The sequence below is a fragment of the Flavobacterium sp. RSP46 genome, from assembly GCF_003984825.1.
GTDB lineage: Bacteria > Bacteroidota > Bacteroidia > Flavobacteriales > Flavobacteriaceae > Flavobacterium.
The window spans coordinates 1-115,343 of the sequence record NZ_RYDM01000008.1; the positions used below are offsets into that span (position 1 = coordinate 1).

Consider the following 115,343-nt stretch of genomic DNA (forward strand, 5'->3'; position numbering starts at 1 on the left):
AGGGTGGTCAGTTTACTCCGGAACTGGTGGTCAATTTGCACTGGAATTGGGTGGTCAATTTGACCGGTTTTTCCAGTTTATAAGATTGTGCAACAACGCAAACACCAAAAAGTAGAATTGACAAAAGAGGAAAGTTATAAATTTTTAGAAACATTAGTAAATAACAATAAAATACAATAAATATGACAGGATTTAAAGGAGTAAGAAACGTAAACGGGAGACCGAAAGGAACATTAAATAAAGCCACCGCAGAGTTAAGAGAAAAATTTACTTTATTGGTTGAAAATAATTTTGATAAACTTCAAAGTGATATTGATTTGCTCGAGCCTAAAGACAGGATTAAAACCATTTTAGAACTGGCAAAATTTGTAATTCCAGTTTTAAGAAGTACAGAATTAATCGGAGAAACTGACAACAACAACTTTCAACCTATTATTTTAAATTTAGGTGCAGGAATTAATCCAAATATGTAATGATTGAGATAAACAGCATTGAAGATTTTAAAGAATACTTGCTTAACCACGAATTAAGTAAGTTTCAAATTTCAGAAATATTAAAAAAAACTTTAAAAGTTTGGATTAGTGATGAATATAACAAAACGGACTTGGTTAATATGATTGAAGACTTTTATTATAAGTATCCAAACATACAGGAAAGACCTTTGTTTCTCGATGTTCCAGTAAAAGAATAAGTTTGTCAGACTTGTTATTTGTGTTGAAAAGAACCTTTCAGAAATGAAGGGTTTGCCTGTTTAGTGTAAAACGTGTAAAATGTGTAACCAAAACAAAACATTTATTTTTGTGTTGTAAAAAGTGCTTTTTAAGGGAACTTTTAACCCACAATACAAAAATCGTACAAATTAAGAAATAAAAAAACCGCAACGATCTATTTACTAGATTATTACGGTTTTTTAAAGCAGAGAGGAAGGGATTCGAACCCTCGATATGTTGCCATATACACGCTTTCCAAGCGTGCGCCTTCAGCCACTCGGCCACCTCTCTATTTTATTACGGCTGCAAAGAACACGAAAAAAAACGAGTTAGAAAAGTAAAATCTAAATATTATGTCATTTCTCCTCGTAAAGAAGTTTCAAAAATAGTTTTGAAGTCTTTTGGGGCTATTTTTTTGCTCAATAAATACATCAATTTTGTGATTCCCGCCTCGGTGGTGATGTCTTTTCCGGAAATCACACCAATTTCTTTCAGTCCGGTACTGGTTTCGTATTGCCCCATACTGACACTCCCGCCAGAACATTGGGTAACGTTAACAATATGTAACCCGCCGGCAATCGCTTTTTTCAAGAGGTTTAAAAACCAATCCTCTGTAGGTGCATTCCCAGCTCCGTAGGTTTCTAAAACAACACCTTTAAGATTCGGAATATTTAAAATAGCGGATAAAACTGCTTCACTGATTCCAGGAAACATCTTTATAATGGCAACATTATTGTCTAAATTTTTATGCACTTTGAATTCCTCCGTTCCTTTTTTAGGCAAAAACAATTCAGGATTCAACTTTAAATGCACCCCAGACTCCACCAATTCAGGATAATTTGGAGACGTAAATGCTTTAAAATGTTCCGCATTAATCTTTGTAGTTCTATTGCCTCGGTATAATTTGTATTCAAAATAAAGACACACTTCACTGATAACCGGATGATTATTATTTTGCAGAGAAGCTATTTGAATGGCTGTAATCAGGTTTTCTTTAGCATCGGTACGCAAATCCCCTATGGGTAATTGTGAACCGGTAAAAATAACTGGTTTTGACAAATTCTCAAGCATAAAACTCAGCGCTGAAGCAGAATACGACATAGTATCGGATCCATGAAGCACAACAAATCCATCAAATGAAGTATAATTATCTGCAATAATTATAGCCATTTTTGCCCATTTTTCAGGATTCATGTTCGAGGAATCTATAGGATTTTCAAAAGAAACGGTTTCGATCTCACAATCCAATTGTTTCAATTCTGGAATTCGCTGTAACAATTTACTAAAATTGAATGCCTTGAGGGCTCCTGTTTCAAAATCTTTTCGCATACCAATAGTTCCTCCGGTATATATTAAAAGTATTTTGGCTTTATACAACATCGTGGTATTTTAATTTGTTCACAACTGGATTTGCATACATGGCCAAAAAACTTTCAAGAGCCACTGGATTGTCATGATCAATTCGCATTTCCAGTCTGCGCTCGAACAATGATTTTTCATTTTCAGTATACAAATGGGAATATCTATCGGTCTTATTTACAATATCAAAAGCAATAAAATTCGTTGGCCATAATTTGTAATTACTCAATATGGCATTATCAATTACTTGTGCCAAAGCTACTATTTGCTTATTTGAGTTCTCGTTTTCTGTAATAATGGCATCAATTTCAATATCTAAAACTTTCCCAACATGAATGTGTATTCTCTTCTTTTGCCCTAGAGCACCACTCAGAATCGTCATGAAATCTTCATTCTTTTCCTTGACATACACTTCATTATTGGCTTCAGCCATCAATTGTGGCATTTTCAGAGCATCAGTAGGATCATACTCGTACGAAATAGATACGGGTACAATTTTAATTTTCTTGAAATAATCCATTAAATTCTTTTCATCAGAACCCATACCCACCATTTTCAAAACACCCGGATTGGTCTCATCCTTGCCGTCTTTCGTTCTTCCTTCTCGCTGTGCTATCCATACAGAACGGTTTTCATGAAGCAATAAATTCCCTATATATTCCGACAATAGTTTTGAACTCTGCAGCATTTCTCTTGGAGTCAATCCCCGTTGTACTAAAAAATTACGGTTCAGTTTTGCCAAGGTATTCAGAAACGATTTTTTTACTAAATTATCCCCAATCGCTGAGGCTGTCATCACTAACCCATGTTCAAATAAAGCTGTGTTTAATAACGTAGTATCCAAAAGGATGTCCCGATGATTTGAGACAAACAAATAAGAAGTGTTTTTCTTTAACTTTTCAAAACCGGAAGTGGTCATTCCTTCTGAACTTTTTTCTAGTATTCTTTGAACCGATTGGTATATAAAATTACATTGAAAATCCCGAATGGAGTGCGTTTTCCTGAGTTGTTCTTTCCAAACTTCGTCAGCAGCACCCGGAAAAGTAAAGTTCATCAATGCTTTCATCATTGGGTGATTAATCACATCTTGAAGTGCTTCGTTTATTTCGGAATCATAAAATGGCCGAATAGCGTCAAATTTCTGCATTGTTGATTTTTCTATATTTGTGTGGGCAAATGAACAAAAAAAAAGTCAAAATAAAGTGAATTCTACTTTAAATCCCAAAAATAGCTTTAGAATTCTCGGTGGTTCGCATTGCTATTTCATGTGTTGAAAGGCCATAAATCTGGGCTAACTTATCGACTACGCTGACTATATAACTACTTTCATTCCTTTTTCCACGAAAAGGAATTGGGGCTAAATATGGGGAATCTGTTTCTAAAACAAGATGCTTTATATCGATCTGTTTCAAAAATTGATCGATTTTTCCGTTTTTGAAAGTAACAACCCCGCCTATTCCAAGCTTCATATTATACGAAATTGCCCTTAAAGCTTGTTCATACGTTCCAGAAAAACAATGAAAAATACCAAATAAATCATCCGATTTTTCTTGTTCCAGAATTTCGAAAATTTCATCAAATGCATCCCGACAATGAATCACAATAGGTAACTTATATTCTTTAGCCAATTGAATCTGCTTTTTGAAAGCAATTTGTTGCTGAGGCAAATGGGTTTTATCCCAATACAAATCGATCCCAATTTCACCAACAGCGTAGAATTTTCTTTTCGCCAGTTCGTTTTCCACATGCTGTAATTCTTTCAGATAATTCTCTTTCACATACGTGGGATGCAAGCCCATCATCAAGAATACGTTTTCAGGATACTTTTTTTCTAAAGTATACATGGATTCCGTGCACGTCGAATCGATTGCCGGAATAAAAAAACGCGAAACCCCCGCTTCAATGGCGCGTTGGATCATTTCATCTCGGTCTTGATTGAATTCCTCAGAATATAAATGAGTATGGGTATCGGTAATTATTACTTTTGTTTCCAAGTGTCGTCTTTTAAGAATACAAAATTACAAGAATTAAACTAGTCAAAAAAATGGTTTAACAAAGATTGCGACAGAAAAAAGATTCCAAAACTGCATACAACAACTTGTATCTTTGTAAAAGGGACACTATAATTCCGAAAACAAATTCTGCCTAGATGAAAAACCTCCACAAAATCCTTAAAAAAGAAAACTACAAAAAAGTAAAATTTAAGATTACTAAAACCCAACACCTTTTGATTAAAGCCAAAATCAACGGTATCAAAGGAAATTTCATTTTAGATACAGGTGCTTCAAGTAGTTGTATCGGATTTGAATGTGTTGATTTGTTTCTATTGGAAGCTAAAAAATCAAAAACTAAAGCTTCAGGAGCTGGAGCTTCCGGAATGTTGACACAAATAGCTACAAAAAATCAATTGCAACTAGGCACTTGGAAAGACAGTGCTTTTGACGTCGTAATTTTCGATTTATCTCATATAAACGAAGCTTTAACACAACACAAATCAAAACCCGTTCATGGAATCATAGGAGCCGATGTTTTAATGAAAGGAAAAGGAATCGTGGACTATTTTAATTATTGCTTATATTTACAATAGAAAAACGACCTTAAAACCTTAAAGAAACATGAAAAATATTTTCAAAAAATTATTGGTATTTATGGGACTACTTTTATTTTCTTGTTCTCCCGCCGACTTAACTAACGAAGATGAAACAATAACTAATTCAGATTCCAACAATCTCAGTATTTTAAAAACCAGCTATTCAAAAATTTGGGACTTCGATAATTTAACGGAATGGGAAGATGCTACTCAAGTTGGCAATCCAAATTACTGGATTGAAAATGGGAATTTACGTATTTTCACAAATCCAAATACGTGGGAAAGATCAAAAGTAAAAACGATTTCAAGTTTTGCCGCTGGAACCTATAGCTGGAATGTTTATATCCCCGAAATGGGCGTTGGTGACATGGCTAGCATTGGAGCTTTTTTATATAATAATGACACACACGAACTCGATTTTGAGATCGGCTATGGATCACAAGCCATTCGAAATCAATTAGCAGCAGAACCAGACGATCTTATCGTATACATGATCTCACAGGGCTATCCGTTCCAATCTGTTCAAAGGAAAATCAAAAGAAGACAATGGTATAATCTTACACTACAATTATCCCTTACTTCTAATGGGCGATACAATGTAAGTTGGAAAATCAATGATGCAATTATGGCAAGTGTCCGACTTAATTATGGTAAAAACACCAAATTTAACATCTATTGCAGTGTCGAAAATTTACAATTTATAGGCGACCACATTCCGAAAAGCCAAAATTACGCACTTTTTGATGTTGTGGAATTCAAAGGAATTTTAATAAAAAAATAAAAAATCCGTTTAGTTTTAGAACTAAACGGATTTTTTATTTTATGAATTAATTCAATTACAATTCTAATGCTTTTTTAGGATTGTTCTCTAACAATAATTCCATTGGGTTTTCTAAGGCTTCTTTTACGGCCACCAAGAAACCAACAGACTCACGACCATCAATAATTCTATGGTCATAAGACAACGCCACATACATCATTGGGTGAATTTCTACTTTTCCGTTTACGGCAATTGGGCGCTCGATAATGTTGTGCATTCCAAGAATTCCTGACTGTGGCGGATTGATAATTGGCGTACTCAACATACTTCCAAAAACACCACCGTTAGTAATCGTAAACGTTCCACCAGTCATATCATCCACTGTGATTTGTCCGTCACGCGCTTTAAGGGCTAATCTTTTAATGTCGGCTTCAACTCCACGGAAAGTCAAGTTCTCCGCATTACGAACGACAGGAACCATTAATCCTTTTGGTCCTGAAACTGCGATAGAAATGTCGCAAAAATCGAAAGCGATCTTATGATCCCCATCCATCATTGAGTTTACATCTGGAAATAATTTTAATGCTCTGGTCACTGCTTTAGTAAAAAAAGACATGTACCCTAAACCAATTCCGCCATGTTTTGCTTTGAATGCGTCTTTGTATTCATTCCGAATCAAGTTGATTGGCGTCATGTTTACTTCATTAAAAGTAGTTAACATGGCTGTTTCGTTTTTAGCAGCCACTAATCGTTCTGCCACTTTACGACGTAACATTGATAATTTTGAACGTTCGGATCCACGAGACCCACCGGTAGGCGTCCCCATTGAAGGCGCCGCATGTACGGCATCGTCTTTAGTGATTCTTCCGTCTTTTCCAGTTCCTGTTACTGAAGTTGTTGCTATATTTTTTTCGTCTAATATTTTTCGTGCTGCCGGAGATGGAGTTCCTGAAGCGTAAGTTGCTGCTGCTGGAGCGGCTTTTGGTGCTTCTGTTTTAGTTTCCACTTTTGGCGCTTCAACTGTTTTTGTAGCTTCAGCAACTGGCGCATCGCCTGCTGGTTTTACGCCGTCCGTATCAATGTGACAAACTACTGCTCCTACTGCAACTGCATCTCCTTCTTCCGCTTTCAAAGTAATGATTCCGCTGGCTTCTGCTGGCAATTCTAATGTTGCTTTATCAGAATCAACCTCAGCAATGGCTTGGTCTTTCTCTACATAATCTCCGTCTTTTACCAACCAAGTTGCGATTTCAACTTCCTTTATAGATTCCCCTGGTGATGGGACTTTCATTTCTAAAATCATGTTCTATTATTTTAAATTATGAATTTTAAGTTTTAAATTGTTCTTGAACAACTTATGTGTGTTAGATGTATTGTTTTTTAGCCCTGATGGCAGCGACATCCTTTTTCTAGCTTCTTTAGCTAGGAAAAGATATAGCGTACAGCAGGAAATAGCTCCTTATTATCGGTATAAATTTTTATCAAAAACCATTCGCAATGCATCAGCCTGACGGCGTTTTGCTCTTGTATAACTTCCTGAGGCCGGTGCCGCATACGCTTTTAGTGAAGCCAATCTCCATTTTACTAAATCAAAATTCATTAGCATAAAGCTGTAAGCCCCCATGTTTTTTGGTTCTTCTTGTGCCCAAACATAATCATCTGCATTAGGGTATTTAGCGATAATGGCTTTTAATTGTTCTACCGGTAATGGGAACAATTGCTCGATTCTAACTACAGCCACATCATTTCTGTCCAGAATTTCTCTTTCGGCAGTAATGTCATAATAGAATTTTCCGGTACAGAAAACCAGCGTTTTCACATGCGCTTTATTCACTGTTTCATCATCAAATGTTTCTTGAAAACTCCCTGTTGCAAATTCTTCAACGGTAGATACTACCCTTGTATCCCGCAACAAACTTTTAGGCGTAAACACAACAAGTGGTTTACGAAACGTTGTTTTCATTTGTCTTCTCAAAAGGTGAAAGAAGTTGGCTGGTGTAGTACAATCTGCCACATACATATTGTGTCTGGCACAAAGTTGTAAATATCGCTCCATTCTGGCTGATGAATGCTCCGCTCCTTGTCCTTCGTATCCGTGCGGCAATAATAAAACAATTCCGTTTTGATTGTTCCATTTATCTTCGCCACAAGAAATATACTGATCAATTATAATTTGGGCACCGTTACTAAAATCACCAAACTGTGCTTCCCAGATGGTTAATGTATTTGGGTTGGCTAAAGCGTACCCATAATCAAACCCTAAAACAGCATATTCAGACAACAGCGAATTGAAGATATTGAATTTCCCTGTTGCTCCTTCTAAAGTACTCAACAAAATCACTTCTTCTTCTGAATCCTCTACTTTTACAACGGCATGACGGTGAGAGAACGTGCCTCGCTCTACATCTTGCCCCGAAATACGAACATCATATCCTTCTTTTAAAAGTGACCCATAGGCTAAGTGCTCTGCCATGGCCCAATCCAACTTGTTGGTTTCAAAAAACATTGTTTTTCTATCGTTGACCAGTTTTTGTATTTTGCTGATAAATTTTTTGTCTGCAGGTAAGTTACAAATTACGTTTGCAACCTCAGTAAGTCCGGCTACTGGAAAAGTAGTGTCTACTTTTTTGAGCATTTCAACATCCGAAACCTGTTCAAAACCTTTCCATTCGTTTTTCATGAATGGCGTTATAATAGTCAAATCTTTTTTACGGGAGGCTTCTAAATTCACCTCTAGATTTGATTTGTATTCTTTTTCTAATCCTTTTACAAAAGTACTGTCAACAACTCCTTCGGCAAGCAATTTCTCCATGTAGATGTCTCTTGGATTTTTATGCTTTGCAATGATTTTGTACAATACGGGTTGGGTAAAACGAGGCTCATCGCCTTCATTATGTCCATATTTTCTATATCCCAATAAATCAATAAACACATCCCTACCAAATTCCATTCTGAAGTCCAATGCAAAGGACATCGCGTGAACTACTGCTTCAGCATCATCTGCATTGACATGCAAAACGGGCGAAAGGGTAACTTTAGCAACATCAGTACAATAGGTAGAGGAACGAGCATCCAGATAATTGGTGGTAAAACCTACTTGATTATTGATAACAATATGTATAGTTCCTCCAGTTTTATAACCATCCAATTGTGCCATTTGCACAATTTCATACAAAATTCCCTGACCCGCAATTGCAGCATCTCCGTGAACGGCGATTGGCAATACTTTTGAGAAATCGTTAGGAAAATATTTATCTTGTTTGGCTCTTGTGATTCCTTCGATTACTGCACCTACTGTTTCAAGGTGCGACGGATTAGGAGCTAAATTTATATTAATTTTTTTACCGGTACTGGTCACTTTATCCGCTGTAAGTCCTAAATGGTATTTTACATCTCCGTCAAAATATTCTTGATCGTAATCTTTACCGTCAAACTCTCCAAAGATGTCTTGGGTCGATTTGCCAAAAATATTTGCCAACACATTCAAACGACCACGATGTGCCATTCCCATAACAAATTGCTCAACTCCTTTTTCAGCTGCTTTCTCGATTAAAGCATCTAATGCAGGAATAATTGATTCCCCACCTTCTAGAGAAAAGCGTTTTTGACCTACATATTTAGTGTGCAAAAAATTCTCAAAAGAAACGGCTTGGTTTAATTTATTAAGAATGGATTTTTTTTCGTCCAATGAAAATTTAGGCTGATTGTCATTGTAGCCTAATTTTTTCTGAATCCACTCCACTACTTCCGGTTTACGGATATACATATATTCCACCCCGATGTGCTGGCAGTATATTGTATCAAGATGCGTTATGATTTCCTGAAGCGTACAAGGCTGTATTTCCATAACCTTGGCTGCATCAAAAACAGTATTTAAGTCTGCTGATGAAAGTCCAAAATTTGTGATTTCTAGAGTTGGTGATGATACTCGTCTTTCTCGAACCGGATTTGTCTTAGTAAACAAATGACCGCGAGAGCGGTATCCATCTATTAATTTTAATACATTGAACTCCTTTTGAAGCTTGTCAGAAACCAAGCTAATATCTGTATTATTAGCCGCAAAATTTGCAATTTGCTCGACTTTATGATCCTCGCCGTAAGAACTCATCCCAAAGTCAAAACCTTGAAAGAAACTTCTCCAACTAGGCTCAACGCTGTCTGGATTTTCTATATATTGATCGTATAATTGAGCGAAAAATTCTGTATGTGCTGCGTTTAAAAATGAAAACCTATCCATAATATTTAGTGAATATACCTTTTTGATTAAAATAGTTTGGCAAAAGTACAATAATACAATAAATTTATAATTTATTTTAAGATACTTTTACATCTTAAATTGTTAAAAATCTAGAAACTTATGGCAAAAAAGCGCTTTTTCGAGGTTACCAAATCGTTTTTAGTACTTATTGCCTTGTTTTTTGCAAGTGCTCTGTTTGCACAACAAAATACAATGTATACCACTATGCCAAACCAGTTTTGGAGAAATGTACAATTTGGAGGTGGACTGGGTTTAGGCTTTGGTTCCGGCTACACGGACATTTCGTTAGCGCCAAGTGCCATTTATAATTTTAATGAATATGTGGCTTTGGGACTGGGAGTGCAGTATAAATATTTGAAGCAACGCGATTTTTTTGCTTCTCATTTGTATGGCGGTAGTGTTATAGGATTATTTAATCCAATCCCCGAAATCCAACTTTCGACGGAACTGGAACAATTAAGAGTCAATGTAAATCTGGATGGATCCAATAGCAATTCTCAAAACTACTGGAATACAGGTTTATTCATCGGCCTTGGTTACAGATCTGGAAACGCCACTATTGGTGGGCGATATAATGTTTTGACTGACAAAAACAACATTTACGGCAGTGCCTTTATGCCTTTTATTAGAGTGTATTTTTAATTATCTGCGATGAAAAAAACTTTTCAATTATGCTGTATTTTATTTATAAGTTACAGTTTTGCTCAAAACAATATTTTACAATCTGGGCCCATGGTGGGGTATTGCGAAATGACCGAAGCGATGATTTGGTTGCAAACCAACAAAAAAGCTTCGGTGAAAATAGCTTATTTTGCCCTTGACAATCCTACTAATATATTCTACTCCGACGTGTATTCATCTTCAAAAGAAGTTGGCTTCACGCATCATATTATTTTAGATCAATTAGAACCCGGAAAAAAATATACGTATGCTGTTTTCATAAATGACAAAAAAATCATCTTGCCCTACGAGACTTCTTTTTCATCAAAGAAACTTTGGGAATGGCGCGAAGATGCTCCTGATTTCACAGTAGCCATTGGAAGTTGTTCCTATTTTAATGAAACTCCGCTGGACAGACCAGGAAAAGCCTACGGAAGTGAGTATGGCATTTTTGAAAGTATTGCCAAAAAAAATCCAGAAATCATGATATGGAGTGGTGACAATATTTATCTCAGAGAAGCGGACTGGGATAGTAAAACCGGGATTTATCATCGGTATACGCATTCAAGGTCGGTAAAAGAAATTCAGCCTTTGCTGGCAAAAACTCAAAATTTTGCCATTTGGGATGACCATGATTTTGGTCCGGATGATAGCGATGGCAGTTTTTATAACAAATTTCTAACTCAAAAAGCGTTTAAAGATTTCTGGGCAAATAAAAGCTACGGTATGAATGCTGAACAAAACGAGGGTATTTATTCTACCTTTAGCTGGAGTGATGCACAGTTTTTTTTATTGGACGATCGGTTTTTCAAGACCCCAAATAACAGAATTACGGGCGAAAGAACGGTTTTAGGAAATACCCAATTAGAATGGCTGATTAACGCACTAAGTTCCTCTAAAGCCAGTTTTAAAATAATTGTAATGGGCGTACAAGTATTAAATTCCGTAGCGGAAAAGGAAAACTACAGCAACTACCCCAAAGAGAAAGAAAAATTGCTAAAAGAAATTCTTGATAATAAAATTAAGGGCGTTTTATTCCTAAGCGGTGATAGGCATTTTACTGAATTTTCCGAAGTTCCCCGCGAGAATGCCTACTCTTTATTTGACTGGACCGTTTCACCGCTAACTTCCGGTGTTGCCGCTGAAGGGGCATTAAAGGAAAACAATATTTACAGATCCAAAGGCAGTTTGATTACGCAACATAATTTTGGTATGATTTCATTCTTGGGTTCAAAGGAAAACCGCCAAATGAAACTAACTGTTTTTGATACTGCGGGAACTGAATTATGGAATAAAACAATCTTAAAAAAAGACTTACAATAACTAATACTTATTCCGGAACCACACTTTTTGCCATTCTCTTTTTAGGATCAAAAAAGCGACTTGTTCTGCCAGAACTACTAAATCAGATCCGTCTAGTTTTTTTATTTCTTCTTCGGAAACATCAATTATGTATAATAAATTGAGGTATTCAGCAAATTTGTATTGAATAAGTCGATATATTTTTTCGTGAAGCTGCAACTTCAATTCACTGGGAGAAATACCCAACGGAAAATCAATTGCTTCGTTAGCGAGATTGAAATCCTTATTCATTTGTTCGATTAATTTCAAATATAAGTTTTCACCCGCGGCTTCAGCAAGTAGTAAATCGGTATTTTTTGGAACTATAAACATATCTTTAAATATCAATGGCAATATGAATGTCAATTTTCAATATTGTTATTATTATACACTATACTTCTTGTTAAATTTTAAATATAAACTTTCAAAGTCAATGTTGAAATTGATTATTGAAATTGAATTACACTTTTCTGCCCATTAAATTCTCCCCAAAAGATTTCAACATTGCTTTTTTATCGGCGCTAATATTCATTTTATCCAAGGTCTGAAACGCCTTAAAAGTAAAATCTTGTATTGCTTCCTGTGTTGCCGTAGCCGCACCAGAACTATTAAAAAGTGCTTTCACCGTCTCTATTTTATCCGTACTATTTTCCGGCTGAACAGAAAACAAATACCGCAATTCTTTAGCTTCCTCTTCTTTTGAAAAAGCTACTGCTTTTAGATACAAATACGTTTTTTTATTTTCTATAATATCACCGCCTACTTGTTTTCCAAAGGTTTCTGGATCCCCAAAAGCGTCCAAGAAATCATCCTGTAATTGAAAAGCCAAGCCTAAATTGAGGCCGAAATCATAAATCAGATTTGCGTTTTCCTCGGTAGTTTCTGCAATAATCGCTCCCATTTTCATGGCTGCTGCTACCAAAACAGCCGTTTTGTATTGAATCATCATCAGGTATTCTGGAATGGTAACATCATTGCGTTCTTCAAAATCGACATCCCATTGCTGCCCTTCGCAAACTTCAAGCGCTGTTTTGCTGAACAACTTGGCCAAATCCCGAAAAATAACGGGCTCATATTGTTCAAAATATTGATAGGCTAAAATCAGCATCGCATCCCCAGATAAAATTCCGGTGTTTATATTCCATTTCTCATGAACCGTTGCTTTTCCTCTTCGTAGTGGCGCATCATCCATAATATCATCGTGAACCAACGAAAAGTTATGAAAAACTTCAACGGCTAATGCGGCAGGCAATGCTTTTTGATACGGTGCATCAAAAATTTCGGCACTCATTAAGGTCAGTACCGGACGAATTCTTTTTCCGCCAAGGTCTAAAATATACCGGATGGGCTCGTACAAATTTCTTGGTTCTTTGGTTTCATATTGTGCCTGCAAATACTCCGAAAGAAACCCCTGATATTGATAAATGGAATGCATAAAATAAATTTTTGGCTAATTTACTCTATTCAAATTGTATTACAAACATCGTTTTACCTTCAAATGTTAAATAAACCAAAATACATCGGAAACTATTTTGGTGTTTAAAGTTTCCGTCTTATATTCGCACTCGAAATTAATCGTTCAAATCAACAAATTTGAATTTAATTAAAAAATACTGAAACCATTTCAGCCTTAAAAATGAAAGAAAAAATTATAACTAAAGCAAGCGAGATGTTTTTAAAACTAGGTTTTAAGAGCATCACCATGGATGATATTGCAGGAGAAATGTGTATTTCTAAAAAAACGATTTATAAATATTTCTGCAATAAAGAATTACTTATTGAGGAAAGCACCACTGCAATTCACAAACAAATCCATCAAATTATTGACCGTATTATTGCCCAGAATTATAATGCTATCGCAGAAAATTTTGAAATACGAAAAATGTTTAAAGAAATGTTTCAATCCTCAGACGACTCCCCCATTTACCAATTAAAAAAACATTATCCTGAAATTTATGAGAAAGTGATGACAAGAGAAATCAATGAATGCAACACCACTTTTGAACAAAACATAAAAAAAGGAATCGAACAAGGTTTTTACCGCGACAATATAAATATTAAAAGTTACACGCGATTTTATTATTATTTAATTTTCAGTATAAAGGGCTGTACCAGTTCCGAAAAAGAAGCTCAAAAGATAGAACTTGAGATTTTAGAATACCATACCAGAGCTATGGCAACTCCCAGCGGGATAATTGAACTTGAAAAACATTTACTTAACTATATTACAAAATGAAAACTATAATTTTACTAGCCATCCTGACCTTTGGGATTTCGGCTCAATCACAAAACTCAGGCAACCCAGGTACAAGTCCCACACAAACACTTACGCTAAAAGAAGCCATCAACTATGCTTTAGAAAACAAAGCAGATGCCAAAAAAGCAAAATTACAAGTAGAGAACAGTGAGTACCAAATTCAGGAAATACGCTCCAGAGCTTTGCCTCAAATTTCAGCTAATGGCAATTTGACGTACAATCCTGTAATACAAACAACTGTTATTGACGGAGCAGGATTTGGCGCTCCGGGAACTACCATCCAAGCCGCTTTTGGCCAACCATGGATTTCTACTGCCGGAGTTTCTCTGACACAGGCTATCTTCGACCAAACTGTTTTTACCGGCCTAAAAGCAGCAAAATCTACCAGAGAATTTTACCAGATCAACAATCAACTAACAGAAGAGCAAGTAATTGAGCGTGTGGCCAATAATTATTACCAAGTCTATGTGCAGCGACAAAAACTAACGGTGATTGACAGCACTTTAAGAAATACCACCAAAGTAAGAAACATCATCAAAGGACAATATGACAATGGTCTAGCCAAGAAAATTGATTTGGATCGAATTATAGTAAAAATTTCAAACATCAATACACAACGTCAACAGGTACTGAATGCCGTACAAATACAAGAAAATACCTTGAAATTTTATATGGGAATGCCCATAGAAACCCAAATCGAGATTCCACAAACTGCCTTTGAAGTAGGGTCACAAGCATTGTCTGAAATTCCAAATACGGCAAACAGAACGGAATACTTGCTTTTGAAAAAACAAGAACAATTATTATTTTATCAAAAAAAGGCTATTGAAGCTGCTTATTACCCAACATTATCACTGAATGCCGGGTACAATTATATTGGTCAGGGTCCTGTAATGCCTTTGGGCGGAAAACCTTCTAAAGGAGTGTACTGGTCTGATTTCTCTTCGATTGGCTTGAATTTGAAAGTACCGATATTTACTGGATTTGGCACTCGTGCAAAAGTGAGACAAGCCGATGTTGACCTACGAACTATCCACGAAGAGTTGGTTGATACCAAGTTGTCACTTGACCTGGCTTTTGCCAATGCAAAAACGCAAATTGACAACAGCTTAACCACAATCAACAATCAGAAAGAAAATGCCCAATTAGCCAAAGAGGTTTTAAATAACACCCGAAACAACTATATACAAGGATTAACCACACTGACTGATTTACTGGATGCTGAAAACTCATTGACCGAAGCTCAAAACAACTACACATCAGCTATATTAGAGTACAAACTGGCAGAAATACAATTAGTCAAATCCAAAGGGGAATTAAAAACACTAACCAATAAATAATCAAAATGAAAAAAATAATAATAACAGTAGTAGTAATTGCAGCATCCTTAGGACTAATTGCCTACGTGTTAACCAATAATAAAAAAGAAAACGAAGCCAAAACAACTATTGTTGCGGAGAAAAACGCCTCCGTTTCTGTTAGAGTTGAAACCGTAAAAACCGAAGCTGTTTCATTAGATTTCTCATCCAATGGAAATTTTGAACCCATACAAGAATTAAAATTTTCTGCTGAAAAATCAGGCAAAATAACAAAGATACTTGTAAAAGAAGGCGATTATGTTTCAGTAGGACAAACACTCGCCATTGTACGAAGCGATGTTATAAACGTAAATGCGCAAAACGCTAATGCGGTGTATCAAAATGCGGTGGCTGATTACACCCGATTTGAAAATGCATACAAAACAGGCGGCGTAACTAAACAACAAGTAGATCAGGTAAAACTAGCAATGGTAAATGCTAAATTCCAGTTAACACAAGCAAATATCAATGTTGGAGATACAAGAATCAAAGCGCCAATTAGTGGGTTTATCAATAAGAAATACATCGAGGTTGGATCAATCATTTCTGCTACACCTGCTACGGAATTGTTTGATATTGTAAATGTTTCCAAACTAAAACTAAAAGTTAACGTTAACGAAAGCCAAGTGGCCAGTTTAAAAGTAGGTACCGTCACAAAAGTTGTAGCAAGCGTTTATCCAGACCAAATTTTCTCAGGGAAAATCACTTTTATCGCCTCAAAAGCGGACGAAATTTTAAATTTCCCCATCGAGATTGAAATTACAAACAACGCTTCCAACGGTTTAAAAGCGGGTATGTACGGAACCGCTGAATTTGCATCGAAACAACAAAAACAATCGTTGATGATTGTTCCTAGAGATGCTTTTGTAGGAGGTGTAAGCAGCAATCAGGTTTTTGTAATTGAAAGCGGAACTGCCAAATTGAAAACAGTTACAGCTGGAAGAATTCTTGGGGACAAAGTAGAAATTCTAAACGGACTCTCAAATGGTGAAACTGTAATTGTGACAGGTCAAATCAACCTTCAGGACGGATCTAAAGTGGATGTCATTAAATAGTCGAAAGTTGTAAACCCAAAGGTCAAAAGCAGAAAACGGCATGACCTTATACGTTAAGACCTAAAAATATAAATATATGAAATTAGCAGAAATATCCATAAAACGTCCTTCGTTAGTAATTGTATTGTTTACGATTCTAACACTTGGCGGACTGTTCAGTTACAGCCAATTGGGCTACGAATTGATTCCAAAATTCGAAACCAATGTAATTACTGTCGCCACTATTTATCCGGGTGCATCACCAAGTGAGGTAGAAAATACGGTTACCAAAAAAATTGAAGATGCCATTGCATCCTTAGAAAATATTAAAAAAATAGACTCGAAGTCCTACGAAAGTTTATCAACAGTGTCCATTACATTAACGTCTTCGGCTGATGTTAATATTTCCATGAACGATGCGCAGCGTAAAATAAATGCTATTCTTAGTGATTTGCCTGATGATGTTGAAACGCCTTCATTGACTAAATTTTCTTTAAGCGATTTACCAATTATGACTATTGGTGCCAACGGAAAAATGGATGAAGTTGCTTTTTACGACTTAATTGATAAAAAATTAGCACCCGTTATTTCTCGAGTAGAAGGTGTAGCACAGGTAAATATTATTGGCGGACAAGAAAGAGAAATTCAAGTAAATCTTGATGCGGTAAAAATGCAAGCCTACGGACTTTCGATTCCGCAAGTGCAACAAACTATTTTATCTTCTAATTTGGATTTTCCAACAGGAAACATTCAAACTCGTGAGCAGAAAATACTAATTCGTTTAGCGGGAAAATATAAAACTGTTGATGAATTAAGAAACTTAATTGTATCTTCTAAAAACGGAATACAAGTTCGTTTAGATGCTATTGCTGATGTTCAGGATACTCAAAAAATTCCTGAAAAAATAGCGCGTGTCAATCAAAAAAGTGCTATTATTTTACAAATCATCAAACAATCGGATGCCAATGCGGTTGCCGTAAGTGAAGAGTTAGTTAAAACAATTGCTAAACTGGAAACGGATTATAAAGCTAACGGATTAAAACTTGAAATAGCAAAAGACAGTACTATTTTCACATTAGAAGCTGCCGATGCTGTTGTGCATGATTTACTAATTGCGGTACTTTTAGTGGCTCTTGTAATGTTGTTTTTCTTGCACAGCATTAGAAACTCATTGATTGTAATGGTTTCTATTCCTGCTTCATTAATTGCTACGTTCATTGGAATTTATTTGATGGGGTATACCTTAAACTTAATGAGTTTATTAGGACTTTCTCTTGTGGTGGGTATTCTTGTGGATGACGCCATTGTAGTTCTCGAGAATATTTACAGGCACATGGAAATGGGTAAAAATAAAGTTCGAGCTGCTTATGATGGAACTGCAGAAATTGGTGGAACTGTTGTATCGATTACTTTAGTAATTGTAGTAGTGTTTCTACCAATTGCAATGAGTACCGGATTGGTTTCTAACATTATTACACAATTCTGTGTAACGGTTATTATCTCAACATTGCTGTCATTAGTCGCTTCATTTACAATCATTCCATGGTTATCTTCAAGATACGGGAAATTAGAACACATTCAAGGTAAAAATCTTTTTGGAAGAATCATCCTGGGATTTGAAAGCTATTTGACACGATTTACAAATTGGGTCTCCAGATTATTGGAATGGTGTTTGGATCATTATTTTAAAACACTGGCTATCGTTTTAGTCATCTTTTTTGGATCCATGATTAGTTTATTTGGCGGTGGATTTATTGGTGGGGAATTCTTTGCCGCGTCTGATAGTGGTGAGTTTTTAGTTCAGATAGAAATGCCAAAAGATGCTTCATTAGAGCAAACCAATTTCATGACGCAAAAAGCAGAAGCATTCTTGCAGAAAGAAGAGTATGTTTTTAGTCAAATTACAACGATTGGTCAAACCAGTGAAGGTCTTGGTGCTTCGCAAGCCACTGCTTACAAATCGGAGATAAACGTAAAAATGGTTGGATTAGACAAACGTAATGAACCTGCAAATGTGTATGCTGCAAAAACCAAACGCAAATTAGAAAAAATACTAGTTGGTGCCAAAGTAAAAACAGTTCCAGTTGGTATTTTAGGAACTGCAGAAGATGCTACTTTAGGATTAATTGTAACGGGGCCAAATGTAGAAAGCGCCATGCAATTTGCAAAAGCAGCAGAAAAAGAATTACGTACCATTCCTGGAGCAACAGAAATCGAATTGTCTGTAGAAGATGGAAATCCAGAAGTAAACGTAAAAGTCGATAGAGATAAAATGGCCGCTTTAGGATTGAGTTTGCAAACAGTAGGTATGACCATGCAAACTGCTTTTAGCGGAAATACTGATGGTAGATTTAGAGCTGGTGAATACGAATACGATATCAACATTAAATACAATGCATTCGACAGAAAAAGTATCGCAGATGTCAGAAACTTAATTTTCATAAACGATAGTGGTCAACAAATAAAACTGAATCAATTTGCAACCGTAACCGAAGGTTCCGGTCCAAGTGAATTAGAACGAAGAGACAAATCAGCATCGGTAACTGTAAAAGGCCAAAATGTGGGTGTGGCTTCAGGAACTATTGTAACACAATGGCAAGAAAAAATTGAAAAATTAAAAAAACCAACCGGTGTAAATTATATTTGGGGTGGTGATCAGGAAAACCAGTCCGAAGGTTTTGGTACATTAGGAATTGCGTTATTAGCTGCGATTGTCTTGGTTTACCTGGTAATGGTTTCGTTATACGACAGTTTTGTACATCCATTTGTGGTATTGTTTGCCATCCCGCTTTCCTTTATTGGTGCAATGTTGGCTTTGGCTTTAACCAATAATACACTGAATATATTTACCATTTTAGGTATCATCATGCTTATTGGTCTGGTGTGTAAAAATGCGATTATGCTTGTAGATTATACCAATCAAAGGCGTAAAGCTGGCGAAACGGTCAGAACAGCATTAATCCAAGCAAATCATGCGCGTCTTCGTCCAATTTTGATGACCACTATCGCGATGGTATTTGGTATGTTCCCCATTGCGCTAGCCTCTGGAGCTGGAGCGGAATGGAAAAACGGTTTGGCTTGGGTAATTATTGGGGGATTAATTTCCTCATTATTCTTGACTTTAGTAGTAGTTCCGGTAATTTACCAAATTATGGAAAAAGCCATCAGTAGACTTTCGAAAGGAGAAAAAGTTGATTATGAAGCTGAGATGGTTGCCGATTATGAGCATAAAGAACTAAGTGAAGATGGATTTAATCCAAAACATACCGTTTAAAATCTGAATTTATTATAAAAGATAAAACCTGTTCATTAGTTTGAACAGGTTTTTTTATGGCTAAAAACCCATTAAGAATTCAATTTTAACAATGGCAACAACTGGCTTTTACACCTTCTTAATCACATAGGTCACAATTCCCCAGATGATTAATTGATTTTCTTCCGTGACTTTTATCGGAGCATAATTGGGATTTTCAGGCATCAGATACAAACAGTCTTTCTCCAGTTGTATGCGTTTCACCGTAAATTCTCCATCGATAAAGCAAATTGCAATTTTATTGTTCTGTGGCTCCAAGCTTCTATCCACAACAAGAACATCTTTATCATTGATTCCAGCATCAATCATAGAATTTCCTTTGACTCTGATGTAAAAAGTAGCTAATGGGTTTTCACTCAATTGCTTGTTCAAATCAATGCTCATTTCCATAAAATCTGCGGCCGGTGATGGAAATCCCGCCGAAACCCCTTCGTTTATGAAAGGAATTCGCAATTCACTTTCAAAATCAGGTAGAAAGAACATTAGTTTTTGTCCGTTATTTATTGGCATTTGATTTCGAGTATGTCTTTAAAATTAGTGGTGTATCCGGGTGACAAATGGTTCTGATTCATGTTCCAGGTCAGACTTAAATTTTGGGTAGCCAACTTTACTTTCTTGTCACCAATTTTGTTATTGAGACCATCCATCACTTTCATCAGCAGCAAATGTTTTGGGTTTTCTTCGTCAAACAGCTGCAATTGTTTCTTGTTTTGATCAATCAATTCCGTGACGATCACGCCCGCTTTCTTGAATTTCAAATGTTCATTTCCTTGGTGCAGTTTCTTCAACATTGCGATAGCAACATTAGAAATTGTCAATGTAGAATTTGACGCATACGGCAATGTAATCGCCATATTAAAATAATATTTTGAGGTTTGTACCGTATGTTTATCCACCACTAACATTACAATAATGGTATGACAGCAGGAATTTTGTTTGCGTAATTTCTCTGCACAAACCGCGGCAAAAGTTGCTACACGTTCGCGCAGCAAATCAAAATCAGCAATTTGTTTTGGGAAACTTCTGGTCGTAGCAATACTTTTCTTTTGGTCAACAATGGGCTCTAAATCCAATACTGATTTTCCTTCGAGTTCATATTTTAAACGCATCCCAATCACACCCATTTCTTTTTTGATCCAAGCTTCGTGTTGTGGTGCCGTAAAATCCAGAGCGGTCACAATATTTTTAGCTTTCATCTTTTTATTCATCCGGTAACCAATGCCCCAGACATCTTCAATCTTTGTCCATTTCAAGGCTTTGATTCGTTTTTCTTCCGTATCAATAACGTAAACGCCTTGCGTTCTGTCTTGGAATTTCTTGGCAATTTTATTGGCTACTTTAGACAATGCTTTGGTTTCGGCAAAGCCAATGCAAACCGGAATCCCTACCCATTTTCGTATCCGGGTTTTCATTTGGATTCCATACTCATGATAATCGGAAATCGTCAAACCATCAAAATTCAGGAAGGCTTCATCAATGCTGTAAATTTCTAGATTTGGTGTAAACTGCCCTAAAATAGCCATCACCCGATTGCTCAAGTCTCCATACAGTGCATAATTGGATGAAAATAATGTTATATTTTTCTCTTTTACCAATTCCTTAATCTGAAATGCCGGCGCACCCATAAGAATCCCGGCCACTTTTGCTTCATTGCTTCTGGAAATCACGCAACCGTCGTTATTTGATAATATTGCAACCGGCTTTCCGTTGAATTTCGGCTGAAAAACACGTTCGCAGGAAACGTAAAAATTGTTACAATCAACTAAAGCATACATGTTGCAAAATTACTCAATATCAGTTGAAGCGAGTTCGTAACAAAAGTTAATTTTAAGCACTGTTGATAAGTAGTTTTTGTAGTGAAAAGGATTTAAAAGTAGCTAATGCTCCTTTACTGGCATTCTTCTTTTATGAAAAACATCAACAGATACAGTAATTTTATGAAAAAAAATCATAATAATTGCTTTTCAATAAAATTGTTTTTTGTTTTTCATACAAATTAGAATGCTGATTTTAAGTGGATTAAGTTTACAAAATCAGGCCGTACTTTAAAGACACAATCCCTTGATTAAAAATTTTGGCATGCTCCTTGAATATCCCTTATCAAATAACACAAAAAGCGAAAGCCGAAAAGCTCAAGAGTAGGCAAAATTCAAAAGAACTGTATCATGAAAAAAATTACCTTTTTAGTAGCTAGTATCTTCATATTGGGAGGTAGTATAGCGAATGCCACAGAAAAAATCGATTTTTCTGTAGAAAGAAGATCTCCAGTAGATTTTAGAGATGCCGACCCAATTGTGTTCACAGAAAGAGGAATTGAGTTTTTTATTTTCCCTGACGGACAATTAGATTTTAATACACGTCCTACAATTGGACGGGATATCTATTATAAGTCAAGCCGAAAAAATGGGGTAAACAAAACCTATGGTGCGCCAGGCAATGTGCGAAACGGGAATTATGGGGTAAAAGTAGCACACGATAATATGGGGAGAGTAAGACAAGTAGGAAATGTGTTTATCAACTATGATTCAAATGACCGCATCAAACGAGTGGGTTCCGTGTATATGACCTACAACCGATTTGCATTGGAACGCGTAGGAGGTTTAGAAATAATTTACAACCGTCATGGCCAGATTGTTGAAACTGTTGGCGCTGTAAAAGGTGGTAGAAGTTACCAATACGGTCAAAACAGAAATGATCGTGATTACGACAATGATTTTGGTGGCAACCAAAACTCAGAGGACGACGACTCTTACTATTACAGAACAAATGGCCCCAAAACAAAAATTGAAAAAACGAAAGGAACCGGTCGCCTAGCCATCGTAATCAATAGAAGATAGTTTGTTAGTTATAAATGGTTTGTTTGAAAAATCCCGTTGGTATTCGTATCAACGGGATTTTTGTTTGAACAATTGAAAACACTACAAATTCCCCATAATTTGGTCCATAACCCAACTCGTATGCGTTGCTGTCAAACCTGTAGAAGGGTGTGTACTGTGCCCAAGAAGGTCCTCTCGCATTTGCTGTACATGATACAACTGAATATTTTCAGGATGGTCAATAAATACTTCTGTTTGTCCTTGTGCGTTCGAAAGCACTACAGGATCGTTTTCAAATACAGAAAACGTTATTTTTCCTTTGCTTCCATAAATGACCACTTTATCTTCCCGTTCATAGCACCCAAAATTCCAGCTTCCGGTACCTGTAATTCCAGATTCATGCAACCAACAGGCAGTCGCGGCATCTTTAGCAGCGTACAATCCCTGTTGATTAATACTAAGCCCCGAAACTTCTTTTATATTTCCCAGTAAATGCGTGAATAAATCCAGGCCGTGACTTGCTAAATCATCAAAATAACCGCCTGCAGCAATCAACGCATCAGTTCGCCAATTGTATTCGCCTGATAAATCCGTAGAACTTGCAGGTTTACTCAAATGCCATCTTATGTGTCTGATGTCACCAATGCTATTGGTATCAAGCCACGCTTTTATTTGTTCAAAACGAGGTAATGTTCGGCGATAATAGGCTACAAACAACGGAATTTTTTTTGCTGCGAAAGCAGTACAAATCGAGAGACTGTCTTGATAATTTGGAGACAAAGGTTTTTCGATACAACATATTTTACCGGCTGCAGCCACCATGAGTCCATACAATTTATGCACATCCGGAGGCGTGGCAATATAAATCGCATCAATCTCAGGATCATTAATCAAATCATCAGCATTTGTGTAATATTTGCTGATTCCGTGTCTTTTAGCATAATCCGCAGCCTTAACCGCATCTCTTCGCATTACTGCTACCACTTGAAAACCATCCGTTTTCTGGTACGCAGGACCACTTTTCAGTTCGGTAACATCGCCACAGCCTAATATTCCCCAGCGGATTACTTTTGTAGGTTCACTCATAATGATAATTTTTCATTGCCTCAGACGATTGTGCGCTACTGCGACTGTTTTGCGTAATAGTTAACCAGAAAGAAACTATGCTTCTTGTAGATACAACGCTGGATGGAACTTAATTGCTTATCGTTTGAAATTCTCGTTTTACTCACAACCATCAATTCCACAACTGTCTCCATCGGTGGTATTCAATACCGTGACTTTCGAATCAAATTTGCCTTCCTCCCATACTTTTTCAAGTGTTTTCACAAAGGTTTCCACATGTTGCGCACCCGAAACTGCATATTTATTATCGAAAACAAAAAAAGGAACTCCTTGAACCCCGACAGATTGCGCCTCATTTATATCCTGCTGCACTTCATTTGCGTAAGCATCAGAATTTAGCACTTCATCAATAGCTTCGCCATTCAGTCCTGCTTCCAGTCCTAACGCTTTCAAAGTATCCAAATCATTAATATTCTTACCATCCGTTAAATAGGCTTTGAACAGTAATTCTTCTAAGTCATTTGCCAAATCATATTTTTTAGCCAAATGCAACAAGCGATGTGCATGCAGCGAATTGGCCATAACCGCTTTTTCAAAATTGAAATCCAATCCTGCATTTTTAGCATTTTCAGTCATATTATTCAGCATCTCTTGTGCCCAATCTTTATCTTTTCTATATTTTTCGGCCAAATGCTCAACCATATCATCCTCTGGAGAAGCAACAAAGCCGGCGTCTAACTGAAAACTTTTCCATTCAATTTCAACTGCATCTTTATGCTCAAAATTCTGTAAAGCACCTTCTATTCTTCTTTTTCCAATATAACAAAACGGACACATGATATCCGACCAGATTTGTATTTTTAATGTATTTCCCATTTTCCTTTAATTAAATTCAAAAATTAATTTTATAATACAAAATTAATCAATTCAGTTTTGAGCTTTTGGGGTTTTAGTGTTTAATTATAGATACTGGAATAGTAAATATTTATTTGAATCAGAAAGTCAGAAAAGTAATCCTTTATAATAGAACCAAAAAAACCATCAAAATTGCTCGTGATGGTTTTTTGTCAACTATAATCATTATACTAAAACTTCAACGTTAATCCCGCTAAGAAATTAATTCCTGCTTGTGGATAATAATACGGATAGATGTCATACATGTATCCGTTAGAAACATATTTTTTATCTAAAAAGTTATTCACTAAACCGGTCAAAATAATTAATTTATAAACCGATTTGTGTTTATAATTAACTACAATTTATAACTCACTGAAAATAAAAACACTCGTGGTAAAACAAAAGTAGTTCGCTCGCTGATTAAAAAGTCTGAGAATGAATAATCATTTTTCACTCTGATATCAAATAGGTTATTGACAGTCAATTGAAAGCCAAAAGGACTATTTTTCTTTTGATATCGCAATGATGTATTAGCAATATCATAAAAATTACTTTGATTGTTGTTATTCGTATTCGTGAGATTTTCGTATTCAAATTTACAGGTCCAAAATTTAAAAAAGGTTATGTCAGCATTAGCAGTTAAGGCATCCGTCTGAAAATTCGATTGAGTCAAACCGGAGAACTGACTAAAACCTTTAGTGTAACCAATACTCAAATTAGGCCATTTCCTATGGGCTGTCCGAAAGGAAACACCCATTCTTTGATTGTTTCTGTCATTTACCGTTAATACATTATTCAATGTTTGTAAATAATTAAACCAACGCAAACTCGTATTGAAACGCAAACTGAAACGGTATATTTGCTTAGATATAGAACCATGTACATTGTAATTCGTTTCAGGATTATCGCTTAGAATGGGTGTGCTAAATTGATTGATTCCATCTAATAGGATTTCGTTCCGAATCGTTTTTACTTTTTTATTAAAACTAGCTGTGGCATCCATCCTAATGCCTCTAAAACTATTAATTTTTGAATACCGCAAATTTGCCGAATGATAGCGCTCGTTTTGCAACAACGCATTTCCTCTGTACACCAAATTATAATTTTGCAAGCTAAACTGATCCGCCATTTGGCTCACCTGCGGAAAACTATTCTCAAGTTTATACGTAAAAGTTACCGTTTCTGATTTATTAAATTCAAATTCGCTGTCCCACTGCGGTTGCAAGAGTGTTTTAGACAATGTCCGCACTCCTAATTGCTGTTCTGTCTGTAGATGGTACCAGTGCATGTATAAACCAGGTTTATTAGTCCATTTACCAATACGGAATTTGTATTCGACTCCAATATATGCATCATTCAATTGGTACTTAACGTCATTCCCGAAACCAGCCAACGCAAAATCATTAACTGTTCCATTGGTCAATAGTTGTTTCTCTGAAGTTTCAAAACGAGATGTTCCATAATTATTTCCCACATTAGTATACAAATGATTGAAATTATCAATGACCCAATAATGTTTAACCAACGCATCCACACTATTATTTTTGGCTTTCTTGATTTGTTCAATGGTATAGGAATCATCGTCTTGCAGTGGAATCAGTCCTGTCAAAAAAGGCTGATCCGTAAACCATCGTGTTTGTGGTGTGTTGTAGTCATACGACTGATTGACTACAAATGTGGTGGTATGATGTGCATTATAACTTTTATGCCACTCAATAAATTGTTTTACGGCAGTATTATCGGCTTTGTTGAGTGTTTCAAAAACACTCGCATTCACATTAGTTATCGAATTGATAGTTTTTGAAATAGTATTATTACTCGACTGGTATTGTCCGTTATAGTACCATTTTTCTGTAGCACTTGGCGAATAATCAAGTTTTATGTTGCCAATACCCAGAACCGAGCGACTACTGCCATTTTGTAGTCTGTCTTCAAAAGCAATGACACTGTTTTGCAAATACTCATTTTTACTTTCGGTTTGTGATGCCGTCAACACTTTAGAAAAAATAGAAAAACTGGTATTTATTGAAACACTATTGGTTTAGACGATTTCAGAATTTTTACAATATGAAAAGGATAGGCAACATCTTGTGTTACTCCTAATTGTACATTTTGTATAGTTACTGCAATGTTACTAGTGTTTTCTAAGATGTTTGTTATATCAACACTAGTACTTCTATTTTTCATATCAATAGCTACAATAATTTGGTAATTATTAAAATCTACATTAGTTTCTGTGAAAGTGGCAGTTATATTATTGTCAATCGAATTAAAATTAGTTAATAATGTTTGCCAATCATTGTTATTGGTTATTACTATATTTTGTCGAGTATAAATAGTATTATTATTCAAATGCCCTTTTCCAACTAAAACAGCCGTAATAGTTTGTAGTTCAAAATCATTTTCATCATCGCTTTTATTACAACTTATTGTAAATAACAAGACTATTAAGATTAATGTTTTCATAATTAAAAAATTTATTGTTAATACTAAATCTTTGACACGGTGTTAATTATTCATGTTAGATTAAAGTTTTTTTTTACTCTACAATAATTTGATGTCCTTCTATTTGTCCATCGATATTTATATTCAGAATATAAATACCTTTTGGTAATCCACTCACGTTGATTTTTGCAATAGTATTGACAATTTCAACCTTTCCTTTTTTATGTCCCATCAAATCATACAGTTCTGCTATAATTTTCGATTTCGTTGTTGGCTGCCTATTTTGATCGCTTAACTCGATGTTTACAAAATCACTTGATGGGTTAGGATATATAGTATACCATGCAGTCGCTTCTGGATTAGCCATTCGTGGTATTTGACCTCCACCACCTGAGCCATGGCTTACTTGTATAGATTTTGCCCCACCACAACCACAGGCATTTTTACCCATAAATTGTACTAAACCCGCATTCTGGGCGTAACCTGTAAAAACCTGAATTGAATTTGAATCACTATAATTCGTCAATTTTTGCCAGTTTTGTCCAAAATAATCAAACGTATTTACAGTATCATACGGATAAGGCAACCACCATTCATACGAAGTTGCCCCTAGAGAAATACCCCCATTATAATTTACTAACGCTCCAGTAATAACAGTTGATGGCCCTTTTAAAAACGCTGGAAGACTGGGCACACCCACCCAAATCGTTTTTGTAATATTTTTATACCCGCAAGTTGCGTTGCCAAAATATAGATTTAGAGTAATTTGACCACTTGCAGTTGATGATGTTGGGTTTAATATAACTGAGTTTGTGCCATTTCCTGTAATGGTAGCTAAACTATTGTCTTGTGTGACAGACCAGTTGTAAGATGTTGCGCCAACTGGAACTGTATATGTTTCGCTATTACAAATAGTATTATTTCCTGATATTTGAACATTGAAACCCATACATTGTGCCATAAGAACGGCTGCATAGGCATCTATCAATCCATATCCCATTTGATCATTCCAAGTGCCATTCGCTCTTTCTGTTATGGTTGTATAAGAATAACCACCTATTTTTTGAGATGTTTGTTCAATAATATCACGAACTTGTTGACCTGTTAAAGATGGATTTGCAGAAAGAATTAAAGCACAAACACCTGCAACATGAGGACTTGCCATCGACGTACCATCTAAAGACTGAGTACCATTGTTTGGAGTTGTTGATAAAATATTACTTCCTGGTGCAACAATATCTAATTTTGCTCCATACCCAGAAAAACTTGAACGAGCACCAATGGAAGTTATTGAGCCAACACTTATTATATTGTCATTAAAATTACTAGGATAATCCATAATTGGACCGGAACTTCCATAATTACCAGCAGCAAAAACTATTAAAGTACCTTTGTTGTTTCTACCTAAAGTCATTGCACTTGTAATTGCATTCTCAAGAATTGTACTGTGCAGTTGGTTATATAATTGTCCGCCCTGGTCGCCCCAAGAATTATTAATTACATCTGCTCCATTTTGATAAGCCCAACTAATTCCGCTGGCAAGTTCTGCTGATATATTAGGTGTTAATGATAATGAATGGCTTACACTCATTATTTTTGATAATGGAGCAACACCAACAACTTGTAAATTATTGTCTTTAATTGCTCCAATAGTTCCTGCTACATGCGTACCGTGACGATTGCCATTGATGAAAATACTGGGCGAAGTAGATGTTTGAGCATTATAACTTAAATTGGAGATATTTCCTGCCAAATCATTATGGTTTTTATCAATTCCTTGGTCAACAACTGCTACTTTCACGCCATTTCCTTGTGATATATTCCATGCTTGACACGCATTAATATCTATATTAGGATTAGCAGAATTATTTAATCCCCATAAACTTCCAAAATCGGTATCATTTGTACAATTATTTCTAAAATTAAACATAAAGGCTGGGTCAACGTCAGCAAATAAACCTGTTTCATATAAATAATTCGCAAGGTCTAATGAATTTCCAATAGTGCTTTTTTTCAATGATAGAATATACCATAGTGGCATATTGGGAACTTGTTTAACAATTTGTACATTTTTTTGTGTTGCAATTTGTTGTAATGTTGTAAAATCATTACTATCGTTAAGCTTGATATAAAAATAATTAGAAGTACCAATAGATGAAGCGTTGTTTCTCTTATAATACAATGAAACATTATTTATGTTTGGATTTTCTTTTAAAGAATTAATTTTTTGTAAAAACTCCAAATCAGTCGGGATATTTTGAAATTCTAATTTAGCTGTCTTTTGTGTTTTAATATTTGAGTTGTCAATTTCAAGATTGAAATCTTTGAAATTTAAAGTTGTGATACTTGATTTTTGTATATTTTCTTCGGTACTAATGTTTAGAAAAGTTTTGTCTAATGTCAAATAGACTTTTTGACCTTTATAATAGTAGTAATAGTTACTTTGTGCATATATTCCTAACATGCTGAATAAGAAAAAGAATATTGATAGGTGTAATTTATTTTTCAAGATATAAAATTTTTATAATTGTAAAATTAGTTGATTATTTTGTAAGACACTGAAAAACATGATTATAGTATGAATATATTTTTTGTTAATTTTCAAGATACTTTTTTCTAAAATCGAATTTTACACAATGTGATTTTTTTAAATTTATACTTTTTTTCTGGTTAACCAAGGCAAATATCAAAAAAAAAAAAAAACGTGATTAAAAAATTTACTTATTTTTTTAACTTAAATTTAACAAGTTTAGGTTGATGTATAGTTTTATAAATAATTCACACTACGAAGTTTTAAAGATGTTTAAATAAACATCTTTGTTAGATAGTAATTAATTGAGTAACTATCTTATATTTAGGTATTTAAATCCAATAGATTTAATTCTATTATTACGTGAATTCAAATCCTATCAGAACAAATTCTATTTTTCTGACGAATCTAAAATAGATTATTTTTCTTATAAATAACTAAAAATTTAAAATACCCTTTAAATTAATTTGTATTAAAATTCTTAGTAAATAATCACTGATAATAAAAAATCCCGACAGTCAGACCGTCAGGATTTCTAAAATTTTAGTTGATATTTTTCTAAAACTTCAACGTCAATCCCACCAAGAAATTAATTCCTGCTTGTGGATAATAATACGGATAGATGTCATACATGTATCCGTTAGAAACGTATTTTTTATCTAAAAAATTGTTTACAAGACCTGTTACAATTATTTCTTTAAAAATTGATTTGGGTTTAAAGGTGTACGCCACATTCAAATCATTCACAAAATAATCCGCCAACTTTGCAGCCGGCAATTCTATATTATTCATGTATTGTTCCCCAACGAATTTTTGCAACCACGAAATATGAAGATTCTCCACTGGTGTGTAGACCAGAATATTTCCCGCAATAATCGATGGCGAATATGCGATATCTGTAGTGCCGTAATCCTTTCCTTCAACAGCTAAATCAATATTTTTATTGGCACTCAAGGTAAAATTAGGACGGATAATCAATTGGTCTGTCAACGCTATTGTAGCATCCACTTCCAGTCCTAAGCGGTAACTTTTTTCGCTGTTCGAACGTATCGGAGCACCTACATCGTCTAAACTCCCTGTCAAAATCAATTGGTCTTTATAGGCCATATAATACACATTCGAGTTAAATTGTACTTTTTCCGCAACATATCTCCACCCCAATTCAAAGTCATTTAGCTTTTCTGGTTTTACGTTTCCGCCTTCATAATCACTCCTATTCGGTTCGCGATTGGCTCTGGCATAAGACAAATACACGGAATTTCCGGAATTGATCGTATAAGTTAATCCCGTTTTAGGGTTAAAGAAATTAAAAGTATCGTCCACAAGTGTTGGTTGAACACCATTGGCTTTATAATTAACTGATCTATATTGCAAATCTCCAAATAAACTAAGGAGTCCCGTGATTTGGTAATTGGCTTTCACAAAAATATTCCCGTCCGTTTTATTGGCATAATCATCGTAATAGCGATCTCCTAACTCACTCTGTGAGGCATTTCGTGCCCAGATCACTTTTCCAAAATGGTCGCCTTCATACTTATTCCATCCACCACCAAAAATTACATCCAGTTTTTCCTCTTTATAATTAGCAGAAAAAGTAGTACCGTAAAAATCATTATCCAACCATTTTTGACGCACTAAATCCGTTCTATTTATTGTTGTTCCTCCAATAGTAATTGGCGTCAAGTTATAGCTGGAAAATTTAGCGTCTTCCTTATAATTTTCATAGAATCCTTTTCCTTTGGTGTAATGCAAAGCAAAATTAGTACTCCAGTTTTCAGATATTTTTTCGTTCCAATGCAATTGAGAGTGATCTTGCTGGTAATTATCCGTTTCATTATCATAAAAACGAGCATTTCCTTGCTCGTCCGTAAAAGCACCTGATGAATTAAACGCTCGGTCATTCTGCAGCGTTTCTGCATCTATTCCGTTCCAAGACTGGTACGTTTTTTCAGTACCTCCAAAAACCAATGCTTTTATCAAAGTCGTTTTACCGACATACGTTCCCTGCAGAAAATAGGATTTCAAATCAGAAGCGCCACGATCTACAAACCCGTCAGACTTGATGGCTGATAACCTTCCTGCGATTTCAAAATGGTCGTTCATCAAACCCGTACTGAATTTTACGGTGTGTTTTCTGGTATTGAAACTACCCACAGAGTTCGATATTTCACCAGAGCTTTCTTTGGCAAAATTGTCCGTCAACATGTTTAAGCTCGCCCCAAAAGCACCCGCTCCATTCGTAGACGTTCCTACGCCACGTTGCAATTGCAAACTTTCTAATGATGAAGCAAAATCTGGCATATTTACCCAAAAGGTTCCCTGACTTTCAGAATCATTGTAAGGAATTCCGTTGATAGTGACATTCACTCTTGTTGCATCGCTACCACGTACGCGAATTCCGGTATACCCTACTCCATTTCCAGCATCAGAAGTCGTCACAACTGACGGCAAATAATTCATTAAAATAGGAATATCCTGTCCTAAGTTTCGGAATTTGATTTCCTTTTTGTCCAAATTACTGAAACTTACCGGCGTTTTAGTAGTGACCCGCACCGCCGAAACCAAGACTTCATCAAGTTGGTTTACTTTCGTAGTGTCTTTAACTTGAGAAAAAGAGATAAATGATGTAAAGAGAAAGACAGAAGACATAAAATATGTCAGATTCTTGGACTTTGAAACTTTAAGACTTTGAGACTTTGAGACTAAAATAGTATTCATCCGTAAATAAGATTACGAATAAAAGGGGGAATTATTCCTTTTGTTAAATTAATAAATGATTGTTTCCTATGACAAATAGATAGTGTGCACGCTATTTTCTTTGTCATTTTTTCCCTTAGCGACATTACTCGCCCAGGTTCGTTGGGTATGATCTCAGCTCGTTATTTAGAGCACCCCTTTGAGACAGCGCAAAAGTAGTTTTTTTTGTTCGAATTTTAGAAAATAAAAAATAAAATCTTATTCTAAATTTGGTTTTCTCCTGTTTTTCTTGACTTCAGAAATAGTCTTTTTATCCTTTATTCTTTTTCTAATGACTGATTTAGGGATTCTGGTGGGTTTTCTTTCTTTTGGAACAAGCAATGCATTTTTTATTAATTCCAAAAATCGTTTGATTACGAGTTCTTTGTTTCTAAATTGACTTCGGTCTTCCTCACAATTTAAAATTAAAACAGCATCAGTGGTAAGTCTGGACGATAATTTAGTTGCAATCAAAAGTTTTTCTTCGTCCGTTAAAGCCAGAGAATGGTGCAGATCAAAAGTCAACACCACTTTAGAGGATACTTTATTTACGTTCTGACCGCCGGCTCCACTGCTCCGGACTGCTTTAAAACTTAATTCGGATACGATTTTTTCTATTTCCATTGATGCGTAAATTTTAGAACTGATGTGCCGGTTTCAACAAATCATTCACCGTTTTGACCGGATTAAAAGTAATCAAAGGCACCTCAACAAACACAGTCAGCCATTTAGCCATTGCGCCGTTCCATAAACCAGGCAATTCATACCCTTTGATGTTTTTGCCCGCTACATTTTTTTCCACAATAAAACCACTACTATAATCCACAAAGTGAGTGAGATCAAATTTCTCTTTTTTATAATTTTTTAGGCTACAGACTAAATCAACCGGATTAAAATGGGTAGCAGCATCCAGAATCGTCTTTTGATTGTCGTTTGCCAAATCGACTTGGAAACCTTCTACGATTTGCAATGAAATTCCTCCTTGATGATCCCGGACCCAAAACGGCCCTCCTCCGGGTTCACCCTCGTTTTTTACCATTCCGCATACGCGAATCGGCCTGTTTAAAATCGCTTTTATTTCCTTGATTTTATTGTCCAGAGTATATGTATGAAAACCGTCCTTCATTGTAGTATTCAATTTTTCCTTCAAAAAAAGAATAATTTCATCTACAAACGCGGACTCAATTGCCACAGTATCCAAGGCGTTTAAATACCTGAAAACTTGCTGCTGTATTGCCAGCAAAATACCCGCCAACCCTTTTTTGTACAAAGAAATTTTCTCTAAATTGTTTTGAATTACATTGTCAATGTTTTTGATAAATACTATATCAGCCTCTAAATCATTCAAATTGGCAATCAAAGCACCGTGTCCTCCGGGCCTGAAAACTAATTGTCCCTTTTCATCTCGGAACGGCTTGTTTTTCATAGTAACCGCAAGTGTATCAGTCCGCTTGCTTTGATAGGAAAAACTAACCTGTATTGTTACACCCGATTGCTTTTCAATTTTAGATTTAATTGCATCAATGCGGCTTTCAAACTTTTTTTGATGGGATTCTGACACTGTAAAATGCAAATAAGAACAGTTATTAGTGCTCGTATAATGCGTACATTCCTGTAAATGCTCTTCCACAGGAGTTGCAATATGGGTTTTGTATTTATGAAAAGGAAGAGTCCCTTTTGGTTGATTTGCAAAGTCAAAATAATCAGATGATAAAATGAATTTTATAAAATAATAATTTTTCAAACTTGGATCTAAAGTATCAAAAGCGGCATACTCGGCTCTGAGTCGTTTATCGATTGCTTCAAAAAAGGGAAGTTTTTCCATTCCCACGATAAAAACAGCAAGTTTATTTGCTTTTTTTCGGTTGATATAGGAATTAATTGATTCATTTTCAACATCAAATTCATTTATAAATTCCGCCAAAAACTTAAACATTCTGCTGGCTGCTCCGGAAGCAGGCACAAATTTCTGTAATTTCAGATTTGATTTATGGGCATCAAAAAAAAGGGATTTTTCTTGAAAATCTTTTTCAGATAGCTTTAAAATACCATTAGACACTGTTGCCGGACGAACCAAATCTGCTTTGGGGATACCGTTTTTAAAAAAATTCAATTGCTTTTGAATGTTTTTCATTGAAATTCCATACTCCTGAATATACAGAAAATCATCCGAGGAAAACCCGAGTTCCCTTGCTAAAGTTAAGTCATTAACACTTGCAATTGCCTTTTTGAGACGCAAATCCTGGTCTCCGGAAAGGGTTATAAATGGTTTATTATTATCGATTAAAGATTGTTTAAACACGGCAAAAACAGATTCTCTTCCTTCTGCTTTGTCTCGCAAATCATCTTTTTCCCAGGGTACATCAATATCTGTCAGAAAAAACAAATCGTATTCATGTGCGCGAGCTGCTTCATGCAACAAAGGATCACAGTAGTTGTAATACACCTCCGAAAAAACTTTGGTCACCATTAAATTCGTATCACAAAAAAGATATTTATTGGCAATCAGCGTTCGTTCATTTTCTAATTTAGCTTGACCGTAAGCAATGGGCAGCATATCATCAACGGTACATATTTGCTGACTTGAATCCCACTTTTCTTGCAGGTAATCACGTGCAAACTCCGGAACCCATTCCGTTTTATAATAGTCCGCAAGCTGTCTGGCCAAGGTAGTTTTGCCAGTGCTTTCAGGACCAAATAAAGCTATTTTAATTATTTTTGTAACTCCGTTTGAGAGCTGTCTGAGATTTTCTTCCATTCTAAATAGCCAAAAATGGCAACTATTGTAAATACTATGTATTGAAAACTGGTAAAGGTATAGCCTTTGGCAAAATACAACGGAATGGAAATTACATCTCCAATAATCCAAAACACCCAATTCTCGACTTTCCTTTTGGCCATGAGCCACATTCCCACAAAGAAAATCCCTGTAATAAATGTATCTACATAGGCATACCAAGTGGTAAATTTACCAAAATAGTGGTATACTGAAACCACAAAAGCGACCGTAAATATAAAAAGAATTATCGCAATTCGTTTTTCAGAACTTGAAATTTTTGAAATTGGGAATTCTTCCGTATCGCCTTTTTTTCGGGTCCAATGGTACCAGCCATAAATACTCATTACAAAATAATAGCCATTAATCATCATGTCACCCCACAAGGTCCATTTCCAGAGCAAATACACAAATATGGACGTACTCACTAATCCGGTTGGAAAAACCAGAATATTGTCTTTTTTGGCGTACCAAACACTCCATAGTCCAAAAATGACAGCTATAATTTCCAAGATAATATCTAATGTTGAATACTCGCTGTACTGCGAAAAAAAATAGTCTATCATTAATTAAGGTTAAAAAAATTAATATCCTTTTCAAAAGCGGTTCCTATAATTACTAGATCGGCTCCGGCAGCATACGCGTTTTGAATTCCCTGCAAATCTACAATACCACCACCAACAAGTAACGGAATTTCAATATTTTGCGTAACTAATGCAATCATTTCTAACGGAACAGCTTGTTTAGCGCCACTTCCCGCTTCGAGATAAATCAGTTTATTACCTAACATTTCTCCCGCTAGTGCCGTAGCCAATGCTAAATTCAGATTATTTCTATCTAAAGGCTTTGTTTTACTAATGCGTTCTACTGCGGTTTCAGTGCCACTTTCAATCAAAATATAACCGGTAGAAATGATCTCGAGTTGGGTTTGTTTTAAAATGGGTGCTACTTTTACTTGGTGTTCGATTAAAAAATCAGGATTGCGACCAGAAATTAAAGACAAAAACAAAATCGCATCGGCTTTATCTGAAATTTGAGATGGGTTTCCAGGAAATAAAACGATAGGCAATGTGCTGCTTTTTTTTATTTCTATAATTAATTCGTCTAAAATGTTGTTTTCAACCTGGCTTCCGCCAATGAAAATATGTGTTGCGGGTGATTGATTGATTTTTGAAATTAAACTAGGTAAATTTTCCAAAACTATTTTATCAGGATCCAGAAGAATCGCCAGGAGCTTTTGACATTCGACTTTAGATTGTATGATTTCGTTATAAATGTTTGTCATTTTTGGTACGCAGATAACGCGGATTTTGTGGATTTAAACGGATTTCTGATACTTTATATTGTTGCTTATTAATTGTCTTTTCATTGCTTAACCAGTACGGGCAAAGCAATGACAAACTGCGCGATGAAATACTGTGTACTATTTTTCGAAAGCATAAACTAACGTAAAATCCTCTATTTCTTCAAAATGAATATTGAAATTCTTCAATACATTATTAAAATGAAGTTTAGCTTTATTTTGTTTAGCATTTAATTCAAATGAATGAACGTTTATATGGTCTTTGAAACTGATTCCTCTTTCGTTTCTAATTTTGAAAATAGCCTCTTTGGCACCCCAAATAACCGTTAATTTTCGGATATATTCTTCACTATCCATATCCAAGAATTGAAACTCGCTGTCACAAAATTTATCAGCGATTCGAGTGATTTTGTCTCTTTGCAATTCAATGTCGATTCCTACAGTTTCGTCACTGATTATGATGGCCGAAAACTCATGAGAATGTGTGATGGAAATGTGCTTTCCATCGTGTAAATGGGGTTTTCCGAAGGTGTCATAATACAAATCAAAATCAGTATATCCGGCTTGTTGCAATGCCTTACGAACGCTCAGGAAGGCGCGTTGGTGCATTTCGGATTTCATTCCGTCCAGTCGATTTTGATTGTTTACATTAAGAACAATCTGCTGGTTTAATTCGGAGAAAGGTTCCATTATTTTCCAAATTAAAATTTGGGTGGCGGCATTAGGATGTATGATTTTATAAAGTGGCATCGTGTTGTGATCTTGATTTTTAGCCCCGGTAGCAGCGACATCCTTTTTTCACGCTTTTTTGCGTGTAAAAAGATATAGCGAATAACGGGAAATAGCTCCAGAAACTGAAACAAGTTCAGCTTAAAGAAATTATTTAGTTAATGTTCAAAAGATTAGCGAATTAAACAATTCATAAATCTTCTGGAAAACCGTAAAATTCTAAAGTTATTGCGTAAATTTGCAAAAAATTTTCACCCGAGCCTGAAAGGCGAACGGACGAAGTAATTACAAATATACTATAAATGAGTACTACAACTATGCCTTTTGTGGCTTTCAAAGTAAAAGACATTTCCCTGGCGGCTTGGGGAAGAAAAGAAATTGAATTAGCAGAAGCTGAAATGCCAGGTTTAATGGCGCTTCGTGCGGAATACAAAAACGAACAACCACTTGCTGGTGCTCGTATTGCGGGATGTTTGCACATGACAATCCAGACTGCAGTTTTGATTGAAACGTTGATCGCTCTTGGTGCTGAAGTTACTTGGAGTTCTTGTAACATTTTCTCTACACAAGATCAGGCTGCTGCAGCGATTGCTGCTGCTGGAATTCAGGTATATGCTTGGAAAGGGTTGAACGAACCTGATTTTGACTGGTGTATTGAGCAAACATTATTTTTTGGCGAAGACAGAAAACCATTGAACATGATTCTTGATGACGGTGGGGATTTGACCAATATGGTTATAGACCGTTACCCGGAATTAGTTGCAGGAATCAAAGGATTATCCGAAGAAACTACCACTGGAGTACACAGATTATACGAAAGAGTAAAAGCGGGAACATTGCCAATGCCGGCAATCAACGTGAATGACTCGGTTACTAAATCGAAATTTGACAACAAATACGGTTGTAAAGAATCAGCAGTTGATGCAGTTCGTCGTGCAACTGACTTGATGCTTGCTGCAAAAAGAGTAATCGTTTGTGGATACGGTGACGTAGGTAAAGGGACAGCAGCTTCTTTTAGAGGTGCTGGTTCTATTGTTACGGTTACTGAAATTGACCCAATTTGTGCGCTTCAAGCAGCGATGGACGGTTTTGAAGTAAAAAAATTAGATACGGTTATTGCAACTGCTGATATTATCATTACCACTACTGGAAATAAAGATATTGTTTTGGGTTCTCATTTTGAGAAAATGAAAGACAAAACTATCGTTTGTAACATTGGACATTTTGACAACGAAATTGATATGGCTTGGTTGAACACTAACCACGGTGCATCAAAAATCGAAATCAAACCTCAAGTTGATAAATACACTATTGCTGGAAATGATATTATTGTATTGGCTGAAGGCCGTTTGGTAAACCTTGGTTGTGCTACAGGTCACCCAAGTTTTGTAATGAGTAACTCCTTTACTAACCAAACACTGGCTCAAATCGAATTATGGAAAAACAGTGCGGCATACAACAATGATGTGTACATGTTACCAAAACATCTTGATGAGAAAGTAGCCATGTTACACTTAGCTAAATTGGGTGTTGAATTAGAGACGTTACGTACTGATCAAGCGGATTACATTGGCGTTCCAGTTGAAGGCCCGTTCAAACCAGAATATTACCGATACTAGTCGAGTCATTGCGAGGAAACGAAGCAATTCTCACTATTATAATACAAACCCTTGCAGTTCCGAAGTTTCGGGAGCAAGGGTTTTTTGTTTTTGGGCGTGACCCTTCGCAAAAACTACGGGTCGGATACTTATACGTGCCCTGCTAATGAAACCCCAACGACCAATGGAAATTGCTACGCCAAAAAGAACGGCACGTCAATAAGCCAGATGAAGCATTATAAATCTAGTGCTTGTCTGAGTTGTGAACTTTTTAAAAAATGCACCAAAAATACCAAAGGCAGACTCATTGAACGCTCCCAATACGCCGATTTTATTTATCAAAATAAAGTCAGAATCCAAAATAATTATGAAATATACCGCAGACGACAAGCTATCGTCGAACATCCAGCAGCCTGTCCCGCTCTTTGCAGGAGAGTAATAAAGCGGCAATGGGATTTTTATTATATCATGACAAAGAAAACCATAAAACGCGCCGCAGCTGATGTTGGATTGATTTTTACAGCCTACAACCTGCGCCGAATCTTCAACCTGATTGATCACAATCTACTAAAACAGTATCTAAGAATACTGGCGTTGTATTTTGTGATGTTAAGAGCAATTTTTAACCCTTTATACGGACTGTTTTATTTTAATAATCATCAGCGACTTTTGCCAGAATGAATTTTAATTGTAGTTTATATAACATATATTTACTTAATGATTAACAAAATACAGTTCGTTTAGAGGTTTTTAGACGAACTGACGTTAGCGGGAATCGCACCCACTATAACCGTAAAATCAAACAAAAGAAAACATGAAAAAAACATTGCTTTTAATCGCTCTTTTAACGGTTTTTAATAATACTTATTCACAAGAAGACAAAGTCGATCTTGCAATAAAAGAACTTATTCAAAAAAATAAAATTGTCGGTTTACAATTATCGGTTATTAAAGAAAATGTTATTGTAAAAACAAGTCATTATGGATTCGCCAATATTCAAGATTCAATTGCTGTAAATAGTCAAACCGTTTTTAGCATTAATTCTATTACCAAAGCATTCACAGGAGTTGCAATCATGCAATTAGTAGAAAACGGAAAATTAAATCTAGAAGAACCTATTTCAAATTATTTAGATAAATTACCCCAAACTTGGCAAAAAATTACCGTAGAACAGCTTGCAACCCATAAATCGGGACTTCCTGATGTTTGGGATTCACAAGGCAATATGCTTTCCGAGGATGGTAATATTTTGTTCGAAAACGTCAAAAAGCTACCCCTTGCTTTTGAACCTGGAAAACATGTGAGAGAAGGCTTGGCAAATTACATGCTTCTAGGAATGCTTATAGAAAAAATTAGTGGACAGTCGTTTGAAAAATTTATTATGGAAAACCAATTCAAAAAAGCAGGAATGAAAAACGCCATGAAGGCAGGAATTGGGGATTTTTATAACATTATTAATAACTCATCAAGACCATATACTTATTTTAGAAATAATGTTCTAACTAATGTTTATCAACCAATGCCTTCAAATTTATTGCCTGCAGGTGGGATATATGCAACAGCAACCGAAATGGCACAATGGGTAATTGCATTACAAACTAATCAATTAATTAATGCTGAAAATCTTAAAATTCTTTTAAAACCTATTGAATTAGAAAACGGAAAACCATATGAAGAGAATGGTTTGCTCGACAGAACTTCAATTGGTTTTTCATTAAGTTCAAGAGCTGAAAATCCAATAATTGCTTCAATGGGTGGTGCAAGAAATGCATTATTTATTTATCCTAATAAAAATGTTTCAATAGTAATTTTGACAAATTTAATGGGTTCTCATCCTCAAGCTTTTATAGAAGAAATTGCTAAATTATACATTAACTAAAAATAACAACTGCCGCTAACAGCTAGGGCTTACAAGTGCTACTCAAAAAATCGTAATGCCGGATTTTGACAAACCGTTAAGGCAAAATATGCAACGCAAAACGCCTGATAAATTCTGATGCATTTTTGACCCAAAAAAACCAACCTGTTTTAGTTTCAAATTGAGAGCTAATCCGATAGAATAATAAAGAAACCTCTCGATTTACAAATAAATCAATTCGGTAGTCCTTATAATAATATAAGTTTATGGTATCTTTGAATAACATAAATTCTAAGAGACATACAGCTGCTAATTAATTTGTATATCACAACAAAAGATAAAACCCTTTAATTATAAAACCATGAATACTTATTCTATTATCGCTCAGCTTGTAATCGCAGTGTCCGTAGGTTACGTATGGATTTTTAGGTTTGATAACATTGTTAACGAATTTAAACAATACGGCATATCGGATTTGACAAGAAATGTTGTTGGAGCCACAAAAATAGCCTTATCAACCTTGTTAATAACAGGAATTTGGTATCCTGAATTAGTATTTATACCGGCACTTATAATGGCCTTTCTAATGATAAGCGCACAATTTTTTCATTTTAAAGCAAAAAACCCATGGTCTAAACACCTTCCTTCTTTATTCCTTTTAGCATTATCTCTTTTTGTTGCATTATGCGCTTCCAAATAATCAAAACATGAATTTATTGCATTTACTTATTTTATTTTCGGCAACCTCCTTTCTTATCTATGGAATGGCGTATTTTGCCTCGTCGAATATGAAAAATGAATTTAAACGCTTTGGACTTGAAAAATTTGGACCATTAATTGCTGTTTTAGAATTGGCAGGGGCTATCGGTTTATTTATTGGGCTTCAAAATCATACTGTTTTAGTTCTTGCTTCCGGAGGCCTAGCTTTGCTTATGCTTCTTGGTACAGGGGTAAGAATAAAGATGAAAGATTCTTTATTGGTTTCTTTACCCGCGTTTTTTTACTTTGTGTTGAATCTCTATATTTTATGCAGAACCTTAGAATAAATCAACACTAAGTTGTTTTTAATATTTACCACCAAACAGTTCACTATTTGTTCTAATTTTAAATTAAAACAAAATACCCATTCCAATAATAATTGAAATGGGTACTAAGTAATAACCATGGTATAATGTCGTATTTTAAAATCAAGATAAAATTACATAACAATCTGATTTAAAGCTGCTTTACTTAAAGTTAATTCTTTTGACTTTACGACTTTTAAACTTTCGACTTATTTATAATAATTGAGAAAATCAATAATGCTTCAGCATAACGCTTTTATCACATTTTGAAATTATTCAATAATAATTTTTTTACTGGTTTTATTATTCTCATCATCAATTAGCTGCATGATATACGTTCCAGACGAAAGAGAAGAAACATCTATTGTATTACTAGAAGACTTTAGTACTGTACTTAAAATCTGTCTTCCTAACAAATCAAATACTGCAACATCTAAGTGCTGTGTTTTTTCAAATTGAACCGTAATGCTGTTTTTTGCAGGATTTGGATAGACCTGAATTAGGGAAGTATCAAAATTTTTAGCGCTAAGGCTTAAGCTTTCTATTCCACAATACGCTATTGCCCATGATGTCAGTATACCATCATCCCCTAATCCTGTATCCGTTATATTAAGTCTCCATTCGCCTTTAGCACTTTCTCCATTAAAAGCAGAAAGCGGTTGCGCCGGCTTTAAAACACCAGAGATTGCTGGACTTGTTAAAGAACAGTTTATTACAGCCAACCCTTGATCATCAAAAGTAGCATTCAAATCTGGATTAGAATCACACTTACTAGCTATGAGTGAAACATTGGTCCCTGATGGACTTGTCAGTACCGCAACTATATCTCCTATATAACTATGGGTAATTTTCATCGAAACATTAATATCAGAAATTGGGATATCAGTTGCTATATTTATTGTGCTTGTTGTCGTTAAGGTTGATACTATTACAGAAGGATTAGTGTTAGTCCTACTAAAACACTTGTTTGAACCAGTTGTAAAGCTACTTGGCCTACTAAAAACACCGTTTGCACATTCGTTTTTAGGCCTAACTCTCCAATAATATAACGTATTTTCGCTTAACCCTTTATTTTGATTATATCCATTTTTTGAGACAGTTGCGGTTTCTACTATAGATTGAAAATTTGAATCAGAAGCAACTTCCACATCAAAAAATTCAGCACTGTTATTCCCATCTTTAGACCAGATATAGGATGGATAAGTTGATTGTTTCACACTTGTATTAGCTGGACTACTCAGCACAGGCTCCGAAAAAACACCTCCCTTTAGCGTTAATACAACAACTTGAGTTTTGGTTTCTGACGAAGAAGTACCCGCGAAAGTGATAGAATAATCCTTAGGGTTTGAATTAGAAAATCCGCTAACGGTCATTAGTATTGTTTCTTTTGAGGTACTTGCTGTTGTTGGTGTAAAGCTAGCTGTGGAACCAGATGGTAAACCTGTCGCAGCAAATCTCACTACCCCCGTAAAACCCGCAGAAGGAATATAATCAAAACTAAAAGTTGATTTATTATCATTAGCACATTGGATTTTTGAGACTTCAAGCGCTGTCAAAAAGAATGTTGGAGTTGTAACTTGCTTAATTATTATAGTTGCGTCATTTACATCTAAGAAAACATTGTCAGCCGCTTTTATCATTAAACGCCCTGATTCCGTTAAAGAAGAGGGTACAATGATGCTTTTAGAACCACTATTTAAAGCCTTATCCGCTAATATAATAGTATCGGTAAAATCTCCTAAAGCCGAAAATAAAATATTTACAAACAAACAGTTTACCGGAAGTAAATTGGTATTCGCAACATCCCAAGTTATCAGTTGAGTTTCACCTTGTATCCAAGTCGTATTCGTGTTTTGACTTGATACTTTAAATGGTCCTGACGTTTGAATTGTATTTAATGTCATTAAATCAGCTGCCGTTTGTCCGCCATAAACAACATTATCCCTAACCGTAAAAGCAAACTCAAAACTCCGTTGAACTTGGGGAATTACCTCCCAAGTAGGCATCAGATTATTACTTAAAATATCTGTTAATTGGGGGAAATACCTATTAGGTTTTGTGGTTCCTCTTCGGGTTCTAAACATAGGACCTTGAATAGCCGTTGGGACAGGCTGAACAGGACTTTGCATCTCTTCATTGTCATTTTGTTCCCACGTATAAGTAAGAAGATCTCCTGAGTCAGGATCAGAACCTGTTCCTGACAACTGAAATGCGGTACCTACAGGAATACTATAATTTGCTCCCGCATTGGCTTTTGGCGGTAAGTTGCTAACCTTGATTTCATCAAAACAAGCGGAACTCACACCCCCTTGAATGTTAGCACTTATGTCTCGTATGTTTACATAATTAAAATAATCATCCGAATTTTCCTGTACATTTTGCCCCGTACAAATTCCGGCATACCCCATTATTGACGATCCGCTTCCGGGTTCCACTTCGGTATTATTTCCACTTTTCAAACAGGTAGTTGTTCCATTATGGGTATGATACCCTCCCATTTGATGCCCAATCTCATGAGCGACATAATCAACATCAAAAGAGTCTCCAGTAGGATTTGATCTACCAGTCATACCGCTTCCTTTATTTCCGGAATTACAAACACAACCAATACAACCTGCATTACCGCCGCCAGCTGTATTAAAATTATGCCCTATGTCGTAGTTTGCGTCTCCAATATTAGCATCTATGGTCAATTGAGTTTGCTTATTATATTCTGTACCCCAAGGGTCAGTAGTTCCATCATAATACATTACATCAAAATTCTTAGGTACAAACTGATATGTGATACCTAATTCTTTCTCATAAATACCATTTACTCGTGTCATTGTGACAACCATTTGCGCCATGATATTTGATTTTTTTTCAAAATCGGTAGTAGCATTACCAATAAACAAGGCACCATACTCTCCTGTACACGACATTGCTAATTCATACAACCGAATTTTACTATCATCAGTAGCACCTATCGTTTTATTTATTTGCGTATTTCCAGTTTTTTTAGAAAGTGAATTATCAGTCTCGCAAGTAAAAACATCAGATGAATTATTGACTAGATCATCTCTGTTGTAAGCAATATATACTGACTTATCACTTGTATAGGGATCTATAAAATAAGTTGATTTTCCAGCTTCAAAAACCTGAGCATGAAATCCGGCTTGCGACAGACTAAACCGAATATATTTACCAGGATGTACTAATGAACTACCAACATAACTTTTAATATTTGGTAATTTTGCAGCCAAATCCGGATGCAAAATTTGGGCGTCTAAAACTTGATAATTTTCAACAGAACCGTCTTCATTAGGCACATTGATTATATTTTGAGAAGTCCCAAAAAACACACCTCTTTTAGGAGCATTCTGTAGTTTATTTTTAACAGTGGCTATACCAACCGTGTAAAGTTTAAATTTTGTGGGCATTTTTTCTTTATCAAAACTAATATTATTAATTTTGAGCCGACTGTTTTCGGATAAAGCGGTCCAATCACTTTTATTCTGCCCCCATGATATGCTTAAGGAAAAACAAAACAGTAGGGGTAAAAGAAAATTATTTTTAGTATTCATTATCTTTAAATTTAGGTAAAAAATAAATCCCCCATTGCATTTCTACGATGGGGGATTTTGAATCAATTATTTATTGCATCAGAAACTTAAATGTATCTGATTTATTACCATTTATAACAAGAAAATACATTCCGCTGGATAATTTACTAACAGGTATTTTAGCTTCATTACCACTTTCTAATTGCAAAGCGCTTATTAAACCTCCATTTAGGGTATAAATGTCAACCCGATCAATTGGTGTTCTTGCACTGGAAATTGTAATTACTTTATCAGCCGATAATACAGTTGGGTATATTTTAAATTCTTCCCCATTAATTTTTTGCGTAGATAAAGTTGCTTGTGTTACCAAAGCAAAAGTTCCAGATCCGGTATGATTTCCTTTATAAGTACGATATTGCTCCGCAGAATATGCAGCACCTAACCCTCCGTTTATTTGAAAATTCTTAGGGTAATTTTTAGCATCATTGATAGAGTTGCTATTTACTTTTATAACTCTTAACCCGCTAGGGTCTGAAAACTCACTTGTTTCAGCATCTGTAAAGAATAGTGTTAAGTCATAGGAAGCTGTTGGTGCATTCAATCCATCTGCTTCTACTTTGATAACTTTCCCTGAATGAGATCCTGCTATATTAGTAAAGTTAGATTTACTACCTGATTCACTAATAGTTAGCGTAACACAACCCAGATCCTTAGTCGCATTTTCTATCATCCCAATGACATCTCCATCCTGATCGCTCAAAAAGTATACTTGGTTACCAATTTTTACGGTTTCACTATCAAATTGCATCAAATCAGATTCTACTGAAGCTGGTGTTCCGCTTACTACTACGTTGTCTAAAGTAAAACTAAAAGCAGTACCTAGTAAAGCATCATTATACCATCTCCAAGCTAAATGAAATTGTGTATTATTTAATGCCGGTGTCGCTTTATTATACTTACCTGAAGACATAACAGCTCCTGATGCTGTACCTGCAAAAAAGGCTAAAGAATTATAATTAGCGCCATCTAAAGAGTATACAAATTCACCATAATCAAACAACGCAGTATTATCTACTTGGTCCGTTTCTCCTCCTGCTTCCCAGTCAAAAGCTACAGTAACATCGCTCATCCCTTTTGTATCAATCAATTTGCTTATGAGAAGTAGATTTCCGTTTTGGGTTGAATCATAAGTGGCGCCTTGAGATGCAGTGCCATTTGAAACGTATGCTTTTCCTAAAGTATTTGGCCCATTAAAAAGCCAAACATTGGGATCCAATCCTATTACACTTTTAGTTTCCCAACCAGATGGAATATTTGAAGTAGTAAAAGTTTCTTTAAAAATCTCTACCGTACCTATACCAATAGCTGGTACATAATCATTATCAACAATTGTGATGTTTTGAATTCTAGATTGCGCTACAGGAGTATTTACATTAAACTTGATTATAATATTTTCTACACCTTCAACTATACCATCATTAAAAATGTTGAGTAAAATTGTTTTAGTCCCATCTTTATCAAAAGACAAACTAGTTGCTGATGTAGTAAAGTCTTTATTAATAGTTGCTGTAGAACCTGAGAAGTCTAAATTAATGGTTTGAGGAGAAGTGATGTTTACCCCAGTAACCTTAACCTCTATTGTATTAAAAACAGCACACCCTTGTGTTGCTGTCTGCTCGTTGACTACAGAAACATTAGCCGATTCAAAGAAAAGTTGGTTTGGATCAGGCGCAATAAATTCATTCCCTACATTAACCGCATACCAGGCATTCGTTACTTGTTTCACTTCATTAGAAAACGTTCCATATTCTTGTCCTGCAACAAGTATACTTGCATCTCTCATCTCTTGAAAAGTAGCGTTTGGAGTAAGTAGCACTTCGGCCTTAAAAGTAATCTGTTCAGCAATAAGAAAACCTAAACCTTTGACACTGTAGACCTTCAAAGCATCATTTATTTGATCATCTGCAGCCGCTTTAGCTTTCCCACGAGTAAAACTCTTTCCAGAACCTTCTACTAATAAATAATACCATTTATTTAGAACTCCACTATTACTATGGACTCCGCATTGGTCATTCGCTAAGCTAGGTTGTACACATTGTGGGTCAGACCAAAATTTACCTCCATAACTGTCGGGATCTGTATTTGCTTTTGGATCATCCATCCAACGCAAAGCAGTAGATCCAGCTGCGCCCGGAGCTAACCCACCATCACGTTCATCAATTTGTTCTCCAATTCCCCACGGGTCATAAGGCAACGAACTATCAATTGTAGTCAATACATAGTTTTCTACAGATGCTGCCCAGATATCCGAAAACCCTTCATTCATAGCACCGGATTCTCTGGCGTAAACTAAATCAGATGTATTAGAGCAGACACCATGTCCTATTTCATGCCCACAAACATCCATGGATGTTAAAGGTCCAAAAGAACCATTAGGCTTTGTACCGCCTTGATAACTTCCATCTCCGTAGGTCATTGCAGTACCATTCCAGAAAGCATTGTCATACGCATCACCATAATGTACATAATTAATAACTTTGGTACCACGATTATCATAACTACTTCGATTATGAATAGCTCCCCAATATTTAATTACTATTTCAGCTCCCCAATGCGCATCTAAAGCAATATCATCATTTTTTGTTTCATTGTCAACAGGGTATTTTAGAGTAGTGAAACGACTTCTCCAGTGTTCATCTGCGGTCCAGTTGTTGTCTCCAATTTCAACTTTTAATTGTCCTGATGGAGCATCACCATCATAAATAGAATACGATGGAATATTAGGCACACCAATAGGCGCTCCACCTACTCCATTATAAGAACGCGTTTCGTTTTCTATAACAACCGGCAATCCATTCACAAGGACCGGAATAGTCCCGAATAATGAATAGCGATTATTGACTGCATCTAATGTAGTCTGAAATTTTCTGTTTCCAGCATATCTTGTAGCTCCGTTCCCTTCAACTGAGGCTAAAATTGCTGCTGAATTAGTGGTGTTTATTTTATTCTTTTCGATGTTTTTATTAATTTCATCTGCATGTTTAATAATTGCATCCGTTAATAAAATCTGGCCATTGGCAGCATCAACAAAAACATTGTTTCTTGATAATGGTTTTGATGCGTATATATTGAATTTGTATGCAAGCGTTAAGTCAACCTCTTTTGTCTTATAATTATCAACATATACTAATTCGCCTTTAGGCAAATATTCATTATATGATTTTTGTAATTGTTGTATCTCTTTCTGATTCACCGTAACTTTTAAACTTTTTGAAATATCTTCCCAAACATAATTCTCAGCACCAACATGTTGCTTTGCCTTTTCTAATGCTTGGTCTTGGGACAATGACTTTGTCTTAGAAACATTAGCACCCATAACATAATGCTCTAGTGTAATTGCAGTTACTTTATCTTTTTTAAGAACAATATTATATCGCGCATGCTCCACTTTCACCCCATTATAGAAGGCAGAAAAAGTAACGATATTAAAATTCCCCTTGGTGGTATTGGTGTGAATTTCTTTAAATTCAAATGAATTTTTATCTAATTGCAGTACTTCCACTAAAAAAGCAGGAACACCAGCTAAATTTAAAGTATAGTCCGGTTTAATTTTTAGTAAAGAAGGACTCTGGCGACTTTTATTAAATTTAAATTCCTGGATATTTGTATTTGATTGCAAATATTTTTCATTATTTTGAGTTTTACTTTTTTGAGCGAAAATTAAAAAGGTAAAAAACAAAAAACTAGATGTGAGTAATAGTTTATTCATAGTTGTGCTGTAAAATTTGGTGTACTAATTGAGTTTGTCCTTATTGTTTAATGCTGTGTAATTTGATACTTTATTTCATTAGCGCTAATATTTATTAATTAATAGTATTTGTAGTCTTTAAAATCATTAATTCAAACGAACAATCAATAAACCACTTAGACAAGATCATTTTTAATGTCTAATCTGATTAAACAGAATCATATTAACTATATCACGGTATGCTGTTTTGACTCGTAAAACCAACATTCTCGTAACTATTATTCCAAAAAAAATATTTGATTAAAATTGATTAAAATAAATTTTAATCAAAATTTTGACTTTAAAAAACATAATTATTATATTTTAATCCAAAAAAGAATTAATTAATTAATTTTTTATCAAAAAAAAAGGTTAAAAAAAATAAACTTAATTTCTAATCAATATTAAAACAATAAATTATTTAAAAATTAATTTCAATTTATTAATTAAAAAAAAATCCTATAGATTTAAACTATTAGAGAGTAATGAATCTAATCTTTATGTTGCCATATAAAATCAGATACCGTTTAAAACTAGAAATAACCTTCTGAATTAGTGAAATTATATCAAAAAAAGAGATGCGTTTATAAAGAATATAATGGAGAGGGAAAATTTGAAAGAAAAAAAACACTACAGTGTCTTTGAGTGTCCAAAAAAATTACAGACAAGCAGTAATCACCTATACAAGTGAAAATTTATATTTTAATTAGAAGATGATTTTCTAAAAACAGTTCTGATTTGTAAAACCTATAAAAGAATCACAACAGTTTCTAATTACAAAATATCCCTTCCAAAACAGTATACGGCATTTTATTTGAACCGAAATTTAATTCATTAAACTCCCCTAGACCAGCAATAAAAAACTACGAATATAATCAATACTTATACCCTGATAAAATCAAATATAATTTACAAATCAGGCAAACCATCAATTTTGACTTTGCCTTCTTTTCCTTTGAAGATTCCGGAGGCGCTTGGCTAAGGTCAAAAAAAAAACCCATTTCTTTCGAAACGGGTTTTTTAATAATTGAGAAAATCAATTATGCTTCAACTTCAAATGGAAGTATAGATACATAAGATTTGTTATCTCTTTTCTTTTGGAAAAAAACAACTCCATCTACTCTTGCGTGTAGGGTGTGATCTTTACTGATGTAAACATTTGCACCTGGATTATGTTTTGAACCTCTTTGTCTTACGATGATGTTCCCAGCAATAGCAGCTTGACCACCAAAAATCTTAACACCTAAACGTTTTGATTCTGATTCTCTACCATTCTTAGAACTACCGACACCTTTCTTGTGAGCCATGACGTATTAGTTTTATTTTGTTATTATTCTTGAGTATCTTCTTTTTTAGCTTTAGCTACCTTTTTCTTAGGAGCTTCAACTTCTTCTGTAGTTGCTTCAACTGCTGCTTTTTTAGGAGCCGCTTTTTTAGCACCTGCTGCAGTAATACCTTCGATTACAATTTGAGTAAGATACTGACGGTGTCCGTTTCTCTTTTTGTATCCTTTTCTTCTTTTCTTTTTGAAAATGATAACTTTATCTCCTTTTAAGTGTTGTAACACTTTGGCTTCTACTGAAGCACCTTCTATAGCTGGGGCGCCTATTGTGATTGTACCGTTATCATCTAACAAATAAACTTTGTCGAAAGAAACTTGAGTTCCTTCTTCATTTGCTAAACGGTGAACGTAAACCTTTAGGTCTTTGCTAACTTTAAACTGTTGCCCTGCTATCTCTACGATTGCATACATAACAAATTGTTTTATAAATTTTTAAGGTTGCAAATATACAATTAAATAATTACCTCGCAATTTGTTGAAGAAAAAAAAATACCCAATACATCATAATTACTTATTAAATAGACTTTTGAAATAATTTTACAAAATAAAACGCTTAACTAGTGTTAAATTTCTCACAGCGAAACACTTTTTATGTAACAAAAATTAAAAACCACTACTAATTATGCATATTAACAAAATTATTAACCTTATGAAAAATTCATTAATGGCTTTAGGTGCTTTGTTTATGCTAGGAGGAGTAGCTTCTGCTCAGAAAGTAGCTTTTGAAGAATACAAATTAGACAATGGACTGCATGTGATTTTGCACAACGATCCTTCTGCCCCTACTGTTATTACCTCAGTAATGTACCATGTAGGCGCTAAAGATGAAAATCCGGAAAGAACTGGTTTTGCTCACTTTTTTGAACATTTATTGTTTGAAGGAACCGAAAACATCAAACGCGGTGAGTGGTTTAAGATTGTAACTGGAAACGGTGGTGTAAATAATGCCAACACAACGGATGACCGAACCTATTATTACGAGGTTTTCCCATCTAACAACTTAGAATTAGGTTTATGGATGGAAGCAGAAAGAATGCTGCACCCAGTGATCAATCAAATTGGTGTTGATACTCAAAACGAAGTGGTGAAAGAAGAAAAGAGATTGCGCGTTGACAATCAGCCTTACGGAAATTTTTTGGCGGAAGTAAAAAAGAATATTTTCACAAAACACCCATACCGTTGGGCAACTATAGGTTCTATGAGCCATTTAGACGCTGCAACATTAGAAGAATTCCAAGCTTTCAACAAGAAATTTTACATTCCGAACAATGCTGTTTTAATTGTCGCTGGTGATTTCAAAAAAGAGCAAGCAAAAGAATGGATTCAAAAATATTTTGGACCGATCAAAAAAGGAGCTCCCATACAAAGAGAAACATTTGTTGAAGAACCGATTACTCAAACTATAAAAGCAGAATTTCAAGATGCTAATATCCAAATCCCTGCAATTGTAGCAGCCTACAGAACGCCATCTATGAAAACCAGAGACGCAAGAGTACTGGATATGATTTCATCCATCTTAAGCGATGGAAAAAGTTCTAGACTATACAAAAAAATAGTTGATGACAAAAAGATGGCCTTGCAAATTGGCGCTTTTAGTAACAGCCAAGAAGACTACGGCAGCTATATCATTTACGGTTTGCCTCAAGCGCCTAACACAACCGAAAATATTCTTGCCGAAATTGACTCTGAAATTGTAAAATTACAAACGGAATTGATTTCTGAAAGAGATTTACAAAAACTACAAAACAAATTCGAAAACCAATATGTAAACAGCAACTCTACCATTGACGGTATTGCAGACAATCTGGCTTCCTATCATTTGTTATACGGTGATGTAAACTTAATCAATACCGAAATTGAAATCTATCATTCTATCACTCGGGAAGAAATCAGAGATATTGCTAAGAAATATTTAAATCCAAACCAAAGATTAGTTTTGGATTATGTTCCATCTAAAGACAAAGCTCAAAACTAAGATACATCATTATGAAAAAATCAATATTAATTTTATCAAGCTTGTTCTTAACCGTAATTATGCAAGGACAAATCATCCCTCAGCCAAAACCTGGTGTAGCACCATCAATAAAAATCGGAAAACCGTTAACTTTTGAATTAAAAAATGGATTAAAAGTTATGGTTGTCGAAAACCATAAACTTCCTAGAGTAGCATTCAGTCTTACCTTAGACAATGATCCGTATGCTGAAGGCGACAAAAAAGGGGTTGCCGACATGACCAGTACATTAATCGGAAGCGGCACCACTAAAATTTCGAAAACAGCTTTCAATGAAGAAGTAGATTTCTTAGGCGCTAACATCAATTTTAGTTCTAATGGCGCTTCAGCAAGTTCCTTATCTAAATATTCGGGGAGAGTTTTAGAGCTAATGGCTGATGGTGCATTAAACCCAAACTTCACCCAAGAGGAATTTGACAAAGAAAAAGCAAAACTTATTGAAGGTTTGAAAGCCAATGAAAAAAGCGTTTCAGCAGTAGCAGCAAGAGTTGTAGATGTTTTGACTTATGGGAAAAACCATCCTGCAGGCGAATATGTTAGCGAAGCTACCTTGAAAAACGTAACTCTTGCAGATGTAAAAGCAAACTACACAACATATTTTGTGCCAAGCAACGCTTACCTAATTATTGTGGGTGATGTAAAATTCAGCGAGACAAAAAAAATGGTAGAGAAATTCTTTGGCTCATGGAAAAAAGCAGCTGCTCCATCGATCTCTTATAGCGATCCAATAGATGTTTCCGCTACACAAATCAACTTTATTGACATGCCAAATGCAGTTCAATCAGAAGTTGCGGTTGTAAATATGTCAAATCTTAAAATGACTGATCCAGATTATTTTGCTGTCTTAGTTGCGAACCAAATTTTAGGTGGTGACTTTAATAGTTACATCAACATGAACTTAAGAGAAGCGCACGGATGGACTTATGGTGCAAGAACAAGCATTTACGGAGACAAACGCATTTCTACTTTCAATGCTTCTACGCAAGTTCGTAATGCCGTAACAGATAGCACGGTTGTTGAAATTTTTAAAGAATTCAAAAAAATCAGAACTGAGAAAGTGACGGATGAAATGTTAGCCAGCGTAAAAGCAGGATACATTGGACGTTTTGTAATGCAAATTGAAAAGCCACAAACCGTGGCAGGATATGCTTTGAGAATTCAAACACAAAGCTTACCAGCTGACTTCTACGAAAACTACATCAAAAATATCAGCGCTGTAACAGCAGATGACATTTTAAGAGTATCAAATAAATATTTTTTAACGGACAACAGCCGAATTGTAATTGTTGGAAAAGCAGCTGATGTAGCTACTAATCTGGAAAAATTGAAAATACCAGTTTCCTACTTTGATAAATACGGAAATGCAACAGCTAAACCAGAATTAAAAAAACCAGTTCCAGCAGGAGTCACTGCCAAAAGTGTCATTGAGAATTACATCAAAGCTATCGGTGGAGAAAAAGCAGCATTGGCTGTAAAAACAATTGTAATGAACGGGACAACAACTATTCCGCAAGCGCCTTCTCCATTAAGCTTCACCTCAAAAATTGATGCCAAAGGAAAATTGATGGTTGAATTAACGATGGGCACAATGAGCCTAATGAAACAAGTGGTAAATGAAAAAGGAGCTTACGTAATGCAACAAGGGCAACGCCAAAATATTGAAGGCAGTACACTTGCTGATATGAAAGCAGCTGCCACACCATTTGAAGAATTGTCTCTTGCTAAAAACCAAGGTTTAACGCTGGAAACTATTGAATCCATTAATGGGAAAGATGCGTACGCCGTCAAAAACGGGAAAACTACACTATTCTATGATGTAACTACTGGTTTAAAATTAGCCGAATCTAAAATTGTTGAACAAGGTGGGCAAAGCATCACTCAAACTACAAATTATGGAGATTACAAAGAAGTGAAAGGAGTTAAAGTTCCTTTTAACATCATCCAGAATGTAGGTTTTGAATTAGACATAAAAATGTCTGATGTAAAAATCAATGAAGGTGTTTCAGATGCTGATTTTTTATAATCAAATCTTGAATAAATAAATAAAGGCTGTCTATTTTTAGACAGCCTTTATTATTTTTAATAAGATCCTAAACACAAACTGATCAAGAACAGCTACTACTTCTTAGCCGACAAATACACGCCGATTAAAATAATAAAAGCACCAAAAAACTGAACTGGCGTTAGCATTTCATTATCCAATAATCCCCAGCAAAAAGCAACTACGGGAATCAAATACGTTACCGAAGTAGCAAAAACCGGTGATGACATCTGGATTAATTTAAAGAACAGAATATTCGCAATTCCAGTTCCTACCACACCTAAAACCATTATAAACAAAATTGATTCCTGCACTTTCACATCATGTACCACTTCAAAAAAACCGGAGAAAAACAAGATTATGAATGCCGGAAAAAACAATACCATAAAATTCCCGGTAGTAATACTCAGCGGACTCAAATCATGCAAATATTTTTTGATTAAATTGACATTGACTGCGTAACATATCGAAGCTATTAAAACCAAAATAGCATAATAATAATTTTGTTCCGGATGATGCATGGCACCGTTCAAAATCAACAAAGCGCTTCCTAATAAACCAATTAGAATTCCAAAAATTTGATTTCTTTTGAACTGCAGTCCAAAAACCAAAGCGCCAAGAATCAGCGTATTCAAAGGGGTCAGGGAATTCAAAATAGAACTCACGGAACTATCAATTTCAGTCTGTGCAATTGCAAACAAGTAAGCGGGTATAAATGTCCCGAATAAAGATGTTAAAGCAATGTATTTCCATTTAAATACTGGGATTTTAGACAAACTTTTGAACCCTATTAATATTAAAAAAACAGCTGCAAAAATAATTCGCAACGATCCCAATTGTAACGCTGTCAAACCTATTAATCCTTTTTTTATCAGTATAAAGGAACTTCCCCAAACCAAGGCAAGAACCAACAAATACACCCATTTTAACTGCTTCGATTCCATAAAAATAATTTTGCCCAAAATTGTAATTATTTTATGAATTAGTCCTTCTTTTTTTAATTAATTTTGTAATTCATAAAAAAGTAGTTAATCTTCAAAATATACATTATAATGAATTTCAAAAAATCAATCGCAACACTGGTACTTACATGTCTTTTATTTGTAGGTTGCAAAGAAAAAGAAACAGACATAGCTTCAAAAGAAACGGCTGAAACAACTGCTCCAAAAGTTAAAAAGGAAATTGCAGCTGCTAATCTTCAAACAGCGAGTTTCTCTGTAGAAGGAATGACGTGCGCTGTAGGCTGCGCCAAAACGATTCAAGAAGATCTAACCGCACAGGATGGTGTTCAAAAAGCAACAGTAGATTTTGATACTAAAATGGCCACTGTAACTTTTGACAAAACAGTTCAAACACCAGAAAAATTGACAACAGTGGTTGAAGCCGCTGCTGATGGCAAAACATACAAGGTTTCTAAAATGAAGTCCTAAATAGAACTTTACCTTTATCGCAACAAAACATTCTCTTTACGGGGATGTTTTTTTTTGAACCACACAAGGATGTTGAAGGTCATTAAAAAAAGCGTACAGTTAGTGTTAACAGGCTAATTTAAACTTAAAAGCCTTATTTATTCTAAAAAGAGTATTGCTTATTTTGTACTATTCCGGTAAATGGCTATTGTTGTTATTTCCACTTCAAGGTTTCCATTAGCCGCTGCATATCATTTTTGATATAACTTGCCGCTGGCATAATCGAGTCATAATTGGGTTTCGCATAAAAATAAACGGATCCCGTCAAAAAATGACTAGTGCTGTCCGTCGCATAAAACTGGGAATTCGTTGCTGCATTTCCTTCTACCTGATAAAACATACCGTACACTTTTTTATCGGGATTAAAATACGGTTGTTCCAGGATATCATCTGCTTTTATCACGTGTTCATAAGTCAATTTTTGTGCATCCCGCAACAGTTCATTAATGTTTTTAGTGACTGGTTTATAGGTGAGATAAATAGTCGCTTTCATTTTTGGATAGGTAATCGTGAAACCACAATTGGGCTCTTTCTGGATAACGGCCTCTGAATTCATATCGAAAACAAAAGGACATTCGTTTTCAAAATTCATATAACTGGCTTGCGGATAATCCAACCGCAAATAAGCGGATGGTTTTGGGATCACGGCGTCTTTGCAACTAAAACTCAACAATGATGTTAGTGCTATTACCAGAAAAGGGATTGTTTTTTTAAACATTTCTATTTTTTTTAATCTTACAAATTTTAAGAAAACGTATTCCAATGGCTCTCTTTCCTTCGCAGAGGACCATGGAAGGATTATTCAATCGTTACTTTTATCTGTTTAACTCGTTTTTTATCCACTGCTTCTATAGTAAACAGACAGTTTTCGAATACAATTTTTTGATCTTTTTTAGGGAAATTGCCTAAAATTTCCAGAATAAATCCGGCTAATGTTTCGGCTTCTCCTTTTTTAATTTCGAATAATTCTTCATTAACATCAATAATCCGATAAAAATCTCTCAGGTTTATTTTTCCTTCAAAAAGGTAATTTTTTTCATCAATTTGAGAAAAACTAATCTGCTCATCATCAAATTCATCACTGATATCCCCAACAATTTCTTCAATAACATCCTCAAGAGAAACTAACCCTGAGGTTCCTCCATATTCATCTACCACGATCGCTAAATGACTTTTCTTGTTCTGAAAATCTTTCAGCAAATTATCCAGCTTTTTGTTTTCAGGGACAAAAAAAGGTTCTCGCAGCAATGCTTTCCAGTCAAATTCATTTGTATTAATATGCGGAAGCAAGTCTTTGACAAACAAAACGCCTTCTATCTGGTCTATATTGTCTCGATATACCGGAATTCTGGAATATCCTTTTTCTATAATTTTGGGACAAATAGCAGCAAAAGATTCTTCTATTTCTAAAGCAAAAATATCGATTCGCGGACTCATTACTTGTCTGGTATCCGTATTTCCAAAACTCACAATTCCTTCTAATATTTTTTGCTCTTCGGAAGAGGTTTCATCCGAAGCCGTAAGCTCTAAAGCCTGTGATAATTGATCAACAGAAAAATTTGTTTTTTGTTTTCCTAATTTGTTATGCAAATAAATCGTTGCTGCACGCATTGGTAAACTAATAGGCGTCAAAAGCTTATCTAAAAAGAAAATAGGGTAAGCAATAAGTTTGGCAAACTTGGTATTATTTCGACTGGCATATACTTTAGGCAAGACTTCCCCAAAGAGCAAAATCAAAAAAGTGACTACCAATACTTCCAAGATGAATTTCAATACCGGTTGGGTTATCGCTGCAAACATGCTTTTTCCAGCGTATGAAAACAATATTACTATCGCTATGTTGACAAAATTATTAGCAACCAGAAGTGTGGCCAGCAGTTTTTTGGGTTTTTCTAAAAGCGCGGCAATGATTTTTCCTTTAGAATCATTCTCTTGAATGATTTCATCAATCTCTTTTTGTGACAACGAAAACAAGGCTACTTCGGCACCTGAAATTAATGCGGAACAAAACAGCAATATGATTATTACTGTAAAACCAAATGCTAAATTAGTATCTATTGCGTAAGCAAAAAGCAAACTGGGCTCTGAGTCCAAATTGGTAAGGATTAGTTAAACACTCAAAATGGCAAGTCGTTTATAGGCATGACATTCTTATCGGTGTCAAAATTAGTGTTTTTCGGGACATCAGGTACAGGAATTTGTTTATTACTTTCAGTGTCTTTCTTAGTTGACAGAAAAGTAAATTCGGTTACCTGAATTTCAGTGGTGTGTTTTGTACTTCCATCCTCTGACTGCCATTGACGGGATTTAATGCGTCCTTCCACGTAAATTTTATCGCCTTTAGAAAGGTATTTTTCACAAAGTTCCGCCGCTTTGTTGCGAACAACTAAATTGTGCCACTCCGTAGAAGTGATTTTTTCATTGGTGGTTTTGTTGATATACACTTCGTTTGTGGCCAACTGAAATCTTCCAATACAATTGCCTCCATCAAAATAATGCATTTTGATGTCGTCGCCAAGAAAACCAATTAGCATAACCTTGTTTAATGTTCCGTTCATTTTAGAATATGGTATTTTATCAAAGATACATTTTTTTAGAAACTCTATAAATCCTTTTCAATAAAATTATGAATCACAATTGGGAACGGAAAAGTTCTCAAAGTTTCAACGTCAATTCCGTTTTCAATTGTTCCTTCAATTTTCACTTTCCAAAACTTAATATGTAAATGCTGGTGTGACAATTTATGAAGGATACTTTTTTCGTTGTATTCTAACATACTTACGACAGTATTTTCTTTAAAATAATCCGCTTGAATAGCTTCGCTAACACAATCAAAATCTTCCTCTTTTTCGGTTTCTATCAAAGGGAATTCATAGAGATTGTGCCAAATTCCTTTGTCTGTTCGTTTTTGAATTATGGTGTTGTCATTTTCATCTGCAACAACCAGATAATTAAAGTAACGGCTTCTCACTTTTAGTTTTTTAGTCTTAACAGGCAACTGATTAACTTTGTTTTTTTGCAAAGCAGCGCAACTTTCGTTAAAAACACAAATACCGCAATTTGGACTTTTAGGAACACATTGCAAAGCCCCAAATTCCATAATGGCTTGATTGAAGGTTGCCGGGTTATCTTTTGGCATCAGTTCGAATGCCAAAGCAGCGAATTCTTTTTTGGCAGAAGCCTGAGCAATATCTGTATCTATATCGAAATAACGCGATAAAACTCGGAATACATTTCCATCAACAACCGGAACGGCTTCGTTATAAGAAAAAGAAGCGATGGCCGCAGCGGTATATTCCCCAATGCCTTTTAATTTTAGTAAATCCGCATAGTTATCCGGAAAACTTCCCCCTAAATCTGAGGCCACATATTGCGCCGTTTTATGCAAATTTCGCGCTCTGGAATAATATCCTAATCCCTGCCAAAGTTTCAAAACATGTTCTTCATTGGCTTTTGCTAAATCAAAAACAGTAGGAAAAGCGGCAGTAAAAGACATAAAATAAGGCATTCCTTGGGCAACGCGTGTCTGCTGCAACATGATTTCGGAGAGCCAAATAGGATACGGATCCGTAGTGTTTCGCCATGGCAAATCCCGTTTATTTTGTAAATACCATTTTATCAGCAGGTTAGAAAAATTCATTTTTAAATATTAGACTGCAAAAGTAAAAGTTTATGTGATTAAAATTTAATGAATTAGCTTGAATAATTGTTTTTTAAATTCCTATATTTGCAAACTCAAAAAAATAGTACAACATTATAAATAGGAAAGAAAATGACGAAAGCAGATATCGTAGCAAAAATTTCAGAAAAATTAGGTCTTGAAAAGGGAGATGTACAGGCAACTGTAGAGACTTTTATGAATGAAGTAAAAAATTCATTAGAAACTGGAGACAATGTTTATTTAAGAGGTTTTGGAAGCTTTATAGTGAAAACCAGAGCAGAGAAAACTGGAAGAAACATTTCTAAAAATACTACAATAAAAATTCCTGCACACAACATTCCTGCATTCAAACCTGCAAAAGTTTTTGTTGAAGGGGTGAAAATAAATAACGAAGCAAAATAATAATATTAATTAATCATAAAATCATAAGATATGCCAAGTGGTAAAAAAAGAAAGAGACATAAGGTAGCAACTCACAAACGTAAAAAAAGAGCGAGAGCTAATCGTCACAAAAAGAAAAAGTAGTTTTAAACTACTTTTTTCTTTTTAAATGTTCATTGAAATTGAAAGTTAGTAATCAGTATTCAGTTTTTAGTAGTCAGTCAACTGCGAACTTAACACTGCAAACTGCCAGCTAATTTTCCCCGGGTTCAATACCTGTTAAAAATATTGTTTAATCCATTTGTTCGCCACAGCGAATAGATAAAAATGTACAGCGTGAATAAAGAATTAATCATCCGATCTAGTTCTGAAGCCGTAGATTTTGCCTTATTAAAAGATGGAAAACTAATTGAATTACACAAAGAAGAAGAAAAAAGCAACTTCCAAGTTGGCGATATTTTTATTGCCAAAATCAGGAAACCCGTTGCCGGACTAAATGCTGCTTTTGTAAATGTTGGCTTTGAAAAAGATGCCTTTTTACATTATCATGATTTAGGACCCAATTTAGCTTCCCAACTGAAATTCATAAAACTTGTAAGCGCAGGTAAATTAAAAGATTTCTCCCTAAAAAACTTTCAGTTTGAAAAAGAAATAGACAAAGATGGTACCATTACTGATGTTTTGAGTGCCAATCAATCTGTTTTAGTACAAGTTGTCAAAGAACCTATATCTACAAAAGGACCAAGGATTAGCGCTGAGCTTTCTCTTGCCGGAAGATTTATAGTTTTGGTTCCGTTTTCTGATCGTGTTTCTATTTCTCAAAAAATAGAAGACAAAAAAGAAAAAGAACGCTTGAAACGATTAGTACAATCCATCAAACCAAAAGGATTTGGTGTTATTGTTCGCACAGTAGCCGAAGGCAAAAATACAGCCGAATTAGAAAAAGATTTGCAGAACCTGCTCAGCAGATGGACTGCAATGTGTAAAAAATTACCAACTGCTCATCATCCTTCAAAAGTATTAGGAGAACTCAATAGAGCCTCTTCGATATTAAGAGATGTATTTAATGATACCTTTAGTGGTATTCAAATTGATGATGAAGAGTTGTACAACCAAACGAAGGATTATTTGCAAGAAATTGCCCCTTCGAAACAATCAATAGTGAAGTTTTATCAATCAAATGACACACCTATTTTTGAGAAATACAACATAGAGAGACAAATCAAAACTTCTTTTGGAAAAACAGTATCCATGAGTAAAGGGGCGTATCTTATTATCGAACATACTGAAGCCTTGCACGTTATAGACGTAAACAGCGGAAACCGTTCTAATAAAGCTACCAACCAGGAAGATACAGCCATGGAAGTCAACATGATAGCAGCAGCCGAAATTGCAAGACAACTGCGTCTTCGTGATATGGGCGGAATCATTGTGGTTGATTTTATCGACATGTCGAATCCTGAAAATCGCAAAGTGTTGTTCGACTTCCTCAGGGAAGAAATGAGCGATGATAAAGCAAAACATAAGATCTTACCCCCTAGTAAATTTGGACTAGTTCAAATTACAAGACAAAGAGTAAGACCAGAAGTAAATATTAAGACCAGAGAAGAAGATCCAAACAATGAAAGTGCCGAAATTGAAGCACCAATTCAAATCATTGATAAAATCGCTTTTGATCTGGAAAGAGTATTAAAAAACCACAAAGATGTTGTGCTTAATGTACATCCGTTTGTGGCCGCATACCTTACCAAAGGTTTTCCATCATTACGTTCAAAATGGTTTCTTGAACATAAAAAGTGGGTGAAAATCATACCTCGTGATGCTTACACGTATTTAGAATATCATTTCTACGACAAAAAAGAAAATGCTGTCATAGAATAAATTATAAACCGCCTTTCGTAAGATTGGCGGTTTTTTTGTGCGTCATTGCGAGATTTTTCGAAGCAATCTGTAATTTATAATTTATTTGATTTTAGGAGCTAATCCAGCTATCCGCTCTATCTTTTGCAAAGCTTTCACCCTTCAAAAGGCTGGAAGCTTTGCAAAAGGATGCCACTACAAACGAAGTTCACTGAACTCCTATAAAAAACAAACATTAAGTGAAGTAATCTGGGCTAGGGATTTGTGTAAATAGAATTATTTTCTTCTCTCCACAAAAAACCGCTTCATCAACTCCGAAGCTTCATTAGCCAAGATACCTTTTACAACAGTTGTTTTAGGATGCAATTGTGTTCCCATTTTAACAAAACCCCTATTTTCATCAGTGGCTCCATAGACAATTCTCGAAATCTGACTCCAGTACAAAGCGCCGGCGCACATCTGGCAAGGTTCCAGTGTGACGTACAGCGTACAACCCATTAAATATTTTCCGCCAAGATAATTAGCTGCGGCAGTTATGGATTGCATTTCCGCATGAGCCGTAACATCATGAAGTAATTCGGTTAAATTATGACTTCTGGCAATAACTTTATTATCAATGACAATAATGGCACCAACCGGAATTTCGCCTTTTTCAAAAGCCATTTCGGCTTCCTGCAAAGCCTTTTTCATAAAATATTCGTCGGTGAAAGGATTTATCATAGTATAAGTCCGCGAATTCGCATATTTAAGTTCTTTGCAAATCTTCGCTTTATTTTGTGATTCTTTATAAAACAAGTTTTTTATCAAATGTAAAAATACAATTTCAAATCGTACCTTTGCTTTATGTCAGATAATTTACTTTCAACCATAAACAATCCAACCGATTTACGCCTGCTTGATGAAACCCAACTTCCTCAGGTCGCTCAAGAATTACGCAATTTCATAATTGATATTGTAGCCGCAAAAGAAGGCCATCTTGGGGCCAGTTTGGGCGTTGTTGAACTCACCATCGCTTTGCATTATGTGTTTGACACACCAAATGATTTGTTGGTCTGGGATGTAGGCCATCAGGCCTATGGACATAAAATACTCACCGGCCGAAGAGAAAATTTTCATACCAACAGGCAACTCGGCGGTATTTCCGGTTTCCCAAAAAGAAGTGAAAGTATTTACGATGCTTTTGGCGTAGGACATTCTTCGACTTCCATTTCGGCAGCATTAGGAATGGCGATTGCTTCTAATTTGAAAGGCGAATACGATAAACAACATATTGCAGTGATTGGAGATGCCTCCATCGCATCAGGAATGGCTTTTGAAGGATTAAATCACGCCGGAGTTACTGATGCTAATTTACTGGTGATCCTTAATGATAACGCCATCGGCATTGACCCGAGCGTTGGTGCGTTAAAAAAGTATCTTACTGCCGTAAAAGAAGGGAAAAATCCGAGGCAGAACAACATGATTAAATCATTGAATTTTGATTATTCGGGTCCTATTGACGGGCATAATCTTTTTGCGGTTATCAAGGAACTCAAACGCTTGCAAAAAGTAAAAGGACCAAAATTTCTCCATATCATCACCACCAAAGGTAAAGGACTGCAACAAGCCGAAGAAAATCAGGTTAAATACCATGCGCCGGGGAAATTTGACGCTACAACTGGGGAAATTCACATCAAATCAGAAGAGAATTTACCGCCGAAATACCAGGATGTTTTTGGCTTGACCGTATTGGATTTGGCCCGAAAAAATGAAAAAATAATAGGGATTACACCTGCAATGCCTTCGGGAAGTTCCCTCAAATTCATGATGGAAGCTTTCCCAAAACGCGCCTTTGATGTAGGAATCGCCGAGCAACATGCCGTTACCTTAGCGGCCGGAATGGTGGCACAAGGAATGATCGTATTTTGCAATATTTATTCTACTTTTTTGCAAAGAGCATACGACCAAGTCATTCATGACGTAGCACTGCAAAACTTACCGGTAATTTTCTGTTTGGACAGAGCGGGATTAGTGGGAGAAGACGGCGCAACGCATCACGGTGTTTTTGATCTTGCTTATTTGCGCTGTATTCCTAATATGATTATCTATTCCCCCATGAACGAAATAGCGCTTCAAAACATTCTCTATACTGCACAACTGGGATTGAATCAACCCATCGCTATCCGTTATCCAAGAGGTCGTGGTGTGATTCAGAATTGGCACGATCAACATCTGGGAAAGTATAAAAAAATAGCAATTGGAGAAAGCATTTGTATTAAAAAAGGAACACATATCGCAGTATTATCAAATGGAACTATTGGTCACAATGTCACTTTGGCTATAGCCAAGACAGACCACCAGGAAACCATTGCCCATTATGATTTTTCATTTGTCAAACCATTAGACGAAAAAGCACTACATACCATTTTTACTGAATTTTCAACTATAATCACGCTAGAAGACGGCGTTGTAAATGGCGGTTTTGGGAGTGCTATACTTGAATTTGCTTCCCAAAATAATTACACTTCAAAAATAAAAATATTAGGCATTCCTGACGAATTTATTGAACAGGGAACAGTAGCTGAATTACAACAATATTGCAAAATTGACGTTAAAAGTCTTGAAATCCTTTTTTCAAGCTATTAAAATAATTATTTTGCACGTTTAAATTTAATCTCACCCGTAATGAAATTACTCCCTACTGCATTTTTACTTTTTTTATTTTCAGTTTCTATAAATAGTTTTTCCCAAGAAGCAACAGTCAGTACTATGAAAACTGCACTTGAACCTGTAACAACACTCACAAAAGTAAAGAAACCGCTGACCGTAGTAGTCAATATACGAACTAAGAAACCACATGTCCCTTTATCGTATTGGACAAAAAAAAATAGTTTAGGATTTGACATATCCGAAGTCGCTTTTATCAACTGGAGTCCCGGAGGAACAAGCTCCGTTTCCGGGTTGTTCAACGGAAAATTTCTGAGAACGTACAACCGAAGCAATTACAATTGGACCAATGAACTTTTAATCCGATATGGTTTAAACAAACAAGACCGCATCGAAGTAAGAAAAACGGATGATGCCTTTTTATTAAACTCAACATTTGGTTACCGAAAAGACACCCTTTCGAATTGGTACCATTCCGCAAAATTAAATTTCAATACGCAGTTCACTAATGGTTATTCCTATCCAAATACTGAAACTGCAATATCAAAGCCCTTTGCACCCGCTTATGCCTTCATGGGAATAGGAGCTGAGAATATAAATAAAGAGAAAAAAAGAACATTTTATATTTCCCCATTTACATTTAAAACAACCTTGGTTTTAGATCAAAGATTAGCGAATCAAGGTGCTTTTGGTGTCTCTAAAGCCATTTACGATCTGAACGGAAATTTGATCGAAAAAGGCGAAAAATCCAGAACAGAGCTCGGGTTTTTATTTACGGGTCATCTGAAAAAAGAAATTTTTAAAAATATTCATTTAGAAAATCGCCTCAGTTTATATTCTGATTATGTGAATCATTTTGGCAACATAGATATCGATTACGACCTCCAATTTGAATTAGTGGTAAACCAATACGTAAAAGCGAATATTGGCGCACATATTATTTATGATGATGATATTAAATCAAAAAGAGAAATAGCGGGAATTCAAGTCACTGAAGGCCCAAAAGTACAAGTACGGCAAGCTATAGGTGTTGGAATACAATATTTGTTTTAAAAAAATCCTGAAAAATTTTTTCAGGGCTTTAAAATTTATGCTATTAATTTTTAATTATTTTTTCAACATAATGTAAATTTTCTCCTTTTATATCCAATATATAAATCCCGGTTGCCAATGCACTTAAATCAATTGATTTTGCTCTACTGAATTCTTGGTTTTTAACATCATAAAGCACTCGTCCGTTAAGATCTATTACTTGGATATTTACCCTACCAGAGTATTGATCAATTTTAATTGTTATTGGCCCTTTGGATGGGTTTGGAAATACGCGCATCACATCACTCTCAAAGTTGTCTACCGCTAAGGCGCAATTTGGTCCTGATGCAGGTCTTGTAAAATCTTCAGCTTGATCATTCCCGACATTATTGTCTCCAGCAGATGCGTTTACTCCTAGTCCTCTGGCAGCAAAAACTTCCCAAATCAAACAGAAATCCTTACCGCCTGTTATTGCCTGATCTGCAGCTATAATAGCATTTCTTGCATCTACAAAAGTAGGACTGCAAGCTTGTAATTTGATTCCATCTAATACAATTCGCATGATTCTATTATTCCCGCCTGATCCTGTATATTTATTATTATCAAAACTATATTTATTGATATAAGCCCACGTTAAGTCCCACAGCATAGTAGCCCAAACGGAACCTACCCCGTGTACGGAGGTTTTTGATACATTATCTGTGTCAATAAACTGATAATTATTGGTAGAGGCGTATGTCATTGGATTAATCGCCCTGTCCGTAGAATACTGAAAATCTCGTATTCCCCTGCCATCTGTGGCTTGTGAAGAAACAAAAGTCCCTATTCCTCTTTTGGCACCACCAGAATCTCCAGGTTTAATTTGCATCATTAATGCAAACCAATCAGACCAGCCTTCTCCCATTTGATCCGCATTATTCAAACAACTGGAGTTATTGCTCCCACCGGCCAGACGAGTAGAAATCCCATGACCATATTCGTGTGCAATAATCCCATTATCGAAATCACCATCTGAATTTATGAAAGGAGAAGCCTCTAATTGAATTTTTATATTTACGGCTTGAGTCTGCATTTGGGTTATAATATTCTCCCCAACGGACTGAGTAACACTTATGGCAGGTATGGTAATCGATTCATCAGCTCCCGACATAATTAAATCTCCATCAGCATTATTAACAACAATTACAGCAATAGCCCCAGCATTTTGCGCCGCTTTTACTTTTACTACAAACGTACAGCTCCCTCTTCTTAAAATGACAATTTTCCCACTCATTGCCGCAGCATTAGAAGGTGCTACACACCCTTGGGAGGTGCCGCCCGTACTATCTAAGTAGAGCACTACATCAGATTGCAGGAAATTGGGAGCCACAGGCAAATCAACACGTCCTGGGTTAAAGGAGTTTTGCCTTGCTACATAACTTCCAGCAATACTTGCAGGCGAATTAATTATTATTGGCTTAATTTCTGGACCTCGATCCCACAGAAACATCTGCATCCTTCCGCTACTCCCATCCACCGGAGTTGAAAAATTAGCATTATTTAAACTCATTGGTACCACTAATGATCCATCTTGTGCATCAGCATTAACATGATCCGTATCTTTCCCGCCACGATTGTAGTTATTCACTTGGAAATTTCCATTTGCTTCATCAAAACCATATTGATACCAAACATCATGCATGACATTATTCATATAAAAAAGGTTCGTAATTGCCGCATCTATATAGGTTGATGCCTGTACATTTGTACCACCATAAGGAAAATCAAAAAGTAGTGATGCTCCACCTGAAGGGCTAAAACCCGAAGTTGAATTAGTGCTGACAAAATCCTCTTTAGCCCATACATTATTTCCTCTGGTTATCGTAAATTCATGTCCCGCCACACCATCAACATCATGCCAGCCAAAAGGAGATGCATGGCTGTTCGCTGGGTTCGGAACAAGTTGAAAAGCAGAATGGTTGGGACTTTCAAAATTGAATGGTATCACTCGGTAGGACCCACTAGTTGTTTGCGTTGGAGAGGCCGAAAAAATTTGTTTGTAACTGGAGTCAAATAAATTTGCCCAAGACTCATGAGAATGACTGATTGCTTTACTATGATCAAAACTGCAAGAAATAACAAAATCATTTTTTTCTAACAGTCCCCCATCAGTGGCATCAATTCTCACGCTCCATATATGGTCCTGAGTTGGTGTATAAATGGTAAAATCCCACGCCAAAATTAATTTACCATTACTGGCTTGATGAAAAACTAAATTAGCAGTGACTGGCTCCTGAATGCCTAACCCATTGCTTATTTTAAATTTATGAGCTTCTTTATTTTCTATAACAGTGAAAATTTCATCGGCTTTCATGCCCAAGAGCGAATACGCTTTAGTCAAAGCATCTACTGCTGATAATGAGGGTTTGGTTGTATTTACTTTTTTAGAAACACCATCCACTATTCGTTTTTGAACATCAATAACTTCACTATTCTGTATTGAAAAATTAGAAACTGCTCTAAAGATTTCAATACCTTTATAACGTTGCACTACATAACAATTTTGTATTCCGGAGCTGGTCGCTCCACCATCGCTTTGTATTACCCAATCCTTAAAATCGCTTTTCGAAACATTAATTTTAGCATTAGGAGTATTTAAATAATGTTGAATAATTAAAGCGTTCGATTGTCCTAAAGCAAAAAAATGCGTTAAAAAAACTAAAAAAAGTATAATTTTTTTCATAAAAATCTAATAATTCATCAATCATAAAAGCTGAAAACAAATCTAATTTTTTTAATCTACAATAACAAATTAATGATTAGTACACAATTGTTAATTTTTAACAGCAGTAATTGTTTTATAAAACAACAACGCATTTCCATCTGTCAGTAATGAGATAAAATGACAAATATGTAATAATCTTCCGTATAAATTTTCTTTTTCCAAATGATGCTTTTCAGGCAACATTTTCAGAATTAAAGAGTCGTAATTAGATGCATTCCCATCGAATTTATTATTGAAAGCCGTTATGAATTTATCTAACAAGGTTTGAATAATCTGGTAGCCTACAATTTCTTTCTCAATGACTTCCCGACTTTGGTAAATATTATCCACACTTATTTTGATAATATCGTCCATCTGCGCTTTGTATTTGCTCTTATCCATTATGGCATACGGGAATTTTCCGTTCAGGATCAGCACTTCATTTTCGACAAATACTTTTACGGCATCATTGATTAAACTTCCAATTGCCAAAGCGCGCAAATAACTTATTCTATCTTCTTTGGTTTCTAAGGTCTTGTATTTTGAAGTATCAATGCTGTCTTTCACCAATTTTATCAAATATTCTAAAGCAAAATCTTCGGAAACTAATCCTAAATTGATTCCGTCTTCAAAATCAATAATGGTATAACAAATATCATCAGCCGCTTCGACTAAATACGCTAAAGGATGTCTTTCAAAACCAATATCGATCCCTGTTTTATTTGGAATCAATCCCATATCAGAAGCCACATCTTGAAAAAAAGTTTTATCCGTTTGAAAGAAACCGTATTTTTTGTCGGCAATAGCTGCGGTTGGTTTCTTCGGCAAGCTTTCTTTTGGATACTTCATAAAAGCACCCAAAGTTGCAAACGAAATTCTAAGTCCTCCTTCAATTCCCGGACGACTGGCCGTCAACACCGAAAATCCATTCGCATTTCCTTCGAAATCAATTAAATCCTGCCATTCTTTTGCCGTAAGCTGGTCCTTGTATTGTTGTCCTTTCCCAATGGAAAAATATTCACCAATTGCTTTCTCACCGGAATGCCCAAAAGGTGGATTCCCAATATCATGAGCCAATGATGCAGCGGCAACTATAGCCCCAAAATCATTCATGTGATAGCCATGCACTTCTTGTAGATGCGGATATTTCTCGATGATTTTTTTACCCACCAATCGCCCTAAAGAACGCCCCACGACAGAAACTTCTAAACTGTGCGTCAATCTGGTGTGTACAAAATCAGTTTTTGATAACGGAATAACCTGCGTTTTATCTTGTAAACTTCTAAAGGCAGCCGAGAAGATAATACGGTCATAATCCACCTCAAAACCCAAACGGGTGTCGTCTTGTTCTATCCGCAATCGTTTGCCTTTGTCTCCTTGTCGTTTTAGTGATAAAAGTTGTTCCCAGTGCATCATTATATTTTTGGTTTTTACAAGGAGCGAATATAAAGAAAAGGTTGTGTTTATAAACAAAAAAACAGTCTAAAATGACTGCTAATTTTATCTTATCTACTTTCTTATTCTTTCGTAAATAATTTTTTCTTGGTTATAAACTCGTGTTTTTTCACCACATACGTTGCGGATAAAGTATCATGCAAACCTCTTTCTGTTTTACCCAGAAATGAAAAAGGGTCCATAGGATTTAGACGGGATACTGCTCGTATCATAAAGTTTTTGGTATTGGGTTTAGATCCATCAACTCGTACTACAATCGTTTTGGTAAAATACTTAGCAAAGGTCCTGGAGAAGTACATCTCCGTAAATACATAGTAAAAAAACAAAATAATAAGTCCAAAGAATAAATTTTCAATCAAACTTAATGATGAAACCCAATTCGATGCCCCATGACTGTTTGTTGTATCTCCAATTATATTAATGGTAGCGACAATACTTATTGCTATAATATAAATAATCAATATATCGATAAGTAGATTCAGGAGACGCTGGCTTTTGGAAGCTAATAAATCATCTGTAATAGTAAATTTTTTATTTTCCATTTTTTATCGTTTTGATTATTATAAAAAAGTCTTCAAGGCTAATAACTATCTCAAATATAGTGAATTGTTTACAAATATTACTGTTAAATCTTGGTGTTTTAGCCCCGATTAAAGTGAAAATCCTTTTTATTCGCCTTTTTTTGGTGAATAAAAAGATTGCAACGGAAAGCGGGACACGAGCGAAGCGAACTGACGAAGTAGATAGCTCCAAAAAAAAAAGCAGTTATCATAACAATAACTGCTTTTTTGTTTTAAAACCATTTCGTTGATGTCAACAAAATGGTTTTAAAATGAGTTTGCTTCGTTTCTCGCAATGGCCTACGACCCACACATTTCACACTCATCCGGACCTGCATTTTTAGACAATTCGAGCATGGCTCTGTATTCATCGGCAGTCATTTCTACTGCTTCAGCGACTGCAGGAATAACGATTGATTGCTCCTTGATTTCGATTGGCTCCGCTTTTTTATCATTGTTTAATGTAAATTTAATCGCATCTACCGCAGCTTTTGTTCTCAAATAATACATTCCCGTTTTCAATCCAGATTGCCAAGCATAGAAATGCATCGATGTCAATTTAGAATAATTGGCATTTTGCATAAACAAGTTCAACGATTGTGATTGATCCACAAAATAACCACGTTGACGAGACATATCAATAATGTCTTTCATCGACATTTCCCAAACTGTTTTGTACAATTCTTTCAGGTCTTGCGGAATATTAAGGTCTTGAACCGAACCGTTATTTCGCATTAATTCTTGTTTCAACGTTTCGTTCCACAAACCACGCTCCACTAAATCGTGCAACAAGTGTTTGTTTACCACAATAAATTCTCCCGAAAGGACTCTTCTGGTGTAAATATTAGAAGTATAGGGTTCGAATGCTTCGTTGTTACCCAAAATTTGTGACGTCGATGCTGTTGGCATTGGTGCCACTAACAACGAGTTTCTCACTCCGTGTTCCATCACTTCTTTTCGCAAGGAAGCCCAGTCCCAACGACCAGATAATTCCTCATCTTTCATTCCCCACAAATTGTATTGGAATTCTCCTTGAGATATTGGCGAGCCTTTAAATGTCGAATAAGGACCTTCTTCTTTGGCCATTTCCATCGATGCGGTTACCGCAGCAAAGTATAATGTTTCAAAAATTTCCTGATTCAGTTTTTTAGCTTCGTCGCTCGTAAACGGCATACGCAACATAATGAAAGCATCGGCTAATCCTTGCACTCCAAGACCAATTGGTCGGTGGCGTTTATTAGAATTTTCCCCTTCTATTACCGGATAATAATTTCTGTCGATTACTTTATTCAAGTTTCTGGTTACGCGTTTTGTAACGGTATACATCAATTCATGGTCAAACTTTCCATTAGAAACAAACATTGGCAAGGAAAGAGAAGCTAGATTACAAACTGCAATTTCATCTTTGGATGTAAATTCCATAATCTCGGTACACAAATTCGAAGAACGAATCGTCCCCAAATTTTTCTGGTTTGATTTTCTATTGACGGCATCTTTATACAACATGTAAGGCGTTCCAGTTTCGATTTGCGATTCTAGAATTTTCTCCCAAAGCTCATGCGCTTTAATGGTTTTTCTACCTTTTCCACGTTTCTCGTAATCAATGTACATGGTTTCAAATTCTTCGCCATACACATCATACAATCCCGGACATTCATTAGGACACATCAACGTCCAATAACTGTCTTCTTGAACCCGTTTCATAAATAAATCAGACGTCCACATCGCAAAAAACAAATCTCTTGCACGCATTTCTTCTTTTCCGGTATTCTTTTTCAAATCTAAGAATTCAAAGATATCCGCATGCCAAGTCTCGATGTATATCGCAAAACTTCCCTTGCGTTTTCCACCACCTTGATCTACATAACGTGCCGTATCATTGAAAACACGCAACATCGGAACAATTCCGTTTGACGTTCCGTTTGTTCCACGTATGTAAGAACCTGTAGCTCTTACATTATGAATAGAAAGCCCAACTCCACCTGCTGATTGCGAAATTTTAGCCGTTTGTTTCAACGTGTCATAAATCCCATCAATACTATCATCTTGCATCGCCAAAAGGAAACAAGAAGACATTTGCGGTTTTGGAGTTCCTGCATTGAATAATGTAGGCGTTGCATGCGTAAAGAATTTTTTCGACATTAAGTCGTACGTTTCAATCACTGAATCTAAATCATCTAAGTGAATCCCGACCGAAACACGCATCAACATGTGTTGCGGACGCTCCACGATTTTACCGTTTATTTTTAGTAAATAAGAACGTTCTAAAGTTTTAAACCCAAAATAATCATAATTAAAATCTCTATTGTATATCACATGGGAATCTAAAAATTCCGCATTTTTCATAATCACCTGATGTACTTCTTCAGATAATAAAGGTGCATCTTGTCCATTTCTCGGGTTTACATAATGAAACATATCGTTCATTGTTTCCGAAAATGATTTTTTAGTATTGGAATGCAAATTCGAAATTGCAATTCTCGCTGCCAACTGTGCATAATCAGGATGCGCAATAGTCATTGAAGCCGCAGTTTCGGCTGCTAAATTATCTAATTCTGACGTAGAAACTCCATCATAAAGCCCTTCAATTACTCGCATTGCGACTTTCACGGCATCTACTAAATCATTTAAACCATAGCATAGTTTTTTAATTCTATCTGTGATTTTGTCGAACATTACCGGCTCTTTGTGGCCATCTCTTTTTACTACGTACATACTTTTGTTTGTTTTTTAAAACAGAAAATCCCTTCGCTGTTTTTCGTTATTTGTTAGTCATTGCGAGGAACGAAACAATCTCAATTATTGTTTCATTTGCTCAATTTTTTTTGGAGCCATATCCAGCTATCCATTTCAATCTTTCTAGTCCTGAAAAAAGTTCAGGACTAGAAAGGATTTCCATTACTATCTGGGCTAATGAGTATTAGAAACAAAAAGAAATCAGTAAATCATTTAAGATTTAAAAAATCAAAATATTTCTTTAACATTAAAATATTTAGAAAAATTAAGACAAAACTTAATCGATCTTAATTCCTTCATGGTTTGATAAAAATCTAAAAATCGGCGTCAAAAGATATTTTTTGAGCATCACCATCAGTGTTCATTACACCTGCTTTTTGATATTCAGCCACTTTCTTTTCAAAGAAGTTTGTTTTCCCTTGAAGCGAAATCATATCCATAAAATCAAATGGGTTTGTAGTATTATATTCTCTGTCGCAACCTAATTCCACTAACAATCTGTCAGCAACAAATTCTAAATATTGTGTCATCAATACGGCATTCATTCCTATCAAACTTACCGGAAGTGACTCGGTGATAAATTCTCTTTCAATGTTTAAAGCATCTACAATAATGCTTCTGATTCTTTCTTTTGGCACTTTATTCACCAAGTGATGGTTGTGTAAATGCACGGCAAAATCACAGTGTACTCCTTCATCACGAGAAATCAATTCGTTAGAAAACGTCAATCCTGGCATTAAACCCCGTTTTTTCAACCAATAAATCGAGCAAAATGCTCCCGAAAAGAAAATTCCTTCCACTGCTGCAAAAGCAATCAAACGTTCTGCAAATGAATCCGATTCAATCCATTGCAAAGCCCAGTCCGCTTTTTTCTTAATCGCCGGAAAAACCTCTAAAGCATTGAATAATTCATCTTTCTCCACTTCATCTTTTACATAGGTATCAATCAATAACGAATAGGTTTCGCTGTGAATGTTTTCCATCATAATTTGAAAACCGTAAAAGAATTTCGCTTCCGCATATTGCACTTCGTTTACAAAATTTTCTGCCAGATTTTCATTTACAATGCCATCTGAAGCAGCAAAAAATGCCAAAATGTGCTTCACAAAATAACGCTCATCATCCGAGAGTTTGTTGTTCCAGTCATTTAAATCCTGTGACAAATCGATTTCTTCAGCCGTCCAGAAACTGGCTTCCATACTTTTATAAAATTCCCAAATGTCATGGTGTTTGATAGGAAAAATTACGAAACGATTTTTATTTTCTTGTAAAATTGGTTCAACTTGAGTCATTATAATTGTTTGTTTTTTTGAGGTTTTAACAAATTTTTAAGCTTTTTGAGAGATACAAAGATTGTAAAATATTGCGGTTAATAAAAGCCAAACTTATTCACAATCCCCTATAGTTTTTAACAAATAGAAAAATTAAGATATTTTTCATACAAATTTTAAAACACTTAAATTCAGTATTTTAAATAATAATTAAAGGAATGAAGCACCGTAAAATATAGTTTTTTTAAATAATTAAACAAGAAAAACAGAATTCTTATTTACTTATTTTTTCATGTCTTGCGCCACCTTTTCAAGTTCAGCATACCAGTCTTCGCCAAATTTACGAATCAGGGCTTCTTTGACAAATTTGTATACCGGAACTTCAAGTTCCTGACCTAAAGAGCAGGCGGGATCACAAATATCCCATTTGTCATAATTAACAGCGGCAAACTCCGTAAAATCTTTCACCCGAACTGGATACAAATGACAAGAAACTGGTTTTTTCCAACTAATTGCTCCTTGATTATAGGCTTGTTCAATACCACACAGAGCGGTCTTACCGTCAAATATTGCGTAGGCACAATCTTTGTCGTCAATCAGTGGCGTTTCAAGATCACCATCGGTACCTTTTACCCAAGTTCCTTGCGCTTCAATTGCAGCAATTCCTTGTTTGCGTAAAAAAGGCTTGATCTTTGGATAAATAGATTCGAGGATTTGAGTCTCCTCAAAACTCAATGGTGCACCAGCGTCACCATCTACGCAACAAGCGCCTTTACAAGCAGTCAAATTACAAACAAAATCTTTTTCGAGTAAGTCTTCTGAGACTATGGTTTTTCCTAGTTGAAACATTCTGCAAAGATATTCAAGAAATTTGAAAAAGCACCTCAGCAACTCATAAATTCGTAAACAAAACCGAATAAAATTAAAACGAATTTACCTAATTTTATACTCCTGATTTTTTAACTTCGTTTACTTTTGTTTTCAAACTTATACAAACAATTGCATTTTTTATTTCTTTACAGTTCATCCTCTTTCACCAACCAAAAACACAGAACCATTTGAAATGGTTTTAAAAAATATTGAGTATTAATTGCCTTAGTTGTGCCCTAAAAACGATAAAAATCAAACTGTTACTTTTTTAGGACTATGAAATACAGGTCAACTATTCCCTCCTAGAAAAAAAAATCTTCTCAAAAAAAAAGGCATTAAAATTAAAAAATCTACTCCTCCAATAATCAGGGAAATTATCTACTTTTACCATAAATAAAAAAAGTCTGTTATGGAATTCGATATTCGCGAAATAATCACCGTAGGAATGGTACTTTTTGCCGTAATTGACATCGTGGGATCCATCCCGATTATCATTGATTTAAGAGCAAAACACGGACATATTGAATCCGAAAAAGCATCCATTGTAGCCGCCGTCATCATGATTGTTTTTCTTTTTGCCGGAGAAGAACTCTTAAAACTAATTGGAATCGATGTCAATTCTTTTGCTGTAGCCGGATCCTTTGTGTTGTTTTTCTTGGCATTAGAGATGATTTTAGGAATTCGGATTTACCGGGACGAAGAAGCCAGCTCTGCCTCAATTGTTCCCCTTGCCTTCCCTTTGATTGCTGGAGCCGGAACAATGACCACTTTACTCTCTTTACGCTCCCAATTTTATACCATAAATATTGTAATTGCCATTTTATTAAATATCATTTTGGTCTATATCGTTTTAAAATCATCCTCAAAAATAGAAAAATTATTAGGCGAAAACGGACTTGGTGTAATCAGAAAGACTTTTGGCGTAGTACTTCTGGCGATTGCTGTTAAATTATTCGCTGCGAATGTTAAAGGTTTGTTTGTCTAAAATATAATTTCCTAAATTTACCCTTAAATTATTGTAAAATAAAAAATCTGATTTTTTTGGAGCATTTTATTCTAAATAAATAACCCCTCCAAACATCTGCATTTTTTACCAAAAACAAAAACATCTTATGAAAATTTTCACTAACATCTTGGTATTTTTAGCAATAGCGCTAATCCTATTTAATGTTACTTTACTGGATTTCAAAAATCCATTTCAAGGAGATAGCGTAGTTGCATTTATTGGAATGGCAGCCTCTTTTTGTGCTGTATTGATTCTTCTAATATTCAGAATGTCAAAGAAAATAGAAGAAAAAACAAACGAAAAATAGCCTTGGTCTTTGATGTACTTATCCTTGGCGGTGGCGTATCTAGCATGTCATGCGCTCTAGTTTTGGGTTCTGCAAACAACAAACCCTTTGTGTCTAATAAAAAAATCGGGGTGTTTACCCATCAAAAAACCTCTGCCCTTAAGGAAGCGCTATTCAATAATGTCTACGGAATCCCTGCAGGCACATTAGGCGCTGATTTATTGAAAGAAAGTACAGGACATCTTTTAGAAAAATATCCGCACATTACACAAATTCCCAACGAAAAAGTACTAAAAATTGAGGGCACCGCTCCTGAGTTTGCTGTAACTACAAATAAAAAAACCTACAAGACCAGCATAATTGTTGTAGGTGTCGGATCTGCAAATACTTTTGCTATTGAAGGTTTAATGCCATTTGTAGAACCACATCAAAAATCCCTTCCCGAAAAACAACGAATCCAACTCAAAAACAGCGATCACAAAGTCAAGGAAGGCATTTACGTGATAGGCACTTTAGCCGGATGGAGAAGCCAACTGGCCATTGCTGCAGGCAGTGGAGCTGCAGTAGCAACAGATATTCTAACTTTATGGAATGACGGAATTCAGACTCATGCTCATGATAGCATTAGATAAATAGAATTTCATTCTGGAAAATCTCTCAAAAAATAGTGTTAGGTTTACACCTTCAATTCACTGTTTTATGGGATCATTTTTTTTGGGACTGGCAAGACTCCTGATTTTTATCGGATTTGTTTCTTTTTTTTCGATTGTGTTTTATCTTTCGTCTTTTTTTAGAAGCAACGAAATTAACGCCAAAAAAGCTCTTGTACTGCGGGATTTTATAATTCGCACCTCAAACACTCTTTTAGGCATACGCACTATCATCTATGGCGACAAGCCGAAAGTTCAAGGACTAATCGTAGCCAATCACCGTTCTTATTTTGACCCAATTGTTATCGTAAATCAAATACATGCTTTTCCTGTAGGGAAAAAAGAAGTTGCCTCTTGGCCTATGATTGGCTACATCTGCAAAATATCCGGCGTTTTATTTGTAGATAGAAAGTGTCCAAAAAGCCGACAAGAAACCGCCGAAAATATCCGAGAAGTTCTTGCCAAAGGATATTCGATCATTAATTTTCCAGAGGGAACAACAGCGGATTTGCCAACAACTCTTGATTTCAATTACGGCTCTTTTGTAATGGCTACTAAGATTAAAGCCGCCGTAATTCCTATTGCAATAGATTATAAAGAAAAAACAGACGCTTTTATTGGTGACGACACTTTCATTCCTCATTTTTTAAAATGCTTTGGAAAACGGACCACTGAAATTAAAATAACTTATTTTCCGCCTATTTATTCTGAAGATGCAGCCTGTTTATTAAGTACGTCAAAGAAAATGATAGATAACGAACTCATTCGATATAGAAAAGATTGGGACAATCAAAATTAATTTTCCTTTTAAGGGCAAACAAAATCAAGAGTGAAATTTTCTAATTAAGCATCAAGTCCTAAGCTAATAAGCATCTCAAAAATAGAATCTTCATTTAGTGCCACTTTCTTTAAAACAGCTTTAATTCCTTCCACATTTTTTTGTTCCAGAGCATTATCAAAGTCATTTATAAGGCCTCCAACATACAAACGCTCATTAACTGTCATTCCAGAAAACTTACTTTCCATACTGTGAAATATAGTGATTATTATTTTTTCAAAATTGCCTTAATCATGGCATCCTCTTTCAATACAATCTCATAATAAGACCGTTCCCCATACAATTGCCGAGCAAATTCAGCAGCCAGGTATCGTTTTACCAATGATTTGCTTTTTCCAAATTTCAAATCCAATCCGTTGCCAAAAATAAATTTCTGAAATGAATTGAAATATTCCTCTGTTTGATTCATTTTAGATTGGAACTGAGCAAAAGTAAGTCCTTTAAAGGCGCTCCGGTTTTTATCCAATTGTTCGAAAACAAAATTCCCTACAATTCCCGATTGCAATAAATAAGCGGTACTTTCATTTCCATGTTCCACCTCAAGCGGGACAAAAACATCAGGAACAATACCGCCACCGCCATATACAATTTTACCTTTCTTAGTTTTGAATTGCAAGGTGTCTGAAACTTTAATACTGTCTTTTTGATACAGTTCCCCATTTTCAAAACGCATTTCTGATTCTTTAAAATACGCTTCATTCCCTTTTGAATAAGGTTTTTGAATAGACCGGCCTGTGGGCGTATAATATCTGGCAGTGGTCAAGCGAACTGCTGAACCGTCAGCAAAATCTATTTCTCGTTGCACCAATCCCTTTCCAAAAGAACGGCGGCCTACAATAGTTCCCCGGTCATTATCCTGAACGGCTCCTGCAAGAATTTCACTTGCTGAAGCGCTGTTTTCATTAATTAGAATAAAAACATTTCCTTTTTCAAAACTACCTTTTTGGGTTGCAAATGTCTTGTCTATAGTACCTTTTTTGTTTTTGGTAAAAACAATCAGTTGTTTGTTTGGCAACAATTCATCCGCGATAGCAATTGCTTCTTCCATATAACCGCCACCGTTATCTCGGACATCAATAATAAGTGACTTCGCACCTCGTTGCTTAAGTGCAGACAAATTTTGCATAAACTCCTTGTAAGTAGTTTCGGCAAAACGATTTATTTTTATGTATCCTGTCGCATTACTCAAGAGCAAAGCGGCATCAACACTTTTCAAGGGAATAACATCGCGTTTTAGTTTTAGCTTGAGTTTTTTACGTTCTGATTTTCTATATATTGTAAGCTCTATATTAGAACCTACGGCCCCTTTTAATTTAGAAAACAAACTGTCTGTGGGCAACTTACGTCCGAACAATTTGGTTTTATCAGCATATAGAATCCGATCACCTGATTTTATTCCTGCTTTTGCCGAAGGGCCGTTTTCTACAGGTTTTATGACCGCTACAGAATCTTTATACATATAAAAATTCACTCCTATTCCCACAAAATTACCCTTCATGCTTTCCATTACCTGTTGCTGCTCGCTAGCGGGAATATATACGGAATGCGGATCAAGTTGCGCAAGAATATTATCAACGGTAAGATTTACAATAGAATCCGTATCAACCGCATCAACGTATTCAGTATCAATAAAATCAATGAGTGTATTCAGCTTAGTTTTAGAATTATTTTTAGCTGTGAAATCAGCTCTACCGGGAAAATGCAACATCCCGCCCAACACAACGCCAAAAGCAAGTGTTGAGAAAAGGAGTAGTGGTAAATATTTTGTATTAAATTTCATATAAAGTTATCATTAAAAAAATAATATAACCTGACGTGCATCATCGTTTTAATTTTTTTTGCACGTTCTTTTATTCCTCCAAAACTGGAATATGCTCAACCTCTACTCCGGCTTTTATCAAAAACTGAATGCCGGAATCATCCCGATAGCCATTGTGATAGACCACTCTTTTTATTCCCGACTGGTGAATCAATTTACTGCACTCTTTACAAGGTGAAAGTGTGATATACAGGGTGGCTCCTTCGCAGGATTGTGTTGATCGCGCTACCTTGAGGATCGCATTTGCCTCAGCATGTAAAACATCCCAGCGGGTTAATCCTTGCTCATCTTCACAACAGTTTTCAAAACCGGAGGGCGTTCCGTTATACCCATCTGAGATTATCATTCTGTCACGTACAATAATTGCACCAACTTGTTTTCGTTTACAATAGGACAGCAAGCTCCATTCTTTGGCAATTCTAAGGTATGCTTTGTCGTATTTATTTAATTTTTTTTCGTTCATTTTATCTTATCCAGATTTCACTTTCCACAATCATTGGTATCACTACTCCTATTATAAATGCTGACATTACTAATGTCCAGTCGCGTTTTGAAAATCTAAAAACAGTCTGAACAATGTAGGCTAAAATCAAAACCAAAAAAACCACTACAATCTGGGCGGCTTCTATACCTAGTGCAAATTCTGACAGTGGCAAGACTTTAGACATAGCATTTCCTCCAAGAATCGATTTGAAATAATTTGAAAAACCCAACCCATGAATTATCCCAAAGAAAAGCGTGATAAAAAACAGCAGATTGAGGCTTTCTTTCTTGCTCGATTTTCCTGCCGTAAAAAGATTAAACAATGCGGTTATCACAATTGTAATTGGGATTAACAACTCAACAATATTTACTTTTATGGCAATTATACCAAAAACAGAAAGCAGTAAAGCCATGGTATGACCAATGGTAAAAAGGGAAACCAAAAGTACAATTCGCTTCCAGTCCTTGAAAGAAAAAGGAACCGCTAGGGCGATTAAAAATAAAACATGATCATAAGCGTGAATATCCAAAACGTGTTTTAATCCTATTTGAAAGTAAATCCAAAATTCTGACATCAGTAAAGTATTAAGTTGATAAAGGGTTGTAAACTTACGATTAATTTTGAAAATGATTCATTTGAACATTCAAATAAATACAAATCAAAAGCAGGTATGTCGAAAGAAAAAATATAAAAAAAATAAAAATTAATACTTTAAAATAGATATATCTTTGTACGATACAAAAACCACAATTATGTCATTTTCAGATTTATTTGATAGCGAATTCAAACAAAGAAATAGAGGTCATTTTTCATCTATTGTCCGTGTAGCACTAACTGACGAGAAGATTTCTCCAGAAGAAAAAGCATTTGTAGATAAATTAGCCGTTCGATTAGAAATTTCTCCTGCAGAATATGAAGAAATTTTACAGGATCCGCTAAAATACCCTATCAATCCTCCTTATTTATATGAACAAAGGATAGAGCGACTGTATGATTTAGCCAGAATCGTTCATGTTGACCACCATTTAGGAGACAAACAAGAGCTGATGTTACGGAAAATTGGCATTGGAATAGGATTTGACCCTGAAAATATAAATCAAATTGTAGAAAATGCTCTTCTGCTTGTAGAAAAAGAAGTAGATTTGGATACGTTCATTACTGAAATACAAAATATCAATACGTAGATTATACCTATAAAAAAGCTTCCGCCAAGACGGAAGCTTTTTGTTTTTAGTACTTGCTTAGTTTTGCTTTAAGCATAAATTCTTCCGATTTTTCAACCATATTGTAGCTTCCACAGAAAAAAGGAACGCGCTGATGCAGTTCCGTTGGTTCAATTTCCATCACCCGATCAAATCCATCCGATGCTTTTCCTCCCGCCTGTTCTGCGATAAAAGCTAATGGGTTGCATTCATACAACAATCGTAATTTCCCTTTGGATGCTTTTGAACTTGTTGGATATAAATAAATCCCTCCTTTAATCATATTGCGATGAAAGTCAGAAACTAAACTTCCGATGTATCGAGAAGTATAAGGCCTGTCTCCTTCTTCCAGCTGACAATATTTGATATAATCCTTTACTCCTTGCGGAAAATGGACATAATTACCTTCATTGATGGAATAAATATGGCCATCGGTTGGGAATTTCATTTTAGGATGAGACAAGTAAAAAGTACCAATAGCAGGATTCAGCGTAAATCCGTTCACACCGTGCCCAGTTGTATAAACTAACATAGTCGAAGTCCCGTAAATCACATAGCCTGCAGCAACCTGATTGATCCCCGGCTGTAAAAAATCTTCCAACGTAACTGGAGTTCCTATTGGGGTAATTCTCCTGTAAACCGAAAATATTGTCCCTACAGAAACATTAACATCAATATTAGACGAGCCGTCAAGGGGATCCATCAACACTACATATTTATTATTGTGGCTGTGGTCACTTCCTTCCACAGTAATGAAATCATCATTTTCTTCAGAAGCGATTCCGCATACGATCTCGCGATTAATTAATGTTTGAATAAAAACTTCATTGGCATATACATCTAGTTTTTGCTGATCTTCCCCCTGTATGTTTTGCTCTCCGGCAGCACCCACAATATCAACCAGTCCAGCTTTGTTTACTTTATAATTGACTACCTTGGCAGCCAATCGGATGGAGTTGATAATTCGAGATAATTCGCCGGACGAATATTGAAAAGCATTCTGGTTTTCAATGATAAATTCTCCAAGTGTTTTGTTGCGTTCTTCCATTAAGAAATCGTTGTAGTTGTTTTGAAGTCACAAATATCGTTTTTTTTGTGAAATTGATTTGAAAAATAGTTGCTTAGTTTAACCGTATTGTATATTTGCTGATTAAAACATAAAATTAATACGTAAAAATCTAATTTTATTGCGATATTGAAGCATTAAAATAAAAAATTATGAAATGAGCCGTATTGGAGATTGATCCAATAGCCAATCGAAAAAGCAAATTTCTTATTCAACTAAAAAACACAAATACATCCCGCACATGACGATCAGAAAAGGAAATCCTGAAGATATGGAAGCTGTTTTAGGGCTCATCCAAGAATTAGCAACATTCGAGAAAGAACCCGATGCCGTCCTTGTAACTGTTGCCGATTTAATTCGAGATGGTTTTGGCCCGGTGCCACTATTTCATGTTTTTGTTGCCGAGGTTCAAGCGGACCCGAGCAATAGCGAACAGGCAAAACAAATTGTAGGTATCGCCTTGTACTACTACCGATTTTCTACTTGGAAAGGAAAAACAATTCACCTGGAAGATTTAGTGGTAAAAGAGACAATGCGTGGCACCGGATTAGGATATGCTTTATATTCTGAAATTATAAAACAGGGTAAAAAAGATCAGGTTCGAAGAGTAGAATGGAATGTATTGGACTGGAATACTCCGGCAATAGAATTTTATGAAAAATCAGGCGCCAAAGTACTCCGTGATTGGTATGTTGTTCACATGGACGAATTGGGAATCACCAATTTTGTAGAGAATAAATTGAAATAAAATAAAGAACAATTTTTGTTTAAAATATGAGAGTATTCAAATTTGGAGGAGCTTCTGTAAAAGATGCTGAAGGAATTAAAAACGTGTATGACGTTTTACAAAAAGTGGGTTATGAAGACGTATTGTTGGTCGTTTCTGCAATGGGAAAAACCACAAACGCGCTCGAGGTTGTCATAAAAAATTATTTCGATAAATCCGCTGAATTAAATTCATCTGTTCAAGAAGTAAAAAAGTACCACAATCAAATTTTGATAGATTTATTTGAGGACGAAAAAAACGAAGTCTTCAAAGCTGTTAACACTCAATTTTCAGATTTAGAGTATTTCCTGACCCACAATAAATCACCCAATTATAATTTTGTCTACGATCAAATTGTCAGTTATGGCGAATTAATTTCGACCACAATCCTTAGTCATTTCATGAATTTCATGGGCATAAAAACACAATGGCTGGATGTTCGGAATTTCATAAAAACCAATGCTACATACAGAGATGCAGAAGTAGATTGGGAATTGACACAGAAAAACATTGCCAAAAACGTAAAACGTAAAACACTAAACATTACACAAGGATTCTTAGGTTCTGACGAAAATAACTTTACCACCACTTTAGGCCGAGAAGGATCTGATTATACTGCTGCAATTTTTGCGTATTGCTTAAATGCCGAAAGCGTGACCATCTGGAAAGATGTTCCCGGAGTAATGAATGCCGATCCAAGATATTTTGAAAATGCGAGTTTATTGAATCAGATTTCGTACCGTGAAGCCATAGAACTGGCTTTTTATGGGGCAACGGTTATTCACCCAAAAACACTACAACCTTTGCAAAAAAAGGAAATTCCGTTGTATGTAAAATCCTTTATAAATCCGTTACTAAAAGGAACGAGCGTTTCTAAAGGAGTCGACTTAGAACCTTATTTACCGTGTTTCATCGTCAAAAGAAACCAACTTTTGATTTCGCTTTCCTCTATCGATTTCTCTTTTATCATGGAAGAAAACATCAGCGAAATTTTTGCATTATTCCATCAATTCAAAATAAAAGTGAACTTGATTCAGAATTCAGCAATTAGTTTCTCCGTATGTGTAGAAGATAAATTTGACAATTTCAAAGCCCTGAATGCTATCTTGTCTAAAAAGTTTAAAGTAGAGTTTAATGAAAATGTCACCTTATACACCATCCGACATTTTAACGAAACAGCAGCCGAAACCGTTGAAAAAAACAAAGTTGTGTTATTGAAACAGGTCAGTCGGGAAACCATACAAGTGATCACAAAGGAAGTGTAACCCTAAAAAACATGCGCAACCCAAAATATAAATGGAGATCAGAAATTGATTCTGATCTCCATTCTTTTAATACTTTAAAACCCAAACGCTAAAATCGAAACCTTTTGTAATTATCAAATTATAAATACTACTTTTGACACTTTCGAGTTATAGTATTTATGTTGAAAAAATTACTTTTTTGGACTGTAATAAGCTGTATTTCTGGGCTCCACGCACAGGAAATAAATTCGTTGTACAAAACCAAAAAAATCCCTTTTTCCCGTGACACCATTCATCTTGAAAAAGAAAGCATTAATTCCAGTTTTTTCAAATTGCTTGACGCCAATGGCAAACCCATCGAAATCACTTTTTATACGGTAAATTTCAGTGAAGGGACTTTGTTTTTAAAAGAAAACAGTGCCCAATACAACGATTCAATAACGGTACACTATTTGAAATTTCCGGAGATCCTTACTAAAGAATACCGCATTTATGATTCTGCCAAAGTAGTAAGCAACGAAGCCGGATCAGGTGATTTATATACCCTAAAAAATAAAAAACCAAATAAAAATGTACCTTTTGACGGCTTGAACACATCCGGAAGTATTACCCGTGGCATTACCATAGGAAACAATCAAAATGCCGTTTTGAATTCCAATTTAGACTTACAAATCACAGGAAAAATCTCTGAAAAAGTAAGCTTAAGAGCCTCCATTCAAGACAGTAACATTCCGCTGCAGGATGGCGGTTATTCCCAAAAATTAGACCAGTTCGATAATGTATTCATGGAATTATTCAGTGCCGATTGGAACATTCGAGCGGGTGATATTTTTCTAGAGAACAAGAAATCCCAATTCCTGAATTTCAATAAAAAAGTGCAGGGACTCGCCACCACCTTCACCTTTGGAACCGAAGAAAACAAAACAAATGTATTTGCCTCAGCAGCGCTGGTCCGAGGACAATATGCAAAAAGCGATATTGTGGGCCAAGAAGGCAATCAGGGTCCCTATAAATTAAAAGGGCAAAATGGAGAGCTGTATGTACTCGTTATTTCAGGATCAGAGCGGGTGTATGTAAATGGTGTTTTATTAAAACGAGGCGAAAACAATGATTACACGATTGATTATAATGCGGGTGAAATCGTGTTTACCCCGCTTTTCACGATTACTTCCGAAATGCGAATTGCCATAGAATACCAATATTCAGATCGAAATTACACTCGATTTATAACCTATGCAGGCGCCACGCACGAAAATAAAAACTGGAGTTTTGGAGGCTATTTATATTCGGAAAACGACCTGAAAAACCAACCTTTACAACAAAATTTATCCCAAGAACAAGCCCAGATATTAGTTAATGCGGGAGATAATCCGGATTTAATGGTTGCCCCGTCAGCATTTGCAGATTCCTATTCTGAAAACAAGGTGCTGTACCGAAAAACAATCCTCAATGCTGTGGAAATTTTTGAGTACTCAAATGAAGCACAGCAGGAATTATTCAATGTTCGATTTACTTTAGTAGGACTGAATAATGGAAATTATATTTTGACAAGTTCAGCCACGATCACCAGGGTTTATGAGTATATAGCTCCCATTAACGGCGTTTCGCAAGGAAGTTATGAACCCGTCATACAATTGATTGCTCCTACAAAAATCCAAGTGACCACCTTTTTAGGGAAATACAATCCCACTGATAAAACGGTACTCGATTTTGAAATTGGTCTCAGCAATAACGACAGCAATTTATTTTCGCCCGTTGACGATGCAAACAATCAGGGCCTGGCTGCAAAAATCAATGCCAAGCAACGGCTTTTTTCAAAAAAATGGCACGTAGATGCTTTTGCGAATTATCAATTTATTCAGCGAAATTTCAGGGCTGTAGAACGGCTGTACAACATCGAATTTGACCGGGATTGGAACTTAGGAACTGCGGCTATAGGAAATCAAAGTTTGTTAATTTCCGGACTGCAATTGGATTTAAACCCTAAACCCAACTCAACAAACAAAGGACTATTGATGTATCAGTTTGAAAAACTGGATTTTTCGGGAAATTTTTCGGGAAATCGACATGTTTTAAATGGCTTGTTTCAAATAAAAAACTGGACTTTTCAAAATCAAGGCAGTTCCCTAAAAAGTGACGGAACGATTTCATCCTCTGAATTTTTAAGAAACCAATCCCAAATCCGTTTTCATATTGACAAAAACTGGATTGGCTCTCGCTTGCGCTTAGAGGACAATCAGGAGAAAAATAAAATTTCAAATGAATTTTCGGCTTTGAGTCAAAAATTTACAGAGTACGGATTTTTTACCGGTCGCGGAGACAGCACCAAAGTTTTTGTAGAATTGGGATACCTAAGAAGATCCAATGACAGTTTACAAAATGGTCTGATCCAAAGGGTAAATTCATCTCAAACTTGGTTGTTGAAATCAAAATTAATTCAAACTAATAAAAGCGATTTGTCCCTTTTTGCCAATTATAGGATCTTGGAATTTGTGGACGCTACACGAAAAAAAGAACCAACATTGAACTCCAGAATCGTGTACACGGATCGTTTTTTCAATCAATTGATACAAAGCACAACGGTTTATGAAACGAATTCCGGGACCATTCCCCAACAGGAATTCACGTATCTGGAAGTTCCTGCGGGCCAGGGAATTTACACCTGGAACGACTATAACGTCAATGGAATTCAGGAATTACAGGAGTTTGAAGTCGCCACGTTTATTGACCAGGCAAAATTCATCCGCATCTTTCTTCCCAACAGGGTTTACATAAAAACACATCAAAACAAATTCTCGCAATCCGTGACCCTGAATCCCAATCAATGGCAGAACGAAAAAGGTTTTAAGAAAATACTTTCGTATTTCTACAATCAAACCGCTTTCATCATCGACCGAAAAACTAGAAGTGAGGGTGATAATTTCGAATTAAATCCGTTCAGCAGTTCTACTGAAAATGTGTTGGGATTAAACTCGAGTTTAAGGAACAGTTTGTTTTACAATAGAGGAAAACAAAACCACTCCGCCACGTATTCATATCTGCAAAATAAAACTAAAAACTTGTTGTCTATAGGCTCTCAAGAGGCTACCAACAATTCGCATCAATTGCAGTACAATCATTTGTACCAGAAAAGCTGGCTGCTAGGTTTTTTTGCCAAAACGATACAAACAACCATTGAATCAGAAAATTTCCCGGAGAAAAACTATGCTATAAACGGTTATCAATTAGCTCCTAAAATCAGTTATCTATTTTCTAAAAGCACGAGCTGGGACCTCTTTTATGAATTACAGAATAAAAAAAACCAAATTGGGGTTTCAGAAACGCTGCTGCAAAACCGTTTTGGAACTGCCTTTTCGTATGCAGGTACAAAAAAATTTACGATGAACGGCGAAGTCTCTTTTTACCAAAATAAATTCGAAGGAAATGAATTCTCTTCGGTTGGATTTCAAATGCTGGAAGGGCTACAAACCGGACAAAACATCACTTGGAGGCTTCTTTTACAAAAAAATATCACCCAGTTTTTAGATGTTAATTTTAATTATCAGGGTCGGAAAAGTGAAACAACCCAGGCCATACATACTGGAAATATTCAATTGAGAGCCTATTTTTAATACCACAATTTAATAGTTTGGTAATGCCCTCGCAATATTAAATACACGTTCATTGTCTATCTTTCAAATTTAAACCACTAAACTACAGAGCCACATGGATTTGAATGCCAACCAACAAACTATTTTGATTGCGCCATTAAACTGGGGCTTAGGCCATGCTACACGTTGTATTCCAATTATTAAGGCCTTATTAGAGAACAACTACATTCCTATAATTGCTTCTGATGGAATTGCATTGGCTTTGCTAAAAAAGGAATTCCCTACTGTACAAACGCTGGAACTGCCATCCTACCAGATAGAATATGCAAAAAATGGAGCTCACTTTAAATGGAAATTATTAAAAAATAGCCCAAAAATGCTTGAAGCAATTTGGGAAGAAAAAAAAATAATTAAAAAATGGATCTCAAAATATAGGATTGACGGGATTATATCCGACAACCGACTGGGTGTGTTCAGCAAAAAAATTCCTTCGGTATTTATTACCCATCAATTGAATGTAATGACTGGCAATACCACTTGGATTACCAGTAAGATCCACCAACATATTATAAAAAAATACACAGAATGCTGGGTTCCAGATCTTGCCGGATCAATTAATCTAACCGGAAAAATGGGACATGTTGACGATCCAAATCTCAAAATTAGATACATTGGTCCTTTGAGTCGATTGCAAAAAAAATTAGTCCCAAAAAAATATGATTTAATGATTATTCTTTCCGGACCAGAACCTCAGCGCGGCTTGCTGGAGGATTCCCTGAAAAAAGAAATCGCACGATACCGCGGGAATGTCATATTTATTGAAGGAAAGATTGAAACCGAACAAATAGTAACTCAAATCAATCCTGTTACCTATTATAATTACATGAATTCTTCCCAGTTAGAGCAGGCTTTTAACGAAAGTGAAATGGTGTTGTGCCGTTCCGGATACACCACAATTATGGATCTAGCCCAACTCCGTAAAAAGGCTTTTTTTATTCCAACTCCAGGCCAATACGAACAGGAATATTTAGCCAGAAAGCTAAAAAAAGAAGGGTTAGTTCCCTATGCAAATCAGGATGATTTCAAAATTGAAAATCTTAGTGAAGTAGCGTCCTACCGTGGTTTACAAACCTTGCATTGCAATATTGACTGGAAATCGCTTTTTGATATTTTCCAAAACACAAAAATAAGTACCCTTAACCCCTAAAAACCCATTCTCTCAAATGGTTTTTTTAAGATTAGTATTGAATGTTTACCAAAAAAAGAAGCACTCCTGAATTACAGATTTGTACCTTTTGAATTAGCATGGCTATTGAATTCTTTGAATAATTCGAGTAAGTGCATCGTTGCTTTTATCAAATCATTAGTTTCTAAAAGTAACGCGAAATACAACTTGCTGTTTTTAGGACTGGTTTCTACCGTTCTAATTCTTTCAATTTGTTTTTTAATTAATTTAGATACTTGATCGTAAATCTCCATTTTGGTTTCTAAAAGAACATCAATTTTGTCAAACGAACCTTCTTGAAAAATAACAATAATATCTTCAAATAATTTTTCAAGCTTATTGTCTAAGCTTTTCAAATCCCTAATTTGATTGAATTTTAATTGTTTGTGATTGTTATTGATATGTGCATAGCTGTTTTGTGAGATGAATCCAAGGGACTGAATCATGTCTTGAAGATAACCCAAAATCATGACATAAAACATACTGCCCTCTGCCGAGGTTTCATCCAGATTCTTTATAAAATAGTATACATTACTCTTTAATTCATCGACTTCTTTTTCGAGTTTTTTGATGTCTTTTTTATTCTCCTTTAACTTCCCTAAATCCTGAAGGCTAAGATTTTCGATAACCTCTCTATAAATCGTGTCTGAACCGCTTATCACTCTGGAAATCTGAATGGTACACTCCCTAATAACTTCATTTATGGTAACAATATCTTCTCTTTTCAAGAGCAATAATTCTTGCTGGGCTTTAATGGTTTTAGTATGCTTTCTTGAACTTCGATACAAAAGAATTCCTAATCCAACCAGCAATCCGATGAAAGCATATACTTGACCTACTTTGAGGAAATACGCAAAGATAAAGGCCGAAACAAATGCAACAATTGCTGTTACAAACCATCCCCCAATCACATTAAAAACCCCTGCAATACGATACACTGCGCTTTCGCGGTCCCAAGCGCGATCTGCAAATGAAGTTCCCATGGCCACCATAAAAGTAACATAGGTTGTAGAAAGTGGCAACTTTAAAGAAGTCCCTATCGATATCAAAATACTGGCTACCATCAAATTTACAGCCGCACGAACCATATCAAAAGCAGGTTCGTCTTTTCGTTTTTTTCCTTTGACTTCCGGTTTCTCAAATTGCTTATCAATTTTGATTTGGATTGATTTTGGTAAAAAATAATTAATTCCCAGTCCGATATAAACGCCAAATCGTACAATATATCTGGATAACATATTGGGTGAAAAACGCTCTACGCCATCACCCTGTCTGGATAAATTAAGGCCGGTCTCGATGACAGTTTTGGCTTTTTTTGAAGTCCAAAGTGTTATAACCATAACCACTCCTGCAAAAACTAAAAAATAAAATGGCGCCACAATATTATCATTAGCCAACGCTCCCATCATAAATTGATCTCCAGAAATTCCTGAACCATTGAAAATTTCATAGGAGTTATAGGCCGCAATAGGAACGCCGATAAAGTTAACCAAATCATTCCCGGCAAAAGCTAAAGCCAAAGCAAAAGTCCCTACTATGATGATTACTCGGAGAATATTTATTTTGAAGAAAGTCATCAACACTTGAGAAAGCAGTGTGAAAAAAACAAAATTTACTCCTATTATCAGTAATTGATTGCTTTTTATCCAGACATGAGTAGCTTGATCGATAAAAGAAACTCCTTTCAATCCTTTAATCAGGATAAAAAAAGTAATCGCAGTAATGGCTAATCCTCCAAAAACTGCACCTATATATTTGACTCTTTTTTCATATTGAAAAGTAAAAATTAGTCGAGAAACATATTGCACAAAACTTCCAAGAGTGAAAGAAAGAATGACAGACAGTAGGATACTAAAAACAATTTGTGATGCTTTTTCAGTGTTGATATAATCACTTAAAGTATCAAAACTATCATCCAAAACATAAATTTTATAGACTGCCAAACAGAGCGCTGCCCCTAAAAGTTCAAAAATAATGGATACTGTAGTCGAAGTTGGTAATCCTATTGAGTTAAAAACATCTAATAATATAATATCTGAGATCATTACGGCCAGGAAAATAATCATAACATCATTAAAACTAAACATGGCGGGAACAAAAATACCACTTCGGGCAATTTCCATCATACCACTGGAAAATAGCGCTCCTACTAAAATACCTAGACTGGCCACAATCATAATAGTACGAAACGACACTGCTTTAGAACCAATTGCCGAATTTAAGAAATTTACTGCGTCATTACTAACCCCGACAACTAGATCAATTATTGCCAAAATGCCTAAAACCACAAGCATTACTATATATATTTGTTCCATATCTGTATTAAAGTGAAAGGTGAAATTTTGTTTGCTCTGATGGAATTAGTTGGCCTTCAAAACAACTGTCTCATTGTACGACAACCTCATGATGATTTATGCCTGAGTGTTGCTTTATAGTTCAAAAAAGAATCGTGATGGTACGGTTACACTTGGATGTCATCATAAATATACCACAACAAACTTGTGGTGTCTTTTGCAAATATGACCCTCGAAAGTAAGACTGCCGTTACTAAATTATTATTTTGACATCAACTTAATAACATCAATAACACAAGTGAATGATCCTAAAATAATTGTGCTTATTAGGTAAAGGATATTATTAATTCTATTTGACCTGAAGGAATTTAGATGGCCGTACTTATTCCCCTGACTTGGATTTTTCCAGGGTAAATGAAAACTCAGATCCAACATGATACGTGCTGTCTACATAAATTTTCTCGTCATGTGCTTCGATAATATGTTTTACTATGGACAATCCCAGCCCAGAGCCTCCCTCTGTTCTTGCTCCGCTTTTATCTACTCTATAAAAACGTTCAAAAAGTCTTGGGATATTTTTTTTCTCAATTCCTTCCCCGTTATCGGTGACACGAACGATGACTTTTTCTGCTGTCAAATCCTCAATACTTACTTCGGTAGAGCCCTTTAATTTTCCGTATTTGATTGAGTTTACAATAAGGTTCATCACCACTTGTTGTATTTTTTCCTGATCTCCAATGACCATAACGGGTTTGTTGTATTTCATGTCAAACATCAACAAAATATCTTTTTTAGATGCTTTCATTTCGAGCAAATCAAATACATTCTGAACGAGTTTAACGATGTCAAACTCGACAATTTCCAGATGCAAATCCCCTATTTCGAGTTTGGTAATCATGTCCAGATCCTGCACAATGTAAATCAGTCTTTCGACTCCTTTTTCGGCGCGTTCCAGGTATTTTTTTCGGATTGTTTTGTCATTCATGGCTCCGTCAAGTAAGGTTGACAGATAGCCCTGAACCATAAAAAGAGGTGTTTTTAGTTCGTGAGAGACATTGCCTAGAAATTCTCTCCGGTATTCCTCCCGAACTTTTAAGGTTTCAATTTCCAGCTTTTTGTCAGTAGCAAACTTCTTGACTTCCCTTGTAAGAGTCGCCATGTCAGTGGTTATGGGCTGGTTTCTGAAGGTACTTGATTCTAATAAAGAAACGTCATCATATATTTTTTTTACCTTTTTATAAATAAAACGCTCCACCCGATATTGAATCACTATAAATGAAAAAGTAGCAATCGAAATGGCAAAAATCAGGCTAAACTGGTAGGAAAAAGTAAAAAAAAGGTAAATCAGCAAACTTACCAATGCAGTAGAAAAAAGGGTAATATACAGGGCCGACTTTACGGCAAAACGATATGTTTTTTTAAAATTTATTGTCATTTATACTTCAAACTTATATCCCACTCCTTTTATTGTTTTGAACAACTCTTCGCCAATTTTTTCACGTAATTTTCTGATGTGAACATCTATGGTTCTACCACCAACAACTACTTCATTGCCCCACACTTTATCCAGAATTTCATCTCTTTTGAAAACTTTTCCCGGTTTTGAAGCCAATAAATAAAACAATTCAAATTCTTTTCTGGGTAAGGCAATTTCGATATTATCTTTTACAATTTTGTATTCCTCCCGATTGATTTCGATTCCACCAACATTAAGAGTTTCGCTATTTTGTTCTTTTTCTTTTAATCGGCGCAGTAAGGCTTTTACTTTACTGACTAATAATTTAGGCTTTATTGGTTTAGTGATGTAATCATCAGCTCCGGCATCAAAGCCCGCAACTTGAGAGTAATCTTCGCTTCTGGCGGTTAAAAAAGTTATGATTACATTACTGAGTTCCGGTATTTTTCTGATGTTCTCGCAAGCTTCCATGCCATCCATTTCCGGCATCATTACATCCATTATAATTAGGTCCGGCAATTCTTTTTTAGCGATTGCTATAGCCTCTTTCCCGTTTGTGGCAGTACTGATTTGATATCCCTCTTGAGCGAGATTATACCCTACAATTTCTAAGATATCCGGTTCGTCGTCTACTAGTAGAATTTTAGTATTTTTTTTCTTCATAAAGCACCAAAAATTATTTTGAATTGTAAATGTAATCATAAATGAGCTATTGAAAAGCTGTTAACGGTAATTTAATATTGAGGCCACTTTATGATGTAAAATAAAACATAATCATAACAAACCAGTAACTTACATTTTACATTTCGGCTGTTACTTTGCAAAAAATTTAAACCAGATGAAATTCAAATTATTATTTTTAACGTTATTTATAACCGCTGTTTCTTTTTCACAGAACAAAGGAACTATAGCAGGTATCTTGACAGATAAGGATTCTAACAACCAATCATTACCATTTGCTAACGTTCTCATTAAAGGAACTAATATAGGAACAAATACTGATATTGATGGTAAATATGCCATAACAATACTTCCTGGAAAATATACTTTACAGTTTAGTTTTGTAGGATATGAATCTGTAGAAGTTCCTGTAACAGTAGTTGCTAATCAAACTGTAACATTAAACAAAACTTTAGGTTCCGGAAGCTACAAACTAGAAGATGTAGTGGTGCGATCTACTGTAAATAGAGAAAAGGAAACCGCTCTTTTATTAGACCAAAAAAACGCAGTTGTCTTCAAACAAAGTATTGGAGCACAGGAAATGGCTCGTAAAGGAGTAAGTGATGTTGAAGAAGGTTTGACAAAAATTACCGGAATCTCTAAAGTAGAATCTAGGGGTTTATTCGTAAGGGGGCTAGAGGACAGGTACAATAATCTTTTGATAAATGACCTGCAAGCACCTTCAAATAGTCCGTTCACCAAAATAATTCCACTAGATCTTTTCCCAACAGATATCGTAGGAGTTTTAAATGTTTACAAAACTTTTAATCCTAATATTTCTGGAGATTTTGCCGGAGCTACTGTAAACATTGAAACTGTACAATCAAAAAGCATTACTAAAATCAACATTGGTACTGGTTTTACTACTGCAAATAACGGTTCTGATTTTTTAATTCATAGCGATGCAAACAATAGTAGAGGCGCTTTGGGACTGAATGGTCAAGACCGTCAGTTAAGTAATGAATTTGGAAATGTTCCAACCGGAAAAAAACTATCTCCTACTGGATATAATGATGCTTACAAGAACAATACTTGGAATGTTGATAAAACTTCAAGCCCATTAAATACAAGTATTGGTTTTATACATGCCGAAAAATTTACTTTAAACAATGATGCAAAGTTAAATTACACACTTTCGTTGAATGCAGATAATAAATACATAATCCGTAAGGGTGTAGACCGTACTTTTATTTTAGGAGCTGGAGATTATGACAACAACTTGAACAAAGAAAGCTATAGTTACCAAACGACAGCTTCCGCTTTAATTGGAATAAATTATAAAGCTAAACGTTTTGACATTGGGTTCAACTCGTTTTACTTACGCTCCACTGATAGCAAGATTCAGGATCAATTAGGGTATACGAACAATCAATCTACTAATCCTAACATTTTAATCAGAACAAACCAATTTGATCAATCTGATTATTTGAACACCCAACTTTTAGGAAATGTAAAACTAACTGAGGACGAAAAACATTCGCTTAGAGTCGGTGGCTCTTTTGTAAAAACTGCTTATGAGCAACCGGATCGTAAATTTATTATTGGTGAAAAAATTTCTGAAACTGAAATTAATACTTCTTATGGAGGAAATCATCTGAACAGACAGTATTTAGACATCAAAGGAAATTACTACTTCTCAGGTTTATTAGAGTATAATTTTAAGTTTAATGAGAAAGAAAACGGAAAATCCAATCGCATAACTGTAGGATATAATGTTTTCGAGAATGACTTAAGATCTACTTACCGTATTTTCTCGGGATTACGTTCTGTCAACAAAAACTACACAGCTCCCTTGAATACCATTGATCAATTTATTGTTGATGATGTCAATAATGGAATCATAGCTGTTCGTGAAGAATCAAATGCTGATTATAAAGTGAAATTAAATCAATTAGTTAACGCAGGCTATGTTAGCTTACTTTACAACATTGGTGACAAATTTGAAATCAATGGAGGACTTAGAGTCGAAAATTCAGACCGATTAATTCATTACAGAAATATTGGTCAAATTATCAATGGACCATACCAAAAGATTAAAGACCAAAAATTAGATGTATTACCCTCGATTAATGCAAAATATGCTTTGACAGAAAGCAGCAATTTACGTTTTAATGGTTCTAAAACAATTACCAGACCTGTTACAATGGAATTATTACCTATTCAATATGTAAGCCCAGATGGAAAATCAATATTGGGTAATCCAAACTTAAAAAATAGTGATAATTTTAACTTCGATATGAAGTATGAATTGTTTCCAAAAAACAACGAAATCATTGCGGCTGGATTATTTGCAAAACAAATCCAAAATCCTATTGAAAGAGTTTTTATTGCAGGTGCAGGTGGAAGTGGTCAATTGATGACGTATCAAAATTCTAAAGAAGCTTTTTTATATGGCGCAGAAATTGAATTGCTATTGCAATTAGAACGCTTATCTCCAGTATTATCAGATTTCTCTTTCGGAATGAACACTTCATTGATGAAAACCGATGTGAAAGTAAATTTTGGAGGCAGTTCATTAGAGAATAACTCAACTAGAAAATTACAAGGGGCTTCAGAATGGATCATCAACTCAGATTTGAAATATGATTTTGAATTTAATGAAATTATGAAAAACTCCATTTCATTAGTATATGGCGTATATGGTCCAAGAATATTTGCTGTAGGATCAGCGGGTATGGACAATATCTATGAAAAACCATTTCACAAGTTAGACTTTGTGTGGTCTAGTAAAATCAGCAAAAATATTGATCTTAAATTTGTCGTTGATAATCTTTTAAATCCATTATATAAAATGGAATTGGGCAAGGACAATAAATTTATCATAAATGAAAGTTCCTTATTATTGGAGAGTTTCAAAAGAGGGCGAGGATTCTCACTTAATTTATCTTATACTTTTTAAAAAACGAGGCTGTCAAAAAATGACAGCCTTTTTTATTAATCACAACAACCTAACAATCTTTACATAAAATTTACTTTAAGTTCAAATTTTAGCAATGGTTTTATAATATTGACTTAACGTCCATTACGAGCTATAAATGTAAATTTGTTAAAAATAATCACAACAAACAAACAGTAACAAAATGAAAAAATTAGTCTTAAGCTTATCAATGGTAGCTTTATCTTTAGGAAGTTGTTCTTCTGATAACGAGGAAATCACAACACAACCAATACCTACAGGAACTATTTCAGGTGATATAACAACTGCAAAAACGTATCCATTAGGAAATTACACCATACAAGGAACAGTAAAAATTAAAAGCGGAGGGTCTTTAACCATAGATGCTGGCTCAACTATTACAGCAACTCTTGCTGATGGAACAGCTGATGCTTTATTAGTGGAAAACGGAGGGAAACTTTTCTTAAATGGTACTGCTGCATTGCCAATTGTACTTACAGAAGCTTCTAAAACTGCAGGTTCATGGGGTGGAATTATTATGTTTGGAGATGCTCCTATAGTAGGTGCTAATGGCGTTACTACAGCAACATCTGAAGACGGAAACAACTTGCCATACGGTGGTACAAACGCTACGCACAATGGTGGTTCATTAAAATACGTACGTGTAGAATATGCTGGAAAAAAACTTACTGACAACACTAGTGAATTAAATGGATTTTCATTTTACTCAGTAGGAACAGGAACTATTTTAGAAAACTTAGTTGCTTACAAAGGTGCTGACGATGGATTTGAATTTTACGGAGGTACAGTAAGTGCCAAAAATCTTATCTCTTATGGTAATTTTGATGACTCTTTTGACTGGCAAGATGGCTGGAGAGGTCAAGAAAATACAAATTGGTACGCTTACCAAGTTGGAACAGGAAATTATGGTATGGAGATTGAAGCTAAATCAGTAAATAATTCATTTGGACCAAAAGTTACTAATATTACTTTAACAAGAGCTGCTGGAACTGTTACTGAAGGAGGATCTTCAGCTGCTGAATATGATGCTATTCAATTCAAAAAAGAAGGAAATGGAGAATACTCTAATATTTTAATTTCTGGTTACACAACGTCAGGTTCAACTGCTGTTAGAATTCAAGATGCAACTACAAACACCAATCAGGTTTCAGGTGGAAAGATAAAATTATCAAATGTAAAAATTAATGATGGTACTTCTCAGTTTGCTGGAGTAGGAACGGGATTCACCGTTACATTTCCAACCGGAAATTACTCTTTAAGCACAACGGCAACTGGTGCTGTACTTACTTCTGGATCATGGTCAATTATTGACGGATTGGATTTATTAAAAAAATAAAATTCCGTTATCCAGTATAGGTCCGATTATGGACTTTTATTTAAAACCTATTCAATCATTTGGATAGGTTTTTTTGGTATGCTTTTTGAAATATATTTTGTATATTTACTATTCAAATTAATCTAATGGCAAAAAACTACTTTTATACTATTACTTTATTGGTTTTTTTATTTTCCCTTGGCATTAGTGCTCAGGAAACTAAGCAACAACCAAAGACACAAGAAAACGTCTCAATTGAAGGATTAAGCTTGTACCCGAACCCTGTGAGTAATGGTAGAGTGTACATTTCTACAAAAAACGATTTTGATAAAGAAATTATCATCTTTGATGTTTTAGGAAAAAAAGTACTTCAAACCATATTGAGCTCAAAAGAACTAAATGTCTCTAATCTAACCTCTGGTGTTTACATCATCAAGATCAATGAAAAAGAAGCATCAGCGACCAGAAAATTAATCATCCGATAATTTCAAAAATACATCAGAAAAGCTCCAATCCTGTTGGGGCTTTTTTGTATAATGCTTAAACCAAATCAACTCCCAGATTCAAGTTTATACCATTCCGTTATTGGTTTGCCTTTAAATTTTTGATTACTTTTGCAAAAAAAAATATTGATCACATCTTCCGATATATTTACCATTTCCAGTCAAAAACAGTTTGAGAAAATTGCTTTGAAAGTGTTTCGTTTCCAATACGAAAACAACTTGGTCTATCAGGAATTTTGCGATTTTTTAAAAACAGATCCTCACAAAGTAAAATCGCTACAACAAATTCCATTTTTACCGATTCAGTTTTTTAAGAGTCATGAAGTGGTTTCGAATACCAATCCCATTCAGGAAACTTTTACCAGCAGCGGAACCACAAGCCCCGTAGCCCATAAAGGGGGGAATTTGGATAAAAAAGTAATTCCCATAACCAGCAAACATTTAGTTACGGACGTCACTCTGTATGAAGAAAGTTACCGCAAAGGGTTTTCCGAATTTTATGGCAATATTGAAGATTATGTTGTTTTGGCCTTGCTTCCTTCCTATCTGGAACGGGAAGGATCTTCCTTAATTTACATGGTCAAGGATTTAATTGAACTTTCCAATCATCCTGAGAGTGGTTTTTACCTGCACAATCACGACGAACTGATTGCCAAGCTTATCGCTTTAGATCTAGCGGGTCAAAATGTAATCCTGATTGGGGTTACTTTTGCTTTATTGGACTTAATTGAAACCTTCAACGAAAAAAGTTCTTTTTTAGATAAAAAAAAGAAGGTTCGTGATGACCTTGGGCAAACAACTGAACTTTCAGAAAAAAAACATTCGTTTCAACTGCAGCACACCATTATCATGGAAACAGGCGGCATGAAAGGAAAACGTAAAGAAATGATTCGAGAAGAATTACACGAACAATTGTGTAAAGGATTTGGCGTTTCAGCCATACATTCTGAATATGGAATGACCGAGTTGCTTTCGCAAGCGTATTCCTTAGGAAACGGCGTATTTGAATGCCCATCTTGGGTGCAAATCCTTGTTCGCGATACCGAAGATGCTTTGACCTACATTCCAGACGGAAAAACGGGCGGTATCAACGTGATTGATTTAGCTAACATCAATTCCTGTTCCTTTATTGCTACGCAGGATTTGGGCAAAAAAAATCCCAACAACTCTTTTGAAGTATTGGGACGTTTTGATAATTCTGATATTCGAGGTTGTAATTTGATGGTCTTGTAAAAAGGTTAATCGTTAATTTATTTCATCGGTTAACCAAATTAACGAGCAAAATTATTCATAAATATCTTTTCTGTGACCTAAGTCGATAACATCAATTAGCAAAATATCATCGAAAATTTCATAAATAATTCTGTAATCTCCAACACGAATTCTATATCCTTTTCTTCCTTTCAATTTTCTATACCCTTGCGGCCGTGGATTTTCAGCTAAATCATAGATTTGCTTTTTGATTGCTGAATAGTGAGGCTCATTAATTTTGATTAAAGCTTTCAAAACTTTATTTCTAAATTCGATAGCATAAGCCATTACTTCGCTAATTTGCGCTTTTCTTCAATAATTTTAAAAGCTTCGTCTATAGAAATTCGATAACCGTCATCCTCTTTTTTGGCTTCATCATAAAGACGTACATCTTCTAAATCTTCCAATTTTTCAATCAATTTATTATATTTCTTGATAGGCAATACAACTGCGGTTCTATTTCCTTTTTCGTCAGTTAAAAATTGAGTTTCCATAGCTTTTCGTTATTTCAAGTAAAGTTATACAATTATTTAACCCGAAGCACAAAATAATTTTTCTTACCGCTTTGCAATAATACAAATTGATTGTTGATTAAATCTTTGTTCGAAAGCGAGAATTCTTCGGTTACTTTTTCTTTATTTACTGAAATAGAATTAGCTGTCAAAGCGCGTCTTGCTTCGCCATTCGATTTTAGAAATCCTGTTTTTTCGTTTAGAACATCAACAATATTGATTCCTGATTCAATCTCATTTCTATTGATTTCCGCTTGAGGAACACCATCAAAAACATCTAAGAAAGTAGCTTCGTTCAATTGCTTCAAATCATCTGAAGTGGAATTTCCGAACAAAATATTCGATGCTTTTATGGCGTTTTCTAAGTCTTCTGCTGAATGTACCAATACCGTAGTTTCTTCGGCCAAACGTTTTTGTAACAAACGTAAATGCGGTGCTTCTTTATGTTTTTCAGTTAAAACCTCAATTTCATCTTTGGATAAAAAAGTAAAAATCTTAATGTATTTCTCCGCATCAACATCCGAAGTGTTCAACCAATATTGGTAAAATTTATAAGGAGAAGTTCTAACGGCATCCAACCAAATATTTCCTCCTTCAGATTTTCCAAACTTGGTTCCATCCGCTTTTGTAATCAACGGACAAGTCAATGCATACGCTTTTCCACTCGCTATTCTACGCACTAATTCAGTTCCCGTGGTGATATTTCCCCATTGGTCACTTCCACCCATTTGCAACGTACAATTCTTTTCTCTGTACAAATGCAAAAAGTCATACCCTTGAACCAATTGGTACGTAAACTCAGTAAATGACATTCCTTCGGCAGCTTCAGAAGACAAACGTTTCTTCACAGAATCTTTGGACATCATATAATTTACCGTAATGTGCTTTCCAATATCCCGAATGAAATCGAGAAAAGAAAAATTCTTCATCCAATCGTAATTATTCACTAATTCCGCCGCATTTGGCGCATCGGAAGTAAAATCCAGAAAACGAGCCAATTGTCCTTTTATCGCTTCTTGATTGTGACGCAAGGTCGCTTCGTCCAATAAATTTCTTTCATTTGATTTTCCGGACGGATCACCAATCATTCCTGTTGCACCACCCACTAACGCTAATGGTTTATGTCCCGATAGTTGAAAATGTTTCAACAACATCACACCCACCAAATGTCCTATATGCAATGAATCGGCAGTTGGGTCAATTCCCACATACGCCACACGCATTTGTTCCATCAAATGTTCTTCTGTGCCGGGCATAACATCGTGGAGCATTCCTCTCCAAGTTACTTCTTCAATAAAATTCTTCATCTTTTTAATCAATTTCCACAAAGATAAAATTTATTGTGGATTCGGTTATTTGTTTAATAGGTTATTCAAAAAAAATTATTCGTATTTTCGTAGCATGATTTTAGTCACAGGAGGAACGGGTTTAGTAGGCACGCACTTATTGCTTCATTTAATTGAAAATGGAGAAAAAGTACGTGCTATTTATCGAAGCATTGCTTCAATGGAGAAAACGAAATCCCTATTTGTCATCTACAAAAAGGAATCGTTATTCGAGCAAATCGAATGGATTCCCGCAGATATTACCGAAATCCCTTCGTTAGAAATCGCCTTCCAGAATATTAATTCCGTCTACCATTGTGCCGCTTTGATTTCTTTTGATCCAAAAGATGAAGATGCTTTGCGAAAAACAAACATTGAAGGCACCGCAAATATTGTGAATTTTTGTATCGCTTATAAAATAAAAAAACTGTGTTTTGTAAGTTCCATTGCCACTTTGGGTGATTTGCTGCCTCATGAAAAATTCATCACCGAAGAAACCGAATGGAATCCGGAAAAGTACCATACTGATTATGCTATTTCTAAATATGGTGCCGAAATGGAAATCTGGCGCGGACAACAAGAAGGTTTAGATGTGATAATTGTAAATCCAGGCATCATTCTCGGGCCTGTCCCGAAGTTTCGGGATTGGGAGCAAGGAAGCGGACAACTTTTTACGAAAGTAAAAAAGGGACTGCAATTTTACACGCTAGGTTCAACCGGATTTGTTGCAGTTACTGATGTGGTCCGAATTGCGCATCAATTGATGCAAAGCGAAATCAAGAATGAACACTTTACCTTGATTGCAGAAAACAGTGTTTACCGGGACATCCTGAATACTATGGCGGATGCATTGGGCGTGAAACGACCTGAAACTCATGCAAAACCCTTTTTCATGGAAATTCTCTGGAGATTGGATTGGTGCGTTTCTACTATTTTTCAACAAAAGAGAAAATTATCGCACGCTACCGCAAAAGCTTCCTACTCGAAAAACAGGTATTCCAATGAAAAGATTAAAAACAGATTAAAAACAGATTTTACAAATATCACCGACTACATAAAAGACATTTCAGCGCTTTAAAAGGGCGCTTCATTCTGTTTTAATCGCGAAGTATCCTTAACAATTACAGGCGTTTTTTTCTTTTTCAAAAGAAGGGATTTCTTTTTCTTTTTATCTATGGTAAGTAAAGAATCAACTTGTTTTTTGTTATCCTCCAATCGTTGGGTCATTTGCTCAAACATCACTTTGTAACCCTCATAATCGGACGCATAATAAATATTACTTTTGGCAAACTGCAGGCTGTCAATTTTATATTTTTTATAAATATATTGTGTAGGATTTATTTTGAACGTGTCCAGGGAGGCTGGATTTTGGTATTTTATCGCTTCTAAAACAGACAAATCATACATCACATTTATCATAACGTCTTTATCAATAAGCCGTTCCGGTTTTTTGACTACTTCCTCTTTACAACCTAATAAGAGAGTCCCGATCGCTAAAAATGCTATAATTTTTTTCATTTATCAAAAATTTATCTTTCAAACAACAACCGTTTGCCCACACGAATGTCTTTTACCTTAAATGCGTTATATACTAATTGTCCATTTACAAAAGTATGGGTAATTCTGGACTTAAAAGTAAAACCTTCAAATGGTGACCACCCACATTTAGCCATAATATTTTCTTTCTTAACACTCCACGGCAAACCTGAATTTACGATCACTAAATCCGCATAATAGCCTTCTTTAATGAAACCACGTTTTTCTATTTTGAAAATCTTTGCCGGATTATGACACATTTTTTCCACTATTTTTTCCACGCTAATTTTACCTTGATGAAAGGCTTCAAACATAGCCACAACAGCGTGTTGAACCAGAGGCCCACCGGAAGGCGCATTCAAATACGATTGTTTTTTTTCTTTTAATGTGTGTGGCGCATGATCTGTGGCAATCACATCGATTCTATCATCCAGCAAGGCTTCCCAAAGCACTTTCCGGTCATTCGCAGTTTTTACCGCGGGATTCCACTTGATCAGATTGCCTTTGGTTGCATAATCATCATTGGTAAACCACAAATGATGGATACAAACCTCAGCTGTGATTTTCTTGTCTTCCAATGGAATTTTATTGGTAAACAAATCCATTTCTTTAGCAGTTGAAAGGTGAAAAACATGCAAACGCGCTCCTGTTTTCTTCGCCAGCGCAACCGCTTTGGAAGACGAAATATAACACGCTTCCTCACTGCGGATCAGGTGATGTGCGGTAATGGGAACATCTTCTCCATACTCTGCTTTGTATTTTGCTAAATTATTTTGGATAGTCGTTTCATCCTCGCAATGTACCGCGATAAGCAGTGGTGTACTGGAAAATATTTTTTCTAAAGTGGCTTCATTATCCACCAGCATATTTCCGGTTGAGGATCCTAAAAATATTTTGATTCCGGCAACATTCTTTGGATTTGTTTTTAGAACCTCTTCTAAATTATCATTGGTTGCACCCATCATAAACGAATAATTCGCATACGATTTTTGGGCAGCCAACTCGTATTTTTGTTCTAATATTTCTTGGGTAACCGCATTTGGAACCGTGTTCGGCTGTTCAATAAAGGACGTAATTCCCCCTGCAATTGCGGCCTTAGATTCGGATTCGATGTCGCCTTTGTGCGTGAGTCCTGGCTCTCTAAAATGCACCTGATCATCAATGGCTCCGGGAATTAAATAATTTCCCTCGGCATCAATGATTTTACATTCAGAGGATTTAGCGCTGATGCTTTCTGCAATTTCAACAATAAGGTCATTCTCAATTAACAAATCACCTTCAAAAATGACTCCTTCATTTACTATTTTGGCATTCTTTATTAAAACCCTGTTCATCGTATTTTTTTCTTATAATGTATTGAAAAGTCTTTTTAATCTAAGCGAAATAACTCCAAAAACGGCTTCAATAATTATTGAATTACTCATTTTGGATTGCCCCTTGGTTCTATCAGTGAAAATAATTGGAACCTCTACGATTTGAAAATTCTTACAATATGTTCTATATTTCATTTCAATTTGAAAGGCATACCCAACGAATTTAATGGAATTTAAATGGATTTCTTCTAAAACTTTTCTTTTGTAACAGACAAACCCAGCGGTAGCATCATGAATTTTCATTCCGGTAATCATGCGCACATAAACAGAGGCAAAATATGACATTAGCACCCGGCTTAAAGGCCAGTTCACCACATTGACACCGGTTACATATCTAGATCCAATTGCTAAATCAGCATCCCCAAAATGACAGGCACTGTACAATTTTTCTAAATCATTGGGATTATGAGAAAAATCGGCATCCATTTCAAAAACATATTCATATCGGCGCTCCAATGCCCATCTGAATCCATGTACATAAGCCGTTCCCAAACCTGATTTCTTATTTCTTTTTTCTAAAAACAATCTGCCTGCAAATTCTCTCTGAAGCAAAACAACCTTATCAGCAGTGTGATCTGGTGAATTATCATCAATAATAAGCACATGAAAGGGTTTGTGTTGCGAAAGCACCGATCGGATAATGCTTTCTATATTTTCAATTTCGTTATAGGTAGGAATTATAACAATACAATCATTCATATTTAGGCTAATTTCACCGCAAAAGTAAACTTTTTATGCCACTTGATCCTTAATAAAATTATAATAAAAAGAATGGCATAAAAATTAGTAATTTTGCACTGTTATGATAGAAACCATACTTCATCCAAGAATAACAGAGAACAAAGACTGGGCGACCGTACTTTTTGTGCTGTCATTTGCTATTATTGCTATTACTAGATCCATTTTCGAAAATCGTTTTGGTGATTTTGCGAACCTTATTTTCTCCAATAAATACACCAAAGTATACCGTGACAGCAGTCATCTCAAAAGCGGATTCACTGTTGCTTTATTTTTGGTTCAAATCATCTCCCTTGCGTTCTTCATCCAAATTGCATTGAGCTATTTTGGCCCTGTTTCAAAAACGGACTGGTTGCTTTATATTCAAATATTTACGTTCTTGATCTTCTTCGTTTTAGCAAAGTATTTAATCGAAAAAATAATTGCAACCTCATTCAATATTGAAGAATTTATGGAGCAGTTCAACCTTCAAAAGGTAACTTACAGGACCTATATTGGATTAATCATACTGCCATTCAATATTATTTTGTTTTATAACGACACAATCTCAATAAATATTCCATTATTAATTATAGGCATTATATTGACAATCAATGTTATAACTTATTTTATTTCAATAAAAAATTATCAAAATTTAATAATCGGTAAGTTGTTTTATTTTATTTTATATCTTTGCGCTCTCGAAATAGCTCCCTATTATTTCATGTATTATTGGTTCACAAAAGGGAGTGCTTAGAAAACGTTAAAATATGAAAGTGAAAACAATTTTGGTATCACAACCAGAGCCTAAAGTGGAAAATTCCCCATACTTTGAACTTCAACAAAAGCATAAAGTAAAAATTGATTTCAGGCCTTTTATTCATGTAGAAGGAGTTAATGCAAAAGAGATCCGCCTTCAAAAAATTGATCTTAATCATTACACCGCAATTATTTTAACCAGTAGAAATGCAGTAGACCACTTTTTCAGAGTGGCCGAAGAAATGCGATTTAAAGTACCCGAGGGATTAAAATATTTCTGCCAATCAGAAGCAGTCGCTTTTTACCTGCAAAAATATGTGGTATATCGAAAACGGAAAATTTACGTTGGACCAAAAGACTTTGCCGATTTATCCCCACTGATTAAAAAATACAAAGACGAAAAATTCTTATTACCTGCTTCAGATCAACTCAATGCGGATGCTCCAATAACGCTGGACGCCTTAAAAGTAGACTGGACTCCCGCTATTTTTTACAAAACAGTGATGAGCGATTTGTCTGATTTAGCCGATGTATATTATGATGTTTTGGCCTTCTTTAGTCCAACCGGAATAAAATCATTGTTCATGAATTTTCCGGAATTTGAACAAAACAATACTCGAATTGCTGTTTTTGGCAGTACCACCCAAAAAGAAGCTTTGGATCATGGCTTAAGAATCGATATTCTTGCACCAACCCCGGAAACTCCCTCGATGACAATGGCTTTAGAGAAATATGTTATGGAAGCCAACAAAGGAAAATAAAAAATTACTTTTCGAAATAAAATCAAAAAAAGCCATTCGCAATCCGAATGGCTTTTTTGATAATACAAAATCTAAAATTCCGTTGTGGTTCTTTATCGTGTATTACTGATACATATAAATTAGTACTACTGTCAGCTCGAGCACAATCGAAAATCATTTTAGCATCCAGACTGCGCTCAATATCACATAAAACTCAACAAATACTAAATTTAATCGTTTTTTTTTTAAATTTGATTTTCAATTCAAACTAAATTTAATAGTTTAGTTTAAAACAACAACCTATGAAAATCAATTCACTAGTAGTAGAAATTGACGGTATCGATAAAGAAATCTTGCGCGACTTGATGGAAGATGCCCGAAAGCCAATTCTTCAAATCGCCAATAAAATTGGAATTTCCGGAGCTGCGATTCATCAACGTTTGCGAAAACTGGAACAATCCGGCGTTATTTCGGGATCAAAATTTACGGTAAACAATAAAATTTTGGGCTATAACACGATGGCTTTTGTTGGAATTTATCTGGACAAGGCGGCTAGAAATCCAGAGGCGGTACGTGATCTAAAAAAAATTCCTGAAGTACTAGAATGCCATTATACGACAGGAAACTGGTCTATTCTTATTAAAATAATTTGTCGAGATAACGAACATTTAATGCAATTACTCAATACCAAAATCCAAGCGATAGAAGGCGTTTCCAGAACAGAAACTTTTATTTCTCTGGACCAACAAATTGAAAGACAAATTCAATTGTAGCACCACTTTTATCCCTTTGTGACTCCATGAACTTTGTTATTTATGCGTAGGATAAATCATACACTCCGAATAACTTGATGAGATTTCTTCTCCGTCGAGATGAAATAGAGGCAAAAAAATCCGTCTTGTTCTTACACAAGACGGATTTGTATTTTTTTAGCAAACATCTAATTCCTTCTTCCGCCCATATAAATCGAAACATAATACAAGAGTGTCGCGATGGATCCTAAAGCAGCCACAACATACGTTCTAGCAGCCCATTTAAGCGAATCTTTGGCTCCCGCTTGTTCTTGCTGTGTCAGCATTCTTTTGTTTTCTAACCAAGCCAACGCCCGATTACTCGCATCATATTCGACCGGCAAAGTAACTATAGAGAATAAAGTAGTTGCTGCAAAAATGATAATTCCCACCAGTAGTAATTGCGGAAAAGTCTTCATCATCAAGATTCCTCCTAGCAAGATCCACTGCATATACGTAGAGGCTACATTTACCACCGGCACTAATTTAGATCGCATTGTCAGCCACTGATACCCTACAGCGTGTTGCACCGCATGTCCACATTCGTGAGCCGCAACAGCTGCCGCTGCCGCATTTCTTTGGTTGTAAACGGCCTCGCTTAAATTCACAGTTTTGTCAGATGGATTATAATGATCCGTCAAACGTCCCGGTGTAGAGATTACTCGTACATCACGAATCCCGTTATCGGCAAGCATTTTCTCGGCGATTTCAGCACCGGACATTCCGTTTTGCAATTGCAATTTAGAATAATGTTCAAATTTGCTTTTTAGTCTTGAACTAACTAACCAGCTGAAAAGCATGATTGCTCCGGCAAGAATCAAATAACCCATTCCCATATTTTTGTTTTTTAATTTATTATTTAAAGTTACAAAAGAATTATCAAAATCTGAACCATTTTTTTATTGCGTCAATTTGGCATTCCTAAAAATGGAACGCAGATTACGCGGATGAAAAGGATATGCGCAGATTTATACGGATTAGTATGTTTGTTAAAAATTTACCCCACTAAATTAATAATTTTTCCCGGAACAATTATTACCTTGTTTGGCGTTCTTCCTTCTAATTGTTTGATGGTTCTTTCATCTTTCATTACAATTTTCTCGATTTGCTCCTTGGTTAAATCCAAAGGCAAAACCATCGTGAAACGCATTTTTCCATTGAAAGAAACCGGATATTCCTTTTCACTTTCTACTAAATATTTAGCTTCAAAAACAGGAAAAGCAACTGTTGCAATCGAACCTTTATTTCCTAGCAACGACCATAATTCTTCGGCGATGTGTGGTGCATACGGCGAAATCACAATCGCTAAAGGCTCCAAGATTGCACGAGAATGACAATTCTGCGTTGACAATTCATTCACACAAATCATAAATTGTGAAACCGAAGTATTAAATGAAAAACCTTCGATATCTTCTGCTACTTTCTTGATAGTTTTGTGCAATGATTTTAGATTCTCCCCCAACCCCTCCGAAGAAGGGGAGTCAGAAACGTAGAAAGAGTCGTCTGGTCCAGTATGATACAAACGCCATAATTTTTTCAAGAAACCAAAAACTCCTGATATTCCTGCTGTATTCCAAGGTTTTGCTTGTTCCAATGGTCCTAAGAACATTTCATACAAACGCAATGTATCAGCTCCATATTCGTTACAAATATCGTCTGGCGTTACTACATTGTATTTGGATTTCGACATTTTTTCGATTTCGCGACCTACAATGTATTTTCCGTTTTCATCTAAAATAAATTCCGCATCTGCATAATCTTCTCTCCAAGCTTTGAATCTTTCAATATCTAATTCATCAGAAGAATTAACCATTGAAACGTCAACATGAATTGGCTGCACGTTTTGTCCACCGATTTTATTTTTAGAAACATACGTATTTGTTCCGTCTAGTCTATAAACAAATGCACTCATTCCCAAAATCATTCCCTGATTGATCAGTTTTTTGAATGGCTCTTCGGTTGGAGCAAAACCTTTATCTTTCAAGAATTTGTTCCAAAAACGGGAATACAATAAATGTCCGGTGGCATGTTCGCTTCCGCCAATATATAAATCTACGCTTTCCCAATATGCCAATGCGTCTTTACTTGCAAATTCGCTTTCGTTCTTCGCATCCATATAACGCATCCAATACCATGAACTTCCCGCCCAACCTGGCATCGTGTTCAATTCTAATGGGAATATAGTTTCCTCCCCCAACCCCTCCGAAGGAGGGGAGAGAAGCTCATTCGAAACCACTTTATTATTTACACTGTCCCAAGCCCAAACCAAAGCGTTACCTAAAGGCGGTTGCCCGTCTTCGGTTGGTAAGTATTTCTCTACTTCCGGCAAGATGATTGGTAAATGTTTTGCGGCAATCATTTGCGGCAAGCCATTCACATAATATACCGGAAACGGCTCTCCCCAATAGCGCTGGCGCGAGAAAACAGCATCACGCAAACGGTAATTGATTTTTCCTTTTCCTTGGTTTAGTTTTTCTAATTCTTCAATTACTTTTTTAGTCGCTTCTTTGTACGTTAATCCGTTTAGGAAATCAGAATTGGCGATAATCACATTGTCTTTCGAAACGTATGCAGCTTCAGAAATATCTACATTGGCAAAAATATTTTTGATTTCTTGCATGCCTTGTTGCCCTTTGAAGAAATTCGTAAAAGCATAATCTCTTTCATCGCCACAAGGAACCGCCATAACCGCGCCTGTCCCGTAACCTGCCAAAACATAATCCCCAATCCAAACCGGAATTGGTTCTTTCGTAAAAGGATGCTCTACGTAAGCACCAGTAAATACTCCAGAAATGGTTTTAACATCGGCCATACGTTCTCTTTCAGAACGTTTTGACGTTTTTTCGATATATGCATTGACTGCCGCTTTTTGTTCCTCAGTTGTTATTTCTTGAACCAAAGGATGCTCTGGAGCCAAAGTCATGAATGTAACTCCAAAGATGGTGTCGGGCCGAGTGGTGAAAATCCCCACCCCAACCCTCCCCGAAGGGGAGGGAGCCGAAGCTGAATTCGTAATATCTTCTCGTTTTCTATTATTTAATTCAGTTTGAATTTTAGACAAAACTGCTTCAATATCTTTTTTTACCTCATCATTTGAAAATCGAATAACTTTGAATCTGTGTTTTTGTTCTAATTCAAAAGTCCTTTCTTCATCAAGTTCTATTTGTTCAGGAGTATTATGATATTCTCCATCAACTTCAACAACCAATCTACTTTCCAAACAAACAAAATCAGCAATATAATTACCAATTAAATGTTGTCTTCTAAACTTACTGTCTAATTTTTTATTCCGAACAGCATCCCACAATAACGCTTCAGCAAATGTTGGTTCTTTTCGCATTTCCTTGGCATTAACCAATAAATGTTTAGCATTCTGAGAATCCCCTGTCATGTACCCAGGCTCGGCTCCCCCTATTTTGGAGGCGGCTGGGGGGAGGAGATTAAAGGTTACCATCGCCCCAACACTTTTCCCAATCCAGTTTCTCTGACTTTCCTTAATGCTTTCGCTCCAGTCAATATCGTTTAAGCCTTGCAGTAAACGTTCTGCATAAGCCGAAATTCGCATGCTCCATTGTGTCATTTTCTTGCGCACCACTGTAAAACCGCCACGCTCTGAAACACCATTTACGATTTCGTCATTTGCTAAAACCGTTCCCAATCCCGGACACCAGTTTACTTCAGTCTCGGCCAAATAGGTCAATCTGTATTGCAATAAAATTCGCTCCTGTTGCTCTTTTGCGAAAGCGTTCCATTCATTTGCTGAAAAAACTTCACTATTTTCATCGCAAACCGCATTGACATTTGCATTTCCTTCTTTTTGGAAAATCGAAACCAAAGTCGAAATATCTTCGGCTTTGTCGCTGTTTTTATTGTACCATGAATTGAATAATTGAATGAAAATCCATTGTGTGTGTTTGTAATAATCGGGATTTGAAGTACGCACTTCTCGACTCCAGTCGAAAGAGAATCCAATTTTGTCCAATTGCTTTCTGTATCCTGCAATTTTATTTCCTTCTTTATCCGTTCCGCCGTCAATATTTACCGAAGTAGTATCCTCAGGACGCTGACCAGTCTGTATGGCATATTGCTCAGCAGGCAAACCAAAACTGTCATAACCCATAGGGTGCAACACATTAAAACCTTGGTGTCTTTTGTATCTAGAATACACATCTGAGGCAATATACCCCAAAGGATGTCCTACATGTAATCCCGCTCCTGATGGATACGGAAACATATCAAGTACGTAATATTTAGGTTTTGTTGCGTTATTTTCAGCTTTAAATGTTTCGTTTTCTAACCAATATTGCTGCCATTTGGTCTCTATTTCGTTCGGATTGTATTTCATTCCTCTTTTTTATTGTTTTTTAATGGAGTCATGCTGTCGCGCACTCAAGTCATTCCTCTTTTTTATTGTTTTTTAATGGAGTCATGCTGTCGCGCACTCAAGTCATTCCTCTTTTTTATTGTTTTTTAATGGAGTCATGCTGTCGCGCACTCAAGTCNNTTAATGGAGTCATGCTGTCGCGCACTCAAGTCATTCCTCTTTTTTATTGTTTTTTAATGGAGTCATGCTGTCGCGCACTCAAGTCCTTTTTATAAGGTTCTGAACAAATGAGCAACTGAGGTTCTACCTTTTATTACGATGACTATTTTTAGGTCGCAAATTTACGTTTATTGTACGAAAGTTGAAACTTTGAGCGTTATTAACTTTAAATAAAGAAATTCTTTGTTATTTTTACCCAATAATTTCAGTAAACTATGAGTTCTTCCTTTGATAATTTCCAAAAACGTCGTTTAATTTCCTCTTATTTCTCAGTAGTGCTAAGTGTATTCTTGGTTTTATTTCTGTTGGGAATATTGGGTCTTTTCATTATAAATTCTAAAAAATTAGCGAACGATTTCAAAGAAAATATTGCCATGACCGTTTTTTTCAAAAACGAAGCCAATGACACGATATTAAAAGCTTTTGGAACTGAATTAAAAGCAAGTCACTTTGTAAAATCATACGATTATGTAACCAAAGAAGCTGCAGCAAAACAACATACCGATATTATTGGGGAGGATTTCCTGGTATTTCTGGGAGAAAACCCGTTGCAAAACTCGTATGACATTCACCTGAAAGGAGATTATGTAGTAAAGGACAGCATAACAAAAATTGAAGCTAGCTTACGCAAAAACGCTATGATTTCCGATATTGTGTATGACAAACAATTAGTAAATCTGGTGAACGACAACATCAAAAAAGTAAGCATGTGGATTTTGATAATCAGCGGTTTTTTATCTTTTATTGCCGTATTACTGATCAATAGTTCGTTGCGTTTGTCCATACATTCTAACAGATTCATCATTAAGACCATGCAAATGGTAGGTGCTACCAAATCATTTATCAGAAAACCTTTTGTAATGCGAAGTATAAAACTGGGCATGATTGGAGCTTTTTTAGCCATAATAGCCTTGACTGGTGTACTGATTTATATAGAAACCAGTTTTCCAAATCTTGGCATATTAGAAGACAAAGCATTAATTGGACTTGTTTTATTGAGTGTTCTAGGAATTGGTATTTTGATTACCTGGTTAAGCACGCATTTTGCAACACAACGGTTCTTGAATTTAAGAACAGACGACCTTTATTAATTAAACAATGAGGATAAGATTGCTTTGCTTCGTGCCGCGCAACTCCTCGCAATGATTTTATGGAAAACAACAACCACAAACCAGAATTTCTTTTTGACAAAATAAATTATAAAATTCTCTTAATCGGGATTGGTGTAATTGCCTTGGGATTTATTCTAATGGCCGGCGGAGGAAGTGATGATCCAAATGTATTTAGCGAAGACATCTTCAATTTTAGAAGAATTCGACTTGCGCCAACAACTGTTTTAATTGGTTTTGGCATTACTGTATATGCCATTCTTAAAAACCCAAAAAAATAACAAACAGTGACGCATTACAAGTTACAATACTGATTAACAGACTACTAAAAACAGAACACTGATCACGCTATAATGAATACATTACAAGCTTTTTTAATTGCCATAATCGAAGGATTAACAGAATATTTGCCCGTTTCATCCACAGCACACATGGTTTTCCTAAGTTCCTATTTTGGAATTCAAGAAGATGATTTTGTGAAGCTTTTTCAGGTTTCTATTCAGTTTGGAGCTATTTTAGCTGTCGTGGTATTGTACTGGAAAAAATTCTTCGATTTCTCCAAATTCAATTTTTACATTAAACTCATTTGTGCCGTAATTCCTGCTTTGGTTTTAGGAAAATTATTTGACGATAAAATAGAAGCTATTTTGGGTGATCCTATCCCTATAGCGGTGGTGTTAATTATAGGAGGTGTAATTCTGCTTTTTATTGACAGTCGTTTTCAAAGCCCCACTATCATTCAAGAAGAAGATATTACTGTAAAAAAAGCTGTAATTATTGGTTTCTGGCAATGTTTAGCCATGATGCCGGGGACAAGTCGTTCCGCTGCCTCGATAATTGGGGGAATGCAACAAGGATTAACGCGGCATGCTGCGGCAGAATTCTCTTTCTTTTTGGCCGTGCCAACAATGATGGCGGTAACATGCTATTCTGTGTTCTTGAAAACCTACGAAACTTCACAAATGAAAGGCTATGAATTGATTTTAAAGTCTAACGAAAACATCCAATTATTCCTGATTGGTAATGTCGTGGCTTTTATCGTTGCCATTATAGCAATTAAATTTTTTATTGAAATTATCAAAAAATATGGTTTCAAACCATGGGGCTGGTACCGAATAATTGTAGGTATCTTTTTATTGATCTACTTTTCATACTTTAAATAATTTCCTTTGAAGACAGCCGAAGATTACCAAAACGGACAAATTTTACTGATTGACAAACCTTTGAACTGGACTTCTTTTCAGGCGGTGAATAAATTGAAATGGGCATTAATCACTAAACTGAATCTGCCAAAAAAATTCAAGATAGGTCACGCTGGAACGTTAGACCCTTTGGCAACCGGATTACTGTTAGTTTGTACCGGAAAATTCACCAAAAGAATCACTGAACTTCAGGGTCAAGCCAAAGAATATACCGGAACTTTTTACATTGGAGCGACTACGCCTTCGTATGATTTAGAAACGGAGATCGATCAAACTTTCCCGACAGATCATATTGATGATGCTTTAATCCATGATACCATAAAACAGTTTCTAGGCGAAATAGATCAAAAACCCCCTATTTATTCGGCTATAAAAAAAGATGGCGTGCGCTTGTATGAACATGCCAGAGCAGGAGAAACTGTTGAAATTGCCACCAGAAAAACAACGATTCACGAATTTGAAATTACCAGAATTGCACTTCCTGAAATAGACTTTAGAGTAGTTTGCAGCAAAGGAACTTACATTCGTTCCTTGGCATTTGATTTTGGAAAAGCCATGGGTTCTGGTTCGCACTTAACGGCTTTACGCCGAACCAAAATTGGCGATTATGATGTAAAGAATGGTGTAGCTGTTACTGTTTTTGAAAATAATTTAGACTCCAATAATTAGTGTTTTGAGACTTTCAACCCTAACAACATTCTTAGTTGCTTTTTTAAAACGAGAATAATTTCCAAATTAATTCATCCCTAATTATATCTTTTTTTAATTACTTCGTTCAACCACGTTTTATGAGAACTTGTTGTGCAGCGTACAACCTGATACAGCTGGGCATGCCCAAAAAAACCCCTCTTAAAACTTCAAAAGGGATTGGTTTATTTTATGTTTTGGAGAAAATTATTCCATTTCTTCCGCGTCTTTGTCTTCTTTCTCCACCGCGTCTTTATAATCCGGATATAAAAACTTATTGTACGGAAAACGGGTAATGTGAATGTGACGTACGGCTTCATAAACACGTTCTCTGAATTCCTCAAAATTTTCCTTGTTAGTAGCCGAAATAAATAACGCATTTTGCTCGCCTACTCTGCTCATCCAAGTCGATTTCCATTCTTCCAGCGTATAATGTCTTGGCGTTTTTTCGGTCATTAAATCATCTTCGTCAATAGTCAAATGCTGGTAAGCATCAATTTTATTGAAAACCATAATTACCGGTTTGTCATTTGCCTTAATATCCAATAAAGT

97 protein-coding genes and 1 tRNA gene (1 of these 98 running past the window's edge) are annotated in these 115,343 nt (G+C 35.5%); 44 read left to right on the forward strand and 54 right to left on the reverse strand.

Annotated features, from left to right (window positions below):
- The first annotated feature begins 182 nt into the window (after window positions 1-182).
- Entirely contained in the window at window positions 183-473 is a 291-nt protein-coding gene (locus EKM01_RS12150; RefSeq protein WP_126768551.1) for a hypothetical protein, read from the forward strand.
- Entirely contained in the window at window positions 473-691 is a 219-nt protein-coding gene (locus EKM01_RS12155) for a hypothetical protein (RefSeq protein WP_126768552.1), read from the forward strand. The genes EKM01_RS12150 and EKM01_RS12155 overlap by 1 nt, the downstream gene beginning before the upstream one ends.
- Window positions 692-916: 225 nt before the next feature.
- Here EKM01_RS12155 and EKM01_RS12160 read toward each other — a convergent pair.
- The 4 genes from EKM01_RS12160 to EKM01_RS12175 all read right to left on the reverse strand — a co-directional run bounded on the left by EKM01_RS12160 (window position 917) and on the right by EKM01_RS12175 (window position 4,063).
- Window positions 917-1,001: transfer RNA gene (locus EKM01_RS12160), tRNA-Ser, on the reverse strand.
- A 60-nt stretch (window positions 1,002-1,061) separates the two neighbouring features.
- The gene (locus tag EKM01_RS12165; protein ID WP_126553903.1) at window positions 1,062-2,090 is read right to left on the reverse strand and encodes an asparaginase; all 1,029 of its coding nucleotides are present in this window, start codon (window positions 2,088-2,090) and stop codon (window positions 1,062-1,064) included.
- Window positions 2,080-3,216, reverse strand: a complete 1,137-nt coding sequence (locus EKM01_RS12170; RefSeq protein ID WP_126457536.1) for a 1-acyl-sn-glycerol-3-phosphate acyltransferase — start codon at window positions 3,214-3,216, stop codon at window positions 2,080-2,082. Before EKM01_RS12170 ends, EKM01_RS12165 begins: the two co-directional genes overlap by 11 nt.
- 67 nt (window positions 3,217-3,283) lie before the next feature.
- Window positions 3,284-4,063 carry a TatD family hydrolase gene (locus tag EKM01_RS12175; RefSeq protein ID WP_126553907.1) on the reverse strand — a complete coding sequence of 260 codons (780 nt, stop codon included), beginning with the start codon at window positions 4,061-4,063 and terminating at the stop codon, window positions 3,284-3,286.
- Window positions 4,064-4,218: 155 nt separating this feature from the next.
- Here EKM01_RS12175 and EKM01_RS12180 point away from each other — a divergent pair, with 155 nt between their 5' ends.
- Together EKM01_RS12180 and EKM01_RS12185 are read left to right on the forward strand one after the other, a co-directional pair.
- Window positions 4,219-4,656, forward strand: a complete 438-nt coding sequence (locus EKM01_RS12180; protein ID WP_126457538.1) for a retropepsin-like aspartic protease — start codon at window positions 4,219-4,221, stop codon at window positions 4,654-4,656.
- Between the two features lie 28 nt (window positions 4,657-4,684).
- A complete protein-coding gene (locus tag EKM01_RS12185) occupies window positions 4,685-5,440 on the forward strand; it encodes a hypothetical protein (RefSeq protein WP_233588582.1) in 756 nt (251 codons plus the stop codon).
- Between the two features lie 55 nt (window positions 5,441-5,495).
- On the opposite strand, the gene odhB is transcribed toward EKM01_RS12185, so the two are convergent.
- Entirely contained in the window at window positions 5,496-6,722 is a 1,227-nt protein-coding gene (gene odhB / locus EKM01_RS12190; RefSeq protein WP_126553909.1) for a 2-oxoglutarate dehydrogenase complex dihydrolipoyllysine-residue succinyltransferase, read from the reverse strand.
- Window positions 6,723-6,881: 159 nt separating this feature from the next.
- On the reverse strand, window positions 6,882-9,656 hold the full coding sequence (locus EKM01_RS12195) for a 2-oxoglutarate dehydrogenase E1 component (RefSeq protein WP_126568961.1): 2,775 nt from the start codon (window positions 9,654-9,656) through the stop codon (window positions 6,882-6,884).
- Window positions 9,657-9,776: 120 nt separating this feature from the next.
- Here EKM01_RS12195 and EKM01_RS12200 point away from each other — a divergent pair, with 120 nt between their 5' ends.
- Together EKM01_RS12200 and EKM01_RS12205 are read left to right on the forward strand one after the other, a co-directional pair.
- A complete protein-coding gene (locus EKM01_RS12200) occupies window positions 9,777-10,319 on the forward strand; it encodes a hypothetical protein (RefSeq protein ID WP_126457541.1) in 543 nt (180 codons plus the stop codon).
- Window positions 10,320-10,328: 9 nt separating this feature from the next.
- Window positions 10,329-11,660, forward strand: coding sequence for an alkaline phosphatase (locus EKM01_RS12205; protein WP_126457542.1), 1,332 nt, complete (start codon window positions 10,329-10,331; stop codon window positions 11,658-11,660).
- On the opposite strand, the gene EKM01_RS12210 is transcribed toward EKM01_RS12205, so the two are convergent.
- Together EKM01_RS12210 and EKM01_RS12215 are read right to left on the reverse strand one after the other, a co-directional pair.
- Entirely contained in the window at window positions 11,661-12,011 is a 351-nt protein-coding gene (locus tag EKM01_RS12210) for a hypothetical protein (RefSeq protein WP_126457543.1), read from the reverse strand.
- A 127-nt stretch (window positions 12,012-12,138) separates the two neighbouring features.
- Window positions 12,139-13,113 (reverse strand): polyprenyl synthetase family protein, encoded by a 975-nt coding sequence (locus EKM01_RS12215; protein WP_126568959.1) that lies wholly within the window; start codon window positions 13,111-13,113, stop codon window positions 12,139-12,141.
- Window positions 13,114-13,314: 201 nt separating this feature from the next.
- Between EKM01_RS12215 and EKM01_RS12220 the strand changes: the two genes are divergently transcribed.
- The 4 genes from EKM01_RS12220 (at window position 13,315) to EKM01_RS12235 (ending at window position 19,601) form a co-directional block, all read left to right on the forward strand.
- Window positions 13,315-13,914 (forward strand): TetR/AcrR family transcriptional regulator, encoded by a 600-nt coding sequence (locus EKM01_RS12220; RefSeq protein ID WP_126768553.1) that lies wholly within the window; start codon window positions 13,315-13,317, stop codon window positions 13,912-13,914.
- A complete protein-coding gene (locus EKM01_RS12225; RefSeq protein WP_126768554.1) occupies window positions 13,911-15,275 on the forward strand; it encodes a TolC family protein in 1,365 nt (454 codons plus the stop codon). Before EKM01_RS12220 ends, EKM01_RS12225 begins: the two co-directional genes overlap by 4 nt.
- A gap of 5 nt (window positions 15,276-15,280) precedes the next feature.
- A complete protein-coding gene (locus EKM01_RS12230; RefSeq protein WP_126768555.1) occupies window positions 15,281-16,348 on the forward strand; it encodes an efflux RND transporter periplasmic adaptor subunit in 1,068 nt (355 codons plus the stop codon).
- Between the two features lie 76 nt (window positions 16,349-16,424).
- Entirely contained in the window at window positions 16,425-19,601 is a 3,177-nt protein-coding gene (locus EKM01_RS12235; RefSeq protein ID WP_126768556.1) for an efflux RND transporter permease subunit, read from the forward strand.
- A 108-nt stretch (window positions 19,602-19,709) separates the two neighbouring features.
- Here EKM01_RS12235 and EKM01_RS12240 read toward each other — a convergent pair whose 3' ends face one another.
- Together EKM01_RS12240 and EKM01_RS12245 are read right to left on the reverse strand one after the other, a co-directional pair.
- Complete coding sequence (locus EKM01_RS12240) at window positions 19,710-20,150, reverse strand: LexA family transcriptional regulator (RefSeq protein ID WP_126768557.1); 441 nt, start codon at window positions 20,148-20,150, stop codon at window positions 19,710-19,712.
- Window positions 20,141-21,415 (reverse strand): Y-family DNA polymerase, encoded by a 1,275-nt coding sequence (locus EKM01_RS12245; protein ID WP_126768558.1) that lies wholly within the window; start codon window positions 21,413-21,415, stop codon window positions 20,141-20,143. The genes EKM01_RS12240 and EKM01_RS12245 overlap by 10 nt, the downstream gene beginning before the upstream one ends.
- 390 nt (window positions 21,416-21,805) lie before the next feature.
- Between EKM01_RS12245 and EKM01_RS12250 the strand changes: the two genes are divergently transcribed.
- A complete protein-coding gene (locus EKM01_RS12250; RefSeq protein WP_126768559.1) occupies window positions 21,806-22,477 on the forward strand; it encodes a hypothetical protein in 672 nt (223 codons plus the stop codon).
- Window positions 22,478-22,558: 81 nt separating this feature from the next.
- Here the strand turns inward: EKM01_RS12250 and EKM01_RS12255 are convergent, their stop codons facing one another.
- From EKM01_RS12255 to EKM01_RS12310, 11 genes are all read right to left on the reverse strand, one after another.
- The gene (locus EKM01_RS12255) at window positions 22,559-23,542 is read right to left on the reverse strand and encodes a Gfo/Idh/MocA family protein (protein ID WP_126768560.1); all 984 of its coding nucleotides are present in this window, start codon (window positions 23,540-23,542) and stop codon (window positions 22,559-22,561) included.
- 138 nt (window positions 23,543-23,680) lie between these two features.
- A complete protein-coding gene (locus EKM01_RS12260) occupies window positions 23,681-24,397 on the reverse strand; it encodes a DsbA family protein (RefSeq protein ID WP_126768561.1) in 717 nt (238 codons plus the stop codon).
- Between the two features lie 376 nt (window positions 24,398-24,773).
- Window positions 24,774-26,411: a hypothetical protein gene (locus EKM01_RS12270; RefSeq protein ID WP_199749429.1), complete on the reverse strand. Its 1,638-nt coding sequence runs from the start codon at window positions 26,409-26,411 to the stop codon at window positions 24,774-24,776.
- A gap of 29 nt (window positions 26,412-26,440) precedes the next feature.
- The gene (locus EKM01_RS12275) at window positions 26,441-26,860 is read right to left on the reverse strand and encodes a hypothetical protein (protein ID WP_126768562.1); all 420 of its coding nucleotides are present in this window, start codon (window positions 26,858-26,860) and stop codon (window positions 26,441-26,443) included.
- 97 nt (window positions 26,861-26,957) lie between these two features.
- Complete coding sequence (locus tag EKM01_RS12280) at window positions 26,958-29,372, reverse strand: S8 family serine peptidase (RefSeq protein WP_126768563.1); 2,415 nt, start codon at window positions 29,370-29,372, stop codon at window positions 26,958-26,960.
- 579 nt (window positions 29,373-29,951) lie between these two features.
- Window positions 29,952-32,042 carry a TonB-dependent receptor gene (locus EKM01_RS12285; RefSeq protein WP_233589326.1) on the reverse strand — a complete coding sequence of 697 codons (2,091 nt, stop codon included), beginning with the start codon at window positions 32,040-32,042 and terminating at the stop codon, window positions 29,952-29,954.
- Window positions 32,043-32,348: 306 nt separating this feature from the next.
- Window positions 32,349-32,753 (reverse strand): alternative ribosome rescue aminoacyl-tRNA hydrolase ArfB, encoded by a 405-nt coding sequence (arfB, locus tag EKM01_RS12290; protein WP_126457557.1) that lies wholly within the window; start codon window positions 32,751-32,753, stop codon window positions 32,349-32,351.
- Window positions 32,754-32,766: 13 nt separating this feature from the next.
- A complete protein-coding gene (locus EKM01_RS12295; RefSeq protein WP_126768565.1) occupies window positions 32,767-34,887 on the reverse strand; it encodes a DUF4301 family protein in 2,121 nt (706 codons plus the stop codon).
- Complete coding sequence (gene pnuC / locus EKM01_RS12300; RefSeq protein ID WP_126561472.1) at window positions 34,842-35,471, reverse strand: nicotinamide riboside transporter PnuC; 630 nt, start codon at window positions 35,469-35,471, stop codon at window positions 34,842-34,844. The genes EKM01_RS12295 and pnuC overlap by 46 nt, the downstream gene beginning before the upstream one ends.
- Window positions 35,471-36,190 (reverse strand): geranylgeranylglyceryl/heptaprenylglyceryl phosphate synthase, encoded by a 720-nt coding sequence (locus tag EKM01_RS12305; protein WP_126768566.1) that lies wholly within the window; start codon window positions 36,188-36,190, stop codon window positions 35,471-35,473. The genes pnuC and EKM01_RS12305 overlap by 1 nt, the downstream gene beginning before the upstream one ends.
- A gap of 138 nt (window positions 36,191-36,328) precedes the next feature.
- Window positions 36,329-36,958 (reverse strand): 4'-phosphopantetheinyl transferase superfamily protein, encoded by a 630-nt coding sequence (locus EKM01_RS12310; RefSeq protein WP_126768567.1) that lies wholly within the window; start codon window positions 36,956-36,958, stop codon window positions 36,329-36,331.
- Between the two features lie 281 nt (window positions 36,959-37,239).
- Between EKM01_RS12310 and ahcY the strand changes: the two genes are divergently transcribed.
- From ahcY to EKM01_RS12335, 5 genes are all read left to right on the forward strand, one after another.
- Window positions 37,240-38,556, forward strand: coding sequence for an adenosylhomocysteinase (ahcY, locus tag EKM01_RS12315; protein WP_126457562.1), 1,317 nt, complete (start codon window positions 37,240-37,242; stop codon window positions 38,554-38,556).
- A 96-nt stretch (window positions 38,557-38,652) separates the two neighbouring features.
- On the forward strand, window positions 38,653-39,216 hold the full coding sequence (locus EKM01_RS12320) for a transposase (protein WP_233589331.1): 564 nt from the start codon (window positions 38,653-38,655) through the stop codon (window positions 39,214-39,216).
- A 133-nt stretch (window positions 39,217-39,349) separates the two neighbouring features.
- Window positions 39,350-40,414, forward strand: a complete 1,065-nt coding sequence (locus tag EKM01_RS12325; protein WP_126553938.1) for a serine hydrolase — start codon at window positions 39,350-39,352, stop codon at window positions 40,412-40,414.
- A 340-nt stretch (window positions 40,415-40,754) separates the two neighbouring features.
- A complete protein-coding gene (locus EKM01_RS12330) occupies window positions 40,755-41,093 on the forward strand; it encodes a DoxX family protein (RefSeq protein ID WP_126553940.1) in 339 nt (112 codons plus the stop codon).
- Between the two features lie 7 nt (window positions 41,094-41,100).
- Window positions 41,101-41,439 carry a DoxX family protein gene (locus EKM01_RS12335; protein WP_126561469.1) on the forward strand — a complete coding sequence of 113 codons (339 nt, stop codon included), beginning with the start codon at window positions 41,101-41,103 and terminating at the stop codon, window positions 41,437-41,439.
- Window positions 41,440-41,729: 290 nt separating this feature from the next.
- Here the strand turns inward: EKM01_RS12335 and EKM01_RS12340 are convergent, their stop codons facing one another.
- The 4 genes from EKM01_RS12340 to rplU form a co-directional block, all read right to left on the reverse strand.
- Window positions 41,730-45,020: a reprolysin-like metallopeptidase gene (locus tag EKM01_RS12340; protein WP_126768569.1), complete on the reverse strand. Its 3,291-nt coding sequence runs from the start codon at window positions 45,018-45,020 to the stop codon at window positions 41,730-41,732.
- Window positions 45,021-45,090: 70 nt separating this feature from the next.
- Window positions 45,091-48,678 carry a M4 family metallopeptidase gene (locus EKM01_RS12345; RefSeq protein WP_158616102.1) on the reverse strand — a complete coding sequence of 1,196 codons (3,588 nt, stop codon included), beginning with the start codon at window positions 48,676-48,678 and terminating at the stop codon, window positions 45,091-45,093.
- A 1,148-nt stretch (window positions 48,679-49,826) separates the two neighbouring features.
- The gene (rpmA, locus tag EKM01_RS12350; protein ID WP_086453627.1) at window positions 49,827-50,093 is read right to left on the reverse strand and encodes a 50S ribosomal protein L27; all 267 of its coding nucleotides are present in this window, start codon (window positions 50,091-50,093) and stop codon (window positions 49,827-49,829) included.
- Window positions 50,094-50,116: 23 nt separating this feature from the next.
- Entirely contained in the window at window positions 50,117-50,539 is a 423-nt protein-coding gene (gene rplU, locus EKM01_RS12355) for a 50S ribosomal protein L21 (protein WP_126455145.1), read from the reverse strand.
- A 238-nt stretch (window positions 50,540-50,777) separates the two neighbouring features.
- Between rplU and EKM01_RS12360 the strand changes: the two genes are divergently transcribed.
- Both EKM01_RS12360 and EKM01_RS12365 read left to right on the forward strand, forming a co-directional pair.
- Window positions 50,778-52,103 carry a pitrilysin family protein gene (locus tag EKM01_RS12360; RefSeq protein WP_126455143.1) on the forward strand — a complete coding sequence of 442 codons (1,326 nt, stop codon included), beginning with the start codon at window positions 50,778-50,780 and terminating at the stop codon, window positions 52,101-52,103.
- A gap of 11 nt (window positions 52,104-52,114) precedes the next feature.
- Complete coding sequence (locus EKM01_RS12365) at window positions 52,115-54,163, forward strand: insulinase family protein (RefSeq protein ID WP_233589327.1); 2,049 nt, start codon at window positions 52,115-52,117, stop codon at window positions 54,161-54,163.
- Between the two features lie 95 nt (window positions 54,164-54,258).
- Here EKM01_RS12365 and EKM01_RS12370 read toward each other — a convergent pair whose 3' ends face one another.
- Complete coding sequence (locus EKM01_RS12370; protein ID WP_126553947.1) at window positions 54,259-55,125, reverse strand: DMT family transporter; 867 nt, start codon at window positions 55,123-55,125, stop codon at window positions 54,259-54,261.
- A gap of 108 nt (window positions 55,126-55,233) precedes the next feature.
- Between EKM01_RS12370 and EKM01_RS12375 the strand changes: the two genes are divergently transcribed.
- Window positions 55,234-55,611 carry a heavy-metal-associated domain-containing protein gene (locus EKM01_RS12375; protein WP_126553949.1) on the forward strand — a complete coding sequence of 126 codons (378 nt, stop codon included), beginning with the start codon at window positions 55,234-55,236 and terminating at the stop codon, window positions 55,609-55,611.
- Between the two features lie 193 nt (window positions 55,612-55,804).
- Here the strand turns inward: EKM01_RS12375 and gldD are convergent, their stop codons facing one another.
- From gldD to mutY, 4 genes are all read right to left on the reverse strand, one after another.
- A complete protein-coding gene (gldD, locus tag EKM01_RS12380) occupies window positions 55,805-56,368 on the reverse strand; it encodes a gliding motility lipoprotein GldD (protein ID WP_126553951.1) in 564 nt (187 codons plus the stop codon).
- Between the two features lie 80 nt (window positions 56,369-56,448).
- Complete coding sequence (locus EKM01_RS12385) at window positions 56,449-57,744, reverse strand: gliding motility-associated protein GldE (RefSeq protein ID WP_126553953.1); 1,296 nt, start codon at window positions 57,742-57,744, stop codon at window positions 56,449-56,451.
- Window positions 57,745-57,767: 23 nt separating this feature from the next.
- Window positions 57,768-58,208, reverse strand: coding sequence for a single-stranded DNA-binding protein (locus EKM01_RS12390; RefSeq protein ID WP_126553955.1), 441 nt, complete (start codon window positions 58,206-58,208; stop codon window positions 57,768-57,770).
- Between the two features lie 44 nt (window positions 58,209-58,252).
- Window positions 58,253-59,290 carry an A/G-specific adenine glycosylase gene (mutY, locus tag EKM01_RS12395; RefSeq protein ID WP_126553957.1) on the reverse strand — a complete coding sequence of 346 codons (1,038 nt, stop codon included), beginning with the start codon at window positions 59,288-59,290 and terminating at the stop codon, window positions 58,253-58,255.
- Window positions 59,291-59,422: 132 nt separating this feature from the next.
- Between mutY and EKM01_RS12400 the strand changes: the two genes are divergently transcribed.
- Together EKM01_RS12400 and EKM01_RS12405 are read left to right on the forward strand one after the other, a co-directional pair.
- The gene (locus EKM01_RS12400; RefSeq protein WP_016989051.1) at window positions 59,423-59,713 is read left to right on the forward strand and encodes an HU family DNA-binding protein; all 291 of its coding nucleotides are present in this window, start codon (window positions 59,423-59,425) and stop codon (window positions 59,711-59,713) included.
- A gap of 315 nt (window positions 59,714-60,028) precedes the next feature.
- Window positions 60,029-61,573, forward strand: coding sequence for a ribonuclease E/G (locus EKM01_RS12405; RefSeq protein WP_126455129.1), 1,545 nt, complete (start codon window positions 60,029-60,031; stop codon window positions 61,571-61,573).
- Window positions 61,574-61,828: 255 nt separating this feature from the next.
- Here EKM01_RS12405 and EKM01_RS12410 read toward each other — a convergent pair whose 3' ends face one another.
- Window positions 61,829-62,272 carry a nucleoside deaminase gene (locus tag EKM01_RS12410; protein ID WP_126553959.1) on the reverse strand — a complete coding sequence of 148 codons (444 nt, stop codon included), beginning with the start codon at window positions 62,270-62,272 and terminating at the stop codon, window positions 61,829-61,831.
- A gap of 123 nt (window positions 62,273-62,395) precedes the next feature.
- On the opposite strand from EKM01_RS12410, the gene EKM01_RS12415 reads away from it, so the two are divergent.
- Both EKM01_RS12415 and EKM01_RS12420 read left to right on the forward strand, forming a co-directional pair.
- Window positions 62,396-64,177, forward strand: coding sequence for a 1-deoxy-D-xylulose-5-phosphate synthase (locus EKM01_RS12415; protein ID WP_126768571.1), 1,782 nt, complete (start codon window positions 62,396-62,398; stop codon window positions 64,175-64,177).
- Window positions 64,178-64,216: 39 nt separating this feature from the next.
- Window positions 64,217-65,251 carry a DUF3078 domain-containing protein gene (locus EKM01_RS12420; protein WP_126567699.1) on the forward strand — a complete coding sequence of 345 codons (1,035 nt, stop codon included), beginning with the start codon at window positions 64,217-64,219 and terminating at the stop codon, window positions 65,249-65,251.
- 43 nt (window positions 65,252-65,294) lie between these two features.
- Here the strand turns inward: EKM01_RS12420 and EKM01_RS12425 are convergent, their stop codons facing one another.
- The 6 genes from EKM01_RS12425 to EKM01_RS12450 form a co-directional block, all read right to left on the reverse strand.
- On the reverse strand, window positions 65,295-67,952 hold the full coding sequence (locus EKM01_RS12425; protein WP_126768572.1) for a T9SS-dependent M36 family metallopeptidase: 2,658 nt from the start codon (window positions 67,950-67,952) through the stop codon (window positions 65,295-65,297).
- Window positions 67,953-68,042: 90 nt separating this feature from the next.
- A complete protein-coding gene (gene dgt, locus EKM01_RS12430) occupies window positions 68,043-69,386 on the reverse strand; it encodes a dGTP triphosphohydrolase (protein ID WP_126554080.1) in 1,344 nt (447 codons plus the stop codon).
- 104 nt (window positions 69,387-69,490) lie between these two features.
- Window positions 69,491-69,970, reverse strand: a complete 480-nt coding sequence (locus tag EKM01_RS12435) for an RDD family protein (RefSeq protein WP_126768573.1) — start codon at window positions 69,968-69,970, stop codon at window positions 69,491-69,493.
- A gap of 318 nt (window positions 69,971-70,288) precedes the next feature.
- A complete protein-coding gene (locus EKM01_RS12440) occupies window positions 70,289-72,703 on the reverse strand; it encodes a ribonucleoside-diphosphate reductase subunit alpha (protein WP_126768574.1) in 2,415 nt (804 codons plus the stop codon).
- 335 nt (window positions 72,704-73,038) lie between these two features.
- Complete coding sequence (locus EKM01_RS12445; RefSeq protein WP_126457579.1) at window positions 73,039-74,016, reverse strand: ribonucleotide-diphosphate reductase subunit beta; 978 nt, start codon at window positions 74,014-74,016, stop codon at window positions 73,039-73,041.
- 261 nt (window positions 74,017-74,277) lie between these two features.
- Entirely contained in the window at window positions 74,278-74,844 is a 567-nt protein-coding gene (locus EKM01_RS12450) for a DUF3109 family protein (RefSeq protein WP_126456402.1), read from the reverse strand.
- A 430-nt stretch (window positions 74,845-75,274) separates the two neighbouring features.
- Between EKM01_RS12450 and EKM01_RS12455 the strand changes: the two genes are divergently transcribed.
- From EKM01_RS12455 to EKM01_RS12470, 4 genes are all read left to right on the forward strand, one after another.
- Window positions 75,275-75,850, forward strand: a complete 576-nt coding sequence (locus EKM01_RS12455; protein WP_126457580.1) for a MarC family protein — start codon at window positions 75,275-75,277, stop codon at window positions 75,848-75,850.
- A 127-nt stretch (window positions 75,851-75,977) separates the two neighbouring features.
- Window positions 75,978-76,178 carry a hypothetical protein gene (locus EKM01_RS12460; protein WP_126456406.1) on the forward strand — a complete coding sequence of 67 codons (201 nt, stop codon included), beginning with the start codon at window positions 75,978-75,980 and terminating at the stop codon, window positions 76,176-76,178.
- A 44-nt stretch (window positions 76,179-76,222) separates the two neighbouring features.
- Window positions 76,223-76,789: an NAD(P)/FAD-dependent oxidoreductase gene (locus EKM01_RS12465; protein WP_126768575.1), complete on the forward strand. Its 567-nt coding sequence runs from the start codon at window positions 76,223-76,225 to the stop codon at window positions 76,787-76,789.
- 67 nt (window positions 76,790-76,856) lie between these two features.
- Window positions 76,857-77,606 carry a 1-acyl-sn-glycerol-3-phosphate acyltransferase gene (locus EKM01_RS12470; protein WP_126516281.1) on the forward strand — a complete coding sequence of 250 codons (750 nt, stop codon included), beginning with the start codon at window positions 76,857-76,859 and terminating at the stop codon, window positions 77,604-77,606.
- Between the two features lie 44 nt (window positions 77,607-77,650).
- On the opposite strand, the gene EKM01_RS12475 is transcribed toward EKM01_RS12470, so the two are convergent.
- From EKM01_RS12475 to EKM01_RS12490, 4 genes are all read right to left on the reverse strand, one after another.
- A complete protein-coding gene (locus tag EKM01_RS12475; protein WP_126457582.1) occupies window positions 77,651-77,833 on the reverse strand; it encodes a hypothetical protein in 183 nt (60 codons plus the stop codon).
- Window positions 77,834-77,853: 20 nt separating this feature from the next.
- Window positions 77,854-79,425 (reverse strand): S41 family peptidase, encoded by a 1,572-nt coding sequence (locus tag EKM01_RS12480; RefSeq protein WP_126457583.1) that lies wholly within the window; start codon window positions 79,423-79,425, stop codon window positions 77,854-77,856.
- Window positions 79,426-79,495: 70 nt separating this feature from the next.
- Window positions 79,496-79,927 carry a dCMP deaminase family protein gene (locus tag EKM01_RS12485; protein WP_126457584.1) on the reverse strand — a complete coding sequence of 144 codons (432 nt, stop codon included), beginning with the start codon at window positions 79,925-79,927 and terminating at the stop codon, window positions 79,496-79,498.
- A gap of 1 nt (window position 79,928) precedes the next feature.
- A complete protein-coding gene (locus EKM01_RS12490) occupies window positions 79,929-80,522 on the reverse strand; it encodes a HupE/UreJ family protein (protein WP_126768576.1) in 594 nt (197 codons plus the stop codon).
- Between the two features lie 178 nt (window positions 80,523-80,700).
- Here EKM01_RS12490 and EKM01_RS12495 point away from each other — a divergent pair, with 178 nt between their 5' ends.
- On the forward strand, window positions 80,701-81,132 hold the full coding sequence (locus EKM01_RS12495; RefSeq protein WP_126457586.1) for a TerB family tellurite resistance protein: 432 nt from the start codon (window positions 80,701-80,703) through the stop codon (window positions 81,130-81,132).
- 46 nt (window positions 81,133-81,178) lie between these two features.
- Here the strand turns inward: EKM01_RS12495 and fbp are convergent, their stop codons facing one another.
- Window positions 81,179-82,198 carry a class 1 fructose-bisphosphatase gene (fbp, locus tag EKM01_RS12500; RefSeq protein ID WP_126457587.1) on the reverse strand — a complete coding sequence of 340 codons (1,020 nt, stop codon included), beginning with the start codon at window positions 82,196-82,198 and terminating at the stop codon, window positions 81,179-81,181.
- A 259-nt stretch (window positions 82,199-82,457) separates the two neighbouring features.
- On the opposite strand from fbp, the gene EKM01_RS12505 reads away from it, so the two are divergent.
- The 4 genes from EKM01_RS12505 (at window position 82,458) to EKM01_RS12520 (ending at window position 89,023) form a co-directional block, all read left to right on the forward strand.
- Window positions 82,458-82,964 (forward strand): GNAT family N-acetyltransferase, encoded by a 507-nt coding sequence (locus EKM01_RS12505; protein ID WP_126457588.1) that lies wholly within the window; start codon window positions 82,458-82,460, stop codon window positions 82,962-82,964.
- Between the two features lie 26 nt (window positions 82,965-82,990).
- Complete coding sequence (locus EKM01_RS12510; RefSeq protein ID WP_126553975.1) at window positions 82,991-84,247, forward strand: aspartate kinase; 1,257 nt, start codon at window positions 82,991-82,993, stop codon at window positions 84,245-84,247.
- 158 nt (window positions 84,248-84,405) lie between these two features.
- Window positions 84,406-87,837, forward strand: coding sequence for a hypothetical protein (locus tag EKM01_RS12515; protein WP_126768577.1), 3,432 nt, complete (start codon window positions 84,406-84,408; stop codon window positions 87,835-87,837).
- A gap of 94 nt (window positions 87,838-87,931) precedes the next feature.
- The gene (locus EKM01_RS12520; RefSeq protein ID WP_126768578.1) at window positions 87,932-89,023 is read left to right on the forward strand and encodes a glycosyltransferase; all 1,092 of its coding nucleotides are present in this window, start codon (window positions 87,932-87,934) and stop codon (window positions 89,021-89,023) included.
- Window positions 89,024-89,094: 71 nt separating this feature from the next.
- Here the strand turns inward: EKM01_RS12520 and EKM01_RS12525 are convergent, their stop codons facing one another.
- From EKM01_RS12525 to EKM01_RS12535, 3 genes are all read right to left on the reverse strand, one after another.
- A complete protein-coding gene (locus EKM01_RS12525) occupies window positions 89,095-91,356 on the reverse strand; it encodes an inorganic phosphate transporter (protein ID WP_126768579.1) in 2,262 nt (753 codons plus the stop codon).
- Between the two features lie 361 nt (window positions 91,357-91,717).
- Window positions 91,718-92,770, reverse strand: coding sequence for a cell wall metabolism sensor histidine kinase WalK (locus EKM01_RS12530; protein WP_126457593.1), 1,053 nt, complete (start codon window positions 92,768-92,770; stop codon window positions 91,718-91,720).
- A complete protein-coding gene (locus EKM01_RS12535) occupies window positions 92,771-93,454 on the reverse strand; it encodes a response regulator transcription factor (protein ID WP_126455532.1) in 684 nt (227 codons plus the stop codon). It abuts the gene before it with no gap.
- A gap of 175 nt (window positions 93,455-93,629) precedes the next feature.
- On the opposite strand from EKM01_RS12535, the gene EKM01_RS12540 reads away from it, so the two are divergent.
- From EKM01_RS12540 to EKM01_RS12555, 4 genes are all read left to right on the forward strand, one after another.
- The gene (locus EKM01_RS12540; protein WP_126768580.1) at window positions 93,630-96,410 is read left to right on the forward strand and encodes a TonB-dependent receptor; all 2,781 of its coding nucleotides are present in this window, start codon (window positions 93,630-93,632) and stop codon (window positions 96,408-96,410) included.
- Window positions 96,411-96,591: 181 nt separating this feature from the next.
- On the forward strand, window positions 96,592-97,764 hold the full coding sequence (locus EKM01_RS12545; protein ID WP_126768581.1) for a hypothetical protein: 1,173 nt from the start codon (window positions 96,592-96,594) through the stop codon (window positions 97,762-97,764).
- Window positions 97,765-97,889: 125 nt separating this feature from the next.
- Window positions 97,890-98,228, forward strand: a complete 339-nt coding sequence (locus EKM01_RS12550) for a T9SS type A sorting domain-containing protein (RefSeq protein ID WP_126561447.1) — start codon at window positions 97,890-97,892, stop codon at window positions 98,226-98,228.
- Between the two features lie 144 nt (window positions 98,229-98,372).
- Window positions 98,373-99,479 carry an acyl transferase gene (locus EKM01_RS12555; RefSeq protein WP_126768582.1) on the forward strand — a complete coding sequence of 369 codons (1,107 nt, stop codon included), beginning with the start codon at window positions 98,373-98,375 and terminating at the stop codon, window positions 99,477-99,479.
- A gap of 51 nt (window positions 99,480-99,530) precedes the next feature.
- Here the strand turns inward: EKM01_RS12555 and EKM01_RS12560 are convergent, their stop codons facing one another.
- The 3 genes from EKM01_RS12560 to tyrS are packed head-to-tail and all read right to left on the reverse strand — an operon-like array spanning window position 99,531 to window position 101,316.
- The gene (locus EKM01_RS12560; protein ID WP_126553988.1) at window positions 99,531-99,785 is read right to left on the reverse strand and encodes a type II toxin-antitoxin system RelE/ParE family toxin; all 255 of its coding nucleotides are present in this window, start codon (window positions 99,783-99,785) and stop codon (window positions 99,531-99,533) included.
- Window positions 99,785-99,991, reverse strand: a complete 207-nt coding sequence (locus EKM01_RS12565) for a hypothetical protein (RefSeq protein ID WP_126457598.1) — start codon at window positions 99,989-99,991, stop codon at window positions 99,785-99,787. The genes EKM01_RS12560 and EKM01_RS12565 overlap by 1 nt, the downstream gene beginning before the upstream one ends.
- Before the next feature lie 32 nt (window positions 99,992-100,023).
- On the reverse strand, window positions 100,024-101,316 hold the full coding sequence (gene tyrS, locus EKM01_RS12570; protein ID WP_126457599.1) for a tyrosine--tRNA ligase: 1,293 nt from the start codon (window positions 101,314-101,316) through the stop codon (window positions 100,024-100,026).
- A 94-nt stretch (window positions 101,317-101,410) separates the two neighbouring features.
- On the opposite strand from tyrS, the gene EKM01_RS12575 reads away from it, so the two are divergent.
- Window positions 101,411-102,412 (forward strand): NAD-dependent epimerase/dehydratase family protein, encoded by a 1,002-nt coding sequence (locus EKM01_RS12575; protein WP_126768583.1) that lies wholly within the window; start codon window positions 101,411-101,413, stop codon window positions 102,410-102,412.
- On the opposite strand, the gene EKM01_RS12580 is transcribed toward EKM01_RS12575, so the two are convergent.
- Genes EKM01_RS12580 through EKM01_RS12590 form a run of 3 tightly spaced genes read right to left on the reverse strand, consistent with a single transcriptional unit; the run spans window position 102,409 to window position 104,942 of the window.
- Window positions 102,409-102,852, reverse strand: a complete 444-nt coding sequence (locus EKM01_RS12580) for a DUF4296 domain-containing protein (protein ID WP_126561444.1) — start codon at window positions 102,850-102,852, stop codon at window positions 102,409-102,411. The two genes, EKM01_RS12575 and EKM01_RS12580, sit on opposite strands and share 4 nt — an antisense overlap.
- Before the next feature lie 11 nt (window positions 102,853-102,863).
- Complete coding sequence (locus EKM01_RS12585; protein ID WP_126457602.1) at window positions 102,864-104,204, reverse strand: dihydroorotase; 1,341 nt, start codon at window positions 104,202-104,204, stop codon at window positions 102,864-102,866.
- 12 nt (window positions 104,205-104,216) lie between these two features.
- A complete protein-coding gene (locus EKM01_RS12590; protein WP_126567721.1) occupies window positions 104,217-104,942 on the reverse strand; it encodes a polyprenol monophosphomannose synthase in 726 nt (241 codons plus the stop codon).
- A 103-nt stretch (window positions 104,943-105,045) separates the two neighbouring features.
- Here EKM01_RS12590 and EKM01_RS12595 point away from each other — a divergent pair, with 103 nt between their 5' ends.
- The 3 genes from EKM01_RS12595 to EKM01_RS12605 all read left to right on the forward strand — a co-directional run bounded on the left by EKM01_RS12595 (window position 105,046) and on the right by EKM01_RS12605 (window position 107,232).
- Entirely contained in the window at window positions 105,046-105,717 is a 672-nt protein-coding gene (locus EKM01_RS12595) for a DUF4271 domain-containing protein (protein WP_126457604.1), read from the forward strand.
- A 13-nt stretch (window positions 105,718-105,730) separates the two neighbouring features.
- Complete coding sequence (locus EKM01_RS12600) at window positions 105,731-106,480, forward strand: uroporphyrinogen-III synthase (protein WP_126457605.1); 750 nt, start codon at window positions 105,731-105,733, stop codon at window positions 106,478-106,480.
- 281 nt (window positions 106,481-106,761) lie between these two features.
- Window positions 106,762-107,232 carry an Lrp/AsnC ligand binding domain-containing protein gene (locus EKM01_RS12605; protein WP_126457606.1) on the forward strand — a complete coding sequence of 157 codons (471 nt, stop codon included), beginning with the start codon at window positions 106,762-106,764 and terminating at the stop codon, window positions 107,230-107,232.
- Window positions 107,233-107,399: 167 nt separating this feature from the next.
- Here the strand turns inward: EKM01_RS12605 and EKM01_RS12610 are convergent, their stop codons facing one another.
- Both EKM01_RS12610 and EKM01_RS12615 read right to left on the reverse strand, forming a co-directional pair.
- Entirely contained in the window at window positions 107,400-108,086 is a 687-nt protein-coding gene (locus EKM01_RS12610; RefSeq protein WP_185964876.1) for a zinc metallopeptidase, read from the reverse strand.
- 161 nt (window positions 108,087-108,247) lie between these two features.
- On the reverse strand, window positions 108,248-111,595 hold the full coding sequence (locus EKM01_RS12615; protein WP_126768584.1) for a class I tRNA ligase family protein: 3,348 nt from the start codon (window positions 111,593-111,595) through the stop codon (window positions 108,248-108,250).
- Between the two features lie 413 nt (window positions 111,596-112,008).
- On the opposite strand from EKM01_RS12615, the gene EKM01_RS12620 reads away from it, so the two are divergent.
- The 4 genes from EKM01_RS12620 to truB all read left to right on the forward strand — a co-directional run bounded on the left by EKM01_RS12620 (window position 112,009) and on the right by truB (window position 114,773).
- Window positions 112,009-112,884, forward strand: coding sequence for an ABC transporter permease (locus EKM01_RS12620; protein WP_126457611.1), 876 nt, complete (start codon window positions 112,009-112,011; stop codon window positions 112,882-112,884).
- Window positions 112,885-112,943: 59 nt separating this feature from the next.
- Window positions 112,944-113,183 carry a DUF3098 domain-containing protein gene (locus EKM01_RS12625; protein WP_126457612.1) on the forward strand — a complete coding sequence of 80 codons (240 nt, stop codon included), beginning with the start codon at window positions 112,944-112,946 and terminating at the stop codon, window positions 113,181-113,183.
- A 72-nt stretch (window positions 113,184-113,255) separates the two neighbouring features.
- Window positions 113,256-114,065 (forward strand): undecaprenyl-diphosphate phosphatase, encoded by an 810-nt coding sequence (locus EKM01_RS12630; protein WP_126554004.1) that lies wholly within the window; start codon window positions 113,256-113,258, stop codon window positions 114,063-114,065.
- Window positions 114,066-114,071: 6 nt separating this feature from the next.
- Complete coding sequence (gene truB / locus EKM01_RS12635) at window positions 114,072-114,773, forward strand: tRNA pseudouridine(55) synthase TruB (RefSeq protein WP_126768585.1); 702 nt, start codon at window positions 114,072-114,074, stop codon at window positions 114,771-114,773.
- A 225-nt stretch (window positions 114,774-114,998) separates the two neighbouring features.
- Here truB and hflX read toward each other — a convergent pair whose 3' ends face one another.
- Window positions 114,999-115,343 carry the 3' portion of a GTPase HflX gene (hflX, locus tag EKM01_RS12640; RefSeq protein WP_126456307.1) on the reverse strand. The gene runs 906 nt beyond the window's last position, so only the last 345 of its 1,251 coding nucleotides appear in the window; the start codon falls outside the window, past its right edge; it ends in the stop codon at window positions 114,999-115,001.

What these genes read in the sequence shown, in the direction of transcription:
- EKM01_RS12625 (WP_126457612.1), top strand. Translation starts at nt 112,944, where the DNA reads ATGGAAAACAACAACCACAAACCAGAATTTCTTTTTGACAAAATAAAT.
- fbp (WP_126457587.1), bottom strand. Translation starts at nt 82,198, where the DNA reads ATGGAAGAACGCAACAAAACACTTGGAGAATTTATCATTGAAAACCAG.
- rpmA (WP_086453627.1), bottom strand. Translation starts at nt 50,093, where the DNA reads ATGGCTCACAAGAAAGGTGTCGGTAGTTCTAAGAATGGTAGAGAATCA.
- EKM01_RS12495 (WP_126457586.1), top strand. Translation starts at nt 80,701, where the DNA reads ATGTCATTTTCAGATTTATTTGATAGCGAATTCAAACAAAGAAATAGA.
- EKM01_RS12360 (WP_126455143.1), top strand. Translation starts at nt 50,778, where the DNA reads ATGAAAAATTCATTAATGGCTTTAGGTGCTTTGTTTATGCTAGGAGGA.
- EKM01_RS12415 (WP_126768571.1), top strand. Translation starts at nt 62,396, where the DNA reads ATGTCAGATAATTTACTTTCAACCATAAACAATCCAACCGATTTACGC.
- EKM01_RS12365 (WP_233589327.1), top strand. Translation starts at nt 52,115, where the DNA reads ATGAAAAAATCAATATTAATTTTATCAAGCTTGTTCTTAACCGTAATT.
- EKM01_RS12410 (WP_126553959.1), bottom strand. Translation starts at nt 62,272, where the DNA reads ATGATAAATCCTTTCACCGACGAATATTTTATGAAAAAGGCTTTGCAG.
- EKM01_RS12445 (WP_126457579.1), bottom strand. Translation starts at nt 74,016, where the DNA reads ATGACTCAAGTTGAACCAATTTTACAAGAAAATAAAAATCGTTTCGTA.
- EKM01_RS12155 (WP_126768552.1), top strand. Translation starts at nt 473, where the DNA reads ATGATTGAGATAAACAGCATTGAAGATTTTAAAGAATACTTGCTTAAC.
- EKM01_RS12465 (WP_126768575.1), top strand. Translation starts at nt 76,223, where the DNA reads ATGTCATGCGCTCTAGTTTTGGGTTCTGCAAACAACAAACCCTTTGTG.
- ahcY (WP_126457562.1), top strand. Translation starts at nt 37,240, where the DNA reads ATGAGTACTACAACTATGCCTTTTGTGGCTTTCAAAGTAAAAGACATT.
- EKM01_RS12575 (WP_126768583.1), top strand. Translation starts at nt 101,411, where the DNA reads ATGATTTTAGTCACAGGAGGAACGGGTTTAGTAGGCACGCACTTATTG.
- arfB (WP_126457557.1), bottom strand. Translation starts at nt 32,753, where the DNA reads ATGGAAATAGAAAAAATCGTATCCGAATTAAGTTTTAAAGCAGTCCGG.
- EKM01_RS12225 (WP_126768554.1), top strand. Translation starts at nt 13,911, where the DNA reads ATGAAAACTATAATTTTACTAGCCATCCTGACCTTTGGGATTTCGGCT.
- mutY (WP_126553957.1), bottom strand. Translation starts at nt 59,290, where the DNA reads ATGAATTTTTCTAACCTGCTGATAAAATGGTATTTACAAAATAAACGG.
- EKM01_RS12485 (WP_126457584.1), bottom strand. Translation starts at nt 79,927, where the DNA reads ATGAACGAAAAAAAATTAAATAAATACGACAAAGCATACCTTAGAATT.
- EKM01_RS12560 (WP_126553988.1), bottom strand. Translation starts at nt 99,785, where the DNA reads ATGGCTTATGCTATCGAATTTAGAAATAAAGTTTTGAAAGCTTTAATC.
- EKM01_RS12470 (WP_126516281.1), top strand. Translation starts at nt 76,857, where the DNA reads ATGGGATCATTTTTTTTGGGACTGGCAAGACTCCTGATTTTTATCGGA.
- EKM01_RS12210 (WP_126457543.1), bottom strand. Translation starts at nt 12,011, where the DNA reads ATGTTTATAGTTCCAAAAAATACCGATTTACTACTTGCTGAAGCCGCG.
- gldD (WP_126553951.1), bottom strand. Translation starts at nt 56,368, where the DNA reads ATGTTTAAAAAAACAATCCCTTTTCTGGTAATAGCACTAACATCATTG.
- tyrS (WP_126457599.1), bottom strand. Translation starts at nt 101,316, where the DNA reads ATGAAGAATTTTATTGAAGAAGTAACTTGGAGAGGAATGCTCCACGAT.
- pnuC (WP_126561472.1), bottom strand. Translation starts at nt 35,471, where the DNA reads ATGATAGACTATTTTTTTTCGCAGTACAGCGAGTATTCAACATTAGAT.
- EKM01_RS12200 (WP_126457541.1), top strand. Translation starts at nt 9,777, where the DNA reads ATGGCAAAAAAGCGCTTTTTCGAGGTTACCAAATCGTTTTTAGTACTT.
- EKM01_RS12565 (WP_126457598.1), bottom strand. Translation starts at nt 99,991, where the DNA reads ATGGAAACTCAATTTTTAACTGACGAAAAAGGAAATAGAACCGCAGTT.
- EKM01_RS12525 (WP_126768579.1), bottom strand. Translation starts at nt 91,356, where the DNA reads ATGGAACAAATATATATAGTAATGCTTGTGGTTTTAGGCATTTTGGCA.
- EKM01_RS12400 (WP_016989051.1), top strand. Translation starts at nt 59,423, where the DNA reads ATGACGAAAGCAGATATCGTAGCAAAAATTTCAGAAAAATTAGGTCTT.
- EKM01_RS12505 (WP_126457588.1), top strand. Translation starts at nt 82,458, where the DNA reads ATGACGATCAGAAAAGGAAATCCTGAAGATATGGAAGCTGTTTTAGGG.
- EKM01_RS12215 (WP_126568959.1), bottom strand. Translation starts at nt 13,113, where the DNA reads ATGCATTCCATTTATCAATATCAGGGGTTTCTTTCGGAGTATTTGCAG.
- EKM01_RS12615 (WP_126768584.1), bottom strand. Translation starts at nt 111,595, where the DNA reads ATGAAATACAATCCGAACGAAATAGAGACCAAATGGCAGCAATATTGG.
- EKM01_RS12295 (WP_126768565.1), bottom strand. Translation starts at nt 34,887, where the DNA reads ATGGAAGAAAATCTCAGACAGCTCTCAAACGGAGTTACAAAAATAATT.
- EKM01_RS12165 (WP_126553903.1), bottom strand. Translation starts at nt 2,090, where the DNA reads ATGTTGTATAAAGCCAAAATACTTTTAATATATACCGGAGGAACTATT.
- EKM01_RS12195 (WP_126568961.1), bottom strand. Translation starts at nt 9,656, where the DNA reads ATGGATAGGTTTTCATTTTTAAACGCAGCACATACAGAATTTTTCGCT.
- EKM01_RS12370 (WP_126553947.1), bottom strand. Translation starts at nt 55,125, where the DNA reads ATGGAATCGAAGCAGTTAAAATGGGTGTATTTGTTGGTTCTTGCCTTG.
- EKM01_RS12390 (WP_126553955.1), bottom strand. Translation starts at nt 58,208, where the DNA reads ATGAACGGAACATTAAACAAGGTTATGCTAATTGGTTTTCTTGGCGAC.
- EKM01_RS12330 (WP_126553940.1), top strand. Translation starts at nt 40,755, where the DNA reads ATGAATACTTATTCTATTATCGCTCAGCTTGTAATCGCAGTGTCCGTA.
- EKM01_RS12630 (WP_126554004.1), top strand. Translation starts at nt 113,256, where the DNA reads ATGAATACATTACAAGCTTTTTTAATTGCCATAATCGAAGGATTAACA.
- EKM01_RS12545 (WP_126768581.1), top strand. Translation starts at nt 96,592, where the DNA reads ATGAAAAAATTAGTCTTAAGCTTATCAATGGTAGCTTTATCTTTAGGA.
- odhB (WP_126553909.1), bottom strand. Translation starts at nt 6,722, where the DNA reads ATGATTTTAGAAATGAAAGTCCCATCACCAGGGGAATCTATAAAGGAA.
- EKM01_RS12220 (WP_126768553.1), top strand. Translation starts at nt 13,315, where the DNA reads ATGAAAGAAAAAATTATAACTAAAGCAAGCGAGATGTTTTTAAAACTA.
- EKM01_RS12185 (WP_233588582.1), top strand. Translation starts at nt 4,685, where the DNA reads ATGAAAAATATTTTCAAAAAATTATTGGTATTTATGGGACTACTTTTA.
- EKM01_RS12170 (WP_126457536.1), bottom strand. Translation starts at nt 3,216, where the DNA reads ATGCAGAAATTTGACGCTATTCGGCCATTTTATGATTCCGAAATAAAC.
- EKM01_RS12585 (WP_126457602.1), bottom strand. Translation starts at nt 104,204, where the DNA reads ATGAACAGGGTTTTAATAAAGAATGCCAAAATAGTAAATGAAGGAGTC.
- EKM01_RS12480 (WP_126457583.1), bottom strand. Translation starts at nt 79,425, where the DNA reads ATGAAATTTAATACAAAATATTTACCACTACTCCTTTTCTCAACACTT.
- EKM01_RS12520 (WP_126768578.1), top strand. Translation starts at nt 87,932, where the DNA reads ATGGATTTGAATGCCAACCAACAAACTATTTTGATTGCGCCATTAAAC.
- EKM01_RS12550 (WP_126561447.1), top strand. Translation starts at nt 97,890, where the DNA reads ATGGCAAAAAACTACTTTTATACTATTACTTTATTGGTTTTTTTATTT.
- EKM01_RS12205 (WP_126457542.1), top strand. Translation starts at nt 10,329, where the DNA reads ATGAAAAAAACTTTTCAATTATGCTGTATTTTATTTATAAGTTACAGT.
- EKM01_RS12490 (WP_126768576.1), bottom strand. Translation starts at nt 80,522, where the DNA reads ATGTCAGAATTTTGGATTTACTTTCAAATAGGATTAAAACACGTTTTG.
- EKM01_RS12590 (WP_126567721.1), bottom strand. Translation starts at nt 104,942, where the DNA reads ATGAATGATTGTATTGTTATAATTCCTACCTATAACGAAATTGAAAAT.
- EKM01_RS12235 (WP_126768556.1), top strand. Translation starts at nt 16,425, where the DNA reads ATGAAATTAGCAGAAATATCCATAAAACGTCCTTCGTTAGTAATTGTA.
- EKM01_RS12250 (WP_126768559.1), top strand. Translation starts at nt 21,806, where the DNA reads ATGAAAAAAATTACCTTTTTAGTAGCTAGTATCTTCATATTGGGAGGT.
- EKM01_RS12535 (WP_126455532.1), bottom strand. Translation starts at nt 93,454, where the DNA reads ATGAAGAAAAAAAATACTAAAATTCTACTAGTAGACGACGAACCGGAT.
- rplU (WP_126455145.1), bottom strand. Translation starts at nt 50,539, where the DNA reads ATGTATGCAATCGTAGAGATAGCAGGGCAACAGTTTAAAGTTAGCAAA.
- EKM01_RS12515 (WP_126768577.1), top strand. Translation starts at nt 84,406, where the DNA reads ATGTTGAAAAAATTACTTTTTTGGACTGTAATAAGCTGTATTTCTGGG.
- EKM01_RS12245 (WP_126768558.1), bottom strand. Translation starts at nt 21,415, where the DNA reads ATGTATGCTTTAGTTGATTGTAACAATTTTTACGTTTCCTGCGAACGT.
- EKM01_RS12150 (WP_126768551.1), top strand. Translation starts at nt 183, where the DNA reads ATGACAGGATTTAAAGGAGTAAGAAACGTAAACGGGAGACCGAAAGGA.
- EKM01_RS12325 (WP_126553938.1), top strand. Translation starts at nt 39,350, where the DNA reads ATGAAAAAAACATTGCTTTTAATCGCTCTTTTAACGGTTTTTAATAAT.
- EKM01_RS12455 (WP_126457580.1), top strand. Translation starts at nt 75,275, where the DNA reads ATGGAATTCGATATTCGCGAAATAATCACCGTAGGAATGGTACTTTTT.
- EKM01_RS12475 (WP_126457582.1), bottom strand. Translation starts at nt 77,833, where the DNA reads ATGGAAAGTAAGTTTTCTGGAATGACAGTTAATGAGCGTTTGTATGTT.
- EKM01_RS12425 (WP_126768572.1), bottom strand. Translation starts at nt 67,952, where the DNA reads ATGAAAAAAATTATACTTTTTTTAGTTTTTTTAACGCATTTTTTTGCT.
- EKM01_RS12595 (WP_126457604.1), top strand. Translation starts at nt 105,046, where the DNA reads ATGATAGAAACCATACTTCATCCAAGAATAACAGAGAACAAAGACTGG.
- EKM01_RS12610 (WP_185964876.1), bottom strand. Translation starts at nt 108,086, where the DNA reads ATGGGAATGGGTTATTTGATTCTTGCCGGAGCAATCATGCTTTTCAGC.
- EKM01_RS12375 (WP_126553949.1), top strand. Translation starts at nt 55,234, where the DNA reads ATGAATTTCAAAAAATCAATCGCAACACTGGTACTTACATGTCTTTTA.
- EKM01_RS12530 (WP_126457593.1), bottom strand. Translation starts at nt 92,770, where the DNA reads ATGACAATAAATTTTAAAAAAACATATCGTTTTGCCGTAAAGTCGGCC.
- EKM01_RS12620 (WP_126457611.1), top strand. Translation starts at nt 112,009, where the DNA reads ATGAGTTCTTCCTTTGATAATTTCCAAAAACGTCGTTTAATTTCCTCT.
- EKM01_RS12305 (WP_126768566.1), bottom strand. Translation starts at nt 36,190, where the DNA reads ATGACAAACATTTATAACGAAATCATACAATCTAAAGTCGAATGTCAA.
- EKM01_RS12580 (WP_126561444.1), bottom strand. Translation starts at nt 102,852, where the DNA reads ATGAAAAAAATTATAGCATTTTTAGCGATCGGGACTCTCTTATTAGGT.
- EKM01_RS12605 (WP_126457606.1), top strand. Translation starts at nt 106,762, where the DNA reads ATGAAAATCAATTCACTAGTAGTAGAAATTGACGGTATCGATAAAGAA.
- EKM01_RS12180 (WP_126457538.1), top strand. Translation starts at nt 4,219, where the DNA reads ATGAAAAACCTCCACAAAATCCTTAAAAAAGAAAACTACAAAAAAGTA.
- EKM01_RS12600 (WP_126457605.1), top strand. Translation starts at nt 105,731, where the DNA reads ATGAAAGTGAAAACAATTTTGGTATCACAACCAGAGCCTAAAGTGGAA.
- EKM01_RS12460 (WP_126456406.1), top strand. Translation starts at nt 75,978, where the DNA reads ATGAAAATTTTCACTAACATCTTGGTATTTTTAGCAATAGCGCTAATC.
- EKM01_RS12510 (WP_126553975.1), top strand. Translation starts at nt 82,991, where the DNA reads ATGAGAGTATTCAAATTTGGAGGAGCTTCTGTAAAAGATGCTGAAGGA.
- EKM01_RS12230 (WP_126768555.1), top strand. Translation starts at nt 15,281, where the DNA reads ATGAAAAAAATAATAATAACAGTAGTAGTAATTGCAGCATCCTTAGGA.
- EKM01_RS12335 (WP_126561469.1), top strand. Translation starts at nt 41,101, where the DNA reads ATGAATTTATTGCATTTACTTATTTTATTTTCGGCAACCTCCTTTCTT.
- EKM01_RS12435 (WP_126768573.1), bottom strand. Translation starts at nt 69,970, where the DNA reads ATGGAAAATAAAAAATTTACTATTACAGATGATTTATTAGCTTCCAAA.
- EKM01_RS12260 (WP_126768561.1), bottom strand. Translation starts at nt 24,397, where the DNA reads ATGGGAAATACATTAAAAATACAAATCTGGTCGGATATCATGTGTCCG.
- EKM01_RS12255 (WP_126768560.1), bottom strand. Translation starts at nt 23,542, where the DNA reads ATGAGTGAACCTACAAAAGTAATCCGCTGGGGAATATTAGGCTGTGGC.
- EKM01_RS12540 (WP_126768580.1), top strand. Translation starts at nt 93,630, where the DNA reads ATGAAATTCAAATTATTATTTTTAACGTTATTTATAACCGCTGTTTCT.
- dgt (WP_126554080.1), bottom strand. Translation starts at nt 69,386, where the DNA reads ATGCACTGGGAACAACTTTTATCACTAAAACGACAAGGAGACAAAGGC.
- EKM01_RS12420 (WP_126567699.1), top strand. Translation starts at nt 64,217, where the DNA reads ATGAAATTACTCCCTACTGCATTTTTACTTTTTTTATTTTCAGTTTCT.
- EKM01_RS12240 (WP_126768557.1), bottom strand. Translation starts at nt 20,150, where the DNA reads ATGCCAATAAATAACGGACAAAAACTAATGTTCTTTCTACCTGATTTT.
- EKM01_RS12310 (WP_126768567.1), bottom strand. Translation starts at nt 36,958, where the DNA reads ATGCCACTTTATAAAATCATACATCCTAATGCCGCCACCCAAATTTTA.
- EKM01_RS12285 (WP_233589326.1), bottom strand. Translation starts at nt 32,042, where the DNA reads ATGTCTTCTGTCTTTCTCTTTACATCATTTATCTCTTTTTCTCAAGTT.
- EKM01_RS12440 (WP_126768574.1), bottom strand. Translation starts at nt 72,703, where the DNA reads ATGTACGTAGTAAAAAGAGATGGCCACAAAGAGCCGGTAATGTTCGAC.
- EKM01_RS12450 (WP_126456402.1), bottom strand. Translation starts at nt 74,844, where the DNA reads ATGTTTCAACTAGGAAAAACCATAGTCTCAGAAGACTTACTCGAAAAA.
- EKM01_RS12340 (WP_126768569.1), bottom strand. Translation starts at nt 45,020, where the DNA reads ATGAATACTAAAAATAATTTTCTTTTACCCCTACTGTTTTGTTTTTCC.